This window comes from Shewanella intestini (assembly GCF_018221465.1).
Lineage (GTDB): Bacteria > Pseudomonadota > Gammaproteobacteria > Enterobacterales > Shewanellaceae > Shewanella > Shewanella intestini.
Genome location: NZ_JAAIKR010000017.1, coordinates 1 through 105338, shown reverse-complemented (window position 1 = coordinate 105338; position 105338 = coordinate 1). Strand labels below are relative to the sequence as shown.

The 105338-nt window shown below is 40.4% G+C and carries 80 protein-coding genes and 3 tRNA genes; 50 read left to right on the top strand and 33 right to left on the bottom strand.

The genetic code is table 11. The features are described from left to right. The first annotated feature begins 397 nt into the window (after positions 1-397). The 5 genes from G3R48_RS15060 to glnS all read left to right on the top strand — a co-directional run bounded on the left by G3R48_RS15060 (position 398) and on the right by glnS (position 7269). The gene (locus tag G3R48_RS15060; protein WP_153662302.1) at positions 398-2230 is read left to right on the top strand and encodes a DUF885 domain-containing protein; all 1833 of its coding nucleotides are present in this window, start codon (positions 398-400) and stop codon (positions 2228-2230) included. An 84-nt stretch (positions 2231-2314) separates the two neighbouring features. Beyond that, positions 2315-2593 carry a peptidylprolyl isomerase gene (locus G3R48_RS15055; protein ID WP_153662300.1) on the top strand — a complete coding sequence of 93 codons (279 nt, stop codon included), beginning with the start codon at positions 2315-2317 and terminating at the stop codon, positions 2591-2593. Positions 2594-2906: 313 nt separating this feature from the next. Next, positions 2907-3146 carry a FeoA family protein gene (locus G3R48_RS15050; RefSeq protein WP_153662298.1) on the top strand — a complete coding sequence of 80 codons (240 nt, stop codon included), beginning with the start codon at positions 2907-2909 and terminating at the stop codon, positions 3144-3146. Continuing rightward, complete coding sequence (feoB, locus tag G3R48_RS15045) at positions 3139-5445, top strand: Fe(2+) transporter permease subunit FeoB (protein WP_153662296.1); 2307 nt, start codon at positions 3139-3141, stop codon at positions 5443-5445. Before G3R48_RS15050 ends, feoB begins: the two co-directional genes overlap by 8 nt. Before the next feature lie 156 nt (positions 5446-5601). Continuing rightward, positions 5602-7269, top strand: a complete 1668-nt coding sequence (gene glnS, locus G3R48_RS15040; protein ID WP_153662294.1) for a glutamine--tRNA ligase — start codon at positions 5602-5604, stop codon at positions 7267-7269. Between the two features lie 167 nt (positions 7270-7436). On the opposite strand, the gene G3R48_RS15035 is transcribed toward glnS, so the two are convergent. Then, on the bottom strand, positions 7437-8033 hold the full coding sequence (locus tag G3R48_RS15035) for a Yip1 family protein (protein ID WP_153662292.1): 597 nt from the start codon (positions 8031-8033) through the stop codon (positions 7437-7439). Between the two features lie 298 nt (positions 8034-8331). Between G3R48_RS15035 and miaE the strand changes: the two genes are divergently transcribed. After that, positions 8332-9111 carry a tRNA isopentenyl-2-thiomethyl-A-37 hydroxylase MiaE gene (miaE, locus tag G3R48_RS15030; RefSeq protein ID WP_153662290.1) on the top strand — a complete coding sequence of 260 codons (780 nt, stop codon included), beginning with the start codon at positions 8332-8334 and terminating at the stop codon, positions 9109-9111. Positions 9112-9199: 88 nt separating this feature from the next. Here the strand turns inward: miaE and G3R48_RS15025 are convergent, their stop codons facing one another. Both G3R48_RS15025 and G3R48_RS15020 read right to left on the bottom strand, forming a co-directional pair. Beyond that, positions 9200-9931 (bottom strand): UDP-2,3-diacylglucosamine diphosphatase, encoded by a 732-nt coding sequence (locus G3R48_RS15025; protein WP_212593385.1) that lies wholly within the window; start codon positions 9929-9931, stop codon positions 9200-9202. 3 nt (positions 9932-9934) lie between these two features. Beyond that, complete coding sequence (locus tag G3R48_RS15020; protein WP_153662288.1) at positions 9935-10426, bottom strand: peptidylprolyl isomerase; 492 nt, start codon at positions 10424-10426, stop codon at positions 9935-9937. A gap of 155 nt (positions 10427-10581) precedes the next feature. On the opposite strand from G3R48_RS15020, the gene cysS reads away from it, so the two are divergent. Continuing rightward, positions 10582-11961: a cysteine--tRNA ligase gene (cysS, locus tag G3R48_RS15015; RefSeq protein ID WP_153662286.1), complete on the top strand. Its 1380-nt coding sequence runs from the start codon at positions 10582-10584 to the stop codon at positions 11959-11961. Between the two features lie 135 nt (positions 11962-12096). On the opposite strand, the gene folD is transcribed toward cysS, so the two are convergent. Beyond that, a complete protein-coding gene (folD, locus tag G3R48_RS15010; RefSeq protein WP_153662284.1) occupies positions 12097-12957 on the bottom strand; it encodes a bifunctional methylenetetrahydrofolate dehydrogenase/methenyltetrahydrofolate cyclohydrolase FolD in 861 nt (286 codons plus the stop codon). A gap of 329 nt (positions 12958-13286) precedes the next feature. On the opposite strand from folD, the gene G3R48_RS15005 reads away from it, so the two are divergent. From G3R48_RS15005 to G3R48_RS14960, 10 genes are all read left to right on the top strand, one after another. Next, positions 13287-13363 (top strand) — tRNA-Pro (locus G3R48_RS15005). A gap of 87 nt (positions 13364-13450) precedes the next feature. Then, a tRNA-Arg gene (locus G3R48_RS15000) sits at positions 13451-13527 on the top strand. Positions 13528-13534: 7 nt separating this feature from the next. Further along, positions 13535-13610, top strand: a tRNA-His gene (locus G3R48_RS14995). Between the two features lie 312 nt (positions 13611-13922). After that, positions 13923-15227, top strand: a complete 1305-nt coding sequence (gene tig / locus G3R48_RS14990; RefSeq protein WP_153662282.1) for a trigger factor — start codon at positions 13923-13925, stop codon at positions 15225-15227. A gap of 90 nt (positions 15228-15317) precedes the next feature. After that, positions 15318-15929: an ATP-dependent Clp endopeptidase proteolytic subunit ClpP gene (gene clpP / locus G3R48_RS14985; RefSeq protein ID WP_153662280.1), complete on the top strand. Its 612-nt coding sequence runs from the start codon at positions 15318-15320 to the stop codon at positions 15927-15929. 124 nt (positions 15930-16053) lie between these two features. After that, positions 16054-17334 carry an ATP-dependent protease ATP-binding subunit ClpX gene (gene clpX / locus G3R48_RS14980; protein ID WP_153662278.1) on the top strand — a complete coding sequence of 427 codons (1281 nt, stop codon included), beginning with the start codon at positions 16054-16056 and terminating at the stop codon, positions 17332-17334. 131 nt (positions 17335-17465) lie between these two features. Then, complete coding sequence (gene lon / locus G3R48_RS14975) at positions 17466-19817, top strand: endopeptidase La (protein ID WP_153662276.1); 2352 nt, start codon at positions 17466-17468, stop codon at positions 19815-19817. 242 nt (positions 19818-20059) lie between these two features. After that, positions 20060-20347, top strand: coding sequence for a nucleoid-associated protein HU-beta (gene hupB / locus G3R48_RS14970; RefSeq protein ID WP_323741254.1), 288 nt, complete (start codon positions 20060-20062; stop codon positions 20345-20347). Between the two features lie 206 nt (positions 20348-20553). Further along, positions 20554-22422, top strand: coding sequence for a SurA N-terminal domain-containing protein (locus tag G3R48_RS14965; protein ID WP_153662272.1), 1869 nt, complete (start codon positions 20554-20556; stop codon positions 22420-22422). Between the two features lie 219 nt (positions 22423-22641). Beyond that, positions 22642-23517 (top strand): AraC family transcriptional regulator, encoded by an 876-nt coding sequence (locus G3R48_RS14960; RefSeq protein ID WP_153662270.1) that lies wholly within the window; start codon positions 22642-22644, stop codon positions 23515-23517. A gap of 107 nt (positions 23518-23624) precedes the next feature. Here the strand turns inward: G3R48_RS14960 and G3R48_RS14955 are convergent, their stop codons facing one another. The 3 genes from G3R48_RS14955 to G3R48_RS14945 form a co-directional block, all read right to left on the bottom strand. Further along, positions 23625-24854: a DUF819 family protein gene (locus G3R48_RS14955; RefSeq protein ID WP_153662268.1), complete on the bottom strand. Its 1230-nt coding sequence runs from the start codon at positions 24852-24854 to the stop codon at positions 23625-23627. Next, on the bottom strand, positions 24851-25747 hold the full coding sequence (locus G3R48_RS14950; RefSeq protein WP_153662266.1) for a LysR family transcriptional regulator: 897 nt from the start codon (positions 25745-25747) through the stop codon (positions 24851-24853). The genes G3R48_RS14955 and G3R48_RS14950 overlap by 4 nt, the downstream gene beginning before the upstream one ends. A 181-nt stretch (positions 25748-25928) precedes the next feature. Then, positions 25929-26957, bottom strand: coding sequence for a porin (locus G3R48_RS14945; protein WP_153662264.1), 1029 nt, complete (start codon positions 26955-26957; stop codon positions 25929-25931). A 375-nt stretch (positions 26958-27332) separates the two neighbouring features. Here G3R48_RS14945 and G3R48_RS14940 point away from each other — a divergent pair, with 375 nt between their 5' ends. After that, positions 27333-29114, top strand: a complete 1782-nt coding sequence (locus G3R48_RS14940) for a flavocytochrome c (protein ID WP_153662262.1) — start codon at positions 27333-27335, stop codon at positions 29112-29114. A 566-nt stretch (positions 29115-29680) separates the two neighbouring features. On the opposite strand, the gene fabV is transcribed toward G3R48_RS14940, so the two are convergent. The 7 genes from fabV to pspF all read right to left on the bottom strand — a co-directional run bounded on the left by fabV (position 29681) and on the right by pspF (position 37455). Next, complete coding sequence (gene fabV, locus G3R48_RS14935) at positions 29681-30883, bottom strand: enoyl-ACP reductase FabV (RefSeq protein WP_153662260.1); 1203 nt, start codon at positions 30881-30883, stop codon at positions 29681-29683. A gap of 105 nt (positions 30884-30988) precedes the next feature. Then, entirely contained in the window at positions 30989-31780 is a 792-nt protein-coding gene (locus G3R48_RS14930) for a peptide ABC transporter ATP-binding protein (RefSeq protein WP_194823846.1), read from the bottom strand. Continuing rightward, positions 31755-32765, bottom strand: coding sequence for an oligopeptide/dipeptide ABC transporter ATP-binding protein (locus tag G3R48_RS14925; RefSeq protein WP_153662258.1), 1011 nt, complete (start codon positions 32763-32765; stop codon positions 31755-31757). The genes G3R48_RS14930 and G3R48_RS14925 overlap by 26 nt, the downstream gene beginning before the upstream one ends. A 2-nt stretch (positions 32766-32767) precedes the next feature. Further along, positions 32768-33658 carry an ABC transporter permease subunit gene (locus G3R48_RS14920; RefSeq protein ID WP_153662256.1) on the bottom strand — a complete coding sequence of 297 codons (891 nt, stop codon included), beginning with the start codon at positions 33656-33658 and terminating at the stop codon, positions 32768-32770. Beyond that, positions 33645-34676, bottom strand: coding sequence for an ABC transporter permease (locus tag G3R48_RS14915; protein ID WP_153662255.1), 1032 nt, complete (start codon positions 34674-34676; stop codon positions 33645-33647). The genes G3R48_RS14920 and G3R48_RS14915 overlap by 14 nt, the downstream gene beginning before the upstream one ends. Further along, positions 34676-36250, bottom strand: a complete 1575-nt coding sequence (locus tag G3R48_RS14910; RefSeq protein ID WP_228497326.1) for an ABC transporter substrate-binding protein — start codon at positions 36248-36250, stop codon at positions 34676-34678. Before G3R48_RS14910 ends, G3R48_RS14915 begins: the two co-directional genes overlap by 1 nt. 134 nt (positions 36251-36384) lie before the next feature. Then, a complete protein-coding gene (pspF, locus tag G3R48_RS14905) occupies positions 36385-37455 on the bottom strand; it encodes a phage shock protein operon transcriptional activator (RefSeq protein ID WP_212593384.1) in 1071 nt (356 codons plus the stop codon). Between the two features lie 174 nt (positions 37456-37629). Here pspF and pspA point away from each other — a divergent pair, with 174 nt between their 5' ends. From pspA to G3R48_RS14875, 6 genes are all read left to right on the top strand, one after another. Beyond that, positions 37630-38319: a phage shock protein PspA gene (gene pspA, locus G3R48_RS14900; RefSeq protein WP_153662251.1), complete on the top strand. Its 690-nt coding sequence runs from the start codon at positions 37630-37632 to the stop codon at positions 38317-38319. Between the two features lie 16 nt (positions 38320-38335). Beyond that, entirely contained in the window at positions 38336-38575 is a 240-nt protein-coding gene (gene pspB, locus G3R48_RS14895; RefSeq protein ID WP_153662249.1) for an envelope stress response membrane protein PspB, read from the top strand. Then, positions 38562-38954: an envelope stress response membrane protein PspC gene (gene pspC, locus G3R48_RS14890; RefSeq protein WP_153662247.1), complete on the top strand. Its 393-nt coding sequence runs from the start codon at positions 38562-38564 to the stop codon at positions 38952-38954. The genes pspB and pspC overlap by 14 nt, the downstream gene beginning before the upstream one ends. Before the next feature lie 52 nt (positions 38955-39006). Next, positions 39007-40452, top strand: coding sequence for a YcjX family GTP-binding protein (locus G3R48_RS14885; protein ID WP_153662245.1), 1446 nt, complete (start codon positions 39007-39009; stop codon positions 40450-40452). 117 nt (positions 40453-40569) lie between these two features. Next, positions 40570-41634 (top strand): TIGR01620 family protein, encoded by a 1065-nt coding sequence (locus tag G3R48_RS14880; RefSeq protein WP_153662243.1) that lies wholly within the window; start codon positions 40570-40572, stop codon positions 41632-41634. Positions 41635-41793: 159 nt separating this feature from the next. Continuing rightward, on the top strand, positions 41794-42105 hold the full coding sequence (locus G3R48_RS14875; RefSeq protein ID WP_153662241.1) for a ComEA family DNA-binding protein: 312 nt from the start codon (positions 41794-41796) through the stop codon (positions 42103-42105). A gap of 106 nt (positions 42106-42211) precedes the next feature. Here G3R48_RS14875 and G3R48_RS14870 read toward each other — a convergent pair whose 3' ends face one another. Then, the gene (locus G3R48_RS14870; protein ID WP_153662239.1) at positions 42212-42949 is read right to left on the bottom strand and encodes a YciK family oxidoreductase; all 738 of its coding nucleotides are present in this window, start codon (positions 42947-42949) and stop codon (positions 42212-42214) included. Between the two features lie 259 nt (positions 42950-43208). Here G3R48_RS14870 and G3R48_RS14865 point away from each other — a divergent pair, with 259 nt between their 5' ends. Then, positions 43209-45710: a VolA/Pla-1 family phospholipase gene (locus tag G3R48_RS14865; protein ID WP_153662237.1), complete on the top strand. Its 2502-nt coding sequence runs from the start codon at positions 43209-43211 to the stop codon at positions 45708-45710. Between the two features lie 157 nt (positions 45711-45867). Further along, complete coding sequence (gene sohB, locus G3R48_RS14860; RefSeq protein ID WP_153662235.1) at positions 45868-46878, top strand: protease SohB; 1011 nt, start codon at positions 45868-45870, stop codon at positions 46876-46878. A 68-nt stretch (positions 46879-46946) separates the two neighbouring features. Here sohB and G3R48_RS14855 read toward each other — a convergent pair whose 3' ends face one another. Both G3R48_RS14855 and G3R48_RS14850 read right to left on the bottom strand, forming a co-directional pair. Then, positions 46947-48014 carry a DUF3083 family protein gene (locus G3R48_RS14855; RefSeq protein WP_153662233.1) on the bottom strand — a complete coding sequence of 356 codons (1068 nt, stop codon included), beginning with the start codon at positions 48012-48014 and terminating at the stop codon, positions 46947-46949. A 151-nt stretch (positions 48015-48165) separates the two neighbouring features. Next, positions 48166-48723, bottom strand: a complete 558-nt coding sequence (locus G3R48_RS14850; protein WP_153662231.1) for an arylesterase — start codon at positions 48721-48723, stop codon at positions 48166-48168. A 64-nt stretch (positions 48724-48787) separates the two neighbouring features. Here G3R48_RS14850 and G3R48_RS14845 point away from each other — a divergent pair, with 64 nt between their 5' ends. From G3R48_RS14845 to G3R48_RS14830, 4 genes are all read left to right on the top strand, one after another. Further along, complete coding sequence (locus G3R48_RS14845) at positions 48788-49549, top strand: ABC transporter ATP-binding protein (RefSeq protein WP_153662229.1); 762 nt, start codon at positions 48788-48790, stop codon at positions 49547-49549. Beyond that, the gene (locus G3R48_RS14840; protein ID WP_153662227.1) at positions 49549-52032 is read left to right on the top strand and encodes an ABC transporter permease; all 2484 of its coding nucleotides are present in this window, start codon (positions 49549-49551) and stop codon (positions 52030-52032) included. The genes G3R48_RS14845 and G3R48_RS14840 overlap by 1 nt, the downstream gene beginning before the upstream one ends. Positions 52033-52974: 942 nt before the next feature. After that, positions 52975-55263 (top strand): PKD domain-containing protein, encoded by a 2289-nt coding sequence (locus G3R48_RS14835; RefSeq protein ID WP_153662225.1) that lies wholly within the window; start codon positions 52975-52977, stop codon positions 55261-55263. Between the two features lie 286 nt (positions 55264-55549). Next, positions 55550-56446 (top strand): LysR family transcriptional regulator, encoded by an 897-nt coding sequence (locus tag G3R48_RS14830; protein WP_153662223.1) that lies wholly within the window; start codon positions 55550-55552, stop codon positions 56444-56446. A gap of 286 nt (positions 56447-56732) precedes the next feature. On the opposite strand, the gene G3R48_RS14825 is transcribed toward G3R48_RS14830, so the two are convergent. Both G3R48_RS14825 and folX read right to left on the bottom strand, forming a co-directional pair. Next, positions 56733-57623, bottom strand: a complete 891-nt coding sequence (locus tag G3R48_RS14825; protein WP_153662221.1) for a TIGR01777 family oxidoreductase — start codon at positions 57621-57623, stop codon at positions 56733-56735. A 120-nt stretch (positions 57624-57743) separates the two neighbouring features. Next, positions 57744-58115 (bottom strand): dihydroneopterin triphosphate 2'-epimerase, encoded by a 372-nt coding sequence (gene folX, locus G3R48_RS14820; RefSeq protein WP_153662219.1) that lies wholly within the window; start codon positions 58113-58115, stop codon positions 57744-57746. Between the two features lie 136 nt (positions 58116-58251). On the opposite strand from folX, the gene G3R48_RS14815 reads away from it, so the two are divergent. The 7 genes from G3R48_RS14815 (at position 58252) to G3R48_RS14785 (ending at position 64808) form a co-directional block, all read left to right on the top strand. After that, the gene (locus G3R48_RS14815) at positions 58252-59334 is read left to right on the top strand and encodes an AI-2E family transporter (protein ID WP_153662217.1); all 1083 of its coding nucleotides are present in this window, start codon (positions 58252-58254) and stop codon (positions 59332-59334) included. Between the two features lie 123 nt (positions 59335-59457). Next, positions 59458-60366: a class I SAM-dependent methyltransferase gene (locus G3R48_RS14810; protein ID WP_153662215.1), complete on the top strand. Its 909-nt coding sequence runs from the start codon at positions 59458-59460 to the stop codon at positions 60364-60366. Positions 60367-60790: 424 nt separating this feature from the next. After that, the gene (locus G3R48_RS14805) at positions 60791-60949 is read left to right on the top strand and encodes a periplasmic nitrate reductase, NapE protein (protein WP_153662213.1); all 159 of its coding nucleotides are present in this window, start codon (positions 60791-60793) and stop codon (positions 60947-60949) included. A gap of 40 nt (positions 60950-60989) precedes the next feature. Continuing rightward, on the top strand, positions 60990-61247 hold the full coding sequence (locus tag G3R48_RS14800) for a chaperone NapD (protein WP_153662211.1): 258 nt from the start codon (positions 60990-60992) through the stop codon (positions 61245-61247). A gap of 2 nt (positions 61248-61249) precedes the next feature. Further along, entirely contained in the window at positions 61250-63739 is a 2490-nt protein-coding gene (gene napA / locus G3R48_RS14795; protein WP_153662954.1) for a nitrate reductase catalytic subunit NapA, read from the top strand. Positions 63740-63750: 11 nt separating this feature from the next. Further along, positions 63751-64209, top strand: coding sequence for a nitrate reductase cytochrome c-type subunit (locus G3R48_RS14790; protein ID WP_153662209.1), 459 nt, complete (start codon positions 63751-63753; stop codon positions 64207-64209). A gap of 8 nt (positions 64210-64217) precedes the next feature. After that, positions 64218-64808 (top strand): NapC/NirT family cytochrome c, encoded by a 591-nt coding sequence (locus G3R48_RS14785; RefSeq protein ID WP_153662207.1) that lies wholly within the window; start codon positions 64218-64220, stop codon positions 64806-64808. 282 nt (positions 64809-65090) lie between these two features. On the opposite strand, the gene G3R48_RS14780 is transcribed toward G3R48_RS14785, so the two are convergent. The 9 genes from G3R48_RS14780 to rmuC form a co-directional block, all read right to left on the bottom strand. Beyond that, positions 65091-66104: a D-alanine--D-alanine ligase gene (locus G3R48_RS14780; RefSeq protein WP_153662205.1), complete on the bottom strand. Its 1014-nt coding sequence runs from the start codon at positions 66102-66104 to the stop codon at positions 65091-65093. A 148-nt stretch (positions 66105-66252) separates the two neighbouring features. Then, positions 66253-68370: an exodeoxyribonuclease V subunit alpha gene (gene recD / locus G3R48_RS14775; RefSeq protein ID WP_153662203.1), complete on the bottom strand. Its 2118-nt coding sequence runs from the start codon at positions 68368-68370 to the stop codon at positions 66253-66255. After that, a complete protein-coding gene (gene recB / locus G3R48_RS14770; protein WP_153662201.1) occupies positions 68364-72101 on the bottom strand; it encodes an exodeoxyribonuclease V subunit beta in 3738 nt (1245 codons plus the stop codon). Before recB ends, recD begins: the two co-directional genes overlap by 7 nt. After that, positions 72101-75883, bottom strand: a complete 3783-nt coding sequence (gene recC / locus G3R48_RS14765; protein ID WP_153662197.1) for an exodeoxyribonuclease V subunit gamma — start codon at positions 75881-75883, stop codon at positions 72101-72103. Before recC ends, recB begins: the two co-directional genes overlap by 1 nt. A 200-nt stretch (positions 75884-76083) precedes the next feature. After that, a complete protein-coding gene (locus G3R48_RS14760; protein WP_153662195.1) occupies positions 76084-78120 on the bottom strand; it encodes a transglutaminase TgpA family protein in 2037 nt (678 codons plus the stop codon). Next, the gene (locus G3R48_RS14755; protein ID WP_153662193.1) at positions 78110-79189 is read right to left on the bottom strand and encodes a DUF58 domain-containing protein; all 1080 of its coding nucleotides are present in this window, start codon (positions 79187-79189) and stop codon (positions 78110-78112) included. The genes G3R48_RS14760 and G3R48_RS14755 overlap by 11 nt, the downstream gene beginning before the upstream one ends. A 15-nt stretch (positions 79190-79204) precedes the next feature. Next, the gene (locus G3R48_RS14750; RefSeq protein WP_212593383.1) at positions 79205-80116 is read right to left on the bottom strand and encodes an AAA family ATPase; all 912 of its coding nucleotides are present in this window, start codon (positions 80114-80116) and stop codon (positions 79205-79207) included. A gap of 122 nt (positions 80117-80238) precedes the next feature. Continuing rightward, positions 80239-82206: a transglycosylase SLT domain-containing protein gene (locus G3R48_RS14745; protein WP_153662191.1), complete on the bottom strand. Its 1968-nt coding sequence runs from the start codon at positions 82204-82206 to the stop codon at positions 80239-80241. Positions 82207-82341: 135 nt separating this feature from the next. Further along, positions 82342-83826, bottom strand: a complete 1485-nt coding sequence (gene rmuC, locus G3R48_RS14740; RefSeq protein ID WP_153662189.1) for a DNA recombination protein RmuC — start codon at positions 83824-83826, stop codon at positions 82342-82344. A 216-nt stretch (positions 83827-84042) separates the two neighbouring features. On the opposite strand from rmuC, the gene msrP reads away from it, so the two are divergent. Both msrP and msrQ read left to right on the top strand, forming a co-directional pair. Beyond that, entirely contained in the window at positions 84043-85077 is a 1035-nt protein-coding gene (gene msrP / locus G3R48_RS14735; RefSeq protein ID WP_153662187.1) for a protein-methionine-sulfoxide reductase catalytic subunit MsrP, read from the top strand. 202 nt (positions 85078-85279) lie between these two features. Beyond that, on the top strand, positions 85280-85885 hold the full coding sequence (msrQ, locus tag G3R48_RS14730; protein ID WP_153662185.1) for a protein-methionine-sulfoxide reductase heme-binding subunit MsrQ: 606 nt from the start codon (positions 85280-85282) through the stop codon (positions 85883-85885). 171 nt (positions 85886-86056) lie between these two features. Here the strand turns inward: msrQ and G3R48_RS14725 are convergent, their stop codons facing one another. Then, positions 86057-86392, bottom strand: a complete 336-nt coding sequence (locus tag G3R48_RS14725) for a hypothetical protein (protein ID WP_153662183.1) — start codon at positions 86390-86392, stop codon at positions 86057-86059. Positions 86393-86704: 312 nt separating this feature from the next. Between G3R48_RS14725 and recR the strand changes: the two genes are divergently transcribed. The 4 genes from recR to adk all read left to right on the top strand — a co-directional run bounded on the left by recR (position 86705) and on the right by adk (position 91275). After that, positions 86705-87304 (top strand): recombination mediator RecR, encoded by a 600-nt coding sequence (gene recR / locus G3R48_RS14720; protein WP_153662181.1) that lies wholly within the window; start codon positions 86705-86707, stop codon positions 87302-87304. Positions 87305-87649: 345 nt separating this feature from the next. Beyond that, entirely contained in the window at positions 87650-89563 is a 1914-nt protein-coding gene (htpG, locus tag G3R48_RS14715; protein ID WP_153662179.1) for a molecular chaperone HtpG, read from the top strand. 70 nt (positions 89564-89633) lie between these two features. Then, a complete protein-coding gene (locus G3R48_RS14710) occupies positions 89634-90494 on the top strand; it encodes a co-chaperone YbbN (protein WP_153662177.1) in 861 nt (286 codons plus the stop codon). A 133-nt stretch (positions 90495-90627) separates the two neighbouring features. Beyond that, positions 90628-91275 carry an adenylate kinase gene (adk, locus tag G3R48_RS14705; protein ID WP_153662952.1) on the top strand — a complete coding sequence of 216 codons (648 nt, stop codon included), beginning with the start codon at positions 90628-90630 and terminating at the stop codon, positions 91273-91275. Positions 91276-91434: 159 nt separating this feature from the next. Here adk and ppiC read toward each other — a convergent pair whose 3' ends face one another. Continuing rightward, a complete protein-coding gene (ppiC, locus tag G3R48_RS14700; protein ID WP_153662175.1) occupies positions 91435-91713 on the bottom strand; it encodes a peptidylprolyl isomerase PpiC in 279 nt (92 codons plus the stop codon). A gap of 345 nt (positions 91714-92058) precedes the next feature. Between ppiC and G3R48_RS14695 the strand changes: the two genes are divergently transcribed. Together G3R48_RS14695 and nadE are read left to right on the top strand one after the other, a co-directional pair. Further along, positions 92059-93363 carry an inosine/guanosine kinase gene (locus G3R48_RS14695; protein WP_153662173.1) on the top strand — a complete coding sequence of 435 codons (1305 nt, stop codon included), beginning with the start codon at positions 92059-92061 and terminating at the stop codon, positions 93361-93363. Between the two features lie 126 nt (positions 93364-93489). Next, on the top strand, positions 93490-94320 hold the full coding sequence (gene nadE / locus G3R48_RS14690; RefSeq protein ID WP_212593382.1) for an ammonia-dependent NAD(+) synthetase: 831 nt from the start codon (positions 93490-93492) through the stop codon (positions 94318-94320). 182 nt (positions 94321-94502) lie between these two features. Here the strand turns inward: nadE and G3R48_RS14685 are convergent, their stop codons facing one another. After that, positions 94503-96671 (bottom strand): diguanylate cyclase, encoded by a 2169-nt coding sequence (locus G3R48_RS14685; RefSeq protein ID WP_194823844.1) that lies wholly within the window; start codon positions 96669-96671, stop codon positions 94503-94505. 406 nt (positions 96672-97077) lie between these two features. Between G3R48_RS14685 and G3R48_RS14680 the strand changes: the two genes are divergently transcribed. From G3R48_RS14680 to G3R48_RS14665, 4 genes are all read left to right on the top strand, one after another. Beyond that, on the top strand, positions 97078-97344 hold the full coding sequence (locus tag G3R48_RS14680) for a DUF4212 domain-containing protein (RefSeq protein ID WP_153662169.1): 267 nt from the start codon (positions 97078-97080) through the stop codon (positions 97342-97344). A gap of 12 nt (positions 97345-97356) precedes the next feature. Beyond that, on the top strand, positions 97357-99075 hold the full coding sequence (locus G3R48_RS14675) for a sodium:solute symporter family protein (RefSeq protein WP_153662167.1): 1719 nt from the start codon (positions 97357-97359) through the stop codon (positions 99073-99075). A gap of 163 nt (positions 99076-99238) precedes the next feature. Further along, complete coding sequence (locus G3R48_RS14670; protein WP_153662949.1) at positions 99239-101095, top strand: DUF294 nucleotidyltransferase-like domain-containing protein; 1857 nt, start codon at positions 99239-99241, stop codon at positions 101093-101095. Between the two features lie 105 nt (positions 101096-101200). Further along, complete coding sequence (locus tag G3R48_RS14665; RefSeq protein ID WP_153662165.1) at positions 101201-101782, top strand: exonuclease domain-containing protein; 582 nt, start codon at positions 101201-101203, stop codon at positions 101780-101782. Between the two features lie 130 nt (positions 101783-101912). On the opposite strand, the gene G3R48_RS14660 is transcribed toward G3R48_RS14665, so the two are convergent. Both G3R48_RS14660 and G3R48_RS14655 read right to left on the bottom strand, forming a co-directional pair. After that, the gene (locus tag G3R48_RS14660) at positions 101913-102998 is read right to left on the bottom strand and encodes a ketoacyl-ACP synthase III (RefSeq protein ID WP_153662163.1); all 1086 of its coding nucleotides are present in this window, start codon (positions 102996-102998) and stop codon (positions 101913-101915) included. Between the two features lie 61 nt (positions 102999-103059). Further along, complete coding sequence (locus tag G3R48_RS14655) at positions 103060-103731, bottom strand: GntR family transcriptional regulator (protein ID WP_153662161.1); 672 nt, start codon at positions 103729-103731, stop codon at positions 103060-103062. A 203-nt stretch (positions 103732-103934) separates the two neighbouring features. On the opposite strand from G3R48_RS14655, the gene gmhB reads away from it, so the two are divergent. Further along, on the top strand, positions 103935-104477 hold the full coding sequence (gmhB, locus tag G3R48_RS14650) for a D-glycero-beta-D-manno-heptose 1,7-bisphosphate 7-phosphatase (protein WP_212593381.1): 543 nt from the start codon (positions 103935-103937) through the stop codon (positions 104475-104477). The last annotated feature ends 861 nt before the right edge of the window (positions 104478-105338 follow it).

The window sequence follows — 105338 nt, the reverse complement described above, 5'->3', positions numbered from 1 at the left end:
CTACATCTACATCTACATCTACATCTACATCTACATCTACATCTACATCTACATCTACATCTACATCTACAGATAAATGCATTATCCAAGACTTTACTCGTTCATTAATAGTCAATCAGTTGTGTTAACTTCAAATGGCGTAACTTTGAAAGTGACTTGAATTGGATTTGTAAATATTTCTAACAATTTAAGTTGTTTAACTGTTTCGATAGTTTAGCGTGACAGATACAATCATTGTCAATCTTGTTTTAAATTTATAAACAAAAAAGTGAGTAATCTCTATTAGGTTTAATTTATTGCATTAATTCTAGTTGATTACTGCATAAAGTGAATTTGACTCATTTGGACCATGTCATTGCCCGTATTAATTTAAGCGTGCATAAAAGGAATAAAAATAATGAAAAAGTCAGCTATCGCGATAGTCATTAGCAGTTTGGTTGCTCTTCAAGGATGTTCTAATGATGCCGTTACTGCTACGCAAAATGTCTCACAGTCGCAAACGCCGTTAGCCCCTCAGGTTGTTAGTGCTTCTGAACAATATTTATCTATGGTTGATCAGTATTTCAACGATACTCTTGAGCTTGAACCTATTTATGCTACGTATGTTGGTGTTAATACTTACAATGATAAATTTGGTAACAGCTTGTCAGAAACCTATTTAAAACATCGACATGAACTTAATACGCGATACCTTAAACAAGCAAAAACAATTGATGCCTCAGAATTAACTGAAGAGCTAAAACTGAGCCACAGTATGTTTATTTACGACAGAGATATGGATTTGAAAAGTGAAGCTTATCCTGCTTATTTTTTACCTATCAATCAATTTTATAGTACAGTTTTTACCATGGTCCAGTTGGGGTCTGGTGAAAGTGCGCAACCATTCAATACAGTAGAAGATTACCAAAATTGGCTATCACGTTTATCGGGATTTATTAATTGGATAGCCAGTGCAGAACAAAGGATGCAGCAGGGGATCGATAACAAAGTTGTATTGCCGCGAACATTAGTAGAACGAATTATTCCACAATTGGATGCTCAGCTCGTTGAAAGTGCTCCTGAAAGTTTATTTTATGCACCTATTAACATGATGCCTGAATCTTTCTCTGAGACTGATAAAGCATTGCTGAAGAAAAGTTATACTCAGTTAATTGAGTCAAAATTATTACCTAGTTTGCAACACTTGCGCGACTTTGTGAAAGGGACTTATTTACCTAATGCACGCGGTTCTGATGGTTGGTCTGGTTTGCCTAATGGTAGGGCTTGGTATCAACAACTGGCTAACAAGCATACAACCACACAAATGCCAGTAGACGAAATCCATAACGTTGGGTTGTCTGAAGTTAGCAGAATATTATCTGAAATGGACCAAGTACGAATTCAAGTGGGTTTTAAAGGTGATTTAACGGCTTTTTTTGATTCTTTATCATCAGAGCCACAATACTTTTTTACAGACAAGCAAGATTTAGTAGATGGTTATATGGCCCTGAAAGAGAAGATAAATCTTGTCCTTCCTCAATACTTTAATGTAATGCCAAAAGCAGACTATGTTGTAAAACCTGTTGAACGTTTTCGAGAAAAATCCGCTGCTGGTGCTTCTTATCAATCACCTGCGGTTGATGGTTCAAGACCTGGCGTTTTTTACATCAATACCTACAACTTAAAAGCGCAACCTAAATGGGGAATGACCACTCTTTCATTACACGAAGCCGCTCCCGGTCACCACTTCCAAATTGCCATAAAACAAGAATTAAAAGATATACCACAATTTCAAAAATTTAAAGGTTATACCGCTTTTGAAGAAGGTTGGGCGCTATATGCAGAGTATTTAGGGATTGAAATGGGGTTGTTTGAAGATCCTTACCAATACTTTGGGAAGCTATCAGATGAAATGTTAAGAGCAATGCGCTTAGTGGTCGATACGGGGTTGCATGCAAAAGGATGGAGCCGTGAGCAAGCTATTCAATATATGAAAGACAACTCACCAATGGCTGAGTCTGATATTCGTGCTGAAGTCGAACGTTATATGGCAATACCAGGCCAAGCCTTATCTTATAAAATAGGTCAGTTAACCATATTGAAATTACGTGCCAAGGCTGAAACTAAACTTGGTGATAAGTTTGATTTAAAACATTTTCATGATCAAATAATCACTTCTGGTTCATTGCCGATGGCTGTGATGGAACAAAAAGTGAATGATTGGATTGAAGTTGAACTTAAAAAGCACTGATAACAATGAAAGCACTGGAATATGACATCATTTTGTCATAGTGTCAGTGTTTATTGATAGAACGTATCCAAACAGGAGATAAACATGGTTCAAGCAACAGCAAGACATTTACTTGTCGATACCGAAGAAAAATGCGAAGCATTAAAAGTTGAAATAGCAAATGGTGCAGACTTTGCTGATATTGCCAAAGCAAATTCTTCTTGTCCATCTGGCGCTCAAGGTGGTGACCTAGGTTCATTTGGCCCAGGTATGATGGTTAAAGAATTTGATGAAGTTGTTTTTAGTGCACCAATCAATGTTGTTCAAGGACCAGTTAAAACTCAATTCGGCTACCACTTACTTGAAGTGACCAGCCGTGGTTAATCTACATTGAATCATTGTTGATGAATACTCAGAGGTGGCTTTGGTCACCTCTTTTCTTGCTCATGTATACAAGGGTTCACTAATTTAGCTTAATGCTTAGCGTTTATTTATTAATTGCTAATTGATACAAAGTAACAATTTAATGCATGAATTCTGTTGCTTAGAGGTGTCATATCAATCTCTTTTTGGTCATAATAGTCAATACAATTGAAAACTATTCTCGTTACCAATCCAAAGTATGATCTAAGTATAGTTTTTGCCAGCCAGCCTCAGTTAGAATCCACTAATCTAAATAATTTAAGGTGAACGTTCGATGAAACTCAGTGAACTCAATCCCGGTGATCGTGCCATTATTGCCGAGATAGGGCAGTTATCTCTTCCGCAAACCGTAAAGCGCAAGCTTTTATCAATGGGTATCACTCCGAATACTCATTTTACGTTTATACGCCGAGCACCAATGGGCTCAGGGGTTGAACTTGACTTACGTGGTAGTAAATTATGCATGCGCCGAGACCTTGCTGACATCATTGAGGTGACAACGAATAATGACTAAGAAATTTCATTGTGTAACAGTTGGGAACCCTAACGCGGGTAAATCAACACTATTTAATGCACTTACTGGTTCTAATCAGAAAGTAGGCAATTGGTCTGGTGTTACGGTAGAAAAGAAAACCGGTCAATTTACTTTAAATGAGACAGAAATTGATTTAACCGATTTGCCGGGAATATATGATTTACTGCCAGCTGGTAGTACTTGTGACTGTTCTTTAGATGAACAAATTGCACAGCAATTTCTTGCTGAACAACCCGTTGATGGCATTATCAATTTAATTGACGCGACTAATATTGAACGCCATCTATACCTAACAGCACAATTGCGGGAACTGGGTATCCCTTTAATAGTTGTTGTTAACAAAATTGATGCAGCTAAAAAGCTTAATATTGAAGTTGATGTGCCCAAAATGGCACAAATGCTTGGCTGCCCAGTAATTGCGATTAGTTCACGTAATCCTGATGATATTAAACGGGTGCAAGAACAAGTTGCGCAGTTGCTAAATGGTAATGTCAGTGAAGCACCACTTATGCTTGATTACCATCAATTAATTGAAGCCAGTGTTAATCGACTTGTTCACCGTGCTCAGCAACTTAACTTACCCAGTTTAAGTCGTGGTCGGGCATTAGCGATGCTGGGTAATGGCAATGGTTGTGGTAGCTGTAATAATAGCGCATTAAAAGATGTTGTTAGCCAATGTACCCAAGAGTGCGAGCAAACGGGTGAAAACATTGAAGTTATGGTTGCAACAACACGTTTCAATTTCGTGCAGCAGGTGTTTGAAAATGCCGTTATTGCAAATGAACATGTGTCTATTACTGATAAAATTGACAGAGTGATCTTGCATCCCATATTAGGTGTTCCTATATTCTTATTTGTCATGTATTTAATGTTCATGTTCAGTATTAATTTAGGCAGTGCATTTATTGATTTTTTTGACATCACTATAGGCGCTATTTTTGTTGATCATTTGGGTGTTTTCTTAGCGTCAATGGGCTCACCAGATTGGTTCGTTACCATTGTTGCAGGGGGGGTAGGTCAAGGCATTCAAACGGTTGCGACCTTTATTCCTGTCATTGCCTCTTTGTTTCTTGCTCTTTCTGTACTTGAAGCATCAGGCTATATGTCTAGAGCTGCTTTTGTCGTCGATGGGTTAATGCGTCGTATTGGCTTACCAGGAAAAGCATTCGTGCCCATGATTGTTGGTTTTGGTTGTTCTGTGCCTGCTATTATGGCTACGCGTACTTTAGGCAGTGAACGAGAGCGGATTGTCACAGGCATGATGGCGCCGTTTATGTCATGCGGCGCTCGTTTATCTGTTTATGCTTTATTTGCGGCGGCATTTTTTCCTGAGTCAGGGCAAAACCTTGTGTTCTTGTTATACATCATCGGTATTTTAGCTGCAGTTGGCACGGGACTCATGTTAAGAAGTACATTGTTACCTGGAAGTAGTAGTGCTGTTGTAATGGAACTGCCAAGCTATGAGAAACCAAAGCTCAAAACCGTGCTGAATAACACCGCTAAAAAAACCAAAAGTTTTATTTTTGGGGCGGGCAAAACCATTGTTATTGTGGTGACATTGCTTAACTTCGTAAACGCGATTGGAACAGACGGTAGTTTTGGTCATGAAGACAGTGATGCTTCAGTATTAAGTGTTGCTAGTCAACAAATTACACCTTTGTTTAGCCCTATGGGCGTTGAACAAGATAATTGGCCTGCGACAGTGGGAATTATTACTGGTATTTTTGCAAAAGAAGCCGTAGTTGGCACGCTTAATAGTCTTTATAGCAGTTCAGAAGCTGATGATGAGCTTGCTTCTATCTCAGAGTCATTTTCTGAGGCATTAGCGACAATACCTGAGAATTTGTTTGGTATTTCTGTTACCGATCCATTGGCCATTTCTGTAGACGGAATGGATACCATTGATGAAGCTGCAAATGAACTGGATGTTGATAAATCGACATTTAGTGCTTTGCAAGCCGGTTTCCCAACTCAAATTGCAGTGTTTTCATACTTAATTTTTATCTTGTTATATACTCCATGTGTGGCTGCTGTAGGTGCATTAGTGGGTGAGTTTGGCATGAAATGGGCCCGCTTTGCTGCATTGTGGACGTTTGGTTTAGCTTATGGCAGCGCAACTGTTGTGTATCAAGTGGGGACTTTCAGTGAGCATCCATTATTATCATCGGCTTGGATAGCTGGATTTGTCATTGCATTATTCCTGTTCTATACATGGCTGAAGAAAAAAGGCTTAAAAACACAACAAATTATTCCAGGCGTACGTATTGTGACCGACTAAGATTTGTTTGTTGTTCTATAAATGGTATAAACCTAGCTTCGGCTAGGTTTATTGCTTTTTATTGATAAAATTTCGTTCCAGTAGTTGTAAGTGCTTATGATCTGTAGGATCATCACTTCCTTGTAAATATTGTTATAGAGTGCCAAGAGGAATTCCATGAGTGATGTGGACACTGAAGTTCGACCAAGTAACTTCATACGTAATATCATCGATGAAGATTTAAAAAGCGGCAAACATACAAGTGTTCATACCCGCTTTCCGCCTGAACCAAATGGTTTTTTACATATTGGTCACGCTAAGTCTATTTGTTTAAATTTTGGCATTGCTAAAGATTACCAAGGTCAGTGTAATTTACGCTTTGACGACACTAACCCTGAAAAAGAAGATATTGATTACGTTCATTCTATTCAGGAAGACGTTAAGTGGCTCGGTTTTCAGTGGGCAGATGAAATTCGCTATTCATCGAACTATTTTGATAACTTGCATCAGTATGCACTTGAGCTAATCAATAAAGGCTTAGCTTATGTGTGTTTCTTAAATGCAGAAGAAACCCGTGAATATCGTGGAACGCTTACTGCTCCAGGAAAAAATAGTCCATACCGTGATACCAGCGTAGAAGAAAACTTATCTTTATTTGAAAAAATGCGCTTAGGCGAATTCAAAGAAGGTGAGTGTGCGCTACGTGCAAAAATCGACATGGCTTCACCTTTTATGTGCATGCGAGATCCGGTTATCTATCGTATTCGTTTTGCACATCATCACCAAACCGGTGATAAATGGTGCATTTATCCAATGTACGACTTTACTCATTGTATTTCAGATGCGATCGAAAATATTTCGCACTCTTTATGTACTTTAGAGTTCCAGGATAACCGTCGTTTGTACGACTGGGTGTTAGATCATTTAGACGACTTCCAAGCACCTAATCGTACTCGTCAATATGAATTTTCACGTTTGAACCTAGAATACACATTAATGTCTAAGCGTAAGCTTAATGACCTTGTGGTACGTAATTTAGTTAGTGGTTGGGATGACCCCCGTATGCCAACGATAGCGGGTCTTCGCCGTCGTGGTTATACATCGGCTTCTATTCGTGAGTTTTGTCAGCGCATTGGTGTGACTAAACAAGAAAATATGATTGAAGTGGCCATGCTTGACGCATGTATTCGTGAAGAGTTAAATGCTACAGCCCCACGTGCAATGGCGGTATTAAATCCAATTAAATTGGTGATAGAAAATTACCCTAATGCAGAACCAGAAACAATAAATGCGCCTGTTCATCCAAACTTGGAAGAGATGGGCACGCGTGAACTTGCCTTTGGTAAAGAGATTTATATTGATGCTGAGGATTTTAAAGAGTCAGCAAATAAAAAATATAAACGCTTAGTCTTAGGTAAAGAAGTTCGTTTACGTAATGCATATGTCGTTAAAGCTGAACGCTTTGATACGGATGCCGAAGGTAACGTCACCACGGTTTATTGTAGTTACGATAATGAAACGCTAGGGAAAAACCCTGCAGATGGTCGCAAAGTTAAAGGTGTTATTCACTGGGTTGAGGCTACAACTGCTAAGGCTGCTGAGTTCCGTGTTTATAGCCGCTTATTTAATGAAGCTAACCCTGCTGAGTTTGACACTATTGATGAAGTGTTAAACCCTGAATCGCTAGTGATAAAACAAGGCGTTGTTGAGGCTGGGCTTGTCAGTGCGCCGGTTGAAAAAGCTTATCAGTTTGAGAGAGAAGGCTATTTCTGCGCTGATAATAAAGACTCTTCAGCTGAAAATCTTGTGTTTAATCTAACGGTTCCATTACGCGAATCGTTTTAAACGCGATTAAAAAGTAAAAGCCAGAAGCATTGCTTCTGGCTTTTTTATATCTGAATACCGGGTAAACGTCGAATATTGAGAACACGAACCTTATTTTTGTTGCAGAGGCTGATTTTATATGATGCATTCTTGCTTTTGTCGCTTTGTATTAAATCAGTTTATTTAAATTACTGCATCATGGGTCCAAAGCCTAGGCTCCATAAAATCACACTCGTTGCCATTAAACCTACTAGTAATACCAGCCCTGCAGTGACAACTGAGCTTGCATAAATAAAACCTTTTTCTTCAGGTATATTCATGATGATAGGAACGCCTGTGTAGAGAAGGTATACAGAATAAGCCAGTCCAGCTAAACCAACCATCATAATAAACCAGAGTTGAGGGTATAAAGCAGACAGTCCTACCATGAACAATGGTGTTGCTGTGTATGATGCCAACTCTAAGGCTTGTGTAAAACTTGGATTAGCATCAAACGTTTTCCCCATCCAATAGGCAAGGTAAGCGAGTGCCATTACTCCACCAATTAAGCCAAAGTACATGCCTACTGACATAAACATGGCACTTTGTTGAGTTAAAAATAACGGTTCACCAACACCTGGGTTCCATCCAATATGCGCAGTAGCGGCATATGAGCACACCGCTGGGATAAGAGAAATCAGCAGTACATGACTCAAACTGCTTTTTAGTGCTTCGTGATTACGTTCAATGGTGTGCCACTCTTGTTTGGGATGAGTGTATAGCCCCATTAAGTGATTCAATATCATTATAATTATCCTTGTTTAGCTAAATATGACTAGCTCGCCAAACAACGACGAACTGACTACAGCATGTCAATCGCCTTAATCAGTCCCACAAATACTCAACCTAAGAGTATTGGCTTCATTCAAACTGAAGCTCATCAAATAAAGGTGATTGAATACGCTTGTAACAAATATGTTACTTTGCGTTTAGTCTATTTATTGAACATAACAGTGCATTCGTCAAGCTATATCACTTATCTAACTAGGTTAGCATTGTCATTGCAGGTACAATTGGCTGATAATTTTGGAAAGTGAGCCTGTTATGGAAAAGCTTTTAGCGCCTATAAATCAATTTCTTAGCTGTCCAACACCTCAACAATGGGTGACTTATGCTGCCAAACCTGAGCAGTTAAATGATTTACTGATCGATCATTGCAACTGTGAATTAAAAGCGGCGCAAACAGCGATATTTTTAGTTCGAAAATATGCAGTAGATAAAGCGAGTGCAGAAAAGTTACTGGCTTGGTCAAAACCTTACGCTGATTATGTCTATAACAAGCAACGCGATACAGATGCATTTTTACAACGGCAAGCGAAAAAGAATGAGCTTATTGGAGAGCTAACTTGTCAAACTTCGCAGAGTATTAGCCAAGAGTTAGTCGATAAAATGGTGCGATTAGTCAAAGAAGAATTTCATCATTTCGAACAAGTACTTCACATTATGCATCAACGTGGTATTACATATAGTAATCGACGTGCAGGACGCTATGCGAAAGCATTAATGTCACAAGTGCGAACATATGAGCCTGCTGCATTAATCGATAAGCTTATCATCGGTGCAATAATTGAAGCACGTTCGTGTGAGCGATTTGCCATGTTAGCGCCGCATTTAGATACCGAGCTTGAACGCTTTTATGTGTCATTATTGCGCTCAGAAGCTCGTCATTATCAAGATTACTTGAGCCTTGCACAAATGCTATCTAATGAAACCATTCAACCAAGAGTGGCATTGCTAACCGATTTTGAAGGGCAGTTAATTAGCCAACCAGATGAGCAGTTTAATTTTCATAGCGGCATTCCAAAAGAATCAATTGCATTCTAATGTTGAAGTAAGAAGTAAGAAGTAAGAAGTAAGAAGTAAGTTTGTGGTGGATTGAGAATTTAACAAGGCGAGCAACATAAAGGGATAGTTAAGCCGATTCATTTTGGTGATTAAACCCAAATGAGGTTAATTTATATCCATTCTCATCAATATACAGTGCACTACCTTGTTCATACCAGTCACCAACGACAATGCGGGTTTTATTGTCATTTAAATGATGGATGTCTGGGCGGTGGGTGTGACCATGGATCATTTGTGTCGTTGCGGTTTGATTGAGTAGGTTAATCACAGCATTCGGTTCAACATCCATCACTTGATAACTTTTATTTTGGTTACCTTGTTTACTCTTTTGACGAATATTAGTGGCGATGTTAAGACGTTTCTTTTGGGGTAAATGACAATACAACCATTTAACTAAACCGATATTTCTAAATGTCCTAAAGCGTTGGTAGGATTTGTCTAAGGTGCATAAGCTATCGCCGTGTAAAATAACACTAGGAACACCATATAGATTGATAGTGTGCACTTCTGCCAGCATGGTCATTCCTGATAATTGGCAAAAATGTTCACCAATTAAAAAGTCACGGTTACCATGGATAAAATAGACCGGTATTTGCTTAGCTATCGCAGCAATACTTTGGGCAATATCAACAGCAAAATCTGGGGCAATGTCATCACCAACCCAAACCTCAAATAAATCACCGATGATATATAACGCTTCAACTCCCGTTAACTTGTCAGCTAAAAAGGTTTTGAAGGCGAGGGTAATATCAGGGCGATCTTCACTTAAATGAAGATCCCCTATAAAAACTGTCGACACAATTTATGCAACAGTGATATTTTTAATAACAACAGCTTCTAATGGCACATCTTGGTGCATACCACGATTGCCAGTGCTGACGCCTTTAATTTTTTCAACAACGTCCATGCCTTCAGTCACTTCACCAAATACACAGTAGCCAAAGCCTTGTGTTGTTTCAGATTTAAAATCAAGGAAAGTATTGTCGTTAATATTAATAAAGAATTGTGCTGTTGCTGAATGTGGATCAGAGGTTCTTGCCATTGCAAGTGTGCCTACTTTATTCGATAAACCGTTGTTAGCTTCATTTTTAATGGTTTCTTTGGTTGTCTTTTGTGACATGTCTTCAGTAAAACCACCACCTTGGATCATGAAACCATCAATCACACGGTGAAAAATGGTGCCATCGAAAAAACCCTCATTAACGTAGTTCATGAAGTTTTCAACAGTAACAGGGGCTTTCTCTGAATTCAGTTCAACAGAAATATCGCCGTGATTTGTATGTAATATGATCATTTATGATTACCTTGAATTAAACCTGAAATAAATCGTGGCGCGATTCTAACTTATCTACGTTGCTTCATAAAGTGCTGTATTCAAAACAGGGCGCAACATGCTAGACTCTCGGCATATTCAATCCTCAAATTTATTTGTTTGAAAGAGAAGTAACAATGTTGAAAATTTACAATAGTATGAGCCGTGAAAAGCAAGAATTTAAACCGATTAATCCTAATAAAATTGACATGTATGTATGTGGTATCACCATTTACGACTTATGTCATATCGGTCATGGGCGTACCTTTGTTTCTTTTGACATGATAGTACGTTATTTGCGTTATGCAGGTTATGAGGTCAATTACTTGCGTAACATTACTGATGTTGATGACAAAATCATTAAACGTGCGGCTCAAAATAATGAATCATGTGAGTCATTAACAGAGCGTCTTATTGGCGAGATGCACAGTGATTTTGATGCTTTAAATATGTTACGCCCTGACTTTGAACCTCGCGCAACATTGCACATTGAAGAAATTATCGAAATGGTGCAAACCCTTATCGCTAAAGAACATGCTTATGTGTCTGAAAGCGGTGATGTGTTATTTAGTGTTGCTTCATTTAGTGAATATGGCCGTTTATCAGGACAGAACTTAGAACAACTACAAGCCGGTGCTCGAGTTGAAGTTGAAGATACTAAACGCGATCCAATGGACTTTGTGTTATGGAAAATGTCCAAACCAGGTGAACCTACATGGGAATCACCTTGGGGGGCAGGTCGCCCAGGTTGGCATATTGAGTGTTCGGCAATGAATGGCAAACACTTAGGTGACCATTTTGATATTCATGGTGGTGGCAGTGATTTGCAATTTCCGCATCATGAGAATGAAATTGCCCAATCATGCTGCGCACACGGTACCAATTACGTTAATTATTGGATGCACACAGGCATGGTGATGATAGACCGTGAAAAAATGTCTAAGTCATTAGGAAACTTCTTCACTATACGTGATGTATTAGCCCATTATGATCCAGAAACAGTGCGTTATTTCTTGTTATCTGGCCATTATCGTAGCCAATTGAACTATTCAGAAGATAATTTAAAACAAGCAAAATCAGCTTTAGAGCGGTTATATACTGCGATTAAAGACTTAGATTTGACCGTGTCTGCCGCGCCTGCTGAGACGTTTGTGAGTAAATTTAAACAAGCAATGGATGACGATTTTAATACACCAGAAGCTTATTCTGTGCTGTTTGATATGGTACGTGAAATCAACCGCTTGAAACTAACTGATATGGCAGCGGCTTCTGCTCTTGGTGTTGCGATGAAACAGCTTGCTGATGTACTAGGGATTGTCAGTCAAGATCCTGAAGTGTTTTTCAAAGGCCAAGGTAATGACGATGAAGTGGCCGAAATTGAAGCGCTGATTGTCGAGCGTAATCGCGCCCGCACTGAAAAAGACTGGGCGGCGGCTGATGTTGCCCGTGATCGCTTAAATGAACTTGGTGTCATTCTTGAAGACGGCCCAAGCGGTACTACATGGCGTAAAAAATAACCTTCATTGCTAATCTAGCATGTTTTTCGGCTTAGCTGTTTAACAAGTCAATGTCATGCTAATAAATAAAAGCCTGTAATTTGAATTGCAGGCTTTTATTTTAATTAAAATCAAATTCTAACTTAAGAAAGTAGCTTATGACTTGTCGTGATACTCTTGCGCTGCATATAAGGTATTTTCCAATAAGCTTGCAATCGTCATTGGCCCCACACCGCCAGGTACAGGAGTAATAAAGGCGGCATTTTTTGCAGCGACGTCAAATTCTACATCACCAACTAAACGACCATCTTCTAAACGGTTTATACCGACATCAATTACAATTGCGCCGGGCTTTATCCAATCGCCAGGAATGAATCCGGGTTTACCGACAGCAACCACCACTAAATCAGCTTGCCTGACTTTTGTCTCTAGGTTTTGAGTAAAACGGTGGCAAGTTGTGGTGGTACACCCTGCGAGCAATAATTCCAGCATCATTGGGCGGCCAACAATATTAGATGCACCAACAACAATGGCATCCAAACCATAGGTACTAATACCAGTGGACTTAATTAGCGTCATGATACCTTTTGGCGTACAAGAGCGAAGCACTGGATTACGTTGTGCTAAGCGGCCAATGTTGTATGGATGAAAACCATCAACGTCTTTATCTGGACGAATACATTCGATGACCTTTGAGTCTTCAATATGCTCAGGCAATGGCAGTTGAACTAAAATACCATCAATGGTTGGGTCATCGTTACACTGGTTAATTAACGTCAATAACGCTTGCTCAGTTGTGTCCATTGGTAAGTCGAATGACTTTGATTCAAAGCCAACTTCTTCACAAGCGCGGCGTTTACTGCCAACATAAACTTGAGAAGCTGCGTCACTGCCAACTAAAATGACGGCAAGTCCTGGAACGCGTTGTCCAGATTGCTTTCTGGAAGCCACTTTATCTTTGAGTGTTGTGCGAATTGATTGGGCGATTGCTTTGCCATCAATAATTTGGGCTGTCATAGCGGGGGGGATTCCTTAAAAGGTCATTGTAATCTCAAGTCATTTCGGGCGACATTCTAACAGGGACGTTGAGGGCTGTCATGATTAAGCACAGATACATCACGAAACATAAAATTTACAAAAGCACGGCAATCAGACACAAGCGCTGTTAAAATCATCATCTGGACTTTATCCGTAAAATAATCGTTGACGGGATCACAGTGACTCGTTAATATGCGCCCCGTTCCGAAGCAAATGATGATTCAGAACCTATTAGTAAAAAACGCCACTAGATAGCGTGTCACGCTTCAATTTTTGGAGTAAGTTATAAACGTAAATATCTGGATTATCGGTGATTAGCGCAGCCCGGTAGCGCATCTGCTTTGGGAGCAGAGGGTCAGAGGTTCGAATCCTCTATCACCGACCAAATTTAATTATTCGCAAGCGAAGTTAATTTGCGAATAATGTGAGGTAAACTCACAGTGTCAGACAGGAACAGCTTTTGCTGTACTAAGCGCCCGTAGCTCAGTTGGATAGAGCATCCGCCTTCTAAGCGGATGGTCGCAGGTTCAAATCCTGCCGGGCGTACCATATTATGGTGACTGTAGCTCAGTTGGTAGAGTCCCGGATTGTGATTCCGGTTGTCGCGGGTTCAATCCCCGTCAGTCACCCCATTATTTGTTGCACATATTTTATAGTGCAAAGACATTATCATTGCTCCTTAAATGAGCAAATGATTCAAAAGCGACCTTAGGTCGCTTTTTTTATGCCTTAAATCCCTATTTTGACTCTCGACTCTACACAAAACGCTGGCTATAATGTCGCGTCTTGATAGATATCCATTTAAATTGCTAGTTCCATCAGCGTCATTATTCTTTCTCGCTATGTTGGACATCCTAGTCAAAACCAATGATCAAGAAACGAATAATTAAATAGTTGAGTATTCGGCTATTAAAAGGACGTTAGACATATTTCGAGGTAAAACAATGCAAGTTTCTGTTGAAACAACTCAAGGCCTAGAGCGTCGCCTTACTATTTCTGTTCCTGCGGAACAAATTGAGAAATTAGTAAAAGACAGTTTATCACGTGAAGCTAAGCGTGCTCGTATTCCGGGCTTCCGTCCTGGTAAAGTACCAGTTTCTGTTATTAACAAGCGTTACGGTGCTGCGATTCGTCAAGATGTGACTGGCGAAATCATGCAACGTAACTTTGTTGAAGCTATTATGGCTGAAAAACTAAACCCAGCAGGCGCACCTGTATTTGCTCCTGGTAGCACTGAAGGTGAAAACTTTGAGTTTGTTGCTACTTTTGAAATCTACCCAGAAGTAGAGCTAAGCGGTTTAGATGCAATTGAAGTTGAGCAACCACAAGCGCAAGTGAATGACGCTGACGTTGACACTATGATTGAAACACTACGTAAGCAACATGCTACTTACGAAGTTGTTGAACGTGAAGCTGCTGATGGCGATAAAGTTAAAGTTAACTTTATCGGTAGTGTTGATGGCGAAGAGTTTGAAGGCGGTAAAGCGGATGACTTCGAACTGCAACTTGGTAGCAACCGTATGATCCCTGGTTTTGAAGCGGGTGTTGTTGGTCACAAAACAGGTGAAGAATTCGATATCGAAGTTTCTTTCCCAGAAGATTACCATGCTGAAAACCTAAAAGGTAAAGCAGCTAAGTTTGTTATTACTTTGAACGAAGTTCAAGCTGCTAACTTACCAGAAGTTAATGATGAATTTGCTTCATTATTTGGTATTGCAGAAGGTGGCTTAGAAGCACTTAAAGCTGAAATCCGTAAAAACATGACTCGTGAACTTGAACAAGCGCTCAAAGCAAATGTTAAAGAACAAGTTATTACCGGCCTTCTTGCGGCAAACGAAATCGACATTCCAAAAGCATTAATTGATGGTGAAGTGAACGTACTTCGTCAACAAGCGATGCAACGTTTTGGTGGTCAAACTGAAAACATGCCTGAACTACCTGCTGATTTATTCACAGAGCAAGCTGAGCGCCGTGTGAAAGTTGGACTGTTACTTGGTGAAGTTATCAAAACAAACAAGTTAGAAGCGGAAGACGAACGTGTTCAAGGCTTAATTACTTCAATGGCTTCAGCTTATGAAGATCCAAGTGAAGTCGTTGAATACTACAACGGCAATAAAGAGCTAATGCAAAACATGCGTAATGTGGCATTAGAAGAACAAGCTGTTGAAGAACTACTAAAATCTGCAAAAGTTACGGCTAAAGACGTAGAATTTGAAGATTTTATGAACAAAGCACAAGCTCAAGCATAAGCTTAGCTTGACTTAAATGGCGGTTCGCCATTTATAATGGCTCGTATGAGGTTCCTCATGCGAGCCATTTTTATTTTAGGGAATTGAACAATGCATAAAGCGCCAGAATCAGTTTTAAATGCTCTTGTACCAATGGTGGTTGAACAAACGGCTAAAGGTGAACGTTCTTACGATATTTATTCTCGCCTTCTTAAAGAGCGCGTTATATTTTTGGTCGGACAAGTTGAAGATCAAATGGCCAATTTAATTGTGGCGCAGTTGCTATTTCTTGAGTCCGAAAGTCCAGATAAAGATATTTACCTATATATCAACTCGCCAGGTGGCTCTGTTACTGCTGGTATGGCCATTTATGACACGATGAAATTTATTAAACCTAATGTCAGTACGGTATGTATGGGCCAAGCTGCTAGCATGGGGGCATTCTTGTTAGCGGGTGGAGAAAAAGGCAAGCGTCATTGTTTACCTAATTCTCGAGTGATGATTCATCAACCACTAGGTGGTTTCCAAGGTCAAGTATCAGATATTCAAATTCATGCTCAAGAAATTCTAGGCATTAAGAATAGACTCAACCAAATGCTTGCCGACCATACAGGGCAGCCGTTTGATATTGTTGAGCGTGACACAGATCGTGATAATTTCATGAGCGCAGACCAAGCCGTTGAATATGGTATTGTTGACTCAATTTTAAGTACACGCAGTTAATTGATGCTGATCTTTAGGCTACATTAGGTTATTGTGTAGCAATTGTATTTGTAGCCTATGCTTTGACAGTGAGTAAACTCCTTTAGCATGTTAATTCGCACTGGCTGCCAACAGAGGTAAAATAATGGGCGATAACAAAAATAACGGTGACAGCGGCAAACTGCTGTACTGCTCTTTTTGCGGAAAAAGTCAGCATGAAGTCAAAAAGCTCATTGCTGGCCCATCAGTATATGTATGTGATGAATGTGTAGAATTGTGTAACGACATCATCAGAGAAGAGATAAAAGAGATTTCGCCAAAACAAGATGACAACAAGTTGCCGACACCGCATGAATTGCGTGAGCACCTTGATGATTATGTCATTGGTCAAGACCAAGCTAAAAAAGTGCTAGCTGTAGCTGTTTATAACCATTATAAACGCCTACGAAATGGCACGCCTAAAGATGGTATTGAACTGGGGAAAAGTAACATTCTACTTATCGGTCCAACCGGCAGTGGTAAAACGCTGTTGGCTGAAACATTGGCTCGTTCACTTAACGTTCCTTTCACGATGGCAGATGCAACCACATTAACTGAAGCTGGCTATGTGGGTGAAGATGTTGAAAATATCATTCAAAAGCTTTTGCAAAAATGTGACTATGATGTCGAAAAAGCGGAACGCGGCATTGTTTACATAGATGAAATTGACAAAATCAGCCGTAAATCTGATAACCCGTCAATTACACGTGATGTCTCTGGGGAAGGGGTACAACAAGCATTACTGAAGCTAATTGAAGGCACCGTTGCCTCAGTTCCACCACAAGGTGGACGTAAGCACCCTCAGCAAGAGTTTTTGCAAGTTGACACATCAAAGATATTATTTATTTGTGGTGGCGCGTTCGCTGGACTTGAAAAGGTAATTGAACAACGTGCACATGTTGGAACGGGTATTGGTTTTGGCGCACAAGTGAAAGGCGAAAGTGACAAAGAAACTATTTCACAAACCTTAGGTAAAGTAGAGCCTAGCGATTTAGTTAAATTTGGTCTTATTCCAGAATTTATTGGTCGTTTACCGGTGGTCGCTACGCTTACTGAACTTGATGAATCAGCATTAGTTCAAATTCTTTCTCAACCGAAAAATGCATTAACTAAACAATATAATGCGTTATTTGAAATGGAAGAAGTTGAATTAGAGTTCCGTGAAGATGCACTTAAAGCGATAGCACACAAAGCAATGGTTCGTAAAACCGGTGCTCGTGGTCTTCGCTCAATTGTTGAAAGCATTCTATTAGACACGATGTATGATTTACCAAGTGTTGAGGGTGTTGTTAAGGCCGTGGTGGATGAATCAGTTGTTAAAGGCGAATCTGCCCCTATTTTAATTTACGAAAATAGTGAGCCTCAAGCCGCATCAGGTGAGCAATAATTGCCCATCTAAGTGACTGTTTTAAAAATAAGGAGCCCAATGGGCTCCTTTTTTCGTATAGAACCATTGAAACTGATGTCATCACCCCAATATACTCATTATACGTCTATTTCATTAAACGGAATCGAGCCATGACACAAGAGCGTGAAGCGAATATCGAACTCCCCGTATTACCACTTCGAGATGTAGTGGTTTATCCCCATATGGTTATCCCGCTATTTGTCGGAAGGGAAAAATCTATCCGTTGTTTAGAGTCGGCAATGGAACAAGATAAGCAAATCTTACTCGTTGCTCAGCGTGATGCTGAACTCGACGAGCCGACCAAAGATGATATCTTTGACATCGGAACAGTTGCTTCTATTTTACAACTATTAAAATTGCCAGATGGCACCGTGAAAGTTTTAGTTGAAGGTGGACAACGCGCTAAAATCCAGCAATATACCCAAGATGAAGAATATTTTGTTTCCTCAGCACAATACTTAGAGTCTAAGCCACTGACTGACAAAGAAGAAGAAGTACTTGTTCGCAGTGCGATAGGGCAATTTGAAGGCTACATTAAGCTAAATAAAAAAATTCCACCAGAAGTCTTAACATCGCTTACCGGCATTGAAGAAGCTGCTCGTCTGGCGGATACAATGGCTGCCCATATGCCGCTGAAGATAGAAGATAAGCAATCGGTACTTGAAATGGTCAATGTAGGTGAAAGACTAGAGTATTTGATGGCAATGATGGAAGCGGAAATCGACCTACTACAAGTTGAGAAACGCATTCGCACACGCGTGAAAAAGCAAATGGAAAAGAGTCAGCGCGAATACTATTTGAATGAGCAAATGAAAGCCATTCAAAAAGAGTTAGGCGATATTGACGAAAGCCATGATGAATTTGAAGTACTTGCTAAGAAAATTGAAGAATCAGGTATGCCTGCTGATGCGATGGACAAAGCCAATGCTGAACTCAACAAGCTTAAAATGATGTCACCAATGTCAGCAGAAGCCACAGTCGTGCGTAGTTATGTCGACTGGATGACATCAGTGCCTTGGAAGCAACGCTCTAAAATTAAACGAGATTTATCTAAGGCACAAGACGTGCTTGATACCGACCATCACGGTTTAGATAAAGTGAAAGAGCGGATTCTGGAGTACCTAGCAGTTCAAAGCCGGGTAAAACAGCTTAAAGGACCAATCCTATGCTTAGTTGGGCCACCAGGTGTTGGTAAAACATCACTTGGGCAATCTATTGCCAAAGCAACGGGTCGTAAGTATGTCCGTGTTGCGTTGGGTGGTGTACGTGATGAGGCTGAAATTCGTGGTCATCGTCGAACCTACATTGGTTCTATGCCGGGCAAAGTTATACAAAAAATGTCTAAAGTGGGTGTGAAAAACCCATTGTTCTTGCTCGATGAAATCGACAAAATGAGTTCAGATATGCGTGGTGATCCATCATCGGCATTACTTGAAGTTTTAGATCCTGAACAAAATGCAACATTTAATGATCATTACCTAGAGGTCGATTATGACTTATCTGATGTGATGTTTGTTGCAACATCAAATTCAATGGATATTCCTGGTCCACTATTAGACCGCATGGAAGTGATTCGTTTATCGGGTTATACCGAAGATGAAAAGCTCAACATTGCTAAAGAACATTTGTTGACTAAACAAATTGAACGAAATGGACTCAAAGCCAAAGAAATACACGTTGATGACAGTGCTATTTTAGGCATTATTCGTTACTACACCCGCGAAGCTGGTGTGCGTGCGCTTGAACGAGAGCTATCTAAAATTTGTCGTAAAGTGGTTAAGCAAATCTTGTTAGACAAAACCGTTAAGTCGGTTGAAGTGACGCAAGATAACTTAAAGTCATTCCTTGGTGTTCAACGTCATGACTTTGGTAAAGCGGAGTCAAATAACCAAATCGGGCAAGTGACTGGTTTAGCATGGACCCAAGTGGGTGGCGATTTACTTACTATTGAAGCAACATCCGTTTCCGGTAAAGGTAAACTGGCTTATACCGGTTCACTTGGTGATGTGATGCAAGAGTCTATTCAAGCAGCGTTAACCGTTGTTCGTGCTCGTGCTGAACAATTAGGTATTAATGCAGACTTCTATGAAAAACGTGATATTCACGTACATGTTCCAGAAGGCGCTACGCCAAAAGACGGCCCTTCAGCTGGCGCAGCAATGTGCACCGCATTAGTGTCTAGTTTAACGGGGAATCCTGTACGTAGCGATGTTGCTATGACGGGTGAGATTACCTTACGTGGTGAAGTTTTACCGATTGGTGGCTTAAAAGAAAAACTGCTAGCAGCCCATCGTGGCGGTATTAAGCAAGTATTGATACCGAAAGAAAATGAGCGTGATTTGGAAGAAATTCCAGCAAATGTCATCGCTGATTTGCAAATTCACCCAGTACGTTGGGTCGACGAAGTCCTTAAATTAGCGCTAGAAAGACCTGTTGAAGGTTTTGAAGTGGTTAAAAAATAGCTAAATAGCGAAAAAAGTGCTTCAGAGACTAAAAAAACTGAAAAAAAGGGCTTAACAAAAGGCCGACCTGTGTTAGCCTAGGTTTGTGGAGAGTCAGACACACCAAGCCCTTGGGGTATCTGGCTTCTAGCTGTATCCAATTACATTTTGGTTTTCATATTTGACTTGGATACTTGTCCAAGTTTTAAAAAAGCCTCCGCCGACCGCTCTAAACACGGAAAAGGTTACGGCGCTACAATAACATTCAAGGGGAAGACATGAACAAATCTGAACTAATCGAGAAAATCGCATCTGGTGCTGACATTTCTAAAGCTGCAGCTGGCCGCGCATTAGATTCTTTTATCGCTGCTGTGACTGAAGGCCTTAAAGAAGGCGAGAAAATTTCTCTAGTTGGTTTTGGTACTTTTGAAGTTCGTCAACGCGCTGAGCGTACTGGACGTAATCCACAAACTGGTAAAGAAATTAAAATTGCTGCTGCGAACATTCCTGCGTTCAAAGCTGGCAAAGCGTTAAAAGACGCAGTTAACTAAGAATAGTTAATGTTGCCTTTGTAAGGCATTCGTAATAACTAGCACTGCAAATGCAGTGCTTTTTACGAGATGAAATACTTTCGAGTATTTAGGAGTGTTAGGTCATTGAGTATTGCATCTGATCACTCCATTGAAATTACAAAAAAGGCGCATCCTATTAGTGATGCGTCTTTTTATTTTATTAATCGCAACGAGCGAGAATTCAGATGTTAGAAAAAATTCGTGAAGGCTCACAAGGTGTTATCGCTAAGACCATTTTAGTACTTGTGATCCTTTCATTTGCTTTTGCTGGTGTGAGTAGCTATTTAGGTACAAACACTGGTACTCCAGCAGCTATCGTCAATGGCGACAACATTACCAACGAACAATTAGAGCAAGCTTTTCAAAATGAAAAAGGACGCTTAAAACAACAGTTTGGTGAAATGTTTGACACCCTTAGTGCTGATGAAAATTACATGAATGGCATTAAAAAAAGCGTTCTTGAACGTATGGTTTCCGATAAACTTATCGATCAAGCTGCAGTTGATTTAGGTCTACGCGTTTCAGATGACCAAATTAAAAAGGCCATATTTGCTGAGCAAGCGTTTCAAACTGATGGTAAGTTTGATAACGAGCGTTACTTAGCTGTACTGCGTCAACTTGGATACCAAACTGCAAACTTCAGAACCATGATGCGTACTGACATGACTCGTCGTCAATTAGTGATGGCCGTTGTGGGCAGTGAGTTTGTACTCGATGGCGAAGCAACAGACATTGCTAAATTACAAAATCAAACGCGTGATATTCGCTATTTAACTGTAGATTCAACGCCATTTGTTGCCGATGCGAAAGTGTCTGATGAAGAAGCTAAAACGTATTTTGACAATAATAAAGCCAGATTTAACAGTCCTGAAATGGTTAGCTTAGAGTATGTGGAATTAAATGCTGCTGATATGGCAACAGAAGATGCTACAGAAGAAGAAGCTAAAGCTTATTATGATGAACACAAAGCGCTATACCAAACTGCTGAGAAGCGTTTAGCTGCGCACATCCTAATAGCTGCTGCGGGTGATGACAGTGCTGAAAAAGCGAAAGCTGATGCGATTGAAACTAAACTTGCCAATGGTGAAGACTTTGCCAAACTTGCTGAAACAGAATCTGATGATAAATTCAGTGGTAAAAACGGCGGTCAACTTGATTGGTTTGAAAAAGGTGTAATGGACCCAGAGTTTGATGACGCATTATTCTCACTTGAAAAAGGCCAAACATCTAAGGTTGTTAAAACCAAGTTTGGTTACCATGTGATCAAACTACTCGATGTACAAGCTAGTGTTGCTCAAAGCTTTGCTGATGCCAAAGCGGATATCTTAAAAGACTTAAAAGAGAAGAAAGCGGTTGATGCCTTCTTTAGCTTGCAGTCCAAGCTTGCAGATACCAGCTATGAAATTCCTGACACATTAACTGAAACGTCAGAAGCGGTTAACGTGCCAGTGAAAACCACTGCAATGTTTTCTCGCAATAATGTACCACAACAATTTAATACGCCAGACTTCGTTCGTGCGGCATTCTCAGAGCAAGTTATTGAAGAAGGCATGAACAGTGACGTGATTGAACTTGGTGGTAATCACGTGGTTGTTGTTAGATTAAAATCACATAAACCAGCGGGTACAATGGACTTTGCGGATGTAAAAGACGCAATTGTTAATCGCCTTAAACAAGATAAAGCTAACGATGTTGCTCGTGTTAAAGCCACGGAATATATGGCCAAATTAAAAGCCGATGACACAATAGATGCAGAATTAACAACGGTTAAAGCACTTGCTCGTTTAACGCAAGATACCGACCCTGCGATTGTTGAAAAAGCCTTTAAGATGCCTGTACCATCTGATAGCAAAGTCTCTATTGATACGGCAAAACTTGCTCAAGGCTACGCGATTGTTGTACTTGATGGTGTCAATAAAGCAACTAACATTGAAGCTGATACGTTAGCGTCGCTTAAGCAGCGTTTAAGCTCACAATACAGTGAAGCAAATTACCGTGCAGTGATTAATGTATTGAAAGTACAGGGTAAAATTGAGTATCCAGTAGCTGAATAGTTAACACACTTATTAAGCCCTCAAATCTAACAAGGTTTGGGGGCTTTTTTATTTTTAGTCGCACGATATGTTTTCACTCATGCAGTTAGTGCATTAGGTATTTAATAAGAGACTGGACGTTTGCCTCGTGGGATTGAATTAAACCCTTGCCGGCTTTCATTTATACTGTAAAGGGTAAACCTTTATTTTAGTTGCGTATTTCTTGCCAATGGAATTGAAATGACATTATTAAAAAATTTTGAAATTGCACTCGATTATCTTGAGCAAAACTTAGAAAAACCACTTGATATTGATTTGTTATCGCAACTAACTTCTATTCCATTGCAGCAGTTTGAAGTGGCTTTTAGTGCCTTGTTTCATACAAACATAGACAGTTATTTTACGATATTGAAAATGCTTGATTGTGCGCAAAAATTGGCTTTTGAAACCCGAGTATCAATCGAAGATATTTCACATCAGGCAGGTTTTGGTCAATCAATGGAGTTTGAACAAGCTTTTTTCAATGCAATCGGTCAAACAGTTTATGATTTTAGAGTAAAGCCTGACTGGGGGAATTTCTTTAGTCGTCAGCAACCACTGAATACGCTTGCTAAAGGATTAAACAACGTACAAGACTTTAGTAATGATATCCAGATTATAGAGTTCAGAAGTCAACGCTTAATTGCAATTCGTCATCAAGGTGAGAAACAGTACTTATCGCAAACAATTAATGCATTGACTGCATGGCAAGAACATCATCATATCAATCACCAAATGAGCCGCTCTTTTCATTTAATGAAAAGTTTAGATACCGAGCCTAATAGTAACGTTGATGTTGAAATAACAGCGGTGTTGAATGATGCTCAATATGATGCTTTAACCGCAAGCATTGCTGCTTCTGAGCACTTTTATGTGACAACCTTACCAAAGTGTAAAATGCTACAACTACCCCATAGAGGCTGTGATATCGGGCTTGAGGATAAAATTAAATTTCTCTATGGTGTTTACCTTGAGCGTGAAGGTTACCAATTAGCTGATATTCCATTAGTGATAGAACGATGCGGTATTAATCAAGATAAAAAAATGGTGAGCACTATTTTATTGGCAGTAAACTAGGCGCTAATATTCTAACTTAGTGAGTAAATCTTAAGATGATAGGCTGCATTTTGATTGCGATCATTAATAAATACGTTATATAAAACTATAAACGCTCAATTTTAAAATTAAGGTGTAACGCCTTGCATTAATGCTGCACATAGCCACGCCATATAAGTTGCCCAAGCATAGCCAAAGACAGATAACAAAATAGCAATCGGTGTAAGTGATCGATGAAACGCCATGGCGACAACAGGCGCAGAAGCTGCACCACCAATACAACATTGACTGCTTAATGCCATGTAGGCCACAGGTGCACGGATGAATAAGCCCGTAATTAATACAAACAAACCATGTATCGATAACCAAATAAATCCAATAAAAAAGTAAATGGGAAAATGATTAATGGTGGTCAAATCCATTTGTAACCCCATATTCGCGATTATAAAATACAGTAACCCGCTTGCAACTTTTGTTGTCCCCGCTTTCTCTAACTGGCGCACACGCGTATTGGCTAATAATAAAGAGAGGGTAGTTACGCTTATAACTAACCAGAAAAATTTAGACGATAAACTAAATTTGTCCCATTGTGGGTAATGTGTACCAATAAAAGGTGCAATGTGATTTGAAATATAATGAGCTAATGTCGTTACTACAACGGCAATCAAAAACATCAGTGCGTAAGCTCGCCATTGAACTACTGAGATAGGAAGGTGTGTGTGTTGTTCACTTTTAATCAAGTTGGTGACATTAATAGTGTTAGCATTTATTTTTTTATCAATGGCATTGGCATGCTTGGCTAAAAAAAGTAAAAATGTCATCCAAATCGCTGAAAAAACAACGTTTACTGAAATCATAATCGTAAAAATATTGTTTTCTACATTGAAAATATCTTTCATCGATAACTGATTGGCGGTACCTCCAATCCAATTGCCGGCTAGCGTAGCCATGCCTCGCCATGCCGAATTCGTTCCACTCCATGCAACTGAGTCTGGGCTGATACATGAGATTATCCACAGAGTAATAGGGCCACCAAGCAATACCCCAAAGCTGCCCATAATGAACAATATTATGATCTTAGGGCTTAGTTGTAATATGGACTTTAAATCAACCCCAATAATTAACAACGTTAAGCATGCTGGCATTAAATAATTAGAAGAAAAAACTGAAAGTGCACTATTTTGACTGTCAATAATTCCCAAGGAGTTTAATAATGAAGGAATGATGTAACAAAGAACCATTGTAGGGAATATACTAAATACCTTTTTAACCCATGGCGTGGGTAATTTGCTGGCGTATAATATAAAAAGAATGACTAAACATAATACACTAAAAATAATGGGGTCTTGATTGATCATTGGGTATTTACGGTTTCATCTATATTACAGAATGTAATAAATTTATCGATAATGTCAGACGCTTGTTCGTCTTTGCGGGAAATAGACCAGTATCTGCGTTGAAAATTCCACTCAGGTAATTGTAATTCTACAATTTCACCTCGGCTGATTTCTTCTTTTACCGCTAAGTAAGGCATAACACTGACGCCAATCCCAGTACCAATTGCACGTTTAATTGCACCCATAGTGTTCATCGAAAGTTCGTGATGAATCTTAATTTTTGCACTTCTTAACAGTTGGGTATTACGCAATCTAGATGCTGACATGGTGCTATCTAGTACCCATAATTGTTTAGATAATAATTCCGCTGTAATATCTTCACTCACAAGTGGATTATTACAGCCAGTAACAAGACAAATTTTATCTTTTATCCATTCATTATACATTAAATTATTTAGTCCAGGTTTTGCATCAACGAAGCCTAAATCTAATTCTTTTTCAGAGACCATTTTTTCAATAGTTAAACTGTTATTAATAACCAATTTAATATCGACTAGTGGGTTTAGTTTTTTAAATTGCGGAATTTTTCGAGACAAAACATAGTTGCCTGCGGTTTTGCTACTGCCCACTTTAATTGTGCCACCAACAGCATTACGCTCAGCAAACATTTGCTCTAACTGTGTTCCTTTTGAAATCATTTCATTGGCATAAGGTAATATCACTTCGCCATTGTCATTGATTTTTAATCCATTACTACTGCGTTCAAATAACCGTGTACCAAGGGAACTTTCGAGTTCTTTGAGTGCCATGCTTACAGCTGGAACCGACATGTGCAACATTTGCGCTGCTTTTGATATTTGTCCTTTGCTGTGGATAGCTTTAAAAATGGTTAACTGTTTAAGCGTAATTTTCATTTACACAATGTCGATAAAATAGATTTTGTTAATTATAACTGAGTCATAAAAAAACATCACAAAATCAAACATTCGCATGTTTTTTTTTGTAACCTTGTTCAAATTTTAACAATTAAATATGACAAAAAAGCGTTAGCATAAAAGTTTACACTAACGCTGTGAAAACTGTTGTTATTACGTCTTAAAAGTCGTATCTAACACCAACAGTAACAATATTATCTTCGTCTAAATCAATGACAGGGCCTGCATTTTTAACGCGAAATTCACCTTCATATCTAGCATAGTGAGTGTATAGAAGAGTTGATTTTGCTAAACGGTAATCAGCACCGACTACCAATGAGGTTATGTCAACATCAGTGGCATTCTTGTAATCGCTTGTACTATTTTTGAGGTATTTACCAAAGCCTGCTTTATCTTTACCAATTTCAGCCTTTAGGTTGACACCGTTTAAGTTATATACCGCGCTGAAAAAGTAAGAATTACCTTCTTTTTCATTGTAGGTTTGACTTTCGGTATTTTGAAATAAACCACCTAATTTTAGGTTGCCGATTTTGTATTGTGCAACTCCTCTGTAGGCATCTACGCCACCAATAGTGTTATAGGCAGCGGCAAGATAAAATGATTGTTTTTTCATTTTTTTGTCGCCAGCGACGATGCTAACTGCGTATTGCTGTTCGTCTGAATCTTCGTAATTATCATCCATTAAATAGGTCGCGTTAACTGAAACTAAGTCAGCTATTTTAGGTGAGTAATACGTTACGCCATCTGCTTTACGATCTTGACCGGCAATCATACGATTATAAGCTGCGTTAGTTAGTGCAAAAGCTTCTGCTGTTCCTTTAGAGCTTTTCATTACGGTGTCATTTCGACCAACTATTAGAGTACCTAAATCACTTTTCACCCCTAAATAGGTGCTTCTTGCTTTGAATACTTCGCTGCTACCTTCATTGGTCGCTGAATCAACTTCAAATTCAGCGCGATAGAGCAGCTCAATATTGTCAGTTATTGCCTCGCTGCCATGGATACCCAATCTTGAAAAGTTATTTTCAAGAATGGTACCAGACTTTTGATTTTGGGTAGTAACGCCATTTTCTGAATGGGTTAGTGCCATATCAAAGCGGCCGTATATTTGTGGTGAATCAGCTAATGCATTATATGAAGTTGCTGATAGAAGACCAAAAATAGTCATTGATAATAATGTTTTTTTCATGATTCAATCTCTTGTTTAATCAATAAAAATATATTTAAATAGGTTTTGATTTAAAAGGTTTATTTGTATTTAACTAATTGTTCCTAATGTTTTTTGCTTAATTTTCTCATCCTTTTAATAAAGGAGGCGAATAAAAAAATTAATTAAGATGTCTAACCATTTGATGATTTAGATCGTAGTCATTATTTATTATTTTTAAATGAATATGAGTCACAATTGTTTTGCTTTTGCTATGGTTTAAAAAAAATTGAATGCGTTTTCATAAAAATTTAACTATAGATTAGATTTGATAAAGGTCTAAGTTTTACTACTCTTTAATAGGTATTGTGTGCGCCAACGAGTGGTGAAGTAAAAACATTTATAAAGGAATGAAACATGAAAGTTAAAAATCTAGCTTCGGTTATGGCTGCAGCAGTGATGATGCTAGCGTCTGCCAATGCCGTTGCCAAAAATGACTTAGCGTCATTTCATCTTAAAATGGGTGACTGTCAGACATGTCACGCCGATGGCAAGATGAAAGATATTAAAAAATCAATTACTGATAGTGAGACTCATATCAATGCTCAATGTAAAGAGTGTCATGGTGGTTTTGCTGATTTAGCGGATAAAAAATTAAAATTAGATCCCCATGGTTCACACTTAGGTGAAATTAACTGTACAACATGTCATTCAGGCCATGCTAAACCTAAGTTAACCTGTAATAACTGTCATAATTTCAAAATGGAAATGCCTTTTGCTGACGCAAAAGCTAAGAAAAAATGGGATGGTGACTGGGATCAAGACAAGATCAAAAAAGCCATTGCTAGAGGCCCTGTAGAAACTGTCGATGTCGTTGTTGTCGGTGGTGGTAACGCTGGTTTCAATGCGGCTCTTTCTGCTCAAGTTGAAGGCGCAAAAGTATTACTACTTGAAAAAGCTCCTTACGTGGGCGGTAATTCAATGCTTGCTGCTGGTGGTATAAACGCTGTTGGTACACCACAACAAAAAGCTAAAGGTATTAAGGACTCTGTTAACTGGTTTATTGAAGACACTATGAAAGGTGGCCGTTATAAAAACGATCCGAAATTAGTGAAAATTTTAGGCGAACAATCTGCTGACGCGGTTAAATGGCTTGAATCTTTAGGTGTAAACCTTGATGACCTAACACGTTCTGGTGGTGCGAGAGTTCAACGTACTCATCGTCCACATGGCGGTGCTTCTGCAGGTCCACAAATTATGGCTACTTTAAATAAAGTCGCAAAAGAACGTGGTATTCCTGTGCGCTTAAATTCTCGTGTAGAGAAAATTGTATTAAATGATGATAAATCAGTTGCTGGTGTCGTGGTGCATGGTCGTCATTCTGGCTATAACATGATTGCTGCTGGTTCAGTTGTATTAGCAACTGGTGGTTACGGCATGAACAAGCAAATGATTGCTTACTATCGTCCAACATTTAAAGATATGACTAGTTCAAACAACGTAACAGCTACTGGCGACGGCATTTTACTTGCAAAAGAAATTGGCGCGTCGATGACTGATATTGATTGGGTTCAAGCTCATCCAACTGTTGGTAAAGATAGCCGTATTCTTATTTCTGAAACTGTACGTGGTGTTGGTGCCATTATGGTAAATACCGACGGTCAACGCTTTGTTAATGAGTTAACCACACGTGACCGTGCATCAGATGCAATACTTAAGCAAAAAGGTAAATATGCTTGGTTGGTGTTTGATAAGCAGTTAGTTGAAAAGAAAAAAATGATACGTGGTTATGACCGCTTAGGAATGCTAAGTAAAGGTAGTACGATTGAAGAACTTGCTAAAGCTACTGGCATGAAAGATCTTGCTAAAACAGTTGCTGATTACAATAAGTATCAAGCTGCTGGTAAAGATGCTGCATTTGGTCGTGAAGATATGCCAATTAAATTTAACCAACCACCTTTCTATGCAGTGAAAGTTGCACCTGGTATTCACCATACTATGGGTGGTGTTGCAATTGATACTGATGCAAACGTACTAAACTTACAAAGCTGGAAAATGGATGGTTTATTTGCAGCTGGTGAGGTTACAGGTGGCGTACATGGCTTTAACCGTTTAGGTGGTAATGCCATTGCTGACACGGTTATATTTGGTCGCATTGCTGGTAAAAATGCTGCTAAACATGCACTAAAGAAAAAGTAATCATTAAAGAAACTCATTTTCTTTAAATATCCCCCTCTGGCCAAGTCTCATCAACTTGGCCTTTTTTATTGGATGTTTTATGAAAAATGGATTGTTTATTAAATATGAATCTAGTTCTTTGTTAATCTAGATATGACTTATCATAGAAATAGCTAATTATTGATAATGTTTGGTTTTTGGGAGGAATTGTTTATAAATTATTTTAATTATTTTAATTATTTTGGAACATAATAACTTGAAAGTAAGTTTGATTTAGCCTAAATATACTGATTTGAAATTAGGATTACTTTCTAAAGTTAGATTTTTTTAAATAGTTTAGATTAAGTTTTCTTCTTTGTTTATTTTTTGAATGTCTTAAGGAAGAATTGATGTCAACTGAAATGTATGTAGTTGAAGTTGAAGTTAAAAAATCAAAGCGTAGAGTATAACTGTTAACGATAAAAAGGTTAAAAGTAAACTAGTTGATAACAAGATGTTTGTAATCATGGTTGATAATAATAAAATAATTGCGTGCAAGCATAAAAAAACCAAGCCAGTAGACTTGGTTTTTATTATTAATTTATCTGTTATAAGCTAATAACATCAAAGTTAACGTTTGGATTTACATCTACATCGTAATCAATGTCTTTAATTCCGAAGCCGAATAGCTTTAAGAATTCTTCCTTGTACTCATTATAATCAGTAAGTTCTGTGAGATTTTCTGTTGTCACATCAGCCCATAGTTCTTGGCAATGCTTTTGAATATCTTCTCGTAACTCCCAATCATCTAAACGTAGGCGATTATTATCATCTGTTTGTGGTGGTAAACCATCTTGGCGGAATAGACGCTCACTAAATAAGCGATATATTTGATCCATACAACCTTCATGGACACCTTCTTCGCGCATTTTTTTAAATACCATCGCAATATATAGTGGCATCACAGGTATGGCAGAACTGGCTTGAGTCACAACACTTTTTAACACTGAAACATTCGCTGAGCCACCAGTGGCTGACAATTTAGTGTTTAATGCATGTGCGGCGCGGTCTAAGTCCATCTTCGCTTTACCCAGTGCGCCGTGCCAGTAGATTGGCCATGTAATTTCGGTGCCAATATAGCTATATGCGACTGTTTTGCAGTCATCAGATAATACACCAGCATCACTAAGTGCATTGACCCATAACTCCCAATCTTGGCCGCCCATAACCGTAACTGTATCAGCAATTTCTTGCTCAGTAGCAGGTTCGACTGAGGTTTCAATAATGGTGTTTTTATTCGTGTCTACTGCGGTCGCTGTATAGGTCTCGCCAATTGGTTTAAGTGATGAACGAATAAGCTCACCAGTGTCAGGCAGTTTTCTTACCGGTGATGCTAATGAGTACACCACCATGTCAATTTGACCTAGGTCTTGTTTAATTAGCTCAATTACTTTTTGTTTAGCATCGTGACTAAAGGCGTCACCATTAATACTTTTAGAATATAAACCTTCAGCTTTGGCAAATTGGTCAAAATAAGCAGAGTTATACCAGCCTGCGGTGCCAGTTTTGGTATCAGAGCTTGGTTTTTCGAAGAACACACCAATCGTAGCAGCGTCACTACCAAAAGCGGCTGCGATGCGTGAAGAAAGGCCATAACCGCTCGATGAGCCAACAACTAATACCTTTTTAGGACCATTGGCAATTTTGCCTTTGGCTTTGGTTAAGTTAATTTGTTCTTTGACGTTTGCTTCACAGCCAACAGGGTGAGTTGTGGTACAAATAAAACCACGTATTTTGGGTTTAATAATCATATTTTCGTTTTTTCCATTAACAATGGTATTAGCATAAATAGTTAGACGCCGAAATGGCACTTATTTTTGACTTTTTAGTCGGAAAATAGCAGTGGTTGGAGCAGTTTAGCGACTTTGAAGGCGTTGACTTTGCTCAACAATTAACTTTTTAGTGTATTCATGTTGTGGGTTAGTAAATAATTGTTCGGTAGTCGCTTTTTCGACTAAATTACCATCTTTTAACACCATCACTTTATCACTCATATGTTTGATTATACTAAGATTGTGGGAAACGAAGATATACGATAATCCAAGTTCTTTTTGTAATTTAAGCAACAAGTTGATGATTTGCGATCGCACTGATAAATCAAGTGCGGTTAATGCTTCATCGGCAATAATAATTTTGGGGTTGAGCATTAAGGCGCGGGCGACAGCAACGCGTTGCTTTTGACCTTCTGAAATCATATGCGGATAAAACTCTGCATGTTCAGGTAGTAAGCCAACCTTCCTCAATGTGTCGTAAACTTGTTTACGCCGCTCTGTTTTATTGAGACTGCTATTAAATCTCAGAGGTTCATCTAATAAGTCGCCAATAGATAACTTGGGGTTTAATGAGGTATTTGGATCTTGGAAAATCATTCTTATTAAGCGACAGCGCTGTTTTAAGTTTTTTGTTTCAAGCGATTCATCTTCAAAAATAATCTCGCCGTTACTGCGTCGCTCTGCACCTACCAGAATACGGGCGAGAGTACTTTTACCTGAACCAACCTCACCAACAATGGCTAATGTCTCTCCTTTATCTAACTCAAAGGAAATTGGGTTAAGCGCTTGGTAATATTGGCGTTTAAACCATTTAAAGCCGGTACAGTACTGTTTGCTTAAATTTGAAACTTTAAGTAATGGTGCCATCGTCTTCATCGCGTTCATTGTTTAGTGGGAAGTGGCAAGCAAAATAGCGGTCTTTCTCATGGACTAAGCTAGGTTGTTGGACACACTTGCGTTCAGCTTCTGGGCAGCGAGGTCCCAGACGGCAACCTGCAGGTAAATGATGCACCGAAGCTGATGAACCGGGCAAACTAGGTAATAGCGACTTATGACGCATTTTACTTGTATGTTCTGGTAAATTTTTTAGTAGCGCATAAGTGTAAGGGTGGTAAGGCTTGGCAATAATGGCAGATGTTGGCCCTGACTCCATTATTTGGCCACTGTATAATACCGTTAATTTATTACACCATTTAGTGAGCGTTTCTAACTCATGACTGATCACCAATATTGATACGTTTTGTAGTTGATTCAGTTGGGATAATAATCTAAATATTTGCGCTTGTGTACTGACTTCCATAGAGTTTGTTGGTTCATCAGCAATAATTAATTTTGGATAATTCGATACCGCCATCGCAATCATGACTTTTTGGCATTCACCATCTGACAATTCCCAAGGGAAGCAACTCATTAATTTTTTGGGATGCTTAATACCGACTTTATGAAGCCACTTTTGCGCATTTAATTCAGTGTCTTTATCACGTCGCCAAAAAGGCACTTTTTTATTGGGCACCATCGCTTCAGTTAGCTGGCTACCGATGGTTCTAACTGGGTCTAAACTGCCAACTGGATCCTGAAAAATCATGGCAATTTCACTGCCCATAATACTTCGGCGTTGTTTCGGCTTCATATCTAATAAGCTTTGGCCATCCCACATCATTCGATCGGCGCGAACCCGCCAGTGAGAACCTAGCACCCCAAGTACCGCTTTAGCTAATAAGGTTCGTCCTGAGCCTGACTCACCCACTAAACCGTGTATTTCACCACTGTTGAGGGTCAAGCTCACTTTTTCTAACACCTTGACGATTCCGCTGTCGGTATTGAGTTCAATGGTTAAGTTGCGAATATCAAGTAATGGCATGGTTAATTTCTTTTAGGAACAAGCGCTGAGCGTAGGCCATCACCAACTAAGTTGATAGATAACACTGTAATTAATATGGCAACACCAGGAATAGTGATGGTCCAAGGCGCAAGTAATAAATTATCTAATCCTTGTGCCATCATCGCACCCCATTCGGGGCTTGGCGCTTGCGCCCCGAGTTTTAAAAAGCCTAATGCGGCAATGTCTAATATGGCTGCTGAAATCGCCATAGTAACTTGAATAATTAAGATATCCCAAACGTTGGGCATAATGACATACCAAAATATTTGTAACGAATTCGCCCCATCTAATTTAGCGGCAGTGACATAATCTTTTTGTAACTCTTCATGCACTGCTTGATGTATGGCACGTATAAATTGCGGCACCATAGCAATGCCAACTGCCCAAAATACATTGGTCAGTCCTGGGCCGATAACCGCAACAACCAAAATGGCCATTAATAGGGACGGAATGGAAAGTAAGGCATCAAATAAGTGGCCTAAAATACTCGATTTAAGTCCTGTCATCATTCCAGAAATTGCACCAATGATAAAACCGATAAATAGCGCTGCAAAAACGATCACCAATGACATACCAAAGGTAAGTTGAACCCCATGCAAAATGCGGCTAAAAATATCTCGGCCTAAATCATCTGTGCCAAAAAAGTATTCAACTGAACCGTGCTCATGCCATGATGGAGGCATTAAAATTGCCTGTGAATTTTGTGCTTCAGGAGAAAACGGAGCAATAAAAGGGGTTAGTAGTGTCAGCAATATCAGACACGCAATCGCCCATAACCCAACCAAAGCTAAAGGGTTATCAATAAAGGTTTGCCAAATTCGCCGAAGGTGAGTGGCTTTTTTTTCTTCATAGTGGATGTTATTTAGATGCATATAACTCCTTTCGACTGACAGGGTTAATTGCCGTATGTAACATTTCAATGAAAATACTAAGAGAAATAATCAATAATGATACCGATAAAATACCGGCTTGAATGACGGTGTAATCTCGCTGGTATATACCTGAAATAAGCCAGTTACCGACCCCAGGCCAAGAAAAAATAACTTCTACGACAATGCCATAACTGGCAAAAGTGCCCAACATCAAACCAATGCTCTTTAAGACAGGTACTAGTGCGTTAGGTAGGCCATGGCGAAATAGAATTTTACTGGTACCCAATCCGCGAGCTTCGGCTGCGCGAATATATGATTGTTCCATTACATTGGTTAATGCTTGACGGGTAATACGGGTAACAATGGTAAATGGCAACACTGCGAGTGTGACCGCCGGCAAGATTAAATGCAGTACCGCATCTTGAAATGCCGCGAAACTGTAGGGTTTAGCTGATAATAAGGTATCAATTAACATCACCCCGGTGACAGAATCAATGTCATAAAGAAGATTAATTTGGCCTGAAGTGGGTAACCAATTTAAGTTAACTCCAAACCACAGCAACAAGCTTAATCCTAACCAGAATACTGGCACAGAATAACCTGTGAGTGTTATTGCCAATATTAGGCGCTGTAAAAATACATTTTGTGTTAATGCCGCAAAAACACCTAGCGGAACGCCAAAAGCAATGGCAATAAGGCCTGCGACGAAGGCGAGTTCAAGTGAGGCGGGCAAGACCCGAGTTAATTCACCCGCCACTGCTTGTTGAGAATTAATTGATACACCAAAATCACCAGACAAGCGTTGCTGTATATAAGCGATAAACTGTTTAAATGCGCTTTGTTGTAATTGATAGGTTTGGTTGATTTGAAGTTGTTGCTCAGTACTGGGCGTTGCAATTCCGCTAAGGGCAAAACTTTTATCAACAGGAAACAACCCGGTTGCAATATAGAGAACTAACAACAATAAGATTGACGTCGCCAAAAAGAGATTGATACGCCTAAAAAAGTATTGCCACATTATTGCTTATCCTTAGTGCTGGTCTGGGTCGTTTGGGCAAATGAAATTCCACCATAAGGTCTAACATGTAAGTTAGTGATAGATTTGTCTTTTAGAACCACTTTTTGTGCATGAGCAATTGGCACAATAGGCACTTGATTACTGATCATTGCTTCTGCAGCTTGAAAATAAGGTTGACGTTTAAATTGCTCAGTTTGTTCCCTTGCTTTAGCAAGGATGTGGTCAAAACCGATATTGCACCATCGTGAATAATTATTTTTAGATGCTAATGCTGAACAACTTAAAATGGGGGTGAAAAAATTGTCAGGGTCATTGTTATCAGCATTCCAGCCAATTAATACTGAGTCATAATCGGTTTTTGCAAGCTTTTGGGTAAACACACTCCAATCGTAACTAATGATATTGGCTTTTACGCCAATGTTAGCAAGATCTTCTTGAATCAGTTCAGCCATTTTTATGGCATTGGGATTATAAGTGCGGGCGACGGGCATTGCCCAAATATCAATACTAAGGTCAGTTACATGTGCTTTTTTTAACAATGCCTTGGCTTTTTGCGGATCGTATTCATTATTGTCAAAATGTTTCGAATATGCCCACGAAGCAGGCGGTAAAACGCCAGAGGCTTCAACCGCACTATTATTGTAAACCACACTTAAAATTTTCTTTTTATTAATCGCATGAGCTAGGGCTTGTCTGACTCGCAGGTCATTAAACGGGGGCTTTTGCGTGTTAAAAGCCCAAAACGCGACATTTAATCCAGGATTTTTGACAACACGAATGTTCGGCTGAGTTGTAATAACCGATAACTCAGCAGGGCGAGGCAGTGCTGATACATTGCAATCACCAGTGATTAATTTAGTAAAACGCGAGGTACTATTGGGAGTAATATCAAAAACCAATTGCTGGGTATCCACTTTGGGCCCCCAATAACTGGTGTGTCGATGGTAACGAATATGATCGTTTTTAACGTATTGGTGGAGTTTAAATGGACCTGTACCAATCGCAAAGTAGTCTATGTCTTCAGGCGTACCGGCGAGGAGTAAATTATCAGCATACTCCTTTGACAATATCACTGCAAAATCGGTGGCGAGATTAAACATGAAGCTGGCATCTTTATGATTTAAATGAAAAATAACTTCAAACTCGTTTACCTTTTCTATTGACGATATCAATTGACTAAAATTAATGCTTTGAAAATAAGGGTAACCATTACGGCCAACATGATGATAGGCATTGTTAGGGTCAATAATCCGATTAAATGAAAATAATACGTCGTCGGCATTAAAAAAGCGCGTCGGCGTAAAAAGGTGAGAGTTGTGGAACGTGACATGTTGCCTTAACTCAAACTTATAGCTCAAGCCATCTTCTGAAATTGACCACTGAGTTGCCAGTTGTGGAGCAAACTGTTTTGTTTCAGGATCATAATCAATTAAGCGGTTATAAAGTTGATGTGAAGTTGCATCTATTGTAGTACCTGATGTGACCTGTTGAGGATTAAAGCTTTCAGGGTTGCCTTCACTGCAATAAACCAAGCCAGAGGGCAATTGCGGCTCACTACACCCTGATGACAGCATCAAGATGAACAAAGAAATTATGAATAACCAGCGTTTATAAAGCACAAGCATGTTGGGATCAGTTTATAATCGTTAAGACTAACATTCTAACAGTGTTGGGAACTTAGGAGCAATTATCTGAACATGCCATTTTATTAGGTTTTGTCTAAAAGGTTGTATTTTTTTAAGATCCCACGTAATTGGTGATAGCTTAATCCTAATAATTCCGCTGTTTTCTTCTGGTTATACTGACCTGCAGCTAATGCTTTTTGTAAAAGCTCTACCTCTTGGCTTTCTGTATATTCTTTAAAATTGATTGGGAAGGTGATTTGTGACGAGGCTGCTAACTCTTGATGCTGCGTACTTTCAACTGAAATTGGTGCTAAAATTTCAGGTTGCGTTTCGGCTTGTCTTTCGCGCGTTTTTACCCGCTTTGTTGGGCGATATGGTGAAGCAAATGGATCTAAAATGATATTAGCTATCTCTTGTCCATCACTGCCTTCGCGATAAACGCTACGCTCGACAACATTCTTTAGTTCACGAATATTTCCGGGCCATGAGTGCATCATTAACTGTTCCATGGCAATAGGGCTAAAACCTGTAAAGTACTCAAGGTTTAATTGTCTTGCCATATTAACGGCAAAGTATTCAGCAAGGGCTTTTATGTCTTCAGTGCGGCACCTAAGTGGAGGAAGTGTAATAACATCAAAGGCTAATCTATCGAGTAAATCAGCACGAAATTCCCCATTTTCTGCAAGTGAAGGTAGATCTTCATTCGCGGCGCAAATTAACCTGACATTTGTTTGGACGGTTTTACTGCCACCCACTCGTTCAAATTCGCCGTATTCTATTACTCGTAACAGCTTTTCTTGGATTAACCCAGAGGTATTTGCTAACTCATCAAGGAATAAGGTGCCACCATCGGCACGTTCAAATCGTCCTTCATGTTTGCCTTTTGCACCTGTAAATGCGCCCGATTCATGCCCAAAAAGTTCACTTTCTAATAAGTTTTCACTTAAAGACGAGCAGTTTAGTTTTACAAATGATTGATCCCATCTCTCTGATAAATAATGTAACCTTTCAGCGATTAACTCTTTCCCGGTGCCACGCTCACCAATAATTAATACCGGTTTTGAAAGTGGTGCGACTTTAGAGACATGTTCTAATACTTCTAATAAAGCATTAGATTGGCCAATGAGATTATCTTGTTGAAATCGTTTACTCACAGAATGTTAGTCTTTTACACTAATAAATGGTGAAAATCATAATAGTTGTCTAATCGACTAAATGAAAGAAAAACTTCAAATATCACCTAAGATGCTGATATTAAAGTGATACTAAAAAGTGGCACGATAACTGTATTATCTTTATCGACACTAACAACACCTGAGGTACATATTATGGGAATTTTTTCACGCTTTGCAGATATCGTAAATTCAAATATCAGTGCTTTACTCGATAAAGCGGAAGATCCGGAAAAAATGGTTCGCCTTATCATCCAAGAAATGGAAGACACACTCGTAGAGGTACGTTCTACATCCGCTAAAGTATTAGCTGAAAAAAAAGAATTGCTTCGTCGTATTTCTCGAGTACAAGAGCAAGTTATCGATTGGCAAGCTAAAGCAGAACTGGCTTTATCAAAAGATCGTGAAGACTTAGCTAAAGCTGCGTTGCTTGAGAAACAAAAAACAACTGGTTTACTTGAAACCCTAGAAATGGAATTGCAAGTCATTGAAGAGCATATTGTGCGCTTAAAAGATGAAGTTGCTCAATTACAAGATAAGTTAAATGATGCTCGTGCACGTCAAAAAACCATTATCATGCGTAATCAAACTGCAACTTCTCGCCTTGAAGTGAAAAAACAGTTAGATTCAAGCAAAATGGATGATGCAATGTTAAAGTTTGAACAATACGAACGTCGTGTTGAAGGACTTGAAGCCCAAGTTGAATCTTATGATTTAGGCAACAAAAATACACTTGCAGATGAATTTGCCGCCCTAGAAGCTGAAGACTCAATTAATGATGAACTTGAAGCTTTAAAAGCGAAAGTGAAATCAACATCTAAAGCAAAAAATAAATCACAATCTTAATTTTTCGAGGTGAGTTATGGATATGGATCTACTTATTGCCCCTATTATCATTTTTCTAATAATTGTGGCGCCAATTTGGTTGATTCTTCATTATCGCAGCAAGCGGCAAGTGAGCCAGGGACTTACTGAGGAAGAATTTTCACAGTTGAACCAATTAATTGCTCAGGCTGAAAAAATGGGTAATCGGATCGAAACCTTAGAAAATATTTTAGATACAGAATCACCTGAATGGAGGGCAAAACATGAGCACAGCTAATGGACGAACCCTTTATCGCATTCCTAGTAAGGGCAAGATTGCTGGGGTTTGTGCCGGGATTGCTGATTACTTTAATTTTGAAACTTGGTTAGTACGAGTATTAGCGGTTTCTATATTTTTACTGGGTGGATCAGGTTTTGTGTTTATCATTTATATTGCGCTATGGATGATTTTGGATGCAAAACCTGCTATCAACCATAAAGATAACGCGAAAGATATCGAATTGAAGAAGAAAGTATGGCAAGCAGGAGAACCGGCTAAAAAAGCCCTGTTTGATGTGAATCGAAACTTTCGTCAGCTAGAGATCCGTTTACAAAGGTTAGAGCGACATGTTACTTCCGATAATTTTGACCTTAAAAGGCAAATTGATAATCTTTAATTATTCTACAGGGCGGTTTTTCCGCCCTTTGTTCGTATAAGGTCTGTTCATTATGCGCCTGCTTGAAAGCTCCTTCGCTAAGTTATCCAAAAGTACCCAATCTTTGATTAATCGCAGTACGGACAGGCATGTACGTCTTGCTGTTACCGGATTATCTGGTGCGGGAAAAACAGCATTTATAACCGGACTTGTGAATCAATTGCTTAATAGTGGTTTGAATCAAGGTAAGTTGCCGTTGTGGCAAGTTGCAAGGGAAGGGCGTTTACTGGGCGTGAAACGTACCTTACAACCTGATCTAGACATTGCCAGCTTTGATTACCAAAGCGCTACCCAATCCTTACAAAGCCAGCCTTCAAAATGGCCAGCATCTACGTGCAATATTACAGAATTGCGCTTAGCGATAAAATATCGGCCTGAACAGGGAGTGTTGGCAAAGTTAACTGATACCGCCACGCTGTATGTTGACATTGTTGATTACCCAGGTGAGTGGTTGCTCGATTTACCCATGATGAAACAATCGTTTAGTCAATGGTGTAACGCTCAGTTGCAACGACAGTCCTCACTTACAACAAGCCCATTATATGGTGCTTATTCTGATGCTTTACTTCAACTTAACTTAACCGCGGCAACAGATGAACAGCAACTTAAACACATTGCGACTCTGTATCAGGAGTTATTAATCGACTCTGTCAAGCAACAAGGGTTTTACAATGCACAACCCGGGCGAATGCTATTACCGGGTGAATATCAAGACACGCCATTATTAACATTTTTTCCGCTATTTAATTTAACTGAAGCCCAACATGTGCAACTGCATGACAGTCACACAGACAGTGCTTATAAGGTTTTAGAACAGCGCTATGATCAATACGTGAATCAAGTAGTTAAGCCTTTTTATCGGCATTATTTTGCTAAGTTTGACCGTCAAGTCGTGCTGGTGAATTGTTTAAGTGCATTAAATAAGGGCCATGATCAATTTAATGATATGGGCGTTGCACTTAATCATATTTTAGAAAGTTTTAAATTTGGCCAATCTAGCCTGTTAAGCCGACTGTTTTCGCCCAAAATTGATAAAGTGCTGTTTTGTGCGAGCCAAGTTGACCGAGTAACTCGAGATCAACAGGGCAATATGCTGAAATTGCTCAACGCCATGTTAAAACAAAGTCATCACTTAGCCAGTTTTGAAGGTTGCGATGTTGAAGCGATGGCGATTAGCGCCATTAAAGCAACTAAGCATGGGATGGTCGATACACCTCATGGGCAGCAAGAAGTGGTTAAAGGGTTAGCAACTGATGAAAACGGTAACCAACAGGCGTTAACGCTTTACCCAGGAGAGGTGCCCAATCAATTACCAAAGAATGCATTTTGGCAACAACAAGGGTTCCAATTTATTGATTTTTGTCCACCTAAGCCTGAAGACTATGGCGATAACGCTCATTTTGATCATGTGCGCTTAGATCATCTGCTGGAATATTTATTGGGTGACAAACTGACATAAATACGTGCTTAACCTTATTTTAAATGTTAACTATTGGTTTATACCGAAATACCGTCTTTAAAATGGCATTTATTTGTCACTGTTAATTTAATCATTACTAAGGTCTTAGGAGAAAAGATGATCCAAAAACAGCAAGTCTTTGCTCAAGAAGACACCAAAATACATTCAGACAAAACTGAGACTGAAAGAATCGATTCAAGCGTAAAACCACAGCAATATTTCAGCGATGATCAATTTATTAATGAGCAGCAGTTAACCTCTATAGTCGATCAGCACATTGCAGCCCAGCCTCTTAATGCCACTAAACCTATGTCAAAATTTACCAAGCTGATGTTATTGAGCTTATTAGCATTAGTGAGTGTCGAAACCGCCCTTGGGTTGATAGAGGCTTTTAATACCAGTCAATGGCTGTTTGGTTTCTATACCGTGGTGATGGCTATCGTTATAACGTGGGCGATAAAAGCGGCGCTTGTTGAATGGCGAAAATTGTCGTTATTAAAAAAAGTGGCAACACAGCAACAAATCAGTGAGCGGTTATCGCAAAGTGTTCAAACAGGCGAAGCTGATAAATTTATCCATAATATGGTGAAAGCTTACCCCAACTCACAAGGCAAAGAACAATATTTAGCGAGTGCAAGCAAAGATCATAATGATGCCGAAAAACTCGCGCTATTTGATTCATTAGTATTAACTGAACGTGATGAACTGGCTAAAAAAATTGTGGGACGCTTTGCGGCTGAATCTGCTGTTTTATTGGCGGCGAGTCCGCTTGCTGCATTAGATATGGCGATAATTCTATGGCGCAATCAAAAGATGATAACCGATATTGCCAATGTGTATGGCATCGAACTGGGTTATTGGAGCCGAATAAAGTTAATTAGAACAATTATTGTCAATATTATTTATGCAGGTAGTTCAGAAGTACTCACCGATTTAGGGACTCAAATGATGTCGATGGAAATGACCGGTAAATTATCAGTGCGAATAGGTCAAGGATTAGGTGGTGGGTTATTGACTGCACGACTTGGTTATCAGGCAATGAGACTATGTCGGCCAATTAAATTTACGGTGAATAATCGACCTAAGTTGCGTCAAGTCTATCAATCACTATTAAGTGAGTTAAAGGCATTCTCTCAACGTAATGTGAATACTCTGGATAAAGAAAGTATCTATAAAGACTAAATCATTTCAGACTGTTTTTTGAACAAATTAATTTCTTCGACTACGTTTATGATGGCTTTAGTTGACAGTAAATATGTGATCACCTGCAACTAAGTTACTCATTGCTGGCCATGGACAGGGATAAAGGCCGGTTACAGCTGAGGATTTAAGGAGAATAAAATGAAACGATTTAAATTAGTTACTTTACTTGTTGGTATGTTGGGCGCTGCGTCACCGTTAATGGCTGCTGATGGTATGTCTCAACAAAATGTGACACCGAAAAGCCAACAACAGGTTGCTTCGATGGTTAATATTAATAAAGCAAATATTGATCAATTACAGCAACTTAAAGGTGTAGGTAAGAAAAAAGCGCAAGCAATTATGAAGTATCGACAAACAAATGGAGAATTTAAGACGGTAGAACAGATCACCGAGGTGTCTGGTATTGGTGAGAACTTCATTAAACTCAATGGGAAAAATATTGCACTTTAATTATTAATATTATTTTTCGTTAACCAATTAAAACGGAAGCATTTGCTTCCGTTTTTGTTTGAGTGCACCGGATTGTTACGTGGCACAGACTTTAGTTTACAAACCGTTATTGTGCGCTAAAGGTTTGCCCATTTTCCTTAACCGAATCATCTGCCACTAAATATAAATATGTCGGTATGATTTCTTCGGCTGTTTTTAATGTTAATGGGTCTTCTGCGGGGTAGGCTTTAGCGCGCATTTCAGTTCTTGTTGCCCCCGGGTTGATACTGTTGACACGCACAGAAGTGCCATCGCATTCATCAGCTAACACTTGCATCATTCCTTCTGTGGCAAATTTAGAAATGGCATAAGGCCCCCAGTAAGCTCGGCCTTTTCTGCCAACACCGCTTGAAGTAAAGATGATAGAGGCATTAGGGGCTTTACGTAACACAGGCAATAGGGCTTTGGTCATCACTGCTGGCGCGCTAACGTTGATTTTTAACACATCCTCTAACGATTGAGCATCCATATGTTCAAACGGGCCTAATGCGCCTAATAAAGAAGCGTTATGAAGTACACCGTCTAAATGACCAAATTGCTCTTCAATGGTTTGCGCCATGTCAATGTAATGTTGTTCAGTTGCCCCTTTTAAATCTAATGGAATAATCGCTGGTTGTGGGCTGCCTTGTGCAACAATTAAATCGTAGACATTTTCGAGTTTTTTAACTGTTTTGCCTAATAAAATAACAGTGGCACCAAATTGTGAAAAACTCAGTGCTGCAGCTTTTCCAATCCCATCACCTGCACCAGTAATAAGAATTGTTTTGTTGTTTAAGAAATCTTTTGTCGCTTGAAATTCCAACATGATCTAATCATTCCTAAAGGCGTAAATGCCCATTAAATCTAAATTTACTTAGCTGGCAAACGCTTGTTTTAAACAAATGACTGACAAAATAAAATTGAAGTGGCATTCATATGTAACAAACTTGTAGCTAACTCGCTAATTTTACGTTAACTTGAGATAAATTAAGGACAAAAATATGTCCTTTTGGTCATCATTTAACACTATTGTGACCAATTTTTTGGGGAAACAAAACAATTACAACAAGATTTGGGGAAAAAAGATGAAAAGACTCATTCTGGGTATTGCAATAACATCTGCGTTAGGACTAACTGCTTGTTCTGAGGATAGTTTTAATAAAGCAAAAAATAATGCTGAAACCCTTGTTCCAGTGTCTCAGTTAGTATTTGATCCTGCAGCCGGTGAAGTGCCACTTCCAAATGATTTACTTTTTAATGGTACCACTGACGGTACGCTGAGTATTCCTGGTGAAGATGGGACAGATTATATTAATCCGCAATATGCACTTGGTGCCCTTGATGGATGGTCAACGACATCTCCTATCTCTATCACAATTGAACTTGCACAAAATAACGGTGTTCCATTAACGCTAGATGCCACTTCAGTTGCTCAGCCTGGTGCGATTCGTATGTTTGAAGCAACCACCGGTGGTGCACTATCAAGCGACCCTGAATGCGCTGCTGAGTTAAGTGTTTCGGCATGTAAAGTGGGTGCTGAGTTACAATATGGTGTTGATTTTGTCACCCAAGGCGCAGGGGAAACCTTGGCCATTATCCCTCTCAAACCACTCAAACCCAATCAATCATATATTTATGCTACAACCCGTTTAATTGAAGATTCGTTAGGCCGTGCTATTGAGCCATCTTCAACTTACGGGCTGCTTAAATTAGACATCGAAACCAAACCATTAGAAACACCTGATCAATTATTTTTACAAGGGTTAGTAAATAGTTATGAAAAAGGATTAGCGGCGGCACATGGTGTTGACGCGGAGACATTAACTTATACCGGCTTATTTACCACACAATCTGTTGCTGACGTTTATGAAACAAGTAAGTTGCTTATGGCCGCAGACCCACGCTACACACCTTCATTTACACAAGTACCGACCCCCATGTCTAATGGTGCCGGTGGCATTGTCACGGTTGCGCAAATGGCTCAACTGACCAGTGCTGATGGCCTTGCTTATGTGGTTTCGGACCTTGCTGATGTATATACCGCAAAAATTAATTTGCCTATTTATGGTGATTGTTCTTCTGCGCAATGTGTTATTCCGATTATCGATGGGGTTCCTAGCGCGCCAAATGGTCGCTGGATGGCTCGTGGTGATAGTCCTATCTCGGTGCTTTCAGCGCTGCAAGCTGGCACATTAAGCAATGCAAGTTTTGCCGCCCAAGCAATTGCACAAGGGATTGACCCACAAGCTGCTATGACAAACCCTGCGCTACTAGCTGGTTATGAGTGGATGCTGGAGGATGGCACAGCTGCAGATAAGACGAAACATTTAACAAAATTCAATCCCATTGCAAAAGTATCACACTGGGAAGAAGTTAATGTGTTGATTACCTTGCCAAACCTTGCAAAAGTTCAGGCATTTACCAGTGCAAATAATTTACCTTTTAGCTTACCAACAGCAGGCTGGCCAACGACCATTGCTATGCATGGTTTAGGTGGCGGTAAAGAAATGTCATTAGCTTATGCGGGTATGTATGCTGCGGCAGGTGTGGCAACAGTCTCTATTGATATGCCGCTTCATGGTGAACGGTCATTTGATGCAAATGGTGATGGTATATACGACATGTCAGCAACTTCACCTGAGTTTGCTGCTTCTATTGGCAAAGCTGCAGAGTTTGCTACTGGTAATCCTTTAGTATTTGTCAACGTATCTAGCACACTTACCGTTCGTGATAATTTTCGCCAAGCTACGCTTGATCATCTTGGTCTAAGGTTGTTACTGACGGGGTTAGCTAGCAATCTAGCTGCGGCGGGAGAAACACCTGTATTTGATGCCAATAACGTCAGCATTCAAGGTTTAAGTTTAGGTGGTATTGTGGGGTCAATGGCCACCAATTATGCTAATACAGGGTTAATTAACCCTCAAACGGGTGAAGCACTACCAAATGCCTATGCCGTTAATGCTGCATCACTTGTTGCACCATCGGGTGGATTAGCCGGTTCATTTGTTGGCTCCGAAACCTTTGGTCCCGTGTTATATAGCACTGTACTGGCGTCGTCTTCGTTCCAAGCGTTAGTTGATGAAGCGAATACTCAAAATTATCAACAAGGCTCTGCAGAATATACTGCATTAGTGAATGCTGTGTACGAAAGCTTTATCCCCACCTTTGCATTTGCGGTTCAAACGGCAATTGACTCTGCTGACCCTATTAACCATGCTGCGTCGCTTGCGCAGTCGCAAACGCCTATTCATTTAATTGAAGTAGTGGGTGATGAAACTAACTTAGGCGATCAAGTATTACCTAATCGTGTAGATAGTTTCCCACTATCAGGCACAGAACCCTTTATTACTGCTTTAGGGCTAGATTGTGTGGCAACAACGACGGCAGGTTCTGGTGCTGTGCGCTTTGCCAAAGGGCATCACAGTTCATTGGTGAGCCCAAGTGAAATACCAAATGTCACTGATGGTATGGCGGCTTATGCAACCGCTGAAATGCAACAACAGGTAACGGGTTTTGCGCAATCTGCAGCGTCAGGTATGGCGTCAATTGTGGTGACTAACCCTGGTGTGTTAGCAAGCTGTGATTAGTATTTAAGCGATTGATTAAAGCCCAGCATTTGCTGGGCTTTTTTGTGTCTATAGCAACGAAAGATAGCTGGATTGTGTGGCATGAATTATTTATGTCATATGCGAATGCTGTTACTATTGGGCCAGTATTTTTATGATTTTTCGATTGGAGTAGGTTTTGGAATTTTTAACACAGTACGGCATGTTTCTCGCTAAAGCCGTGACCGTTGTCGTGGCTATTCTAGCCGTGGTGATTTTTACTTTAGCATCAAGTATGAAAAATAAAGCTGAAAAAGGTGAGCTTAAAATCACTGATATTTCAGAGAGATTAGCTGATTTAGCGCATGATTTAAAAGAAGAATTATTATCTAAAAAGCAATTTAAAGCTTATGAGAAAGAAGTAAAAGAAAAACAAAAACAAGCAGATAAAGCGGATGAAAAACGTAATAAAGTCTTTGTTTTAGATTTTAAAGGCAGTATTGATGCCAATGAAGTGACTTCATTAAGAGAAGAAGTCACTGCTGTTTTAACGATTGCAGAACAGGGTGATGAAGTCTTAGTGAATGTTGAAAGTGGCGGTGGAATGGTACACGGCTACGGTTTAGCTTCTAGTCAATTAGACCGTATTCGCCAAGCGAATATTCCATTAAATGTTTGTGTCGATAAAGTCGCCGCCTCAGGTGGTTACATGATGGCATGTGTTGCCGATAAAGTCTTTGCAGCTCCATTTGCTATTGTCGGCTCTATTGGTGTTGTTGCTCAGTTGCCTAACTTTAATCGCTTATTGAAAAAACATGAAATTGACTATGAGCAACATACCGCGGGTAACTTTAAACGAACCTTGACTGTATTTGGTGAAAATACCGATGAAGGTAGAGGTAAGTTCCAGGAAGAACTGGAAGAAACACATGTTTTGTTTAAGTCATTTGTGAGTAAATACCGTCCTGATATGGATATTTCTAAAGTGGCAACCGGTGAACATTGGTATGGACAACAAGCAATTGAGCTTGGTTTAGTCGATGAAATTTCAACTAGCGATGATGTCGTACTTAATTTTGCTAAAAGCCATCAAGTGATTCAAATTAAGTACCAGACCCGTAAAAAGTTAGCAGACAAAATAGCCCATGGTGCTTCTTTATCAGTTAACTCAGTTATTAATCGTGTTATTGAGCGCTCGAATCAAGTGTAATGACTTAGATTACTCAATAAAAAACGGCAGATTTTTAATCTGCCGTTTTTTATTGCCAAAAGCGATGTTTACGCTTTGTAACTTAAGTGCTGGTGGAAACGAATCGTTAAGTCCACATGTTCTTTGTCAAAGGTATATTGTTTAATAAATTTACGCATGGCTTCTTCAACTTGGTTCATAAAGCGGCCATACCCCTCGTCAATGACATCTTCTTTGCCTGCAACAACCACAAAGCGGATGACTTCAGCCACTTCGTCATGGTTCCAATGACACACGGGTTTGTGCTCGCTTATATTTGGGTCAAAACCAATCACTTGGAATTCATCGGTGCTATTTAATTCATCAAATTTACTGTTACGTACTAATGGCACTTTACCGTTAGCAATAACAGCCAATTTGGTTAATTGTTTCGATTTTGCAGCCTCTATGAAGTTGTCACAAAGTGCTTGATAGCTGCTGTTATAATCTGTTGCAGTGTCATCAAGTAACTGATTTTTTAATTTTCTACCGACTGGCAAGGTGATAAGGACGTAGTTTAAGCTGCTGACATCTTCTGGTAGTTCACATTCACGGCGTTGGTAACGATTATTTAGCACCCGCAATTTATAGGCATAGCTTTCTTTGTTACCTTTGTTTTTGGCAAAAAAGTCATATGAGATATGTTGATGATCTCGGACTTTAATGGCCAATGACTGCGTTGGCAACATTGGTTTTAATGCATTGTTAAATGCTTGAATTTTTGCATGGAAACTTGCTGCGTTATTTCTAAGCTCAGTTCCCGTAGATAAAAAGACGATTTTTAGTTTTTTAGCACGGTAACCGCTAGTCATGTGTAAACGGTTAGCTTCATGATGTGCAGGATTATAAAAAAAACGTAATTGTTCTTGTGTTGGGAAGCAATAAGATTCAGCGTGATAGCGAACAACAGGGAGCTTATCGGTTGCTACAACATGTACGTTGTACAGCTCAAACTCTTCAGCGAGCTTAAAAACAAGATGACTAAACTCACGGTAACAATCATCAATATTGTCATAGTGATTAACGAATTCATCTGTTAGAGGGAAACCTACGGTAATAAATTGGTTTTTTCGAGCGGAAGTAGGTAAGTATACTTTTTTCTGACGACTGGCTGACATGATAGTTCCTTTTTGCCATAGGGTTTAGTCGAATTTAGTGAAGATATTGCTTTTATTAGCATTATCATAACGGGCTAACCTTAAAATAATATGACTTTAAAAGCACTATTTAGAAACATAAAGTGAACTTTGAGTCACAATTTAGCTGTAATTATTTAACTTTTAGTGCTTTTTCTATCCAAGGTTGCATCCATTGAGTTATTTGAGGTTGTGCTTGTGCGTTTGGATGAATGCTGTCGCGTTGCATTAAGGCTTTATTCGGGGCGATTTCTTGCATAAAGAATGGGGCTAAAGGGATATCGTAGTCACTGGCTAACTGATGATAGACCTTGGTGAACATACTGCTGTATCTCGGGCCGTAATTCGGTGGCACCATGATTTCAGTTAGTAAGACTTTTGCACCATGATCAATCGATAATTCAATGATATTTGTAAGATTTGATTTCAGTTGTTTAGGATTAAATCCACGCAAACCATCATTGCCACCGAGCTCAATTACCACTAAATCAATTTGTTGTAAATCCAGTAAACTCGGGAGTCTGCGTAATCCTCCTGCTGTAGTTTCTCCGCTCACTGAGCCATTAATTATGTTATGTTCTGGTAAACGTTGTTGTAACAAATTGACCCAACCTTGGTCTTCATCAATGCCATAACCTGCACTTAGACTATCACCTAAGATTAAAATCGTGGCAGCATAGGTTGGTGCCATCAAGCTAACTAACAACCCTAAAACCAGTGCCGTGCGTTTAATAGATAAAACAAAGAAGGATCGTATGTCGACAAACAGTGAGTTAATTGCAAGTGCCATTTGTGTTAGTAACCTCAATAAAACGGTAGTGACCCAAGAGGGAGAGCTTACTATCCTCAATGGCATTAATATGGATGTCAAGCAGGGAGAAAGTGTTGCTATTCTCGGTCCCTCTGGTTCTGGAAAGTCTACTTTACTAGGATTGCTTGCCGCGCTTGATACGCCGACATCAGGTGAGATAATGCTTGATGGTGTGGAATTGTCTGTGCTCAATGAAGAACAAAAAGCTGCGCTTAGAAAGAAAAAAGTCAGCTTTATCTTTCAATCTTTCATGCTTGTTGACACCTTAACGGCATTAGAAAATGTCATGCTGCCTGCTGAATTAGCAGGCGTTATTGATGCAAAATCAAAAGCTGAGAACATGCTTGAACGCGTGGGATTAGGGCATCGTTTAACTCATTTACCTAAGCAATTATCGGGTGGAGAGCAACAACGTGTCGCTATTGCTCGGGCTTTTATTTGTGAGCCCAAAGTGTTGTTTGCCGACGAACCCACCGGAAACCTTGACAGTGTTAATGGTGAAAAAATTGCTGATATGTTGTTCGCGTTAAACCAAGAAAGTGACACAACATTAGTGTTAGTCACCCACGACCTGCAATTAGCGCAGCGCTGCGCCAGACAATTAACCATGGAAGTTGGCCATTTAACAGAAACAACCAAGAGCTTACCAGCAAATGATGTTCACTCAGCGGTTGAGCAAACGCCTCATAAAGCGGAGGTTGTTTAATGTCTTGGCAACTTGCGTGGCGATTATTTAAACGAGAATTGAGCCAAGGTCAGTTAATTCTGATTGTCTTGGCAATCACCCTAGCAGTGCTTTCTGTTAGCGGCCTTGCTCGGGTTAGTGAGCGATTACAAGTGGCAATTAATGGTGAAGCAGCAAACTTTATTGCCGCCGATCGTATTATTAACTCTCCTGTGGCAATTGCACCTGAAATACTGACAATTGCTGAAGATATTGGCTTAAAACATGTGACCAATATGCAGTTTAACTCGATGGTTTATGCTGATGATAATTTCCAGTTAGTGACCATAAAAGCTGTCGGGGAGGCTTACCCGTTAAAAGGCGTGATCGAACTCAATAGTGGCGAAACATCATCACTGCCATCAAAGCATCAAGCTTGGTATGAAAATCGTCTTGGCGGCTTATTGAATTACCCTAAACACGTTGAGCTGGGTGATGTGAAGTTTGATATGGCAGCTGAAATTAGCCGCTTACCCGATGGCGGCTTTAATCCGTTCGCATCGTCCCCAGTGTTATTAATTCGGTTAGCGGATGTGGCTGATACAGGCATTATTCAGCCGGGAAGCCGGGTGACTTATTTATATCAATTTACGGGTAATCCGCAGCAATTAACTCAGTTTGAAACGCAAGTAAAACCCATGTTGAATAATTCACAACGTTGGGTTGATGTGCAGTCAGGCGATTCTCCTATTGCGTCAGCGGTAAAAAGGGCTGAACGCTTTTTATTGTTGGCCAGTTTACTGGGGATTGCATTAGCATGTGCCGCCATTGGCATTGCTGCGCAGCGTTATTGTCAACGACATTATGACGTGGTGGCAATGCTGAAAACATTTGGTGCATCTGGTAAACAAATCCGTCAAATTTTTACATTGCATTTATTGCTAGTGACGGGGCTTGGTATTTTGCTCGGGCTCATTGGTGGGATGTTACTAGACTACGCCATTAATGGGTTCTTACCTGCTGAAATAGCGGCATACTCGCCGCCGTATTTACGACCGATTATGCTTGGCGTGGCAACAGGACTGATAAGCGCGTTTATGTTTTCTGCTTATCCATTATTGCGGTTGTTATCTATTCCACCACTGCGAGTGTTACAAAATCAATTAGAAGGCTTGCAAGTCGGAATGTGGCTGCATTTATTGCTAAGTCTTAGTGCGATGGCATTACTCGGTTACTTATATTCTCAAAGCATTGAACTGACGATGACCGTGGTTTCTGCGGTGTTACTGCTTGGTTTATTATTAAGTGTACTTGGATTTGTCATGGTGCGTATTGGCCACGGCGTTGGTATGAAAACCACCAATCCCTTGCAGCTAGCCTTGGCAGGTTTACGCCGCAGAGCCAAACAAAATGCAGTGCAATTAGTCGGCTTTAGTAGTGCTTTAGTATTGTTATTGACTATTTTGGCCTTAAGGCAAGATCTACTTAATGAATGGCAAAAGCAATTGCCAGAAAATGCTCCTAATTACTTTTTGGTTAATATCGCCCCTGAAGACACCAAACCGTTAGATGATTTTCTTGATAGCAATAACATCATTGCTACTGATATTTATCCGGTGATCCGCGGCCGCTTAACCCACATTAACGATGAAAAGTTGATTTCACGAGATCAACATAAAAACGGCACCCAAGGGCGGGTAGGGATTTCACGTGAGCTAAATTTAACATTTCGTGACACGTTACCACCTAATAATGAAATAACTCAAGGGACATTTAATCAAACAGATGATGAAGTATCAGTGGAGTCAGGGGTGGCTGAACGCCTTGGTTTGAGCTTAGGTGATACCTTAACTTTTTCAATTGATAATCAACGAGTCAATGTCACGGTTGCCAGTATTAGAACCGTGCAGTGGGAAACGTTGCAACCTAACTTCTTTATGATTTTTCGCCCTAAAGCATTGCAAGGCTTTGCATATACCTCGATGGCGAGTTTTCATTTAGATGACGAAACATTAGCAATTAATGGCAGCAAACTTACAGCGAATGCATTGGTATTACAGCTAATTCAACAATTCCCGACTATCTCTGTGATTGATGTTGGAGCCATGGTTGGTCAATTACGACAAATTATCGACCAAGTATCGTTATCGTTATCTCTGGTTTTGGCATTAGTGTTGTTGGCCAGTGCATTAGTGTTAATTGCCCAAACCGAAGCGGGAATGGCCACACGGCAACGAGAATTAGCAGTACTAAGAACTTTCGGCGCATCCGGTTGGTTATTACGCAGTGCGACTGGGTTTGAATTTGCTTTACTGGGGGCGATAGCTGGATTTTTAGCGGTCATTGTCGCCGAGTTTGCTTTGTATATGCTTAAAACACAGGTGTTTGAGTTAGTGGTTTATATGCATTGGCCTTGGTGGGCCATTTCGCCATTAGCGGGGGCATTTGTTGTGGCAGTATTAGGCATGTGGCGCTGTAGACAGTTATTGAATCAATCTTGTGGTGCATTACTTAAAGCGGGTTAATGGTCTGATTGGCTAACAATAAGTCATGTGGCCACTCTGATAACTGCGACGCTCATACATAGGATAATAAGAAGTCAACGGGGGAAATAGTCCGCTCTTCTGGCTAAAGATAAACAACAAAGTGGCAAACGTTATCGTCATTTACCTCAAAAGCACAAATGCTATAGCAAAGGCAATAAAGATAAGGAGCCGGCAATATAAAATGCAATACCAATTGATAAGCGGCCAGACAGAGTAGAAAGTGGAGAAAGCGATGGTGATTGGGAAATTGATACTGTGCTAGGTAAGCCTAATGGCGGCACCATGGTGTCGATGATAGAGGCCCAAGGCGCGATTTTATTTAGCTAAAACGTTAATTCAACATCTGCGTTTGTCGTGACTTAGGTCGCTATCGGCTGGCTGGAAACTTATCAGGATGATGTACTCATGATGACGACTGATAATTTGCAGGACATGAAACCAGATTACAAGCTTTAGGTGCAAAGGTATATTTGGCTCATCAGAGCGAAGTGCGAATGAGAACGCTATTTAAAACATTCTGATTTTAAGGGAGGGTTACAGTTACCCATAGCAAAATAACAGTTAAACAGGAAGTAAATGGAGTTTAAAACGTGATTTTCTTTAACTAAACACCCCCCTAATATTGAGGTCAAAATGTCGATATAAATAAGTGAAAATAATCTAAAACGCGGTAAATGAACTTCACTGCACCAAAATAAAGGCTCATGTTGAACATCAGCGACGAAATATTCAAATAACCTTACTGAATTGATAAATAGTCGACATTACAAATTGTTACGCTAAGGTGACTATATTCGATTGTTTAGTTATCAGATGCTACTTACAATACCGGAAAATTGACTGGTTAGGTTGCATGTTTGATGTATGAATAATACTTCAAGGACTCTGACCCTAATAAATTAGAATAAGTAAGGGAAGTTCATGAAAGTTGTTGTTTGTTTGTTACTTGTAGCAATTCTGTCTGCCTGTGGAAGTGAGAGTGACTCACCAGCAGACCCAGTCGCACCTCCTGTTCCAGAGAATAAGCCTCCTATAATTGAAGTCGTTAGTGAGCTAAATATTGATGAGCGGTCTATTGCCGTAATTAGTGCTACAGCTACTGATGAAGACGGAACTGTTGCAAGCTACACATGGAAACAGGAATCAGGGATACCTGTTTCTATAGAAAATGCCAATACTGCTACTGTTTCTTTTATGGCTCCGGAAGTAAATGAAGATGAAAAACTAACTTTTTCGTTAACCGTTACTGACAATGATGGCGGCATATCTGAGGCGTTGGTCACGGTATTAATAAGCAATGTTAATGAACTACCTATAATTGACGTCGTTAGTGAACTAAATATTGATGAGCGGTCTATTGCCGTAATTAGTGCTACAGCCACTGATAAAGACGGAACTATTGCAAGCTATATATGGAAACAGGAATCAGGGATACCTGTTTCTATAGAAAATGCCAATACTGCTACTGTTTCTTTTATGGCACCGGAAGTAAATGAAGATGAAAAACTAACTTTTTCGTTAACCGTTACTGACAATGATGGCGGCATATCTGAAGCGTTGGTCATGGTATTAGTCAATAAAGTTGAACCAAATTCAATTAACCTTAATGTATCTATATCTAATGAAAGTCTTGAGGGCTTATCTGAAATACAGTGGATAGTTTCAGATGAAAAGGAAACTATTTTCAAAACATTTGCTCAAGTTACAACTGACACATTATCTATACAAGCTGAATTAATACAACAAACAAACGGTGAATGGCTTGGGGTTATTAAAGGTGTTCCAGAAAATACCGAACTTACTTTTGAATCTTATAGTGTCGATTTTGCAGGTAATCAGCTTTACCATTATTCGGAAGAAAAATCATTTTTAGGATCAGAAGAACTGCTTGAAGTTACGCAAATAGCAATTGAAGAAAAAATTATCACAGAAGAACCTATTGATCTTTGTAAGATTTATACAGATAAAGATGGCAACCTTTTTGAACTTGAATTTAAAGAAAATACAAAAGAAGATGGAACTATTTTTAAGCATACAGGTTACAGGAAAGAGGGAGAGTTCATCTGGCACAACCATTGCGGACCTGCATATTCGGAATATTATGCCTCGGGTTTAAAGTATAGGGACTCATACTACTTTGAGGATGTAGAGTATAATAACGGTGATATTTCATACATTAGCTACTATAACAATTTTGGCTTTGATGGTGAGCAGGCTAAAAAAGAAATTAATAGAAAAGATGAGAATGGTGAATATTTTCTTTTTAAAGATGAACCGTCAAGAATTACCTATTATCAATCAGGTCGTGTAACATATAAAACTTGGCATGAAGGTGACTCTTTTGGTAGAGCATTTGGACCAGACCAAATTCGCTATGCTGATGTTGAAGGTAACCATTACACTAATATGTGGTGGTATAATCTAGCTCAAATGAAAACAAAACGTAAAGATTTCAATGTCGATGGAACAGCTAAAGATTGTATTTATTTTAATAGTGAGGGTGATTACGAAGTAGTAGATTATCAATGTGTAAATGAAGCTAGATTAGATGCTGAGTATAACGTTAATGGTAATATTGAACCGATTGATATTTGCAATAACTACATTGACTCAGACGGCTCTGTTTATCCGATTACAACTCAAGAAAGCAATGGTTATGTAACAACTGGCTATACCAAGAACAATCAGTATATTTATCACAATGAATGCTCTGCAGCTATGACTCGTTTTTATGAAAGTGGTAACGCTGAAAACAGTTGGGTATTTATAAGTGGTATAAATACTAATCCAGAAGGTTTCACATCTACTGGCTATTACGATGCAGTTGATAGCAATGGTAATGCAATAAAGCGAATGGATTCTAAGATTGAAAATGGTTTTTATGTGATTTACGATGATAAACCTTCGGTAATCAAGTATTTCACAAATGGCGATGTACAATATAGATCTTGGATGAAAACGACTCCTGATGGTAAATGGGTTTATGGTAGAGATATTGGCCCAGATATTATCAACTACTCATACGGCAATAATGGTTATCAGCAGAAAGATTTATATTGGTACGATGAAGAAAGTAATATGCTTAAACGTAAGTATTATGATGATGAAGGTAATAAAGATTTTTGTGCTTATTACCTAGATGGCGATAGTTATGTTGATAACATGTGTGAAAATGAGCAACTTTTGGATGAGGAATATAAAATAAATTAGTTACTATAAGCCTGTATAAATTTATAACCACTGAGTCAAATCAGTGGTTTTTTAGTTTTGGCTAATGCTGTATGTTTGGATAGTTACAACTCGACACATTCTAATTGCGCTTCGGTTGTAAACTTCTTTATTATTACCTTATTGGTTCGAGTGATGATAACTCCAATAAAGCGTAGAAGTTTTTTTGTTTAATTTACCGCGGCTGTCAGTGAGTCGTTAAGGTAATTGTGCAAATCATGCAGCGCTATAGTAAAGTCGTGACAGTTATTTTATTTCGGTCATTCTTATGTTAACTCCTAATTATTTAGTGACATTTATTAAGCTCGTTGAAGTGGGGCATTTTGGTCAGACAGCAGAGCAACTGTATATGACGCAACCTGGCGTGACGCAACATATTAAAAAATTAGAGCAACAAGTGGGAATGGCGTTAATTAATCGAATAGGTAAACGGTTTGAACTGACTCATGAAGGAGACAAGTTATATCGTTACGCCAAAGAACTTGTTAAGCAGCAAGCCGATTTTCTTGAGCAACTCAGTCAAGACAACCCAATGAAAGGGCTGTGTAAAGTTGCTTGTTCGGGATCATTAGCAATGCTGCTTTATCCGCAGCTGGTGGCACACCAACAACAATTTCCGCAATTAACCATTTCACTTGAAGCCGCCCCTAATCAACGCATTATTGAGAGTGTACTTAGTAATGAGATTGATATTGGAGTGATCACTCAGCAAGTGAGTCATCCCGCACTAAATATTTCAGTATTAGGTAAACAAAAATTATGTTTGGTGTTGCCACAATATTGTGCGCAAATGCCAATATCTATCGACTCATTACATCATATTGGGATGATTAATCATCCTGATGGTAAGCATTATTGGCATCAACTTAGTGGACATTATTTTTCTACGCAGTTAGCGCAAGCGAATCAGGTGCCAATTACTGGTTATGTAAACCAGTTGAATCATATTTTATTACCGGTTTCTAAAGGGTTGGGTTTTACGGTGCTACCAGAATTTGCCGTACTGCATTCGCCATTTTTACAAAAGGTACATATTGCCAGTGGATTAGGGACCGATGACAATCTAGAGTACGTGGCAGAACCACTATTATTAATCCACAAAAATGCCCGAGAGTTGCCCGCGCGATATCAAGCGATTATCGACATCATCAATGCTTGTGTATGATGCAAATGGCAAGAATGTGCGGTATTGGTATGTGAAGAGTGAAGAGTGCTTAACAAGCTAAACACTCAAAGAGTCGTTAGATATACCTGCTGTAATTTCAATGTCAGTATCAATTCTCTCAATTAACGGTTAAAACTTATCAATCAATGGCTAACAAGGCGATAGTGTGGTGAGTTTTTAATACTTAAGGCAATGTGAAGAAGCGTTAATTACGTGCAAAAGAAACTGACTATAAAACGCAGTCTAAGCATAACGTAACATTATATACATGGTTCATTTGGCATTGTTAACTCACAACGTCTTTTAACGCATCAAGCAGATCGGGTTGTTTAAATTTGTAGCCAGCTGATAATGCGTGCGTTGGAATGACAAATTGGCCATGAGTCAGTAAATCTGACATTTCTCCCATTGCAGCACGTAGAGCAAATGTAGGGGTAGGGATAAATGTCGGTCGATGCAAACTATGGCCTAATTTTTTTGCAAATTCTGCTTGACTGACGGGAGTCGGTGCGGTGGCGTTGAATATACCGCTAGCTGTTTTATGTTGCAGTAGAAACAATAACAATCCAACCATATCACTCATGTGTATCCAGCTAAAACCTTGTTTGCCGGAACCTATTGGTCCTCCGAGCCCAAGTTTGAATGGCAATAACATTTTAGCCAGTGCGCCACCATTTTTGCCTAAAATTATACCTATTCGCGTCACACACACCCGAGTTTTATCAGATGCGGCTTGCAAGGCTAGTTGTTCCCATTCATGACAAACTCGATGACTAAATTCGTCATGTGGTGGGCTGTCTTCGGTTAATTGATTATCGTCTTGGCGGCCGTAATATCCAATAGCAGAAGCACTAATAAATGTATGGGGTGGTTGTTCACTTCGTTTGATTAGTTGACTAATGGCTGAGGTAATATTCCAACGACTATCACAAATTAATTGTTTTTGTTCGTGTGTCCAACGTTTACCAACAATTGGTTCTCCGGCTAAATTAATGACAGCGTCAATGTCGTTAAGGTTTTCTAGTGCAAAAATTGAGTCAATATATTGATGTTGAGCCCCTAACTTTGCCTGTGCTTGTTTAGGGTTACGGCTTAAAATTAATAACTGATGCTCAGTGAGGGCGTTGACAAGTTGATGTCCAACAAAACCTGTTGCGCCAGTAATTAGGATTTTCATATGTCACCTTTAATCTTTGTTAAAGTGAGAACCATCTACTTGTCTTTGCTGCCAATACATTCGCAAGATACTTTGAGCGTGTTAATTAAGTACGTATCTTTACGGCGCTTTGATCAGCATTTATGCGTTTTTGTGGTAACACAGCTCCATGGAAACCGAATCGGCAAATCGCAATGCGTGGGGTTTATCTATTTCGACACTGGCATATTCAACCCAATCATGGTCGCTGGCAATACTTAATACTTGGCTGGTTAAGTTTTCTAATAATGAAAAACGGTTGTCCTCAATTAATGAGATAATCTTTTTGGTGATAGTCCGATAGTTTAATGCCGCTTGAATATCTTCACTATTGCGAGCGTTTTCGGCACAATAGTGAATTATCACATTCACAATGACATCTTGTTGATTATCAATCTCTTCTTGTTTAATCCCAATATAAGTACGAAGACGTAAGTTTTTAATGCGTATGATGGCTGTATTTGGATTTAACATTCAGTTTTTGTCCTCTAGTCATTTATTTTATTTGTAATTTAAAGGTGTTGATAAGTTTGAATAAATGTAAAGCATTGTCGATTAGCTTAGCATACTGAATGCGTAAAGTTAGCAACTATTAAAAGGTTAAATTTCTATGAAAGGACTTCAAGATTCATCGATGGCAGCACGCGGTTTTATTGTGATGGCTTGCCTTATTGTTATCATGGCAGGCATTAAAGCAGCAAGCCCAATTGTGGTTCCTTTTGTGCTTTCGGCCTTTTTGGCGATGATATGCAATCCAGCGATAGTCATGATGACACGTTACAAAATACCAAAAGGTATCTCTGTGATGATTTTGATGTTGTTTATCGTGCTAATGGGCTTGTGGCTAGCCAGCTTAGTTGGCAGTTCAATTAATGAGTTTTCCAAACAGTTGCCTGTTTATCGCAATCAATTAGTCGAGCAATTTTCGTGGATATTACAAAAACTAAACAGTTTTAATATTCATATTTCAAGAGAGAAAGTTCTCAATTATTTTGATCCAAGCATGGCATTAAGTATGACGACCAACATGCTGTCAGGGCTTGGTAATGTTATGGCAAACTTATTTCTTATCATTTTGACCATTGTTTTTATGTTATTTGAAGCGCAGTCGATGCCTAAAAAGCTACATCTTGCACTCGATGATCCAGATATGCGTTTACAACAAATTGATAAGTTCTTGCATTCAGTCAATCAATATATGTTGATTAAAACCATGGTGAGTATAGCGACAGGTATTATCGTCGGCATTGGCTTAACGATTATTGGTGTCGATTATGCGCTGTTATGGGCGGTGATTGCCTTCTTGTTTAATTACATTCCCAATATTGGTTCTATCATTGCAGCGATTCCTGCCGTATTGTTAGCGTTTATTCAAATGGGCCCTGGTGCTGCTGGGATAACTGCTGCGCTATATCTTGGCACAAATACCATTATGGGCAATGTCATTGAACCTAAATACATGGGTAAAGGACTTGGGCTTTCAACGTTAGTGGTTTTCTTGTCATTAATATTTTGGGGCTGGATGTTAGGCTCGGTTGGTATGTTATTGTCTGTGCCCTTAACCATGATTGTTAAGATAGCTTTAGAGTCGAGCCAATCAGGCAATTGGTTATCCATTATGCTTTCTGATGGTTCTGAATTGGAGCAACAAAACAAAATAGAGGAAGAGACAAAAGAGCAACAAGTGAGTTGATCTTCAACTATTTGTATCATTGATGGCACCTAGCTATTAATACTCATTTTTATGTCAAATTTAGATAACAATCTTATTGTTTGACAGATTTAAATACAATTATGACTTTTTAAAAGAGAAACTATGACAGGGTTAATTGACGCACTAAGTCAAGCACAACTAGATAACAATTCAAGACGCATTTTTCATGGTCGAGGTGGGTTGTTTGCCGCACAAGAGCACCTTTGTCTTGATTGGTATGAGCCTGTACTGCTGTTGACCAGCTTTAATGTATTATCGGTGGATGAACAAACGACATTATTTGATTCAATTAAACAGGTTTGGCAGCAAAAGCATCATTGTGCGGAGTTAAACCTCGTGTTTCAGTATCGGGCAGCAGGTCAAACGCATACTGAAGTTATTTGTGGTGAAATCCCTGATCCGCATATTATCAGTGAGAATAATGCCAAATTTGAAATCCACTTATTGCGTGGACAAAACCATGGGCTATTTTTAGATATGGCCAATGGACGCCGATGGGTTAAGCAACATAGCCGTGATAAAAATGTGCTTAATTTGTTTTCATATACTTGCGCTTTTAGTGTGATGGCACTTCAAGGTGGCGCTTGTCAGGTCGTGAATATGGATATGAGCAAAGGCGCGCTGGCTATCGGTAAACGTAACCACTTACTTAATGATTTTACGACTGGAGCTCGATTTTTTGGTCATGATATTTTTAAGTCGTGGGGCAAGCTTACTAAATTAGGAGGCTACGACTTAATCGTGGTTGACCCACCAAGTAATCAAAAAGGGAGTTTTGTGGCGACCAAAGATTACCAAAGGTTGTTAAAGCGAATTCCCCAGCTACTAAACCCTAAAGGGGAAGTGCTACTTTGTTTGAATGCCCCCGAATTAGGTTGTGACTTTCTAAAAAAACAAGTGATCGACACTGCACCTAATTTGAGCTTTATTGAGCGCCTAGCTAATCCTGCCGTTTATCAAGATGTCAATGAACAAAAGTCACTTAAAGTATTGAGATACCAGTTAAATTAAGTGTAAGCTAGAGGCGATTAACAGGGATATTTTTGCGTTAATCGTCGCTACCACATATCATGATTTATCCAGTAATCGTCTTTATATATATCAATTGCAACTTCAGTTACATAGTTTAATTTATTAATTTCACAATTAAATAACATAAAAGCTTTTTCTTATCTTATACTGAACACTAGTGTCGCAAAATAAACGCATTGATTTATAAATTTACCTTTGTTTAATCGGTGCTTACGTGACTTTCAACCAAAACTGTTGAAAAAACACCGCGCTTTGTTGATCTGGATCAACTTAAGTCATTTTTACCAATTTGTGAGTATATAGTTTGCAAATTGAATAGCGATAAAATTTATTTAAATTGTATTAATTGAAAATGAAAACAGCAGTTTAATTATTACTTAAATTAGTCACTCTTGGAGGGCCCATGAGTCAAGATAAGGAAAATGAGAAAAGTTTAGAGTTCAAAATATTTTTATTTTTGGCTGTATTCTTAGCTCCTATTTTAACAGCCGTACTTATTAGTGCCTTAGGCTTTAGTATTTGGTTCAGTCAAATATTAACCGGTCCTCCAGGCGCAGGATAAACCAACAACAATAATAATTTTTTAAATTGGATTTAAATTAATGAGCAATGAACTTCACGTAACCAGTCTTATTGTCCAAGTGCAACCTGACATGATGGCAGAAGTGAGACAGCAAATCATGGCGATAAAGAATGCAGAGTTATCAGCCAATAATGACGTTAAGTTAGTCGTTGTTATTGAGGGGCTCAGCCAGAAATCATTGATGGACGATATTGCTATCATTAATGCATTGCCTGGTGTGTTATCAGCGACCATGGTTTATCACCAAAGTGAAGCACTTGAAGAGGGTGAAATATGAAAATGAATAGACGCGATTTTATGAAAGCCAATGCAGCGATGGCAGCAGCCAGTGTCGCTGGTTTGGCTTTACCTGCAGCAGCAAGTAATTTAATTACTAGCTCTGAGCAAACCAAACTGGAATGGAACAAAGCGCCTTGTCGTTTTTGTGGTACTGGTTGTTCGGTTATTGTCGCAACGCGTGATGGTAAAGTTGTTGCAACTCACGGTGATGCTAAAAGTGAAGTAAACAAAGGCCTTAACTGTATCAAAGGCTACTTCCTTTCTAAAATCATGTACGGTAAAGACCGTATTCAAACTCCAATGATGCGTATGACTAATGGTCAATACGACAAAAATGGTGAGTTTACCCCGATTACTTGGGACACTGCATTTGACACAATGGCTGCCAAATGGAAGAAAACCATGAAAGAAAAAGGACCGACTGCCGTGGGTATGTTTGGTTCTGGCCAATGGACAGTGTTTGAAGGCTATGCGGCAGTTAAGTTAATGAAAGCTGGGTTTGGCTCAAATAACATTGATCCTAATGCGCGCCATTGTATGGCATCTGCTGTTGGTGGATTTATGAGAACCTTTGGTATTGATGAGCCAATGGGTTGTTATGATGATATGGAAGCGGCTGACGCGTTTGTACTTTGGGGTTCAAACATGGCAGAAATGCATCCCATTTTATGGACACGTGTAACAGACCGTCGTTTATCAGCACCACATGTAAAAGTGGCTGTTCTGTCTACCTTCGAGAACCGTTCATTTGATTTAGCTGATCTTCCTGTTGTGTTTGAACCACAAACCGACTTAGCTATTTTGAACTTCATTGCTAATTACATTATTCAAAATAACAAGGTTAATAAAGACTTTGTTAAACAACACGTTAATTTCCGTAAAGGTCAAACGGACATCGGTTATGGTTTACGTGCTAGCAATCCGTTACAACAAAAAGCAAAAAATGTTGCTACAGCAGGTAGTTCTACTGCAATTGATTTTGAAGAGTTCAAGAAATTTGTTGCCGATTATGACGTCACTTCAGTGAGCAAGTTGTCGGGTGTTTCTGAGCATAAATTGATAGAATTAGCTGAACTTTACGCTGATCCAAATCGTAAAGTAACCTCGTTCTGGACCATGGGCTTTAATCAACATACTCGTGGTGTTTGGTGTAACAACCTTATTTACAACATTCACTTACTGGTTGGTAAAATTTCAACACCAGGTAACAGCCCGTTCTCATTAACCGGTCAACCATCTGCATGTGGTACTGCTCGTGAAGTAGGTACATTCTCACATCGTTTGCCTGCTGATATGGTGGTCACAAACCCTAAACATAGAGCGGCAGCACAAAAAATATGGAATATTCCTGAAGGTATTATTCCACCAAAACCAGGTTATCATGCGGTTGAGCAAAATCGTCGTCTTAAAGACGGTGATTTAAACTGTTATTGGGTTCAAGTGAATAACAACATGCAAGCTGCGGCAAACATGAATGAAGAAGGTTTACCGGGCTACCGCAATCCTGAAAACTTTATTGTTGTCTCTGACGCTTACCCAACAGTAACAACACAAGCTGCCGATATGATTTTACCTGCTGCAATGTGGGTTGAAAAAGAAGGCGCGTATGGTAATGCCGAGCGTCGTACTCAGTTCTGGCATCAAATGGTTAAAGCGCCAGGTGAGTCTCGTTCTGACTTGTGGCAGTTAATGGAGTTTTCTAAGCGCTTTACCACTGATGAAGTGTGGCCAAAAGAAGTGCTTGATGCTAATCCACAGTTTAAAGGCAAAACCCTTTATCAAGTATTGTATCAAAATGGTAACGTTGAGAAATTCCCATTATCAGACATGGACAGCAAGTACATGAATGATGAAGCAAATCACTTTGGATTTTATGCTCAAAAAGGTTTGTTTGAAGAGTACGCACAATTTGGTCGTGGTCGCGGACATGATTTAGCCGACTTTGACCGTTACCACGAAGAACATGGTCTACGCTGGCCTGTTGTGAATGGTGTTGAAACTAAATGGCGCTACCGTGAAGGTTCTGATCCCTATGTGAAAGCGGGTACCGGTTTCCAGTTCTATGGTAAACCTGATGGCAAAGCCGTGATTTATGCACTGCCTTATGAGCCTGCTCCTGAATCGCCAGATGAAGAGTTTGACCTATGGTTATCAACCGGTCGCGTTCTAGAACATTGGCATTCCGGTTCAATGACCCAACGTGTGCCAGAGCTTTATAAGGCCTTTCCTGATGCAGTGTGTTTTATGCATCCAGAAGATGCTAAGAAACGTGGTTTACGCCGTGGTGATGCCATTAAAGTGATTTCTCGCCGTGGTGAGATTAAAACACGCGTAGAAACCCGTGGTCGTAATAAGCCGCCTGTAGGTCTAGTGTTTGTTCCTTGGTTCGATGCTAGTCAGCTCATTAATAAAGTAACGCTTGATGCGACAGATCCTTTGTCAAAACAAACGGACTTTAAGAAATGTGCCATCAAAATTGTCAAAGCCTAAGGAGAGATACTATGAAAACGCGTAAAATTTTATCTGTTATCGCCTTAGTTGGTCTTTCAATGAGCGCCATGGCAGCAACGATTCCTGCTGATAAAGTTGCAACTTTGCGTCAAGTACCACTTGATATTGAACCAACTCCGCCAGTTATGCCTAAAGTGGATAACACGGATGTGGAAAAAGCGCGCAGTTATCCAATGCAGCCGCCGGTTATTCCGCACAAAATTGATGGTTATCAAATTGACCTCAAAGCGAACAAATGTATGCAATGTCATTCGCGCCAGAGTAGTACTTATTCAAAAGCGCCAATGGTCAGTGTGACTCATTATATGGATCGCGATAACAACTTTTTAGCGACATTATCGCCTCGCCGTTACTTCTGTACTCAATGCCATGTACCACAAGTTGATGCAAAACCGTTGGTAGGAAATGACTTTGTCGATTTACATGAATTAATGAAGAAAGAGAAATAGGAGCGGTCATGGTAGCTAGTCTATTGGCTAAGCTAAAAGTCATTTGGGGAGTAATACGTCGGCCAAGTGTACATTACAGTTTAGGTTTTCTGACTCTAGGTGGGTTTGTTGCCGGTATTATTTTCTGGGGTGGCTTTAATGTTGCTTTAGAGGCATCAAGTACTGAGGAGTTTTGCAGTGATTGTCACCAAAACGTATACCATGAATTGCAATCAACAATTCATTACTCCAATAGCTCAGGTGTGAGAGCCACCTGTCACGATTGTCATGTTCCACATAAGTGGACTGATAAAATCGCTCGTAAGATGCAAGCATCAAGAGAGATTTATGGGCAAATTATAGGGACGATTGATACTCCTGAAAAATTTGAGGCAAGACGTGGCACATTAGCAAAACATGAGTGGAAACGTTTAAAAGCCAATGATTCACAAGAGTGTCGTGATTGTCATAAATTTGATTCTATGGACTTTACTCGTCAATCAACCCGCGCAGCACAAATGCATTCAACCGCATTAGCAAGCGGCGAGAAAACCTGTATTGATTGTCATAAAGGTATTGCTCATCGTTTACCTGATATGGCTGACGTGAAAGACTTTTAATTGCGCTAACTACTCTAAAAGGCCTGCATTTGCAGGCCTTTTTTTTTGGGGTAAGTTAGGCGGAGAAAGCTTAAGGGATAAATTATTCAGAAAGAGTCTATTAAAGAGGGGCTTAAAGCGTAAAAATACAATATCTAAAATGGAGGCTTGTTGCTCTAGATTGATAATTTGACGGGCAAAGTGCCAGCGCAAGTGAGCACATTCGCCAGCACCAGCTCCGAGCTAAAAAACACCCAGTCTTCACCAGGTGTTTTTATTTGAATCGACTAAATCAATGTGTGGTTATCGGCGAGGTTGACATTGTGATGAAATGGCATCCACTAGAAAATCTGCGTAACTAAGGCCATTGTGCTGCATCATTTTGGGGAACATAGAAATAGGTGTAGAGCCGGGAAAGGTATTAATTTCGTTCAGTAGCACTTCACCTTCATCGGTTAAGAAGAAGTCAATTCGTGAGAGATGACGCAGTTTCATACCTTTAAATACTTTAATTGAATAGGCTTGAATTTGTTCAATTTGATCGTGTGTAAGGTTTCTTGCTTCAACATCAGTTCGTGTTTGGCTGTTATCCGCATACTTTTCATCAAAAGTATAAAAAGCATTATCGGCGCAAATTATTTCACCAGGTTTTGTGGCAATAACGTGTCCTTGATACTCATATACAGCCACTTCAAGTTCGCGGGCAACAATGGTTTTCTCAACCACCACATAAGGAGAATAACTAAATGCCTGCTCTAATGTGCTTGCAATGTCTTCAGAGGTATCGATTTTATAACAGCCAACAGATGAGCCTTGTGAAGCGGCTTTAATAAATACCGAGCCCCACTTATCTAATGCGCCTTGAGTGTTTGCTACGGCTTGTTGGTCAAACTGGTGTAAAAACAAATACGGCGTGTTAGGGATCCCTAGTGCACTAAACCACATTTTTGCGGTGACTTTATTAAAGCAATTACGGGATGCTTCAGCGTCACAACCAAAGTATGGCAGTTTTATTAAATCAAAAAATGATTGAATATCGCCAGTTTCACCAGGGTAGCCATGTATACAAGGCAGGGCAAAGTCGATCTCCCAACTCGGTATCTCGCTATTGTGATAACGAATTTGGCGCTCATGGGTGATTTCACAATGTTCACCTTGTTCGGTGATGTATTGACCTTGCTTGTTTAATTCAACCTTTAATACTTCAAATTGCGGCAGTTGAGCTAATGTCGCGGTAAAAAAACGGGCAGACATAAGGGAAATATCATGCTCAGCACCGCCGCCGCCACATAATAACAATACATTGATTTTAGCCATCAATCGCTCCTAAAAAACCGAGTAGCCCAAAAAGATTCCATTAACGGAAGGGGCAAGATAAAAGTGGGGCTATGATAAAGACCAAAGCCCTAAATGTACAAGTTTGGCTAGCCATTTTATTGAAAATGTTAATCTCAAAAGGGATAACTTAGCCCCATAAGCGTTGGCCTAAGCCGCTACTTCGATGAGTGACTTGTTTACACGCTCGCTCAAATACGCGTTGATTACCCAGACAATAGAAATGATTTTTAGCACGCGTAATCGCGGTATAAACGAGCTCTTTGGTCAGCAATTGCCATTGAGAGGTGCTGGGCTGTTGCGGTAATACAAATCCTACGGTGTCAAACTCACTGCCTTGGGATTTATGTACTGTCATTGCATAGCAGCTGTCGTGTTTTGGTAACCTTGCTGGAAGCACTTTTAACAGGCTGCCATCGGCTTGAATGAAATGCGCCATTAACCGGGAAGGTTGCTGTTCATCTTGCAAAATTAACCCAATATCGCCATTAAACAAACCGAGGTTATAGTCATTACTTTGAATAATGATTGGCCGGCCTAAATAGAACTCTTGATTAGGGTTAATCAACTGCGCTTGTTGTAGCCCTAATGTTAAGCTGGCGTTCATGCCATCAATCCCAAACTCGCCACTGCGCATAGCGCAAAGTAAGCGGTATTGGTTAAAACTGTCGATAATCTGATTAGCTGTATAAATTGCCGTATTTTGCTCAGGCGATTCATTGTCATCAAGGCTCAGTGCTTCAGTGAATACCTTTTGATTATATTGGATCATTTCAAGATAGGGGCGATAAACACTCACTGAAAAATCAACAAGTTGGTCTTTACCTTGTTGCTGCACATGTTGATGCTCATACCAATGTAGCTCATTGTAACCATGATTCCATACGGCTGAAATTGCAGCGATATCACCTTGATTAACGGCATTAGCAAGACGGCCAATTCCCGCATCGCCAGCAAAACGATGACTATGGCGCAACATACATAAGCTGTCACCAAAACTGCTTAGTTGCTGCTCAGTTGTGTCGGTCATATTACTGGCTATATGTGTATTGCTAGCCTGTGAGGGTAGTTGATATTGACTGACATTGTTGCCTGTCAGCGCTTCAATTAATTGTGCTTGCTGCTGGCTGTAACGCATAAACCAGGGGTCAATGCTACTCTCTTGAGCGTTGGCTTTTAGCCCTAAACACATATCTGCCAATACAGAACCTGCCTCAACTGAAGCTAACTGGTCTTGGTCGCCTAACAAAATTAACCGTGCATGGCTCGGTAGCGCATCAAGCAGTTTATGCATCATGGGTAAATCCACCATTGAGGCTTCATCAACCACTAATAAGTCCAAACGTAATGGATTGGTTTTATTGTGCCTAAATTGATGTGATTGCGGAATAACGCCCAATAAACGGTGTAGTGTCGATGCTTCTTCTGGAAGGGTGTTTAGGGCGCTAATTAATACATTATTTGCTTCACTACCATCATTGGCTGAAGTGAGTTGTTGCAATAAGCGTGCTTTTGACGCTTTGATTGACTCACTTAATCTTGCCGCGGCTTTGCCGGTTGGCGCAACTAAACGCAGGGTAAGCGGCGATTGAGTTAGCAGTAACAATAATAATTTGGTTACGGTGGTCGTTTTACCCGTGCCCGGGCCGCCAGTGATCACCGCTAAGGCTTTAGTTAGCGCTGTTGCCGTGGCTATTTTTTGCCAATTTAATACGGGTTGTTGACGTGTTGTCGTTTCTGCTGGAAATAACATCGTTAAATAATCACGAGTGATGTTGATATCTGGGCTAAACGAGTGGCTGGCTAATTGACGTAATTTTGCCGCGACGTTAATTTCAAAATGGTGATACTTATTTAAATACAATCGTCCAAGGTCTAAAATTAATGGCTTGTTGTCACCAGAACTGCCAACGGCATCAAACTGGCACAGTGTGGTAAGTAATTGTCCATGAGTGATGTTGATTTGACAGCAACTTGAAGGCTTATCGGCATGATATCCATGAATGTTTTCACCCATCGGATTAGCTAAATCAATACTGTTTATCACTAAGCATGTATGTTGATTCGATAGTTTTTGACTCAACAAGGCGCATATTAATAAAAATAGGGCGTTTAACTCATCGGTTTGAGCATGTTGTGATTCTAGCTTAGACAGCTCAATGGCAAAGTGGCGATCAAGTGATGTCAACACGCCTTGTTGTTGCCATTGGTTTAGCAATGCCGCTATTGGCATGTTAAGCGTTAACATGTGCTTACTCCTTGTACTGAGCTAGTATTGCCTACAAGGCTATTGATAGTGTCGGGCGTGGTAAATAGCGCATCTAATTGTTCTATGAGTTGCTGTGGTGGTAAATCGTAAAATACCCCGCTGCCCGGATGTGATGGCGTCATTCCCCGTAAAAATAAGTAATAACTACCGCCCATATGCGTGTGGTATTGGTATTGAGGCAAACGTAATTTAAGGAATCGATGCAGTGCTAAGGTGTACAAAATGTACTGTAAGTTATAGCGGTGGCTGTTGATTGCCTTTGATAATGCGCCCAGATGGTAAGCATCAAAAGTGTCGCCTAAATGATTAGATTTGTAATCAGCAATATAATATTTGCCTTGGTATTCAAAGGTTAAATCAATAAAGCCTTTTAGCATTCCTTTTAATGTGTCGAAACTAAAACCTGCTTCATAGCCATATTGAGTCAGTAATTGATTGAGGTCATTGGCTTTTAATTGAGTTAACGGTAAATAAAACTCCATTTCAACTAGCACTTGTTGTGGAGCTAAATTAGCAAGGTAAATATTGTGTTGTTCATTTAGTGGCAACGGCGTGGTTAGAATTTGTTGATACCATTCATGTAATGGGGCTAACCAGATATCGGTGTCGAAACCATATTGTTTCATGGCGTTAATAATGGCATCTTGCAGTTGAGTTTCTGCTTGTGTGAAGTCAAATAACTCCATCACTAAATGCATAAAACTACCTGCATTTGCGCCGCGCTCAAAACTAAAGCGATTAAATTCAACCGCATCAACATTGTCATTTTCCACGTTTAGTAGCGGATTGGTTTCTTGGCTAAAATCTTCATCATCAGCGCCGGGCTGAGTCTTTTCGTGGGGTAAATGTTTTACCAATCCTGAATAACTGCCTACGCGCCATGGTGTACTGTGGCCGCGTGTTAGCGGTTTTGCGCAATAATTGATGTTATTAGTTGCATTGATAGTAAGGGCGGTTGCGGCGCATGCTTCAATTAATGATACATCGATGCAGTCTAATTGCGCCAGTGCTTGAGTGCGATTGACAATATCCTCAATCGTGCAACTTTTGTCGGTAATCCCCAGTAAGTAACCAATACCTGTTTGGTATAACTGACTGCTAATGCCCGCTTTTAGCTGCCGTGATTGGTTGGCAATTCCCATGTAACAACGATAAACCGGGCGAGTAAGCGCGACATAAAGCAGGCGTAAATCTTCAGCAAGCACTTCTTGTTTGTGTTTATCCCAGCCCTCGTCAGTCCCATTTAAGTCCCAAACGAGTTGAGTGTCATCATGATAAAGCAGTGGGTCAGGGCGGCGTGAACTGCTTCTGGCTAAGCTGATAAACGGCACAAAACACACTGGATACTCTAAACCTTTAGATTTATGAATGGTGACAATTTGAACAAGGTTTTGTTCGCTTTCTAAGCGTAATTGTTGTTCATCTTGGCCGCTGGCATCAATGAGTTGCTGCTCAAACCAATTGATTAATGCGCTGCTACCATCAAGCTCAGTGGCTTTTTGTTGCAGCAACTCACTCAGGTGGCGAAAGTCTGTTAGACGGCGTTCACCGCTGTTGTCGGTTAAGTTGTCGTCATCATCATCCGTTAAGCTGTCATTTTGTGCTGGCTCTGCTTGGCTTAATAACCTTGACACTAAGTGAGTGTCACTAGCTAAGCGCAGTAATGCTGGCATCACGCCGCGATGTAACCACAGTTCATGCCATTGCATAAATTGGTCAAGCAACTGCTGACGGACTGCTTCGTGTTGATTAAATTGATGTATTTGCTCGGCGTTATAACCAAACAGTTGCGTTGCTAGCGCCGCGCGTAGTTTTCGCTCGTCTTTGGGGGCAGCTAATGCATGCAGTAATAACGCAACTTCAGCGGCTTCATTGGTGTTAAATACGCTATCGCGACTTAAGAATACCGCGCCAATTTGACGCTCAGTTAATGCTACTTTTATTACTGCGGCTTCATTGCGATCTCTCACTAACACCGCAATATCTTTAGCTCGCAGTGCTGCGCCGTTAATGTTGCAATTACCTTGCGCCGCTAACGTTAGTAAGCGGGCAATTTCATTAGCAGCATCATCGCTGAGCATTTGCCGTGCATCGGTTTTATTTAAGCCGTTTTCTTTGTGCTCTGCTAATAATCGAATTTGCAGCGCCGCGTTATTATTCTCAGTTTGAGTTGCTTGAGCTTGCTGATGGCTTGGCGACTCAATAATCACTTTATTTGCCGCGCTTGGTGGCGTGTTAACTAAATCAAACGGGATGGCTTGGTTGATAAATGGGTCGTGGTGTTGGTTAAATATGGCATTGACTGCATGAACCAGCCCAGCTGATGAGCGATAATTTGTCGCGAGATTAAAGCGCGCTTGAGTTTGATTTCTAGCAGCAATATAGGTGTAAATATCTGCGCCGCGAAACGCATAAATTGCCTGTTTAGGGTCGCCGATCATCAATAACCCTAATGCAGAAGTGTTACTTACTGCAGTGCTTGGTAAGCTGTTAGCATCTATTGGCTGATATACCTGATTAAATATTTTAAATTGTAGCGGGTCGGTGTCTTGAAACTCATCAATTAACGCAATAGGAAAACGCTTAGCAATGGCTTGGCTTAACTGACTACCTTGGGTATCTATTGCATTGGCTAAGGTGACTAATAAGTCATCGGGCGTCATTAAATTGCGTTGTTGTTTTTGTTCATTAAAGCGTTGTTTTATGCCTTGCTGGGCTCGTACTAAAAACGCGGGAATAATTTCGGTAATGGCGCTTGATAAGCGTTCAATTTGATCAAGCAAAGGCGCTTGTTCTTTGGTGGGAATTTCACCGCCTTTATTGAGTTTTAGCCCAGATAACGCAAGTTGTTCAAGTGCTTTGCTCGGTGGTAATCCTTGACCATGTTCAGCCCAAAGGCTCAGTTGTTCGAACTGGAGTTGTAATTTGGGGTAGCCGTCAGCTTTTTTGCCAAAACGCACCCCGTTTAACGGTAATGAAATGAGTAATTCATAGGTTTGTGCTTGCTCATCAATCCAACTCTTTTTAAAGCGATTGATGCTGCTGACAAGGTTTTCACTGAGCTCAATAAATTGGCTTGGCGTGATAGTGAGCTTTGCTTGTGCAGCCCCGAGTAATGGTCGTAATTTGTGCGCCAATAAATCCGGCGTCGCAATGTGGTTACTGACCAAGCCGGCAATGGTGGGCGACAATGAATAGCAAACCTCGCGCCAAAAATCGCGCACAGCATGATGTAAGTATTCGCTATCATCTAAAGTAAATTCTGACTCAAACAACAACGATGACTCAAAAGCCATGTCACTTAAGACCCGCTGACAAAAACCATGAATGGTATAAATGGCTGCTTCATCTAGGGTTTTTAAGGCGAGATCAAAGCGCTTTAATGCGGTGCTGCGCTCTTCTTCAGGTGTTTGTTGGTAAAGTTGTTCAATAAACTCATCGTTTGTTGGTAGTCCAATAAAGCGTTTAAAGGCTTGTTGAATCCGTTTTCGGATCCTATCGCGAAGCTCTTGTGTGGCCGCGTTGGTAAAGGTAACCACCAAAATTTGCTCACAACTGAGCGGCGATTGGCCACCATGGCCGAGTAATAATCGCAGGTATAACCCCGAAATAGTGTACGTTTTGCCTGTGCCAGCACTGGCTTCAATTAAGCTTGAACCGTTAAATGGTAATGAAATTGGCTGCAAAGGCGAGACAGTATGGGTATTCATTATGCAACTCCTTCAGGGCCAGTGGCTTTTTTTACATCATCAATGTGAGTCACATGACTATGTTGATTAGTCTTTATGGGGCTATTTTTGTTAGCGGGTTTATTCGCTTTGTTGCTGGTTTGCTGGTTTATGACATTCGCAAGTTGCTCAATGGCGGTTTCAGTGACAAAGGCATCTAATTGGGCTAACGGTGCGTGCTGATACAAGCTGATCATCGGCGCTAATAAATGCTCAACTAAGCCGCCAAATTGGGTTTGACTAAAGCTATCTGGAAAGGCAAATAAACGTCGATTATGCGGGTCTTGCCCTTCGACATAAACTGACTGACTACTGGACCATTGAGCTTTTGCTTGTTGCAGCTTTTCAGGGTGTTCACCTTCTGTTTGAGCATAAACAAAGCTGGTGCGTGGTGGTAGGCATATTGCCCGAGACTGACCATCAACAAACACGCGAATAAAGCGCGATAGTTGCGCTAATGCTTGCGGGGTAGTTAACGGTGCAAAGCTATGAAAATCATTAATATCAATTAAATAACTGTGCTTATTAACGCCCATGGCATTTAAACATAAATGACGTAAATACATTTGAATTAAGTCGCGGCCGTGGGCACGACCTGGACGGTAGTTAACCAAACCTTTGGGCGACACGTTATCAATTCTGCCAAAGACCGTTAAATTAGTCATATGTTCATCAGTAATGCCGATATCCACTTGGCATTGCAGCTCAACATTTACGGTTTCAAGTGGCTGTTCTTCACGCAGATATTGCACGCGGTTAACTAAAGGGGCGACATCTTTAGTAAATTTTTCGAGCAACAAATCATCAAATGGTGCCATTGGTAGTTCACCACTGGCTTTTAATGATGCCAATAGTTGCGGCTCAATGTGGCCTTTGAGGTCTAATAATGCGCTATCAATTAATTGCGACAAAATTAAGTAACGCCCTAAACCGTCTAATTCAAATGGCTCATCGTTATCATCTGCTTCTACTTGCAGCGCCAAATCAACATGTAAAGTGCGGTTAAAAAAGTATTGCGCAGGGTGGCGATAAAAGCGCATTAAGGCGCTAAGTTCAATCTCTGTTTGCCCGTTTAACGCCAAGGTGTCGGTGTGGTGTTCATCAACCACAATGCGTTGGTTTGCGGCTAAAAAAGCTTGTTCTTGCAAAGTGTTGTTACTCGGAGGACACCACTGAGGATTAAAACTTTGTTTGCTATTGTGGTCGCCAGATGGCGTATAAAGCCTTTTATCAAATGGTTGCAGTGGCTGGGCAATAATCAATTGCTGATAAACGGCGTTATCTAATTGCTCAATATAACCAAGTATATCGGTGTTAGTGCACTGCTCAAGTTTACTGACTTGCGATAGGGGCAAGTAACTCATTTGCACAAACTCAATTAGCTCAGACACTAGCATAGAAGGTAAACGTTCAGTGTTGTCACGTTCACTGTGACCAATAAAGCTGATATATAATTGTTCACGGGCAGATAATAAAGCTTCTAAAAATAAATAGCGGTCGTCGAGACGACGAGAACGGTCACCTTTTATTGGGCCAAAGTGCGCCATTAAATCAAAGCCAACAGGATGCTGAACCCGAGGGTAAACCCCGTCATTCATGCCTAACAAACACACCACTTTAAAAGGGATTGAGCGCATTGGCATCAAGGTACAAAAGTTGATGCTACCAGCTAAGTAACGCTGGCCAACCCGCGACTCAGTTAGACGCTGAGTAAACCATTGTCTTAATATTTCAATATCGAGTTGGCGATGCGCTGTGAGGGCGTTTAGCGTCAGGGATAAATTGGTATTATCTTCATTATCAAGTGGATGGCCGGCTTCAAACAGTTCCGTGTCAAGGCTGCTTAGCGCTTCTCGAATGGTTTGCAGTTGTTGCTGTTCGTCATCAATGGCTTCATAAAAATCTTCAAGCAATAAAGTCAGTAATGATAATAGTTTACGTGTTTTTTGAGGCTGTAAAAAAGCATTGTGATAATGGTCTATCTTTTCTAAAAAGTTAAGTAGTTTACCTAATGCTTGTGCTGATTGCCCCTCAACGCCGGCAACTAATAAGGTGTCATGATAAATGTCGGCATCGTCATTCATGGCATAACCGAGGATTAAACGGCGAATACCAAATGCCCATGAATTTTGACTAAAGCTGTGTAATCCAAGTTCACTTCGGCTGTTGGCATCTCGTCCCCAGCGCACGTTAGCGCTGTCTAACCAACGGCGGATTAACTGTAAATCTTCATCATCTAATCCAAAGCGGCGCAAAATGGCGGGCACTTCTAAAATGCCAATAATTTCAGTTAACCCAAAGCGGCTTTGATTGATGTTTAATAAACTTAAAAAGCTATTAATTAATGGCGACTCTTGCGCTGCGCCTCTATCGGCAATGGCGTAAGGTATGTAGCGGTTGCCTGTGTTTTGAGATGTTGCGTTATTTGGATGTTGCGCGCTAAATGGCTGGCTATTGGCAGTGCTGAAAACAGCATCAATATAGGGAGCATAAGCGGCGACATCAGGCAGCATTATTACAATGTCTTTAGGGCTTAGCGTCTCATCTTGTGCTAAAAGCCCTAAAATATGGTCGTGTAAGGTTTCAACTTCACGCAGTGGGCTGTGACAGCTGCGCAGGGTAATTGAGTTGTCATTAGCTTGCAGTGGGCGTCTTAATTGCACCTGATGATAAATGTCTGCATCAGGGCCGAGTGCTTGGCCTAATGTTTCCATTTGTAAAATATCATATTGCACCCCATGAAGGAGATTATTCGGCTGCGGCTCAATATAACAATCGTCACCAAAGTCGGTGTGATCTTCTGGCAAACTCAACATTAAGTCTAATAATTCGCGCCCCATTTTACCGTTATTGGCCAGCAGCGGGTTACCGACTTCAAGGCAAGCTTCCCAGTCTTGTTGCAGTTGTTTTTTGTTGGCGTATTGCAATGACATTCTGGCGCGCACTTTAGGGTCGACAATATCGCCCCAATAATGCTGGCATGGGCTTAACGCCAATATAATCACATCGATACGCTTTGCAAGGTGATACAACACGTCTAAAGTTTGCGGCGGCATTGACGAAATACCAAATACAAACAATCGTTTTGGCAACTCGCTTATGTCTGAGTCGGGGTTGTTTAGTGCTTGAATTAAGTCAGCATGTAAGTTTGCGCGGTGATATACACTGGCATTGAGTTGATGTTGGTTGTAGTCGATTAATGCACGCCAAAGTTTAGGTTGCCATTGCTGGTTAGCATCTAATGTTAAATTTGGCGCTAATTCAGTGAGCGGCTGCTGTTGCTCCCAACATTGGATCCAGTCGGGGCGAAACACTAAATATTGGTCAAAAATATCGGCAATGCGGCCACATAATTGATACAACTTTACCCCGTCGATATTCGCAAGGGCTTCATCAGTAATTTCAGCGGGCAAGTCAAGGTACTGACTCAGCGGCGCATAATCAGTGTCGTTTAATAAGCTGGGGAGTAAATCAAGTAGCTTCCATGTCATTGCCGCTTTGGTAAAGGCATTTTCTTTGGGCACATCAGGCAGTAATAAGTGGCATAACTGCCAAGTAAAACTTGACGGTAAAGGGAATGTTAATCCTGCAGCAATATGGTTATGTTTTGCAATTTCAAGCCGTAACCACGTCGACATGCCAGGGCTTTGCACCAAAATCGATTCGTTACTGAGTAAAGGCGTATTTGGAAGTGGGGTGGCGATAAAATTAGCTAGATGCGCCGATAAAACTTCCATTTGATTTGATTGAATTAATTTAAGCATTATTCAGTCCAGATAACGAAGATAGGTTATTGTAAAAGCTTGAACAATAAGCGCAAAGCAATAAACGTGAGCTTGTGGTTTATCGCAATCTAAATGGCGCTTTTATGTGCGCAGCGTCTAGCGTTATGCCTGTTTTAAGTATTTAATGTTCAACATTCGAAATTTCAAAGTATCGCTATTTCAAGGTGCTTTGAAAATATTTACAGGCTGCTTAATCGTAATTGCAGATATAAGTAGCGATAGCGCTTAAGTAACCGCTTACGTTGCTGCGCTGATAATGGCTGATATTTCAATTGGTTGTATATCTCACTTAGTTGATTAAAACGCGCGGCAACTTTCGGCTTTCGCGCCGCAAAGGCGGCGCTGACTTGCTGGTTATATTGACTGACCGTTTGAGATTGAGTGCGAACCACACCAGCTTTGGCAAAGCGCTGACATAGGCGTTGGTAACGTTTAATCAGGACATCTTTTTGGGCCGATGCATGAAATAACCCTGCGTAGTAAGCAATCATTAACCCGATAAGCAGCAGGCTTATCAGCATAAATAACGCCAGCTTTTGTGTGTCGAGTTGGCCAAGTAGTTTTGATAACACTTGTTGTTTACGCTGTTCATCAAACCCTAATACCCAGACACTCCAATAGAAGTCAGCACTGGCAAGTGTTTGGCGAATATCATTTAGCCAAGGGTACTGCTTCATATGCAAACTACTAAAAGGACTGTCTTGTAAGTAGCTAGATTGGCTGTCAAATGTGGCATCAAAACCATCTAAAATACGCTCTGGTGCAATCATGGCCGTCGGGTCGTAACGTTGCCAGCCTACGCCTTCAACCCAAATTTCAGCCCAAGCATGGGCCATATATTGATATACGCTGTAATAACCGGCTTTTTGGTTATATTCTCCACCTTGATAACCTGTGACCATTCTGGCAGGAATGCCACTTGCTCGAGCTAAAAACACAAATGCCGAGGCATAATGAGCACAAAACCCGGCACGATGGTCAAATAAAAACTCATCAATTTGTTCTTTACCCAATGTCGGCGGCGTTAAGGTGTAATAAAAAGCCTGCTGGGAAAAGTAATCCATAATTGCCTGTGCACGCACGGTGGCTGAGGGGTACTGTTGCTGTAACTGTTTGCCAAACCGCATAGATTGTGGGTTGCTATTGGCTGGTAGGGCTAAATCAACCCGCTTGGTGTAAGGGGTAATTTGTGGGTTTAATATGCTATTGGGATAAGAGTCGACCCGATAACTTAAACGTTGATCAATCGGGCGCGCGGAATACAAACGTAAATCCGCGAGTTCGACAATATGCGGCTCTTGGCTAAAAGCTTGATCGAGTGCGTACAGCCATTTTTTATGGCTGGGCTCGCTAATGATGGTGTAGGTTAACTTATCAGTGACATCATTTGGTAACTCACGCTGAGGCTTTTGGCTAAAGGCGCGGCGTTGCTGGTTTAAAATTTGCGGGTTTTGGCGCCACGTTTGGCCGTCATAATCTTCTAGCACCAATGTGCGCCAATATAAGGCATCATTCGGTAATTGTTGTTGGCTGGATTCAGGCTCAAAACCCACCCGAAAAGCCAACTCATCTGAACGGGTGAGTTGACTGATATCCCCAAAGCTCAGTTCGTTTGAAAGACCCGTTTTCGCCACTTTTAAGTTGGGCGCTAACCATAACGGTCCAAGGCGCGGGAACACCACAAACAATAATATGGCAAGCGGTAAGCTCTGTAACATAATCTTTAAACCAAAAATGGCATTGGTTTTGCGGCTACTATGGTCTTGATACACGCTAATCAGCACGCAAGCGTTAATCACGCTAATCAACAACATTTGCGCGGTAAACATCATGCTTTGCTGCTCTAATAGTGCAAATGCAATTAAAAAATACCCTACTAACACCACGACTTTGACATCTCTTACGGCACGCATTTCAATGTATTTAAGGGCGTAGCCAAGCAGCAATAAATTAACCAGTGCGTTTAATGCACCAATTTCGGATGCGACTAAGGCGAGGGTAACTGCAGCGCCAATGGCTAAGCCACTGACTAAATATTTTGGCGGTGCAGATACTTTGCCGTAATAAATACCGATGCGCCAAACAAAACAAATTGCGCATATGCCGATACTCCAAATTGTGGCATTAGCATAAAGCGGTAATAAAATGGTTACGTTGGTTATTAGCAGCCAAAACAAAGTAGTACGGCTAATGATACTATCAAAATTATCCTTCATTTTTGCCCCCCAAATTCGCTGAGCATGAATGACTATCAGGGTGGGTATTAGAGGATAAAGCAAAGGTCGCTAATGCAATTTGGCAGGCTTTACGGTGGGCGTCGCCATTATTGGGTTCAATGGCGTAGTGTAATAATGACAAACCAAACATTTGTTGTTTACGTGACAAGCTGTCAACCTGCCATGCAAGGTGGCTCAGTTGTGACTCAACACTTTCTGCACTGTGGCGCTGATAGCTCAACCACACTGGCGCGCCTTCAGGCTCGGCAAACACTTTAGTAAACATGCCTTTGCCTTGTGCCCATTGTTTCCACGCCACTTGCTTTAATGACTCGCCATCAATATACGGGGTCAGGCCTTTAAAGTCATCAACGCCTGGGCGTAGTTTGCCATGTTGTTCATTGGTGGCATCTTGGCTGGCTACACTGGTTAATTGAATTTCACTCGGTTGAGGTTTGGCATAAATGATGTGCTGTAAATCTAAGTCCACATAAGACCATGCGCGGCACAACCCTAAAGGAAAGTAAGACGATACCGTGATTCGCCCCGGTCGAAGCAGCCCGCGAGCCGGATTGTCAAATGGAATGGTGGCATCGGTGAGTTCACCACTGTGGTGCACACGAATATGACGCTGATGTGCAAAGTTAAGGCAAATTTGTTGATGAGTGGTATTGGTATGGTGTTTGTCGGTTTGCCCACTAAGTTTAATTGGCATCGGCATGGTGTCACCTGCCACGCCCTCTGGTGGGGTTAAGGCGCTAAAAGTTAACCCCGCAAGATTTTTATAGCTGTAGATTATGCAGGTATGAAACACACTGGCTAACACTAAACTTAAGCCGATAATTAAATTGTTTTGATAGTTAGTCCCAAATAAATACAACACTACCACCAAGCCTAACCAGGCTAACCCAAAACCACTTGGGAGAATAAATATGCCTTTATGGCTGAGCGTGACTTGTTTTTGAGCGGGGAGACGCCGTGAAATCCATCGCTCCCAGCGTCGACGCCATGATGGCGGCGTTAATCTGGTTAGCCATGACGGTTTAGGTGCATTGTTGTGTTTTACCATGATGACACAACCTTATTAACGAATGGGGTTAACTTGGGTCAATATGGTTTCTGACAATGACCGACCTTGTAGGGCACTTGCGCCGCGGATACGGTGCTCAGCCACAGCGGTAAATACCGCTTGAATATCTTCTGGCACTAAGTAGTTTCTTTCATCCATAAATGCCCATGCTTTGGCAGCTTGTAATAATGCAATGCTGGCTCGGGGTGACAAACCACTGCCTTGTTGTTGCTGACGAGAAGCCTCTACTAATGCTAATAAATATTTCAGCACAGCATCAGAAGCACTGACTTGAGTGACTTGGGTTTGAAGTTCAAGCAGTGCCGTTGGGGTTAATATAGCGGATAACTCAAGGCGATTACTGCCATGTAAATACGTTTTAAGCATGGTCAATTCAGCTTGTTCATTTGGGTAACCAATAGAGACTCGCATCATAAAGCGGTCAAGCTGTGACTCAGGTAATGGAAACGTACCTGATTGATCAACGGGATTTTGGGTGGCAATAACAAAAAAAGGTTCAGGCAACGGGTAAGTATGACCGTCTTGGGTGATCTGACGTTCGGCCATGGCTTCAAGTAACGCACTTTGGGTTTTGGGGCTGGCGCGATTGATCTCATCGGCCAATAGCATTTGGTTAAATAGCGGCCCTTTGTGGAAAGTAAACGTTTGCGAGCTGTTGTCGAAAATCGACACGCCAAGTAAATCTGCTGGCAACATATCGCTGGTAAATTGCACCCGTTGATAACTCATGCCTAAGCTGCTGGCTAAGCCGTAAGATAAGCTGGTTTTCCCCATGCCGGGTAGGTCTTCTATTAACAAATGACCTTTGGCCAAAATACACGCCAAAGCAAGCTTAATTTGTTGTGGTTTACCTATTAAAACTTGTTCTAACTGGCTGAGTAAATTATTAATTTTTGACTGCGACACCTTAACTCCCTGTGTACGGATTTAACTTAATTTCTGCCACTTACACTATCATTGTTTATTGGCCAACAACATTGTTGTTTAACAAAAACACCTTAAAAGTTTACCGCATAAAAATGCCACTATTAATACAGCTGATTAAATTCCTGCTGGCTAAACATTGGCTGTAGGGCGTTATGTTGATGCTGGAAAATCAATCGATAGCTGATAACGGCTTGCACGTATTCGCGGGTTTCCCTAAAAGGAATTGTTTCAATAAAGCTCATTAAATCCAGCTTACCGCCTGAGCGTTTTAGCCAACGATTAACATTGCTTGGACCCGCGTTGTAGGCCGCAGTGGCTAATATGCGGTTTTGATTAAATTGTGCTAACAATTTGGCGTAATAAGCGCTGCCCAGCATGATATTGAGCTCGGGTTGATATAGTGACTGAGTGCCTTTATAGGCAAGCTTTTGTTGTTTGGCGGTATGTTTTGCTGTTGCGGGCATTAATTGCATCATGCCACGCGCACCCACACCAGAGGTTGCAAATGGATAAAACGCACTTTCGCGCCGAGATATGGCGGTGATTTCATATTCACTGACTTGATGTCGTTCACTGGCTTGATGAAATAATGCTTGCTGCGCCGGCGGAAAACGCAGTGCCAGTGCGTGCCAGCTTTTAGCTTGAATGCTTGACTCTACACTTAAGTCATACCACTCATGCTCAAGGGCATATAGTCCATATTCTGCTTTAAGCGCATTATCGGTTTGACGACGCATTAATTGCAACCATTCGCTGCGGGCATCAATTAACTTGTCGATGGCTCTAAGCTCAATCACACGGGCAAAGCTGGGGTCTTGATATAATTTTTGTCTTAACGAAGCTGATGAGACAATGGGGTTGTCGTTCATATTTACAGCTTGGTTGCTTAATGTTGCGGCGACAAAACCATAAAAGTTGCGCTGCTGGGCAAGCATGGTTAGTTGTTCAGTGGCCAATGTTTGCGTGGTTGATTTATTGAGATTATCGTCAAGATTCAGCCGTGCCTGCCAATAGCGCCAGCGGGGATCGTTTTGGCCTTGTTTGCTCAGTAATGGTAAATAACGCGCAACGGAATCCATATCTTGATCGCGTAGCGCCCAACGTAAACGCATCTCGTATAAGTCATCTGACCCGATTTTTTCAAGCATGCTGTCGACATGGGCTAATAGCGCGCTGTCTTGTTTAATCAGTGCTCGGCGGACAATATAACGATTGAGTTGTTTGGCCTCATAGTCACTAAAACGTTGTTTTTGTTGATAGATTAAATAAAGCTTGGCAGCTTGTTGTAAGTCTCGTTTAGCCAGTTTACGCAAACCGACATTAACGATGTCACCGACTACGGCTTGTTGACTTGAAAAGTGGCGGGTATGGCGCAAGGTTTGTGGGTCACGATACACCTTAATTAGCAAATCCACTTCCGCTTGGCGTTGTGGCAGTTTTTTACCTAACCATTTGAGTAAACTGCTTTGGTTAGCATTAAAACTTAATAGCATACGTTGCCAAATGAGTGCTTGGGTGCGGTGACCGGCTTTGGTCCATTGCTTAAAGAGTGGGTCGCACGCTTTAGGACGTGAATAGCCATATTGCCATAATTTTTCAGCACCTTGATAACCAACATTTTTATCGCCGCTGTGTATTTGGGCACGATTATAATAACACTGCAAAGTTATATCGTTTGGGGTAGAGGGCGAAACGGCTAAGAAGTCTTGCCATTGTTTTTTAGCGCCAACATGAGATAAGTAGCGATAACGCAGCGTATTAAATAACGCGGTGGTGCGGTAATGCGCTAAGGCTTTATTTGCTTGGACACCGTTCATGTTCATTATTTGGTTATATTGCTGGTGGTAGTCCAAATAAATGGTTAACGGATAATCGGGGATTTTATGGCGCAGTTTTTGATATAGCACCATGTCTTTATTGTCGAGTGCTTCGCGGGCATCTAGGTAAGTTTGTTGAGCGATGGAGTAATGATGTGTGGTCGCGATGGCGGTTTGGCTGCCAGATAACACCAAGGTGGATGCAATAAGCACAAAAAGAATGAAAAAGGTACGTAACCTTAGGCTTTGCATGTTAAGGGCTTCCTAAACGTGAATAAAATGACAACGTTTTGATTGGCATTGAGCACTGATAACCCGATGCCAATCTGCACTGGCTTTACACTTTGTGGCGTTTAAGCAGTATTATGGTTGACGCTTAACGAAAGATTAATTTTTATCGATTGATTCATCTAATGCTTGTTGTAAGACCACTGAATCAAGCTGCTTGCTGGTTTCTACGCCGAGCTGCTGCATGACATGAGCTTGGCGAATAACATTGCCTTTACCGGTAGACAGTTTACCCATTGCAGTTTGGTAGGTTTTGTCGGCTGTTTCTAACGCGCGGCCAAGCTTTTCCATATCATCAAGGTAGCCACATAATTTGTCATAAATTCGTCCCGCTTGCTTAGCAATGGCTTGAGCATTTTGGTTTTGGTATTCATAGCGCCAAATATTATTAATGGTGCGCAGCGCTACGAGCAAGTTCGTTGGACTGACTAACATAATGTTATGTTCTAGAGCAAAGTTTACCAAGCTTGGATCGTGTTCAATGGCCAATAAGAATGCAGGTTCAATTGGAATAAACATCAACACGTAATCAAGGCTTTTTACCCCATGAAGCTGCTGATAATCTTTTTGGCTTAAGCCTTTAATGTGCTGGCGGATTGAAATTGCATGTTCTTTTAGCGCTTGTTGTGACACAAGGTCATCGTCGCTATTAAAGTAGCGCTCGTAAGCAATTAGCGAAATTTTGGCATCGATCACTACGTCTTTGTGTTGGGGTAAATGCACGATGATATCAGGTTTAAAGCGTTTACCAGCATCGTCTTTAAGTTGTTGTTGAGTGGCGTATTCGTGCCCCTCTCTTAAGCCACTTTCTTGTAATACCCGCTCTAAAATGACCTCGCCCCAATTACCTTGTTGCTTGTTGTCACCTTTTAATGCGTTGGTGAGGTTTATGGCGTCTTGGCTCATTTTTAAATTAAGGTCACGCAAATGATCAAGCTGATGTTTCAGTGCACTACGTTCGGATTGTTCATGATTGTATGAGGTCAGTATTTGTTGTCTAAAACCATCGAGTTGTTGTTTCAGCGGCCCTAAAACGCCATCCATTTGGTCAACATTTTGTTTTTTGAAGTTTTCGGTACGTTCTTCAAAAATGCGATTGGCTAAGTTCTCAAACTGTTCTTTTAAGCGTTGTTCGGCGCTTTCTAGGAGGGCGACTTTGTCATGTAATGCTTGTTGTTGAGTTTCAGCTTGGGCTTTGATGCTCAACTGCATAGCATTTGATTTAGATAAATTAAGTTGAGCTTCCATTAATTTGTGTTGGGTTTGCGCTAAATGCTCTTCTGTTTTGTTGAGTCGTTGAGCATCGGCCGTTGCGCGGGCAACATCAGCGACTAACTGTTCTACTTTTTGTTGTAGATGATGAATATTATCTTGCTTGTCATCAAGTTGATGTTGCAGTAAATCAACTTGTGCTAATGCTTGAGTTAACTGTTGTTCGTGCTCAGCTTCTTTAGCGGCTTTTACTTGCTCCCAACGCTGCCTTGTTAAGCGCTGATTGATTAACATACCTAATAAAAATGCGATGAATGCAACAGCGGCAATGGCTGCAAATTGAATGGGAGTAAAGCTGATTTCTACAGGCATGATAAAACCCTAAAGCAAAAGTTGTCTAAGATTGGCATGCGCAATAGTGCCATCGCAAGGGCTATTTACTCAGGAGGTGTATTTTGCAGCAAAAATAAGCCTAAATAAATCAAACAAATTGAAAGAATTGCGCGTATTAACCTGTCTATATCAAATATATCTTTTAAAGCCACTGGGCAGTGGATTACTCATACCTATTTCATTAAGGCGAATTTTATGGCGAACAACAAAGCATTCACCCGCGGTATACGTCAACAATCGCAATGGCAATTACCGGATAATCAAGTCACGCCTGAGGCGGTATTTAAAGACCGCCGCAATATTATTAAAACCTTGGGCTTAGGGGCATTAGGTGCCAGTATTCCGGGGCAGGTTCAAGCGGGCATTTTTGATTTATTTGGTGATAAACCGGCTACACCTTTTTTAACTCACCCGCTTAAATTTGCAAAGCCTGAACAATATCAACCCACGCAGGCGTTAACGCCAGAGTCGAAAGTGACTCGCCATAATAATTTTTATGAATTTGGCACCAGTAAAAGTGATCCTTTTGAGAACGCGCAAGATTTTAGTGTTAATCCGTGGGCGCTGCGTATTGAAGGGTTAGTTGATAATCCATTGACATTAGATGCCGATGACTTAGCCAACATGTTTGCCCTTGAAGAGCGTACTTATCGTTTACGCTGCGTGGAAGCGTGGTCAATGGTGGTGCCTTGGGTGGGATTCTCCTTAGCCAGTTTATTAAAAAAAGTGGGGGTAAAATCCCAAGCAACTCATGTGGCATTTGAAACCTTGTTTGACCCAGAACAAATGCCAGGTCAACGAAACCGTTTAATGGGCGGCGGCATTCATTACCCGTATGTTGAAGGCTTAACCATTGCTGAGGCAATGAATGAATTATCTTTGATGGCAGTTGGGCTTTATGGCAAAACCTTGCCGCCACAAAACGGTGCGCCAGTACGTTTAGTTGTGCCGTGGAAATATGGTTTTAAAAGCATAAAATCGGTGGTGCGCATTCGGGTGATGGATAAACAGCCTCCAACTAGCTGGAACCAATTAGCGCCACATGAATACGGTTTTTATGCCAATGTGAACCCCGGCGTTGATCATCCTCGTTGGTCGCAAGCGACTGAGCGCAGTATTGGTGAGGGAGGTTTGTTTTCGGCTAAACGGATAAAAACCTTACCCTTTAACGGTTATGGTGAACAAGTTGCTGATTTATATGCATCATTAGATTTACGTCGTTTTTATTAAGGTGATATCGACATTGTTGAGCGGTTATTGCTGTTGCGGCATGTTGACTCAATGAAAGACGATTGATACCTGAGTGTGCTTAGCTTCATCTTTTATGGTTTCACGGTCATGCTTTTTGCCGCGAATTGATTTAAAACATACCTTAAATTGTGACTAAATGGGCTAATCGTTAGTTGCTAAAGTAAAAGTACAACCGGAGTTGTTGATGAAGCTCACCCCAAAGCGGTTAGGGTGGTTAAAGTTTACCTTACATGTTTTATGTTTTTCTCCCATTGCTTACTTGGTGTATTTGGTACTCACTGATAGCGCTGGCGGCGATCCTGTGCAGTATTTAATACATTTTACAGGTATGGGCGGATTAAATACCCTAGTGGCAACATTGTTGGTTAGCCCTTTGGCTAAGTGGTTAAAAATGGGCGCGCTATTACAAACACGTAGATTATTAGGCTTATATGTATTTGCTTATGCTTGTTTGCATATTGGTGCGTTTATTAGCTTAGATTTGTTGTTTGAATGGACATTATTGTTTGAAGAAGTGATAAAGCGGCCGTACATTTTGCTGGGTGCAAGTGGCTTTATAATATTATGTTTGCTGGCTGTGACATCTTTTAAACAGGTAAAAACAGCCATGGGTAAACGTTGGTTGTCACTGCATCGCAGTATTTATTTATTGGCGTTATTGGTGCCAATTCATTTTTATTGGTCGGTAAAGTCAGAAATTATAGAGCCCAGTATTTATGTCGCTATTTTTGCAGGGCTTTTGTGGCTGCGTAAAAAGCAAATTAAACAGATATTGCTAAGGCGCTAACTCTAGTTAAGTTTTTTCATAAAATAGTCTATAAATACAAGGTTTAACACTGCATCGAAGTGGCGGAAGCTAGTTGCAATAAGAGCCGTTGATAACATCATCCGGCTCTTTTTTCTTTGTTGTGGTGTTAACTTAGCGGTTAACGACAGGGTGACTGGTTATTATCATCGTCTATTTATCAGTCGCTTTGCTAAGGTTTAATCCTTTACAGCAATAAGCGGCAAATAGCGTAAATAGCACCACCCCAGACATAATAATGACTAATCGAGTCCACGGCGCATCCAGAGCGATGCGTTGACTGACAAAGTCAAATGTCGATATACCCCAAACAAAAATACACCCGACAATTAACCCAACTTGCAGTGCTATTTGAGCCAACTTGTGTCTGATAATCATTGCCAGCGGCATTAAGGCTGCTAATACAGTAAAAGTAAATTGGTCAAAACGTAAAAAATGGGCACTCATTAACCAATAAGCCAATGTCACTATCAATACTCGCCACCACATATGCACTCCAGTTAAATCAGTATTTAAAATATGCGTTAATAATAAAGTGTTTATAACATGTATTATGTATACCTGTTCACGTTTTTTGTTTTTTATTACTGTTTTTTATCCCTTCATTGAGCCTGGGTTCATCCTTGTTGAGCGTTAGCACCGATATAACGCCATGGTTAACATTCCAGTTGACTTCCCTCACTAAGCGGTTCAACAATGCCAATAATCTGGGTTGAAGTGGCGGCTATCTCAGTTTGTGCTTTTAAACTGCAAGCGGGATGGTTATCATCGCAACATCGAATGTTTATCTAAAAGAATGTTATGAAATTTAGCCCATTGGTTGACGAACTTATCCACGCATTAAAAGGCTTACCAGGTGTTGGGCCTAAGTCGGCACAACGTATGGCATTTCAATTATTGGAACGTGAGCGTAAAGGCGGTTTAGCACTGGCTGATGCATTACAGCAAGCCATGTCTGATGTGGGTCATTGTCATACTTGCCGCACTTTTACCGAAGAACATCAGTGCGCTATTTGTGCTAGCCCTAAACGTAATTTAGCCGGGCAAATTTGTGTGGTTGAAACCCCAGCCGATGTGCTTGCCATTGAAAGTGGTGGCCATTTTAATGGGCGTTATTTTGTGTTGTTAGGCCACTTATCGCCCCTTGACGGTGTTGGCCCTGATGAACTGGGGTTAACATTACTTGAGCAGCAATTGGCCAGTGATGATATTAATGAATTGATTTTAGCCACCAACCCAACCGTGGAAGGAGATGCGACCGCCAATTACATTGCTGATATTGCCCGTCAACATGAGGTGAAAATTAGCCGAATAGCCCATGGCGTCCCGGTAGGTGGTGAGCTTGAATATGTCGATAGTACCACATTAGCATTGTCATTTAATGGCCGTTTACCACTTTAATCGTGGCAATAAGCATCAACCTAAGGTCAGCGCAATGTTGCCTCATGCGCTAAACATCGTCGCGTTAATCAAACGTGTGCCAAGCAACCTGAAAAATAACGATAATACGCCATAGCGGGTTAACATTATTGAGTGCTGCGATTGCTTTACTGCGGTTAAAAACATCATTGCTGTTGACAATTTTTGACACAATGATGTTTTTTTATCCAACAAAACCCATTTCCCCTTGAAAACGATTTTTACGTACCCATCTCTGGTGTAACGAAGCAATTGTCGCGCTCATGTATCGAAGCGCGTTAGCCAATTAATTTCATTTAAGATTAACGTAAACCAAGGGATATTTTCATGTCACAACAAGAAACTCATGGCTTTCAAACTGAAGTAAAGCAACTCCTACATTTGATGATCCACTCTTTATATTCAAACAAAGAGATTTTTTTACGTGAGCTTGTTTCCAACGCTGCTGATGCCGCGGATAAATTACGTTATTTAGCATTAAGCGATGACAGCCTTTATGAAGGCGATGGTGAATTACGCGTTCGCATCAGTGCAGACAAAGATAAAGGGACTGTGACCATTTCTGATAATGGTATTGGTATGTCGCGTGAGGGTGTGATTGAGCATTTAGGGACTATCGCTAAATCAGGCACGAAAGAGTTCTTTAACAACTTGTCAGGTGAAGAATCAAAAGATTCACAGTTAATTGGCCAATTTGGTGTAGGTTTCTACTCGGCCTTTATTGTGGCGAAAAAGGTTACTGTACGTACTCGTGCAGCAGGTGCTGATGTGTCTCAAGGTGTGCTTTGGGAATCAGAAGGCGAAGGGTCATTTGAAGTTGATACCATCACTAAAAATGAACGTGGTACTGAAATTACCTTGCATTTACGTGACGAAGAAACAGAATTTGCCGATGACTTCCGTTTACGTTCAATCATCACTAAATACTCAGACCATATTTCAGTTCCTGTAGAAATGTTTGAAGAAGGGACGCCTGAGTCAGAAGGCCCAGACGGCGAAAAAGTACCTGCAACTGAAGGTGCATGGAAAGGCATGAATAAAGCCACTGCGCTTTGGACTCGCAGCAAGTCAGAGATTAGCGATGAAGAATACCAAGAATTCTACAAGCATATTTCTCACGATTATAGTGACGCATTAAAGTGGAGCCATAACCATGTTGAAGGTAAACAAGAATATACCAGCTTATTGTATATTCCCGCTAAAGCGCCTTTTGACATGTGGAACCGCGACAGCAAGCATGGTTTAAAACTGTTTGTACAACGCGTATTTGTGATGGATGACGCCGAGCAGTTTATGCCAACTTACTTGCGTTTTGTTAAAGGCTTAATCGACTCAAACGATTTACCGTTAAACGTGTCTCGTGAAATTTTACAAGACAATCAAGTGACTAAAAACTTGCGTCAAGGTATGACAAAACGTGTTCTGGGTATGCTTGAGAAAATGGCTAAAAACGATCCAGAACAATACCAAGTATTTTGGGCTGAATTCGGTCAAGTGTTAAAAGAAGGCCCTGCAGAAGACTTCGCAAATAAAGAAAAAATTGCTGGTTTACTGCGTTTTGCTTCAACCAATGACAATACGGCTGCGACTACGGTGTCGTTAGAAGATTACATTGAGCGCATGCAAGAAGGCCAAGATAAAATTTACTACATTGTTGCCGACAGCCACGAAGCTGCGGTTAACAGTCCACACTTAGAGTTGCTACGTAAGAAAGGCATTGAAGTCTTATTAATGTCAGAGCGTATAGACGAATGGCTAATCAACCACTTAACAGAATTTAAAGATAAAAAATTGCATTCAGTTACTCGTGGTGATTTAGAGCTAGGTGAACTTGAAGATGCGGCTGATAAAGAAGCGCAAGAGAAAGTCGCCGAAGAAGCTAAACCATTAGTTGAACGTGTAAAAGCGGCATTAGCAGACCAAGTTAGCGACGTTAAAGTGACTTCGCGTTTAACTGACACACCAGCATGTGTGGTTGCCGGTGAAGGTGAAATGTCAACTCAAATGATTAAATTGATGCAAGCAGCAGGTCAACCTGTTCCTGAGTCAAAACCAACATTTGAAATTAACCCATCGCATCCATTGGTTGAGCGTTTAAGTGACGAGCCAGATGAGCAGTTATTTGCCGATTGGGCTAACTTGTTACTTCAACAAGCTCAGCTTTCTGAAAAAGGTAGCTTAGCTGACCCATCAGCTTTCATTAAGTTGATGAACCAAATGTTATTAGCAGGGCTAAAATAAACATTGGTCAATATTATAAGCGGGCGTGAGTCCGCTTTTGTTTATCTGAACAACAATTCTAGGGGTTGAGATGGAACACATACTGCACCTTAATAAAGACAATATTCAACAAGTGGTTGATGCGTCCATGAATACCATGGTCGTAATGACCTTTTGGGCACAACAGCATGCTGAAAGTGTACAGTTACAAGCGCAAATTGAACACATTGCCACTGAACAAGCTGGGCGCTTTATTCTTGCCAATGTAAACTGTGAAACCGAAGCTGAAATTGCCCAATACTTCCAAATTCAGAGTTTACCTACCACCTTACTATTAGACAAAGGTCGCCCTGTTGATGGCTTTGCTGGTATGCAATCATCAGAAGAAATCAAAGCATTGCTGGATAAACATTTACCGCCAATGTGGGAAGCGCCCTTTAATGCGATTAAGACGCAGCTAGCTGATGGCAGTTTACAACCAGAGCAATATACCCAGACCATTGACAGCTTAAAAATGTTGTTTGAACAATCTGAACAGCGTGCAGACGTGGCATTAGTGATGGTGGACGTGTATTTACTTCAAGGTGAACTTGAAGCGGCTAAACAGCTGTTAGCCACCATTGGTTTAGCAGAGCAAGACAGTTATTACCAAAACCTAATGGCGAAATTAACTTTAGCCGAAGACGCTGCGGACACGCCTGAAATTAGGCAGTTACAAGCCAAGTTTGAACAACAAGGCGATCATGGCAGTGCGATTGATTTAGCTAAAGCGCTTAATGCCGCTAGTCGCAATGAAGAAGCGTTAGCATTGCTGTTTGCCATATTGCAAAAAGATTTAAGCGCAAAAGACGGTGAAGTGAAACATGCCTTTATGGAAATACTGACCGCGATAGGTCAAGGCAACCTGTTAGCTAATCAATATCGACGTCAGTTGTATACTTTACTGTATTAAACTTACGATAAAATCAGTACGTTGTTGGCATTAATACTAGAGATTAATGCTTAAATTAAACTTCTACCAAAGGCGAGATAAATGTGCGAAAATCGCCGCCTTAAAAGAAGATAACCTAAAAGAGGACTTTGAGATGCGCATTATTTTGTTAGGCGCCCCAGGTGCAGGTAAAGGTACCCAAGCACAGTTCATTATGGAGCAGTATGGTATTCCACAAATTTCTACTGGCGACATGTTACGTGCCGCAGTTAAAGCAGGAACACCACTGGGTTTAGAAGCCAAAAAAGTGATGGATGCTGGTCAATTAGTCTCAGATGATTTGATTATTGGATTAGTAAAAGAGCGTATCGCTCAAGACGATTGTGAGAAAGGTTTTTTACTCGATGGTTTCCCACGTACCATTCCACAAGCTGACGCAATGGCGGCTAATGGTATCGCTATCGATCACGTCATTGAAATTGACGTACCAGATGAAGAAATCGTTAAGCGCATGGGCGGACGTCGTGTCCACCCAGGTTCAGGCCGTGTGTACCATGTGGTATTTAACCCTTCAAAAGTAGAAGGTAAAGACGATGTGACTGGCGAAGATTTACACATTCGCCCAGATGACGAAGAGTCAACTGTACGTAAACGTCTTGGTATTTACCACGAGCAAACTAAACCTCTAGTCGATTACTACGGAAAAGTGGCTGCTGAAGGTAAGACTAAGTACACCAAATTTGACGGTACCCAAACCGTTGCTGCAGTAAGTGAACAACTTGCACAAGCATTAAAAGCATAAATTTGAATTGATATGTAAGGCTAGTTTAATGCTGGCTAATACGTAATTGGGGAGCTACTTTTTAGCTCCCCAATTTTTTTATAAGATGCAAAGTATCATGAAAAAAATGATTTAATCGCAAAGGGTAGCGCATTATAATCGCGTTGACGGGTTAAATTATCATGTCCGATATAGCACTTTAATCACATGCCAACCAAATTTGGTTTTAACTAAATGTGGAGTGATTAACTCGCCGCTAAAACACACTTTATCAAACTGTGGCACCATTTGGCCTTTTTTGAACTCACCTAAACTGCCGCCTTTTTTACCCGATGGGCAACTGGAATGCTTTTTGGCTAACACATCAAATTTTGCACCTTTATTAAGCTTGTCGATAATGTCTTCGCCTAATTGCTTATGTTTAACCAAGATATGTAGGGCAGCTGCCGTTTTTGCCATGAGAATGTCTCGATAAAAAAATATGGCCGTATTATACGAAAGTCAGCGCTAAGGCGCGACAGTATTTGCATTTGAGAAACAAAAATTCGCTTTATAAAACAGCGTAAAATGCCGTTCATTTGATTGAATTTGACGAATGTAAATTGGTGGTTAATATATAAACGTCAATGTGTTCAGTTTAGTTGTGTCCTTTACCATAGCGATAAGCTTTATCTAGATTGACCTAGCAAACTCAAGTGCTAATGGTATTAATAAAATCACTATTTATGATAAAATCTTCCGCCGTTTCGATTAATGGCGGTATTAAGATTAAATTGCATGGATGCGAATCAACGAGAGTAAAATATGAAGTTTCCTGGTCAACGTAAATCTAAACATTATTTCCCTGTCAATCGCCGTGATCCACTTCTTGCTCAACTTACTCAGCAACCACAAGCTGTGTCGAGCTATGTATGTGGTATTGACCAAACACTGGTTGATATTGAAGCAAAAGTAGAAGATGAATTACTTGCCCGTTATAGCTTACCAAAAGGTAACTCAACGCTAATTGATGACCAAAAAGCCCATGAGCTTTATCACGAGTTAAAAGACAAGACATTAATTAGTGATGAATTTGCTGGTGGCACCATCGGCAATACGGTTCATAACTATTCGATTTTGGCCGATGACCGCTCGGTATTATTTGGTGTAATGAGCCAACATATTATGGTGGGCAGTTATGCTTACCGTTATTTATGCAACACCTCATCTAAAGTCGATTTAAACTACTTACAACCCGTTGATGGCCCAATAGGGCGTTGTTTTACATTAATATCAGCCAATGGCGAACGCACATTTGCCATTAGTAAAGGTTCAATGGATGAACTCACTGCTGAGTATATTGATAAAGACGTGGTACAAAATAGTGCGGCTTTGGTGCTAACGGCTTATCTTATGCGCGCCAGTGACGGTGATGGCATGACCTCTGCCGCCATGCAAGCTATCGCTTATGCAAAAGAAGCGGATGTCCCCGTGGTTTTAACTCTTGGTACGCGGTTTTTAATTCAAGAAGATCCAACGTGGTGGCAAAAATTTATTAAACAACATGTGACTATTTTAGCAATGAACGAAGACGAAGGTGAAGCGCTAACAAGCTTTGCTGACCCACTATTAGCAAGTGAGGCCGCGCTTGAATGGTGTGATATGGTGTTAACAACTGCAGGTCCTATTGGTTTGTATACCGCAGGTTATGTGGATGACAGCGCCAAGCGTGAAACTAGCCACCCATTATTACCGGGTGCGGTGCCAGAATTTAACCGCTATGAATTCTCAAGACCGATGAACAAAGCTGATTGTGATAATCCAATCAAAGTGTACGCCCATATTTCACCGTACATGGGCGGTCCGGAATTAATTCGAAACACTAATGGGGCAGGTGATGGGGCGTTGTCAGCCTTACTACATGACTTATCTGCCAACGTGTTTCACAAAACGAATGTCCCTGGGTCAAGTAAACACAAACGTGATGGTTTATGTTATTCCTCTTTTTCACAAATTTGTAAATACGCCAATCGGGTTGCTTATGAAGTGTTGGCGCAACATAGCCCACGTTTATCTCGGGCGTTACCTGAGCGAGAAGACAGCTTAGAAGAGTCATATTGGGAACGATAACCCATGCTTTAGCAATAAAATGAAAAAAAACGATAATGTTGGCGCATTATCGTTTTTTTTTACGCTGAATTTTATAGAATGGTCAACCGTTGGTGTGTTGAAGCTATTCAGATAAAGGAGCGTGACGTGAGAGGACAGATCTTACGAGAAATGAAGGTGCTAAAAGCTATAGAGCCTGAGTTTGAAGTACAACGCAGAGTTGCTTTTATAAAAGCAAAATTGAAAGAAGCGCGAGCCACAAGCTTGGTATTAGGTATTAGTGGTGGGGTTGACTCATCACTTACCGGCCGTTTATGCCAGCTTGCTGTCAACGAACTAAATGAGCAACAAGCTCAAGTTGAGTATCAATTTGTTGCGGTGCGTTTACCTTATCAAGTTCAAAAAGATGAAGATGAAGCACAATTAGCGTGTCAGTTTATTCAACCAAGCCAGCAAGTGACCGTTAATATTGCTGATGGCGTAGAAGGTGCGCATCAGGCCACTTTACACGGCCTCGCCCAGGCAGGCCTTACGTTACCCAAAGCCAGTCAAGTTGACTTTATTAAAGGAAATGTCAAAGCGCGCATGCGCATGATAGCCCAATATGAAATTGCCGGTTTACTTGGTGGTTTAGTGGTTGGCACGGATCATAGTGCTGAAAATATCACCGGTTTTTATACCAAGTTTGGTGACGGTGCTTGTGATTTAGCGCCAATATTTGGCCTAAATAAACGCCAAGTGCGTCAATTAGCTGCTTTTCTCGGTGCGCCAGAGTTGCTAGTTAAAAAAGCACCAACAGCAGATTTAGAAGAAGACAAACCCCAGCTTGAAGATGAAGTGGCATTAGGGATAACTTACGATCAAATTGATGATTTCTTAGAGGGTAAGTCGGTAACCCAAAGCGTAGAAACGAAATTGATTAATATCTACAAACGCACCGCTCATAAGCGTGAGGCAATCCCCACTATTTATGATTAATGGCCAGTGGGTAACATTATACTGATTATTTGCTAGTGCGATTTAACACGTTGTGGATAAGTGGTTACTGCAACGTACCTGCATAGATGAATAACTATGCTCAATATAAAGCCCAATAACACTTGGTTGTATTGGGCTTTATTGTGTATTGAACATTGTGTGCTATTCAATCGTGGTTGTCGTTAAACAATATCATCCACAATGTCGACAATAACTTGATTACGCCCAGCCTCTTTAGCACGATATAAGTTTTTGTCAGCCACTTTTATCCAGTCGTCAAGATCGCTTGAGAAATTAGCATTTGCGGTAATCGCACCAATACTCACGGTGACATTAAATGCGTTATCGCTGTTGGGTTGTGACATTGTTTGTGACTCAATGGCTTGTCTAAAGTTGTTTAAATGGCTTTCAATTTTTAATGAGTTGGATATAGGCAAAATAAGTAAAAATTCTTCACCGCCATAACGTGCAATAATATCGGTATCACGTTTAAAGTGAACGCTTAATAAGCTTGATACTTGGCGTAAACATTCATCTCCAGCTAAATGACCGTATGTGTCGTTAACGTTTTTAAAAAAGTCTAAGTCTAAAATCGCAACGGTAATGGCTTGCTCACTGCGCATACAGAAGTCGAGACAGTCGTTAAATTTATCTTCCGAATAACGGCGATTATAAAGTCCTGTTAACGCGTCTTTATCAACTAAATCTTTAAGTTTTTTATTGGCTTGTTCAAGCTCAACAGTGCGTTCACTGACAATGCCTTCTAAATCCATCTGGTATGATAATAATTGCTGTTTACTGTAAGAAAGCCGTTGATAAAGTTGGTAAACCTCATTAGGGAAAGAGTCGCCTACAACTTGATTTTTCAGTTCGGTAGCATCTAATTTGCTTAAATGATTTGCCAGTAAATCCAATGGTACATTTAATAATCGGCTGATTTTTTTAGATATCCAAAAAGAGAGAAATACTGACACAAATAGCATTAAAAAACTATTGAGCATTTGTTTTTCAGCCAGTTTTAATAAAGGAGAAAACTCTTCTAACACATACAACTTCCAACCATTGTCTAAGGTTTTTTGGGTATAAAAATACTCAGGAGTCAGCGCCTCTAAATTGTGAATATTAATAAGTGCTAATTGTGTACGATAAAAGTCACTGCCTTTGCTAGATACAAACGGGCTTATAGGTTTAAGGGCAAGTTTTTCAGTTGAATAAACAATTTGATTATGTTCATCGACTAAAATGATTGATTGCTTTAGTTGGTTACTTTCTAAGTTTTCTACTTGCTTTAAATAGCTAAGGTTGAGTGAACCTTCGATTATCCCGCTAACTTTGCCATCATTAAATAGTGGCGCGCTAATGGCAATAATTGCGTCATTTCCGAGACCACGCCCAAGAAAGACTGACGATACAAATAACTGTTGGTTGTAAAACGCTTCAATATAGTAGTCTCGATCTTTGATTGAAATTTGTTTTAAATCGCCTTTAATATCTAAAAAACGGGTGGTTGGAGACGCATTAACCACTTGAGCCTTCTCATTAGCAATGAGCATGGTAATAAAACCGGGATATGACTGATGCAAGTTATTTAAAAATGATTGCCGTTGTTGTGGGGTGAGCTTTTCATAATTTAACTGTAGAGCCGCATTTTTTATGACTCGTTTATAGTTAGAAATGTAATTTTCTGTTGCAGAGGAAATATGGTTAGCACTGTTATTTAATTTTGACTGCAACAGCACTTGCTGACGTTCCAAATAAAAGTAATTAAAGATAATGGCTGAAACCAATAATGAAATAGTGATCATTAATGTCATGTAGTAGGTTAGCTGCGCACTAAATAATCGCCGCTTACTGTCTTTAATTTTGTTATTGAAATTCCATAAACTCGGGCTTAATAGAATTAATAATGAAGCTAAACTACCGTACATTAAGCCATTAATAACTTGCTTTAACGCAGTAAAAAATAAGTCTTTTACAGCAATGTCAAAAAACAACAAGAAGTACAAATAAAATAAAGGTAAACCAATAAAAATCCAATAAATGGCACTGGCATATAAAGCGTATATGTCACGTCGGCGACAATAGCCTAAAAACAGTGCTTCCATACAAAATATGACATACACATGTGGACTGTCCCAGACCAACATTAATCCAGTAGTGACGAGCATTGCGGTGAGAAGGGCATACCACGGGCCAAATAATACCGCTGAAATCACATAAAACGCATTACCAATGACAAACTGCACATTGGCAAAAAAAGGAATGGGATAGCAGTTAATAATTAACCCCAACACGCCAAACAAAATTGAAAATATTAAATGTTGTTGGTTAATTTTTAAATCGTTAAGCAATGTACTCACCTACAACTTTTAATTAGTGGGTTGTTAAAAAATTGTAACTGCAAGTGAGGTTTATCTCAAGTTTGTCATTAATTTGAGGTTTGAATATTGCACTTCTAATCAATATCTTGACGTTATTTGATATTCTGAGTGACGGTTACTTCGCAGTGAAGTCAACTCTTAGCCGTTAAAATGGGTAGGGATGTTCGACCATAGTCTAGTTGAAGTGCCAATGTTGAGTTACCTCCCTAGTGTTTGTTTTTTACTTAAGTCATTGTTTATTAAGAGTAAAGTGTGTTTTGCTTAGTTGTGTCAACACTAAGGTCATAATGGTAGTTAGACTAAGGTCTTGATTGTCGGTTGGTACTGAGTTGCTAGATTAACCCTGACTTTAAAATAATATAGCAGGGGATTGGCTATGGGCTTTGAAAATAATGATAAGGCAGCAGGCTATTGGAAAGAGAACCTAAATCTCGTTCTAAAACTGTTGGCAATATGGGCCGCTGTGTCGTTTGGATGCGGCATTCTATTGGTTGATGTACTTAATGAAATTACCTTTATGGGCTTTAAATTAGGCTTCTGGTTTGCTCAACAAGGTGCGATGTATGTGTTTGTGGCGTTAATTTTTGTCTATGTGGCAAAAGCGAATGCGTTAGACAAAAAATACAATGTTCAAGAAAATTAAGGAGAACTGACCATGGATGTTCAAACGTTAACTTACCTGATTGTTGGAGTCACATTTGCCTTGTACATCGGCATTGCAATTTGGTCTCGCGCTGGTTCAACGAAAGAATTTTATGTCGCCGGTGGTGGTGTTCCACCTGTGATGAATGGGATGGCAACCGCAGCAGATTGGATGTCGGCTGCATCATTTATTTCGTTAGCAGGTATTGTGTCTTTTACTGGCTATGATGGTTCGGTTTACTTAATGGGCTGGACAGGTGGTTATGTTCTGCTAGCGCTGTGTATGGCTCCCTATCTGCGTAAGTTTGGTAAATTTACTGTGCCAGACTTTATTGGTGACCGTTATTATTCACAAGCGGCGCGAACCGTTGCTGTTGTGTGTGCCATTTTCATTTGCTTTACCTATATTGCGGGACAAATGCGTGGAGTTGGGGTGGTATTTTCACGCTTTTTAGAGGTCGATGTTGAAACGGGTGTCTACATTGGTATGGCGGTGGTGTTCTTCTACGCAGTATTAGGCGGAATGAAAGGCATCACTTACACGCAAGTTGCACAATATTGTGTGCTTATTTTTGCTTTTATGGTTCCTGCGATATTTATTTCAGTGATGATGACTGGCCACATTTTACCGCAAATTGGTTTTGGCGCGGAAATGATTGATGCTGCGGGCAACGGTACGGGGGTGTACTTGCTTGATAAGCTTGACGGCTTGTCTGCCGACCTTGGTTTCTCCCAGTATACCGAAGGCTCTAAAAGCATGATTGATGTGTTCTTTATTACTGGGGCATTGATGTTTGGTACTGCAGGTTTACCACATGTTATTGTGCGTTTCTTCACTGTACCAAAAGTAAAAGATGCACGTGTTTCAGCGGGTTGGGCATTAGTTTTTATCGCTATTATGTACACTACTATTCCAGCATTATCAGCATTTTCGCGCGTAAATATGATTGAAACCATTAACGGCCCTGAAACTACAGGTGTGCCGTATGAGTCTGCACCACAGTGGATTAAGAACTGGGAAAAAACCGGCTTAATTACGTGGGATGACAAAAATAATGACGGTAATATTTATTATGCCAATGGTGAAACTAATGAAATGACCATTGACCGAGACATCATGGTATTGGCGACGCCTGAGATTGCAGACTTACCAGCATGGGTCATTGCATTAGTGGCAGCAGGTGGTTTGGCTGCAGCGTTGTCTACCTCGGCAGGTTTGTTATTGGTTATTTCAACCTCGGTGTCACATGATTTACTCAAGAAAAACTTAATGCCAAATATTTCCGATAAAGAAGAGCTTAAATACGCTCGAATTGCTGCGGGATTGGGTGTAGTGATGGCTGGCTACTTTGGTATTAATCCACCTGGATTTGTGGCTGCGGTGGTGGCAATTGCCTTTGGGTTAGCGGCTTCATCATTATTCCCAGCCATTATTATGGGTATTTTCTCTCGTACAATGAACAAAGAAGGGGCAATTACTGGCATGGTCGTTGGTCTTGGCTTCACCGCGGCTTACATTGTGTACTTTAAGTTCATGAACCCTGCAGCTAACAATGCTGATAACTGGTTCTTAGGTATTTCACCTGAAGGTATCGGTATGTTGGGTATGTTTATCAACTTTGGCGTTGCGTTTGCCGTGTCTAAAGTTACTGCAGCAGTGCCTGAGAATGTTGTAGAGATGGTTGAGTCTATCCGTTTCCCTAAAGGAGCGGGCGGCGCGCAAGACCATTAATATGTTTAAGTATTTTTAAAGAGCACTTCGGTGCTCTTTTTTTATAAAAATGCAGTTTCTTTGGCTTAAGTCGAATAGCGAATGTTATTCATTTAACCATATAGTGATTATTAACCATATAGTATTGAAGGTTATTGACGATGATTACCTGAGGCGATTAATGATGGATGAAACTGAAATTTTACCAGTAGTGCAGTTTATTAAAGCATTAGCACCATTTGATCGATTATCTGAAGCTGATTTGCTGCAAACCTGTCAGTCATTAACGGTGGGTTATTACAGTAAGAGCTTGGGCGAGTTGTTGTTAGATCATGATAATTTGCAGTTATACATTGTCAGAACGGGCGCATTTGAAGTGAAAGGGTCGCAAGGTGAGTTAATTGACCGTTTGGGGGAGGGCGATTACTTTGGTTTTCCATCCTTATTGTCTGGCGATGAAATTAGTAATCAAGTCATTATTTTAGAAGACAGTTTGGTTTACCATTTGTCAGCATCTACCTTTGATAGTTTACGACAACGATACAAAGAGTTTGATCAGTTTTTTAATCGTGCATATGCCAAACGAATGCGGCAATTAAGTAGCTTTGGCGCGGTTGCAAATGAAGCACTGGCCTCAACTTCGCATATCCATCATTTAATGTCGCCGCAACCGGTGTCGATTAATATAAATGAGCCGATACAGCGCGCCGCACAAATCATGCAGCAACACAACGTATCGTCGATATTAGTGATAGATAACCAAAAGCTTAGTGGGATTATCACCGATAAAGATTTACGTAATAGAGTTTTGGCACAAGGCATAGATGTTGAATTACCGGTGCACAAAGTCATGACAGGGCAGCCGATGACAATATCTGCAGATACCTTAGTTTTTGACGCGATGCTGGCCATGAGTGAAAAAGACATTCATCATCTTGCCGTTGTTAATGATGGCATTCCAATTGGTGTGTTAACCAGTAGTGATATATTGCGCGCCCAAAGCAGTGAGCCACAACTATTAATTAATCAATTAAATCGGCAAACAACGGTTGCAGGCTTAATTCAGGTTAGTCATCAAATTCCGCAATTATTTCAGCATTTAGTCCATGCCGATCATCGCGCACACGATGTGGGACGAATATTAACCTCAGTTACTGATGTACTTACGCGGCGGTTAATTGAAATCAATCAACAACTACTTGGTGCTGCCCCAATTGCGTTTTGCTGGTTAGCTTTTGGCTCACAGGCAAGACAAGATCAAATGGGCTGCTCTGATCAAGATAATGGATTACTGCTTGCCTGTGAGCCAAATGAGGCAGAAGCCGCCTATTTTGCCAACTTAACCAAAGCAGTTTGTAAAGGGTTAAATGAATGCGGTTATGTGTTTTGCCCTGGCAATATCATGGCGCAAAACCCGAAGTGGCGATTATCGCTTGAAAAATGGCAACAGTGCTTTCACTCGTGGGTAAAGGCACCTGAACCATTGGCATTAATGCATGCGAGTATTTTCTTTGATATGCGCTGTATTTATGGCCCGCAAACGCTGTTTTCACAATTGCAGCAACATGTATTAACAGCGACTAAAAATAACGATATATTTTTAGCCGCCATGACCAATAACGCCTTAACAGAATCAACACCATTAGGTTTTTTTAGAAAATTTGTTGTGGAGCGTGATGGTTCAGAAGTGAAAGGCATTGATTTAAAGCACAAAGGAAGTGCATTAGTTAATGATATTGCCCGAATTTATGCATTAAGTGTGGGGCTTGAAGAGGTGAATACTGCTAAACGAATACAAGCATTAATTGAAACGAAAATACTCAACCCAAAAGATGGTTCAAATTTGGCTGATGCCCATGAGTTTATTGCGCATTTGCGTTTAAGCAATCAAGGCTATCAAGCACAACATGGCGTAAGTATGAGTAATTTTCTTATACCCCAACATTTATCATCGTTGATAAGGCATCAATTACGCGCTGCATTTCACGTTGTACATGACGCTCAATCTGGATTGAAACTGCAATTTACGCGGAGTTTCTAAATGAGTCGGGTTAAACAGTTGTGGCGAAAGCATCGATTGACAAAACAGTTACAAAGGTTGTCACAGCCTGTTTTGCAAAATTATCAAAAGCTTAGCTGTGATTTGATGCAGCCTAATCACTGTGCTATACCGTTTGTGGCCTTAGATTTAGAGATGACAGGATTAAATCCAAAAACCGACCAAATTATCAGTATAGGGATAGTGCCAATTAATTTAGACAAGTTGCAGTTAGCTCAAGCACAACACAAAAAATTGCAAATTAAAGGCAGTGTTGGTGATAGCGCCATTATTCATGGCATTGTTGATCATCAACTCGAACAAGGCGTTGATACCAGAACGGCGCTACTGTGGTTATTAACCCAATTAGCTGGCAAAGTTATAGTGGCGCACCATGGTCATTTAGATATTCAATTTTTAAAAACGCAGCTAAATTATCACTTTGGTGAAAGTGTGATATTTTGTTATATCGATACGTTAACTATCGAGCGCGAACGATGGTTACGACAACATGACATGATTTATGAGGGGTGTTTACGCTTAGGGGCAAGCCGTCATCGTTACCATTTACCTGTTTATGGTGCCCATAGTGCGTTGATAGATGCATTAGCTTGCGGTGAGCTATTTTTGGCACAGCGAAGTGCAATGGGAAACGGCGTAAATATTCAACAGTGGATTGAATTGAAATAGCGTTGTTATATAGCAATACACAGGGAGCAATGTGCGTAATTTACATCATCATGCCAGTATGATTCATTGGGTGATTGCACAAAAAAGCTCATACCTTTGGTATGAGCTTTTTAATCGACACTAATAGAGGCTATTTCGCATTTTTTGCCGCTTTTGCCATAAAGTAATCAACAGCAGGTTTTATTAATTCTAGCGCGGTTTGTTCGCAATCAGGTACTTTCGCATCGCTTATATTCATCGGCGTAGTGCGTTGTCCCCACTTCAATAATAGTGCTGCAGAGGTTAGCCCTGCGCCAAATGCACAAGACAATATTGTTTGCCCAGCGTTAATGCGGCCTTGAGCAAGCGCGTCACATATAGCAATTGGAATTGTTGCCGCTGAAGTATTGCCATAATTGGCAATATTCACGAATGCTTTTTCTTTTGGAATTTTCATTCGGTTAATTAAAGTATCAATGATCCGTTCATTGGCTTGATGCGGAATGACTAAATCGACAGCGTCTTTATCTACACCGCAGTTTTCAAGGACCTTTTTACTTAGCCCACCCATGCCATGAATTGCACGTTTAAATACTTCTTGTCCGTTCAAATGAATGAAGAAGTCTAACGAGTCTTGTTCAAAACGGTTCATTTGCGTACCAAAGCCCGAAGCCAAAATATCACGGCCGGCAGGGTCATTATTTAATTCATAACCTAATACGCCACCGGGTTGTTCATTGGCTTCAAGAATAACAGCACCAGCACCATCACCAAACAATACGGCCGTTTCGCGGCGTGACCAGTCTAAATAAAACGATAAGCGTTCAGCACCAATGATTAATACTTTTTTGTTTTGACCTGACTTGATCAACGAGCTTGCTAAACCAAGTCCGTATAAAAAGCCACTGCATGCAGCGTTGATATCAAATGCGCCACAAGAGGCACCAATTTCAGCTTGAACGGCTGAAGCAATATTTGGAATTAAGGTATCAGGGCTTGCTGATGCTAAAATAATTAAATCTAAGTCTTTGCCTTCAATTCCTGCAGCTGCAAGCGCTTGTTTTGCTGCTACAGTTGCAAGTACTGAGGTATCGACGTGACTAATATGACGCTTGCTTATTCCTGTGCGTGTTTTTATCCATTCATCAGAGGTTTCCATGAATGTTGCTAAATCGTCATTGGTTAGTGACGCAGGGGGAACGGCTTTACCCCAACCAGTAATGTGCGCGTACTGCATAATTTCTCTCACATAAATTTAAATTGAAATAGGAATGGCACAAAACATCAGTGCAGCTTAATCACTTTAACTGTTGAATGACTAATGCTTTAATGGCTGTCAATGCCCCTAATATATGGTTTTGCAATAACTCAGTGGCCGCAGGTATATTCCCTTGCTTACATAAAGACAAGAGAGAGCGATGCTCGCGTTCAGCGATTGGAATGCCACCAGTAAGTAATAATTGCAAACGGATGTATCTATCACAGTTGGTATTAAGCCCGTCGACAACATCTAATGTGTGTGGTCGATTGGCTGCTTTATATAGGCAATTATGGAATTGCGTATTAAGCTCGCTCCAACTGGCGATTGAATGCTGTTGTTTAAAAGCCGACTCGAGCTGTTCTAATACATTCTCAGCTTCTTCAAAGTCAGCTGGTTTTAAATTAGGAATTGCTCTAGCAAGTAAGTCAGCTTCTATTAATGCGCGTAATTGAAATAATTCCGTTACTTGTTCAACCGAAAGAGCGATTGCTGTCGCTCCTTTATGAGGTTCAAAATTAACAAGCCCCTCAGCTTCTAGTTGTACTAAAGCTTCGCGCACTGGAATTCGGCTAACATTTAATTGTTCAGCTATTGCCGATTGACGTAACGGTTCGCCACCTTTAATTTCACCCGAAAGAATCCGTTCACGTAAAGCTTCAACAACAAGTTGAGTTCGGGTTTTATGTATTATGGGGGCTATATTAGTCATTCACTCTTATATTAATTAACGCGGTATATCCGAGCTAGAGTAACCTGTAGCGGGGGCTTTATAAAGTGAAACCTGTCCAAAAAACCTCAAAATATAATGAAAAAGCGTAATATTGTTAATTTTTTAATTCATTAGCATGTTTAACTGGCTCGAATGTAATGACAGTGGGATAATAACAACTCAATAATTGAGAGGATTTTTTTGTGGCTAAAGCAGTGTTTCTTGACCGTGATGGTGTTATTAACTTAGATCATGGCTATGTACATCAAGTTGATGACTTTGAATATGTTGAAGGTGTGTTTGAAGCATGCTTAGCATTTAAGAAGCAAGGCTATAAGATTGTTGTTGTAACAAATCAATCCGGCATTGCACGAGGCAAATACACAGAAGATGACTTTCATGCTCTAACTGAGTGGATGGATTGGAATTTTGCCGATAAAGGGGTGGACTTAGACGGAATTTATTATTGCCCACATCACTCAGAAAAAGGGATTGGCGAATATAAAGTTGAGTGTGATTGCCGTAAACCTAAACCTGGGATGTTGTTAGATGCCGCAAAGTTTTTAAAAATTGATATGTCTCAATCTGTGATGGTCGGTGATAAAGCCGATGATATGCGCGCAGGTAAGGCGGCAGGTATTTTGACTAATATCTTAGTGCGCACAGGTAAAAGTGTTACTGAAGACGCCATTGCAGAAGCTTCGATAGTTGTTGATTCAATTGCTGATGTACCAAGCGTGCTATAGCAGTTAGCTTTACGCTATGAAATACAAATAAACCTTAAGCTTATTTGTATTTCATATTTAAGCCGTGCAACTTATTAGCTAAATTTTAATCAAAAGTTACGTTTCACTTCATACACCGCTTAACTGACACTGATATAAACTGCTCAGCAAAACCCTCATCACCGATAATCAATAAAACGAGCAAATTGCCACTATTACAACCTATATCGCTAACGTGTCGTTGTGGTTAATTGTAAAATCAATGATTGCATCGCCTGTTCCTAATTAAGGAAAAAAGATAACGCCTGAAAAAATGCAAAATGCCGTTTGCGTACACGCTTTAAAGTGAGCATCACAAATAGCTAACCAAAATGCAGGGAACAATTAAAAATAAAAGTTTTTAAACCAAACTAACTCCTTTATAAGAGGTGGCCACCGACATCGGGGCGAGAGGAGTGCGCCACATGAAGCCGAGGTAACGCTATTATTGGCGTTTTTGCATAAAATAAGTACGTTTTGCTACATAAATGACCACTTAACCGTTTTGATGGAAATTATATTCATTTCGCCCTTGCGCAGTTCTAAAATCTCCCTATAATGCGCATCCACTGACACGGTACAGCAGCAAATACAACGTGTAAACGAAGTACTTGCCAGCACCGAGCCAGCTTGGTTTAAGACGCTAATTGCAGCACTTAAATCAACGGCAAAAAGAAGTTTGAAAAAACACTTGACGCCGACATGGGAATGCGTAGAATACGCAGCCCTGACCTACTGAAACGGTCAACGCTCTTTAACAATTTATCAAGTAATCTGTGTGGACATTCACAGGTGTTGAGTTATTCGAAATTGCTTCTTATATTCTTCGGAATTGAAGCAATC

Coding starts and splice junctions, on each gene's coding strand:
- G3R48_RS14800 (WP_153662211.1), top strand. CDS start 60,990: ATGAGCAATGAACTTCACGTAACCAGTCTTATTGTCCAAGTGCAACCT.
- G3R48_RS14955 (WP_153662268.1), bottom strand. CDS start 24,854: ATGATCAATCAAGACCCCATTATTTTTAGTGTATTATGTTTAGTCATT.
- G3R48_RS14670 (WP_153662949.1), top strand. CDS start 99,239: ATGGATGAAACTGAAATTTTACCAGTAGTGCAGTTTATTAAAGCATTA.
- G3R48_RS14780 (WP_153662205.1), bottom strand. CDS start 66,104: ATGGCTAAAATCAATGTATTGTTATTATGTGGCGGCGGCGGTGCTGAG.
- cysS (WP_153662286.1), top strand. CDS start 10,582: ATGTTGAAAATTTACAATAGTATGAGCCGTGAAAAGCAAGAATTTAAA.
- G3R48_RS14695 (WP_153662173.1), top strand. CDS start 92,059: ATGAAGTTTCCTGGTCAACGTAAATCTAAACATTATTTCCCTGTCAAT.
- G3R48_RS14790 (WP_153662209.1), top strand. CDS start 63,751: ATGAAAACGCGTAAAATTTTATCTGTTATCGCCTTAGTTGGTCTTTCA.
- G3R48_RS14755 (WP_153662193.1), bottom strand. CDS start 79,189: ATGGTAAAACACAACAATGCACCTAAACCGTCATGGCTAACCAGATTA.
- G3R48_RS14940 (WP_153662262.1), top strand. CDS start 27,333: ATGAAAGTTAAAAATCTAGCTTCGGTTATGGCTGCAGCAGTGATGATG.
- G3R48_RS14815 (WP_153662217.1), top strand. CDS start 58,252: ATGAAAGGACTTCAAGATTCATCGATGGCAGCACGCGGTTTTATTGTG.
- G3R48_RS14760 (WP_153662195.1), bottom strand. CDS start 78,120: ATGAAGGATAATTTTGATAGTATCATTAGCCGTACTACTTTGTTTTGG.
- G3R48_RS14875 (WP_153662241.1), top strand. CDS start 41,794: ATGAAACGATTTAAATTAGTTACTTTACTTGTTGGTATGTTGGGCGCT.
- G3R48_RS14680 (WP_153662169.1), top strand. CDS start 97,078: ATGGGCTTTGAAAATAATGATAAGGCAGCAGGCTATTGGAAAGAGAAC.
- clpX (WP_153662278.1), top strand. CDS start 16,054: ATGGGCGATAACAAAAATAACGGTGACAGCGGCAAACTGCTGTACTGC.
- folD (WP_153662284.1), bottom strand. CDS start 12,957: ATGACAGCCCAAATTATTGATGGCAAAGCAATCGCCCAATCAATTCGC.
- G3R48_RS14710 (WP_153662177.1), top strand. CDS start 89,634: ATGGAACACATACTGCACCTTAATAAAGACAATATTCAACAAGTGGTT.
- G3R48_RS14885 (WP_153662245.1), top strand. CDS start 39,007: ATGCGCCTGCTTGAAAGCTCCTTCGCTAAGTTATCCAAAAGTACCCAA.
- tig (WP_153662282.1), top strand. CDS start 13,923: ATGCAAGTTTCTGTTGAAACAACTCAAGGCCTAGAGCGTCGCCTTACT.
- glnS (WP_153662294.1), top strand. CDS start 5,602: ATGAGTGATGTGGACACTGAAGTTCGACCAAGTAACTTCATACGTAAT.
- G3R48_RS15055 (WP_153662300.1), top strand. CDS start 2,315: ATGGTTCAAGCAACAGCAAGACATTTACTTGTCGATACCGAAGAAAAA.
- G3R48_RS14725 (WP_153662183.1), bottom strand. CDS start 86,392: ATGTGGTGGCGAGTATTGATAGTGACATTGGCTTATTGGTTAATGAGT.
- G3R48_RS15060 (WP_153662302.1), top strand. CDS start 398: ATGAAAAAGTCAGCTATCGCGATAGTCATTAGCAGTTTGGTTGCTCTT.
- G3R48_RS14665 (WP_153662165.1), top strand. CDS start 101,201: ATGCAGCCTAATCACTGTGCTATACCGTTTGTGGCCTTAGATTTAGAG.
- ppiC (WP_153662175.1), bottom strand. CDS start 91,713: ATGGCAAAAACGGCAGCTGCCCTACATATCTTGGTTAAACATAAGCAA.
- recR (WP_153662181.1), top strand. CDS start 86,705: ATGAAATTTAGCCCATTGGTTGACGAACTTATCCACGCATTAAAAGGC.
- G3R48_RS14830 (WP_153662223.1), top strand. CDS start 55,550: ATGTTAACTCCTAATTATTTAGTGACATTTATTAAGCTCGTTGAAGTG.
- G3R48_RS14950 (WP_153662266.1), bottom strand. CDS start 25,747: ATGAAAATTACGCTTAAACAGTTAACCATTTTTAAAGCTATCCACAGC.
- adk (WP_153662952.1), top strand. CDS start 90,628: ATGCGCATTATTTTGTTAGGCGCCCCAGGTGCAGGTAAAGGTACCCAA.
- G3R48_RS15035 (WP_153662292.1), bottom strand. CDS start 8,033: ATGATATTGAATCACTTAATGGGGCTATACACTCATCCCAAACAAGAG.
- folX (WP_153662219.1), bottom strand. CDS start 58,115: ATGTTAAATCCAAATACAGCCATCATACGCATTAAAAACTTACGTCTT.
- G3R48_RS14965 (WP_153662272.1), top strand. CDS start 20,554: ATGTTAGAAAAAATTCGTGAAGGCTCACAAGGTGTTATCGCTAAGACC.
- miaE (WP_153662290.1), top strand. CDS start 8,332: ATGGAAAAGCTTTTAGCGCCTATAAATCAATTTCTTAGCTGTCCAACA.
- G3R48_RS14920 (WP_153662256.1), bottom strand. CDS start 33,658: ATGCATCTAAATAACATCCACTATGAAGAAAAAAAAGCCACTCACCTT.
- G3R48_RS14840 (WP_153662227.1), top strand. CDS start 49,549: ATGTCTTGGCAACTTGCGTGGCGATTATTTAAACGAGAATTGAGCCAA.
- G3R48_RS14930 (WP_194823846.1), bottom strand. CDS start 31,780: ATGAAGACGATGGCACCATTACTTAAAGTTTCAAATTTAAGCAAACAG.
- fabV (WP_153662260.1), bottom strand. CDS start 30,883: ATGATTATTAAACCCAAAATACGTGGTTTTATTTGTACCACAACTCAC.
- G3R48_RS14910 (WP_228497326.1), bottom strand. CDS start 36,250: ATGCTGTCATCAGGGTGTAGTGAGCCGCAATTGCCCTCTGGCTTGGTT.
- G3R48_RS14850 (WP_153662231.1), bottom strand. CDS start 48,723: ATGGCACCAACCTATGCTGCCACGATTTTAATCTTAGGTGATAGTCTA.
- G3R48_RS14945 (WP_153662264.1), bottom strand. CDS start 26,957: ATGAAAAAAACATTATTATCAATGACTATTTTTGGTCTTCTATCAGCA.
- G3R48_RS15050 (WP_153662298.1), top strand. CDS start 2,907: ATGAAACTCAGTGAACTCAATCCCGGTGATCGTGCCATTATTGCCGAG.
- G3R48_RS14835 (WP_153662225.1), top strand. CDS start 52,975: ATGAAAGTTGTTGTTTGTTTGTTACTTGTAGCAATTCTGTCTGCCTGT.
- recD (WP_153662203.1), bottom strand. CDS start 68,370: ATGTTAACGCTTAACATGCCAATAGCGGCATTGCTAAACCAATGGCAA.
- pspC (WP_153662247.1), top strand. CDS start 38,562: ATGAGCACAGCTAATGGACGAACCCTTTATCGCATTCCTAGTAAGGGC.
- G3R48_RS14870 (WP_153662239.1), bottom strand. CDS start 42,949: ATGTTGGAATTTCAAGCGACAAAAGATTTCTTAAACAACAAAACAATT.
- G3R48_RS14855 (WP_153662233.1), bottom strand. CDS start 48,014: ATGTCAGCCAGTCGTCAGAAAAAAGTATACTTACCTACTTCCGCTCGA.
- G3R48_RS14805 (WP_153662213.1), top strand. CDS start 60,791: ATGAGTCAAGATAAGGAAAATGAGAAAAGTTTAGAGTTCAAAATATTT.
- G3R48_RS14660 (WP_153662163.1), bottom strand. CDS start 102,998: ATGCAGTACGCGCACATTACTGGTTGGGGTAAAGCCGTTCCCCCTGCG.
- G3R48_RS14865 (WP_153662237.1), top strand. CDS start 43,209: ATGAAAAGACTCATTCTGGGTATTGCAATAACATCTGCGTTAGGACTA.
- pspB (WP_153662249.1), top strand. CDS start 38,336: ATGGATATGGATCTACTTATTGCCCCTATTATCATTTTTCTAATAATT.
- G3R48_RS14785 (WP_153662207.1), top strand. CDS start 64,218: ATGGTAGCTAGTCTATTGGCTAAGCTAAAAGTCATTTGGGGAGTAATA.
- G3R48_RS15020 (WP_153662288.1), bottom strand. CDS start 10,426: ATGATCATATTACATACAAATCACGGCGATATTTCTGTTGAACTGAAT.
- G3R48_RS14880 (WP_153662243.1), top strand. CDS start 40,570: ATGATCCAAAAACAGCAAGTCTTTGCTCAAGAAGACACCAAAATACAT.
- G3R48_RS14810 (WP_153662215.1), top strand. CDS start 59,458: ATGACAGGGTTAATTGACGCACTAAGTCAAGCACAACTAGATAACAAT.
- G3R48_RS14655 (WP_153662161.1), bottom strand. CDS start 103,731: ATGACTAATATAGCCCCCATAATACATAAAACCCGAACTCAACTTGTT.
- G3R48_RS14915 (WP_153662255.1), bottom strand. CDS start 34,676: ATGTGGCAATACTTTTTTAGGCGTATCAATCTCTTTTTGGCGACGTCA.
- G3R48_RS14845 (WP_153662229.1), top strand. CDS start 48,788: ATGTCGACAAACAGTGAGTTAATTGCAAGTGCCATTTGTGTTAGTAAC.
- G3R48_RS14675 (WP_153662167.1), top strand. CDS start 97,357: ATGGATGTTCAAACGTTAACTTACCTGATTGTTGGAGTCACATTTGCC.
- pspA (WP_153662251.1), top strand. CDS start 37,630: ATGGGAATTTTTTCACGCTTTGCAGATATCGTAAATTCAAATATCAGT.
- G3R48_RS14825 (WP_153662221.1), bottom strand. CDS start 57,623: ATGAAAATCCTAATTACTGGCGCAACAGGTTTTGTTGGACATCAACTT.
- clpP (WP_153662280.1), top strand. CDS start 15,318: ATGCATAAAGCGCCAGAATCAGTTTTAAATGCTCTTGTACCAATGGTG.
- lon (WP_153662276.1), top strand. CDS start 17,466: ATGACACAAGAGCGTGAAGCGAATATCGAACTCCCCGTATTACCACTT.
- htpG (WP_153662179.1), top strand. CDS start 87,650: ATGTCACAACAAGAAACTCATGGCTTTCAAACTGAAGTAAAGCAACTC.
- rmuC (WP_153662189.1), bottom strand. CDS start 83,826: ATGCCTGTAGAAATCAGCTTTACTCCCATTCAATTTGCAGCCATTGCC.
- msrP (WP_153662187.1), top strand. CDS start 84,043: ATGGCGAACAACAAAGCATTCACCCGCGGTATACGTCAACAATCGCAA.
- recB (WP_153662201.1), bottom strand. CDS start 72,101: ATGAATACCCATACTGTCTCGCCTTTGCAGCCAATTTCATTACCATTT.
- G3R48_RS14745 (WP_153662191.1), bottom strand. CDS start 82,206: ATGCAAAGCCTAAGGTTACGTACCTTTTTCATTCTTTTTGTGCTTATT.
- feoB (WP_153662296.1), top strand. CDS start 3,139: ATGACTAAGAAATTTCATTGTGTAACAGTTGGGAACCCTAACGCGGGT.
- G3R48_RS14925 (WP_153662258.1), bottom strand. CDS start 32,765: ATGCCATTACTTGATATTCGCAACTTAACCATTGAACTCAATACCGAC.
- recC (WP_153662197.1), bottom strand. CDS start 75,883: ATGCTTAAATTAATTCAATCAAATCAAATGGAAGTTTTATCGGCGCAT.
- G3R48_RS14960 (WP_153662270.1), top strand. CDS start 22,642: ATGACATTATTAAAAAATTTTGAAATTGCACTCGATTATCTTGAGCAA.
- napA (WP_153662954.1), top strand. CDS start 61,250: ATGAATAGACGCGATTTTATGAAAGCCAATGCAGCGATGGCAGCAGCC.